Source organism: Pseudomonas sp. P4_D7 (assembly GCF_056401755.1).
Genome location: NZ_JBFUIR010000007.1, coordinates 1 through 112951, shown reverse-complemented (window position 1 = coordinate 112951; position 112951 = coordinate 1). Strand labels below are relative to the sequence as shown.

Genomic DNA, 112951 nt, shown 5'->3' with positions numbered 1-112951 from the left:
CGGTGGGCAAGGGCAGGGCGATGCACTGTTGCAGGCTGCCGAGCAGGTTGAACAGCTCGAACTCGCTCAGGTCGCTGGTACCGGGATGCAGGGCCAGGCGGGTGCTGCTGTCGATCACGCCGTTGCGGTGGCACCAGGTCAACAGCTCCAGTAACTCGCGGCTGCGCTTGATTGGCGCAAAATGTTCCCACTCAAGTGCCGTGAGGCTGCCGTTATACAGGCCCCACTGGGTTTGTCCCGGTTCCTTTTTATTGCGTGATTGCACCAGGGTCAGGGTGTCTTCGGCCAGATCCGGGGCGATGCCGGGGTTGATGAATTCGACCTTGTCGGCCTTGCGTTCGAAGGCCGCGTAGAGCCGGCGCCCCAGCACATTGAGATCGCGTTTATTGATCAGGCTGACGGTTTGTTCTGTGCGGGCGAACTGGGTCAGGAAGCGATAGCTGTAGTTCAGCTCATTGACCAGCGCGCGGCGTTCGGCGCTGACCTGGCGGACTTTCCACTGGCTGCGGCTGTCGAGCAGCGTCAGTTGTCGCTGATCCCAATGCCATTCGCTGGCCAGTCGTTCCAGCAACGTGCGTTGCCAGCTCTGGGTGCGGCTGTTGCCAGTGAGCTTGCGGTTGACCTTCAGGTACAGCGCGCGGCGCACCAGTTCCAGCCGCTCCGGCTCGTTGCGCGCGGTGAGGTATTCCTCGATACGCCGGTACACGACCATGTACGGGTCCAGTTCATCCAGATCCAGCTGGTTGGCGAACACGGCTTTTTTGAAGCGCAGGCTCAGACATTGCACTTGCGGGTGTTCGCTGGCGTAGACCTCGGTCAGCAGCAGCTTGAGCACCGATTTGTAGGGTGACTCGATGCCCTTGAACAACTGCCACAATCCGGCACCGATGAATTCGCCCGGCGGAATCCGCGCCAGATGACCGAGGTCGAGGGTCTCGTCGGCCCGGATAAAACGCTTGGACAGCAGGGTGTGGGTGTAAAGGTTGTACGCGGTTTCTTCGTAAACCGGCACCAGCCACCAAATGGGTGTGCGCCCGGCCAGCCAGATCGCGGTGCGGTAAAACTCGTCCAGCAGCAGATAGTGCTGAGTGCTGCCGCAGTTTTCCGAGCTGAGCTGGGTGTCGCGTTCGCCTTTGACGAAGCGCTCCGGGTCGATCAGGAAAAAATGCGCTTCGGCGCCCTGACTCGCGGCCCAGGCTTCCAGCAGCTGGCATTTTTTGCGCAGTTCGGCGAGCTCGCTTTCGTTCAAGTCCGGCGCGTGGCAGACCCACACGTCCATGTCACTCTGATCGGCCTGTGCCAGCGTGCCAAGGCTGCCCATCAGGAACAGGCCGTGAATCGGTCGCGGCGGATTGCTGCCGTGACGCGGTTTGTACGAAAACGAACGAGTCAGACGCTGTGCGTCGGTCAGCACGTTGGCGTCGGGCTCGTAATTCGACAGGCCGGCCGGCGTGCTGCCCGATACGTATCCCGGCAGCAGCGGGTGATTAACATGAAAGAACAGCGGCAATAGCGTCAACACACTTTGCTGGCGTGTCGACAGCCCTTCAAGGGCGCGGCCGAGGCGGCCTTCATTGAGTTTGAGAAAGCGCGCGCGTAGCTGGCTGAGTACCTTGCGGTCGATGCCTTCGTCCAGGTCAGGGCGGATTTCGTGGGTGCGCGTCATGTCAGCTCAAACCGGCTCGCAAGCTCGGACGAAGAGGGTCTCGGAATGGGAGGCAGTTTAGCCTTTGCGCAGCGGGACTTTTAAGCTGAATTTGTTTTTTGACGTCAGATTTCTATCGCGGATGACCGGGCAGGCCCGCGGAAATCCCGTGGCAGGAGTTCCCGTGGGCAAAGTCAGGGGGAATCAGGCGGTTTCTTGCTCTCTCAGAATGGTCAGCACGGTTTGCACATTTTGTGCRGCGTCGCGACCGAGGCTGGTCAGATACCCGCCATCGGGCTGGTCGGTCAGTTCTTTTTCAAAGAGGCGTTTGGCGGCAGCAATGTGTTTCGGGGCAGCGGTCTGATGAATTTTCAGACCTTCCTGGGAACTGTCCAGGTTGAAGAGTGCGAGGACTTCCAGTTCGGCAACCAACTCAGGGGTAAGCGACATAAGGACTCCAGACTTTCTAGGAATTGGACGACAGCGTCCCTAAGGTGAACCCGCTTTTGCGGCATGTCCAGTGCTCAGATCAGGGATTTTGTCTTGAGGCGGATTGCAGTGTAGTCGGGAGGCGGGAGTTGGCTGGATGGATACGTTACAAACATTGTAGGAGTGAGCCTGCTCGCGATAGCGGGGTGCCTGTCAGCATCTTTTTCACTGACAGAACGCTATCGCGAGCAGGCTCACTCCTACAGGATCGGGGCTTACTGCTTTTCGGGTGGCAACTCTGGCAAAGCGCGCAGCGCCGCTTCGTACCATTCGGTATTGAATGCACGGTCTTCATCGAGCATCGCGTCGATTTCGTAAGCCAGCACGTGAGCCATCAGATTGAGGATTTCTTCGCGCTCGACACCCACTAGGGTCAGCTTGTTGAAGGTCGCTTTGGCCGCTGGCGGGTTGTCGTTTTCAATCTGGTTCTCGATGGCTTCGATCAAGGTAGCCTCGGTGAACTCTTCTTCGTCTTCAATCTCGATGTCTGTCGGCTCGCTCATGGCAGGCTCCTTCATGGAAAGGCGCCAGTTTACCCGCATTCAGCGGTGTGATGCTGCTGGCGGGAAAGGCTTGAGCGATCTATAAACAGGCACTGCCCACCCCGCACGGCCTGGAGGCTATGTGATGTTCAAGCTCTACGGATTCTCAGTCAGCAACTACTACAACATGGTCAAACTGGCACTGCTGGAAAAAGGCCTGCCGTTCGAAGAGGTCACGTTCTACCCGACGCAGACACCGGAGTCTCTGGCCATCAGCCCGCGCGGCAAAGTGCYGGTGCTGGGTGTAGACGCTGGTTTTATCAACGAAACCGCAATCATCCTCGAATACCTCGAACAGACCCAGAAAGGCACGCCGCTGCTGCCGAGCGATCCGTTCCAACGCGCGCAGGTATTGGCGATTGCCAAGGAAATCGAGCTGTACATCGAGTTGCCGGGGCGCGCTTGTTACGGCGAGGCGTTCTTCGGCATGACCCTGCCGGAGGCGATCAAGGAAAAGACCAAGACTGAACTGTTGCTCGGCTTTGCGGCGCTGGGACGACACGGAAAATTTTCTCCGTACGTGGCGGGCGCCAGTCTGAGCATTGCCGATTTGTATTTCCTCTACAGCGTGCCGCTGGCCTGTGCGGTCGGGCAGAAGCTGTTCGGGATTGATCTGCTGGCGGAGATGCCACAGGCGAAGGCGCTGCTGGAGCGGTTGGAGCAGAATCCGCATGTGCAGAAGATCGCGGCAGACAAGGAAGCTGCGATGCCGGCGTTTTTGGCGATGATCGCTGCCAAGAAATGAGTTTTATAGCGCTCTGAAGGAAACCTTCGCGAGCAGGCTCGCTCCCACATTTGGATTTTTGTTGAACACAAAATTTGTGGCCGACAAAAATCCCCTGTGGGAGCGAGCCTGCTCGCGAAGCTTTTGGCTTTTAGCGGCTAGCGATCAGCGCCTGACCGCGCACCACCGCTGCCTTGACCTGCGCCGGCGCAGTGCCGCCGATATGGTCACGAGCATTCACCGAGCCTTCCAGGGTCAGCACGGCAAACACGTCCTGCTCGATCTGATCGCTGAACTGACGCAGCTCTTCCAGGCTCATCTCGGCCAGATCCTTGCCAGTGTCGACGCCGTACTTCACCGCGTGACCGACGATTTCATGGCAGTCACGGAACGGCAGGCCACGGCGTACCAGGTAGTCAGCCAGGTCGGTCGCGGTGGAGAAACCGCGCAGCGCCGCTTCACGCATGATCGCGTGCTTGGGCTTGATCGCCGGGATCATGTCGGCAAAGGCTCGCAGCGAATCACGCAGGGTGTCGGCGGCGTCGAACAGCGGCTCTTTGTCTTCCTGGTTGTCCTTGTTGTAGGCCAGCGGCTGGCCTTTCATCAGGGTCAGCAGACCCATCAGTGCACCGAACACACGGCCGGTCTTGCCACGTACCAGCTCCGGTACGTCAGGGTTTTTCTTTTGCGGCATGATCGAACTGCCGGTGCAGAAGCGGTCCGGCAGATCAATGAACTGGAACTGCGCGCTGGTCCACAGCACCAGCTCTTCGGAGAAGCGCGACAAGTGCATCATCGCGATGCTCGCGGCCGAGCAGAATTCGATGGCGAAGTCGCGATCGGAGACGTTGTCCAGCGAGTTGCCGCCAACGGCGTCGAAGCCCAGCAGTTGCGCGGTGTATTCGCGGTCGATCGGGTAGGTGGTGCCAGCCAGCGCGGCGCTGCCCAGTGGCATGCGGTTGGTGCGCTTGCGGCAGTCGACCAGACGCTCGTAGTCGCGGCTGAGCATTTCGAACCAGGCCAGCATGTGGTGCCCGAAGGTCACTGGTTGCGCGGTCTGCAGGTGGGTGAAGCCCGGCATGATGCTCGCGGCTTCGCGCTCGGCTTGCTCCAGCAGGCCTTTCTGCAGGCGGGTGATCTCGGCGAGGATCAGGTCGATTTCGTCACGCAGCCACAGGCGGATGTCGGTGGCGACCTGGTCGTTACGGCTACGCCCGGTGTGCAGCTTTTTACCGGTGACGCCGATGCGGTCGGTCAGGCGTGCTTCGATGTTCATGTGCACGTCTTCGAGGTCGACACGCCAGTCGAACTGGCCGGCCTCGATTTCGCCCTGAATGGTCTTCAGGCCGTCGATGATGCTATCGCGCTCGGCATCGGTCAGCACGCCGACCTTGGCCAGCATGGTGGCGTGGGCGATCGAGCCCATGATGTCGTGGCGATACAGGCGCTGGTCGAAAGTGACGGAGGCGGTGAAGCGGGCGACGAAGGCGTCGACGGGTTCACTGAAGCGGCCGCCCCAGGACTGATTGGTCTTGTCAGTGCTCATGAATTCGCTCGTATCGGCTTGAAGAAAGAAGGCGTGAAACGCTGGCGCGGATAATAACAGGGTTGCCAATCCTGTCGCTGACACTGGTCGATACGTTTTTTTCTCATTGCGTCAGCCATAGTGGCCGCTGGTGCCGGGGGATTTGCACAAGGATATTTTTCGATTGAGCAATATCGGCCCGGCGAGCGTCTACAGTTGGACATAAGGGTCGACGCGGCTCTGGATCGCGCAAAGGTCTGGCCGGCGACTATAAGAAGAGGGGGTGGGTGTTTTGTCCTTCGGCAAACCCCGTGAGAAACGCAGGAAACAGCGGGCTTTGAGCAGTACGACCCGGACACTGGCAAATATTGCTGGCCGACGTACGGCACTTTTTGGCGCTCGGGCTAGTCTTAGCGTGGATCGCGGTGACGGACGTCACTTCACCTGTCTACGCTATCCTTGTGCGAGACTCACGCAGGAATCCAGCGCAATATGAATGTCCTGATCGTTGATGACGAACCACTGGCTCGCGAGCGCCTCAGCCGAATGGTGAGCGAGCTCGAGGGTTATACAGTTCTGGAGCCCGGCGCCACGAATGGCGAAGAGGCGTTGGCACTGATCGACAGCCACAAGCCGGATATCGTGCTGCTCGATATTCGCATGCCGGGTCTCGATGGCCTGCAGGTTGCTGCCCGTTTGTGCGAACGTGAAACGCCGCCGGCCGTGGTGTTTTGCACCAGCCCCGATGAATTTGCCGTGGAAGCCCTGCAGGCCAGCGCCGTGGGCTATGTGGTGAAACCCGTGCGAACCGAACATCTGCATGACGCCCTGAAACGGGCTGAACGTCCCAATCGGGCGCAACTCTCGGCCCTGACCCGTCCCGCTGCCGAAAGTGGCAACGGCCCGCGCAGCCATATCAGCGCCCGAACCCGCAAAGGCATCGAACTGATCCCGCTGGATCAGGTGGTCTACTTTATCGCCGACCACAAGTACGTGACCCTGCGCCACGAGGCCGGTGAAGTGTTGCTGGACGAGCCGCTCAAGGCCCTCGAAGACGAATTCGGCGAGCGCTTTGTGCGTATCCATCGCAACGCGCTGGTCGCCCGCGACCGCATCGAACGTCTGCAGCGTACGCCGCTGGGGCATTTCCAGCTGTTTCTCAAGGGTCTAAATGGTGACGCGCTGATCGTCAGTCGTCGGCACGTGGCCGGTGTGCGCAAGATGATGCAGGGCCTGTAACCCGGTCATTCCGGACAGCTCCAGCTCCTTTTTACCAGGCACTGCGGGCCAGGGAGGCCGCGCCGACTCTGATTCAAGTCAAAGTGGATTTGGCTGAGCTGTTATTATCCGCCGTATCTATTCAGTACGGATTGATCCATGTCCTCTCGCGAAATCCGCATCGCCACCCGTAAAAGTGCGCTTGCCCTCTGGCAGGCCGAATACGTCAAAGCCCGTCTTGAAGCGGCCCACCCGGGCCTGCTGGTGACGCTGGTGCCCATGGTCAGTCGCGGCGACAAACTGCTCGATTCGCCACTGTCGAAAATCGGTGGCAAGGGCCTGTTCGTCAAGGAACTGGAAACTGCGCTGCTGGAAAACCAAGCAGACATCGCCGTCCACTCGATGAAAGATGTGCCGATGGACTTCCCGGAAGGCCTCGGCCTGTTCTGCATCTGCGAGCGTGAAGATCCGCGTGATGCCTTCGTTTCCAATACGTATGCCAGCCTGGAAGCATTGCCTGCCGGCAGCATTGTCGGCACGTCGAGTCTGCGTCGGCAGGCACAGTTGCTCACCCGTCGTCCGGATCTGCAGATCCGCTTTCTGCGCGGCAACGTCAACACTCGCCTGGCCAAACTCGATGCCGGTGAGTACGACGCGATCATCCTCGCCGCCGCCGGCCTGATCCGCCTCGGCTTCGAAGATCGCATCACTTCGGCGATCAGTGTTGATGACAGCCTGCCTGCCGGTGGCCAAGGTGCAGTCGGCATCGAATGCCGCAGCGCCGACACCGAAATCCACGCCTTGCTCGCACCGCTGCATCACGCCGACACCTCGTCGCGCGTCACCGCCGAGCGTGCCCTCAACAAACATTTGAATGGCGGCTGCCAAGTGCCGATCGCCTGCTATGCCGTGCTCGAAGGCGAGCAATTGTGGTTGCGTGGTCTGGTCGGTGAGCCAAGCGGCGGCAAGCTGCTCAGCGCCCAAGCGCGCGCGCCACGGGCCGATGCCGAAGCACTGGGTGTGAAGGTCGCCGAAGACCTGCTCAGCCAGGGCGCCGACGACATTCTCAAAGCGGTCTACGGCGAGGCAGGTCACGAGTGACCGGTTGGCGCCTGCTGCTGACGCGCCCCGCGGAAGACTGTGCGGCGCTGGCGCAGACGTTGGCCGGGCAGGGCGTTTTCAGTAGCTGTTTGCCGCTTCTGGACATTGTCCCGCTGCCAGTCTCTGAGAAAATTCGTCAGGCGATTACGCAGTTGCCAAGTTGCAGTGCAGTGATTGTCGTCAGCAAACCGGCGGCGCGTATTGCGCTGGATCTGCTCGAAGGTGCATCTGCGCTGACGATGCCGTGGTTCAGTGTCGGCGCGGCGACTGCGCAGATTTTGCTGGATCACGGTCTGGACGCGAACTTCCCGGCCGCCGGCGATGACAGCGAAGCCTTGCTGCAATTACCGCGTCTGCGTGAGGCGGTCAGCCAGCCCGGCGCGCAGGTGTTGATCTTGCGCGGGGAGGGTGGGCGTGAACTGCTCGCCGAGCGCTTGCGTGAGCTAGGTGCTAGTGTCGAGTATCTGGAATTGTATCGACGCGACCTGCCAGCCTATGCCCTGGATGAGCTGCCACGGCGGATCGAAGCGGAACGCTTGAACGGGCTGGTGGTCAGCAGTGGACAGGGTTTCGAGCACCTGCGCCGAATGGCCGGTGATACCTGGCCGGCCATCGCGCCGTTGCCGTTGTTTGTACCAAGCCCAAGGGTCGCCGAGCTGGCACGTGCCGCCGGGGCTCAAACAGTTGTGGATTGCCGCGGCGCGAGCGCCGCGGCTTTGCTGACGGCGTTGCGGGAGTATCCCGAACCCGTTTTCTAATGCAAAGGATGGATACGTGAGCGAAACAGCCTTGCCAAAAGATGACGTCCAGCCTGTGATTGAACCCCAGGTTGAAACTCCACCGCCGGCCACAGAGCCGCGCCGAGGCAATGGACTGGCCATCGTCGCTTTGTTGCTCGGTGCTGCCGGTGTTGCGATCGGCGGCTGGGGTGTCTGGCAGGTTCGTCACCTGCAGACCAACACTCAACAGCAGTCCGGTGAAGTGCAGGCATTGAACGATCAGGCGCAGAGCCTGAAGCTCAATGAACAGCGTCTGACCGAGCGCCTCGCGCAGCTGCCGGATGCCGACGAACTTGCCGAGCGCCAGCGTCTGGTGACCCAGCTTCAAGGTGATCAACAGCGCCTCAATCAACGTCTGGAAACGGTGCTGGGCGCTAGCCGCAAGGACTGGCGTCTGGCCGAGGCCGAGCATTTGCTGCGCCTGGCCAGCCTGCGTTTGTCGGCTTTACAGGACATCAGCAGCGCTCAGGCGCTGGTCCAGGGCGCTGACGAAATTCTCCGTGAGCAAAACGATCCAGGCTCTTTTGCCGCCCGCGAGCAAGTGGCGAAAACCCTGGTGGCGCTGCGCAGTACKTCGCAACCGGATCGCACCGGTCTGTTCCTGCGTCTCGGCGCGCTGCGTGATCAAGTCATCGACCTCACCGAGCTTGCGCCGGAGTACAAGGATCGTGGCGAATCGCTGCTGGGCCTGACCGCTGACGGTGACGGCGCCAGTCGTTGGGCGCAGTGGTGGGACCAGGTCTCGCGCTATATCCGTATCGATTTCAATGCCGACAAGAATGTGCGGCCGCTGCTGGCCGGGCAGAGCCTGAGTCAGGTGCGTCTGGCCCTGAGCCTTGCGCTTGAGCAGGCGCAGTGGGCAGCCCTCAACGGTCAGGCGCCGGTCTATACCCAGGCGCTGGCCGAAGCGCGCGATGTGCTCAAGGGCAATTTCAACCCGGACAATCCGCAAAGCAAAGTGATGCTCGAGCAGGTCGGTGAGTTGAGCAAGGAACCGGTCACGGTCACCACGCCGGATCTGGCCGGCACGCTGAGTGCGGTGCAAGCCTACCTTGAACGGCGCAACGTTAACGCCGAAGAGTCGGTGAAACCCTTCGCCAAGCCTGCCGCCAACACCGCGCAGGAGACCACGCCATGAAACGCCTGTATGTGATCGTGTTTCTGGTGATCGCGGCGACAGCGGCGCTGGGTCTGGCGATTGCCGAGCATTCCGGTTACGTGCTGGTGGCCTACAAAAGCTTCCGCTACGAGTCCAGCCTGTGGGCGACGCTGGCGGTCATCGCGGTGTTGTGGCTGCTGATCTGGGGGATCAAGGCGCTGGTCGAATTGGTCATGGCCTCCAGTGGCGTAGTCAACCCATGGTCGCGCCGCAACCGCAGTCGGCGCGTGCAGGTGGCGATCGAGCACGGTCAACTGGATCTGGCCGAAGGTCGCTGGGCCAGCGCTCAGCGTCACCTGTCTCGAGCGGCTGAAGCCGAGCGCCAGCCATTGCTGTACTACCTCGGTGCTGCCCGCGCAGCCAACGAGCAAGGTCTTTACGAAGAGTGCGATCGTTTGTTGGAGCGTGCGCTTGAGCGTCAGCCCCAGGCGGAGCTGGCCATCGCTTTGAGTCATGCGCAGTTGCAGACTGACCGTGGCGACACCGACGGTGCCTTGGTGACGCTGCAAGCGATGCACGATCGCCATCCACACAATGCGCAGACGTTGCGGCAGTTGCAGCGCTTGTATCAGCAGCGCGGCGAATGGTCGGCGGTGATTCGTTTGCTGCCGGAATTGCGCAAGGACAAAGTCCTGCCGCGCGCCGAACTGGCCGAACTCGAGCGCCGAGCCTGGGGTGAAAACCTCTCGCTGGCTGCGCAACGGGAAGAGGATGGCAGCGTGGGTTTGCAGTCGCTCACGCGCGCCTGGGAACAGCTCACTTCGGCGCAACGGCAGGAGCCGCCGCTGGTGTTGGCGTACGCCGAACAGTTGCGGCAGTTGGGCGCTCAGGTCGAAGCGGAGGAGGTGCTGCGCACTGCCCTCAAACGCAAGTACGACAGCCATCTGGCCCGTCTCTACGGGCTGGTGCGCGGCAGCGATCCGGCCCGCCAGTTGCAAACCGCCGAAGGCTGGCTGAAGGAGCATCCGAACGATCCGAGCCTGCTGTTGACCCTCGGCCGACTGTGTCTGCAAACCAGTCTGTGGGGCAAGGCACGGGATTACCTGGAAAGCAGTCTGCGTGTGCAGCGCAATCCCGAGGCCTGTGCGGAGCTGGCGCGCCTGCTCGCCCAGTTGGGCGATACCGAGCGCAGCAATCAGTTGTTCCAGGAAGGCCTTGGTCTGCTGGACGAGCGCCTGCTGGCCGCGCCGTTGCCGGCTCCGGCCCAAGTCTGAAGTGGCGAGGGAGTTCGCTCCCTCGCTTACCTTTTGTGGCTGAATTTTCCACTTCGTTGAGCGCCTGAAGCAAATTCCTACAGCGGTCTACACCAATTCCTCTCGATCCTGTCGGGTTTTCCCTACACCTCTGGTGAACTGTCGGCAGGGCCTTGCCTTGAAAGGCTGACACGCTTTCCTCTACCGTAACCGTCTGTCTCTACTGTTACGGAAAAGCCATGTCGTTGGCCTGCTCACGCTCCTTGTTCTTCATGGCTTTCACTGCGGGGGCCTTTGCTCTGGGAGCTTCCTATTATCTTGAATATGCAGTCGGCCTGACGCCGTGCAGCCTGTGTCTGGTGCAGCGCCTGTTCCTCACGCTGCTGTGCGTAGTCAGTGGTCTGGCGGCGGTGCACGGTCCCAAACGTGTCGGTTTGTGGTTCTATTGGCTGTTGACCCTGGGCGCCAGCCTGGGTGGGACCACGGCGGCCTGGCGGCAGGTACTGATACAGAGCGATCCGATGCTGCACCTGCTCAATTGTTCGCCTGCTCCCGAGGCCTTGTTCAGTGGTCTGCCATGGATCTGTGCCCTGCAAACAATGTTTAGCGGCGGTACCGATTGTGCGGAAATATCCTGGACGCTGTTCGACCTGAGTATCCCGGAGTGGAGCCTGCTGTTCTTTGTCGCGGTATCGATTCTGGCGGTGTATCAATTGTTGCGGCTGGTATGGAGTGCTCTGCAACGCCCGCTCAGCGGCCAAGCGTCGCACCCGGTGCTGTTGCGGGATTAAACACTTGTATGAACTTTATCTCCTGCGTACCTTGAAGCCATAGGCGTGCGGGCATAATCTGGCCCGCACGTGTCATTGGATTTATGTTGCTCGATGACGCTCTGCCCGGCCGACCCCCAAGCCAGAATCAAAAGAGGGGCGCGGGTGTAGAGCAGCATGACCCACAAGGGAAGAGAGATCGCCATGCTCGAAAGTTGTCAGAATGCTCAGGAACGTTGGGGTGGGGTTCATCTGCTGATCGACCGCTGGTTGCAAGAGCGTGAAGATCTGATCGGTGCCTACGACAAGCTCGGCGCAGAGCCTGATTCGCTGTCCGAGAGCCGCAAGCCCTTGCAGGAGTTCTGCGGCGTGTTGGTCGATTACGTCTCGGCTGGGCACTTCGAAATCTACGAACAGCTGACTGGCGAAGCCAAGGCGTTCGGTGATACGCGTGGTCTTGAACTCGCCGAGACGATCTATCCGCGCATCGATGTCATCACCGAGAAGCTTCTAGCCTTCAACGACCTGTGCGATGAAGGTAAATGCGTTGCAGAGAAGTTCAAAGAGCTAGGTGGCCTGCTCCACGAACGCTTCGAACTTGAAGACTGCCTGATTGAAGTGCTGCACACAGCACACAAGGAAGAAGATCCGGTTCAGGCCTGATCCCGAACCCTGATCAAAAAAAACGGTGCGCCCGAAAGCGCACCGTTTTTTATTGCCCGATCAACTCGTCGCTCCACGCAATTCCACTTCAAACACCAGCGGTGTGAACGGCGCAATCAGGTCACCGGCACCGTCAGCGCCATAGGCCTGATCCGATGGAATCACCAGGCGCCATTTCGCGCCTACCGGCATGTTCTGCAACGCGGTGCGCCAGCCGGCAATCACGCTGTCGAGGTTGAACCATTGTGGCTGAGTGTTCTGATCGAACACGGTGCCATCCGGCAGCCGTCCGACATACAGCACCTGCACTTTTCCATCGGGGCCAGCCTTGCCGCCAGTGCCCGGTGTCAGCTCGGTGAGCAGGATGCCGTCAGCCAGTTCCTTAACACCCGGTTTGGCTTTTTCAGCGATGAGAAAGCGTTGCTCGTTTTCCATCGCCGCATCACTTGAAGGCTGTGCAGAGTGCTCGGCGTTTTGCGCTTCATGATCAGCCAGAATCTGCTCGATGCGTGCTTCGCTCAGCGCCAGCGGCTTGCCTTGGTAGGCTTGCTGCAAGCCATCGACCAGCGCCTGAATCTGCAGTTGCGGGACTTCCTGACGCAGTCGTTCACCGAGGCTGGCACCGAGGCTGTAGGCCAGATCGTGAGCATCGTTCGCGGTGTCTTTTTCGTCAGCGTGAACGGCCGAAAAAACCATGCAGAGGGATAAAAAAAAGTAGCGCGACATGGGCACACTCCGTCCTGAGATGCGGTGGATTATGCCAGCGCGAACGTCTGCAACGGTGAACTGCTTTTGACTTCGCGCAGAACATTTTCGATTCGGTGCAACGCAACGCAATCGATACTGTCAAGATGCCCTAGCGGCGGTAACTGCAGAGGTCTAGTATGAGCCGCACTCACGTCAGCCAGGAGGTAAACCATGTCGGCCACCAAGAAGCCTGTAAATACTCCGTTGCACTTACTCCAACAACTCTCGGGCAGCCTGCTCGAGCATCTGGAAAACGCTTGCTCCCAAGCCTTGGCTGATGCTGAAAAACTGCTCGCCAAACTGGAAAAGCAACGCGGCAAGGCGCAAGAAAAACTGCACAAATCCCGCACCAAATTGCAGGACGCAGCCACTGCCGGTAAAGCCAAGGCACAGAACAAAGCCAAGGCCGCAGTGAAAGAACTGGAAGACCTGCTCGATGCCTTGAAGGATCGTCAGTCCGACACTCGCAGCTACATTCTGCAACTCAAGCGCGATGCCCAGGAAAGCCTGAAACTGGCCCAGGGTGTGGGTCGCGTTCAAGAAGCCGTGGGCAAAGTACTGTCCACCCGCGCCGCCAAACCGGCAGCGGCACCGGCGAAGAAAGCGGCTGCCAAACCGGCTGCAGCCAAGCCTGCAGCGAAAACCGCAGCGGCTAAACCTGCTGCAAAACCGGCGGCCAAACCTGCTGCCAAGGCACCGGTGAAAGCGGCGGCCAAGCCAGCTGCCAAAACCGCGGCCAAACCTGCGGCCAAACCTGCGGCGAAAAAACCGGCTGCCGCGAGCGCTGCCAAACCGGCGGCTAAAACCACTGCTGCAAAACCAGCTGTTGCCAAGCCAGCCGCTAGAACGGCCGCCGCCAAACCGGCTGCAAAACCAGCCGCGAGCAAAGCTGCTCCCGCGAAAGCTGCAGCTGCCAAACCGGCCGCTAAACCTGCGGCGAAAGCTGTGGCGAAACCACCCGCAAAACCTGCTGCCAAAACCGCCGCTGCCAAGCCAGCCGCCAAACCGGCTGCCGCTAAACCCGCTGTAAAAACCGCGGCAAAACCTGCCGCCAAGCCGGCGGCAAAACCAGCAGTGAAAGCCGCCGCCAAGCCAGCCGCCGCTGCTAAACCAGCGACCACTGCTGCCAAGCCTGCTGCTGCAAAACCGGCCACCAAACCAACTGCCAAACCGGCCGTGAAAAAGCCTGCCGCTGCCAAACCAGCTGCCGCCAAACCGGCTACCACTCCAGCTGCCAAGCCTGCCGTGCCAGCCACTCCGGCCACGCCAGCCGCCGCTGCTCCAGCCGCCACCACCTCGACTCCTTCGACTGCGCCATCGCCAGCCGCTGCGTCGAGCGTCAGCAACAACCCGACCAGCGCTTCCTAAGTGCCGGTTGCCGCGACGCGCAGCACTTGCAGCGCGTCGCGGTTCGGGCTGGCCGCCATGCCGGCCAATCCTTCAAGCCAAGTCTTCGAGCCTGCATCGTTTAGCGGCCATTCCTGCGCCGCCCCTTCAAGCCGTGACAGCAACGCTCGCTCAGCCTCAAGCTCCAGTGATTTGATCTGCTCGCGCATGCCTTTCAGCACCGCATCATCAACGGCCCGTGCTTTCCATTGCATCCGCAGTGAGCGCAGCGGCTGTACCACCTCGGTATCCCAAGGCTCGGTCAGCGTCTGAAGCTGGCTTACACGTTGTTCATCACAGATCACCCCGCGTTGTTCGAGCCATAAACCGCACAGCAGCAGGCACACATTGGCGCCCGCCGTTTGCAGTCGCAGGCATGCATCTTCCACGCCCGGGCGGGCGTAGGTGGCAAGGGAAAAGCTCCACAGGTCAGAGGACATCGTGCTACTCGCGCCAGTTGTGAGCGAAGCTGGTAGACTCCGCCGCCATTATGATCCGACTTCAGAACCTGACTTTACAGCGTGGCCCGCAACGTCTGCTAGAAGACGCCGAGCTGACCCTGCACGCCGGCCACAAAGCCGGCCTCATCGGTGCCAACGGCGCCGGCAAATCGAGCCTGTTCGCCTTGATTCGGGGCGAACTGCACCCCGACTCGGGTGATTGCTTCCTGCCGGCTGACTGGCGCATCGCCCACATGCGCCAGGAGATCGAGACCCTTGAGCGTCTTGCCGTCGACTATGTGCTCGATGGCGATTTGCGTCTACGCGAGGTGCAACGTGACCTCGCCGCCGCCGAAGCGGCGCACGACGGTGCCGCTCAGGCCCGCCTGCACTCGGAACTCGACAGCGCCGACGGCTACACCGCCGACGCGCGGGCGCGCAAATTGCTCGCCGGTCTCGGCTTCACCAACGAGCAGATGGATCGCCAGGTAGGAGATTTCTCCGGTGGCTGGCGGATGCGTCTGAATCTGGCGCAGGCATTGATGTGCCCGTCCGACCTGTTGTTGCTCGACGAACCGACCAACCACTTGGACCTCGACGCGATCATCTGGCTCGAAGAGTGGCTGAAAAGCTACCCGGGCACCTTGCTGCTGATCTCCCACGACCGTGATTTCCTCGATGAAGTCGTCGATCACGTGGCCCACGTCGATCAGCGCAAAATCACCCTGTATCGCGGCGGCTATACCGCGTTCGAACGCGCCCGTGCCGAGCGTCTGGCCCAGCAGCAACAGGCCTACGAGAAGCAGCAGGCGCAACGTGCGCACATGGAAAGCTACATCGCCCGTTTCAAGGCCCAGGCGACCAAGGCCCGTCAGGCACAGAGCCGGATCAAGGCACTGGAGCGGATGGAAGAGCTATCGGCGGCCCACGTCGATTCGCCATTCGACTTCGTCTTCCGCGAGTCGACCAAGATCTCCAGCCCGCTGATCGACCTGTCGGATGCGCGTCTGGGCTATGGCGACAAAACCATCCTGGAGAAGGTCAAGCTGCAACTGACCCCGGGCGCGCGGATCGGCCTGCTCGGCCCGAACGGCGCAGGTAAGTCGACGCTGATCAAAAACCTCGCCGGTGAACTGTCACCGCTGGGCGGGCGGCTGACCCGTGGCGAGAACACCGTGGTTGGCTACTTCGCCCAGCATCAGCTCGACTCGCTGGATTCCAAGGCCAGCCCGTTATTGCACTTGCAGCGTCTGGCGCCGACCGAGCGCGAGCAGACACTGCGTGACTTCCTCGGCGGTTTCGACTTCCGTGGTGCGCGAATTGATGAGCCGGTACTGAATTTCTCCGGTGGTGAAAAAGCGCGTCTGGCCCTGGCGTTGATCGCCTGGGAGCGGCCGAACCTGTTGCTGCTCGACGAACCGACCAACCACCTCGACCTGGAAATGCGCCTGGCGCTGACCATGGCGCTGCAGGAATTCAGCGGCGCGGTGCTGGTGGTGTCTCACGATCGTCACTTGCTCAAGAGCACCACCGACAACTTCTACCTGGTCGCTGATGGCAAGGTCGAAGAGTTCGATGGCGACCTCGAAGACTACGCGCGATGGCTGGTGGAGTACCGCCAGCGTAACGCGCCGGTCAGTAACACCCCGGTGAATCCGGACAAGACCGACAAAAAGGCCCAGCGTCAGGCTGCTGCTGCGTTGCGTCAGCAACTGGCCCCGCACAAGCGTGAAGCTGACAAGCTCGAAGCCGAGCTGGGCAAGCTTCACGAGAAACTGGCCAAGGTCGACGCCAGCCTCGGCGACAGCGACATCTACGAGCCGGCACGCAAGAACGAATTGCGTGATCTGCTCGCTGAACAGGCCAAGCTGAAGGTTCGTGAAGGCGAGCTGGAAGAGGCGTGGATGGAAGCTCTCGAGGTATTGGAAAGCATGCAAGCGGAGCTGGAGGCGCTGTCCTGATGGAAGCGTTCAAGCTGCCGCTGCCGGCGGAGTGGGTCGAGCCGATCTGGTTCGCGGTGCAGATTCTGCTGATCCTGCTGGCCGGTTACCTCACTCAGCGCTTCGTCGCCAAAGGCCTGACCCGGTTGGGCGAGCGCTATCCGTTCCCGCCGCAATTGCTGATGCCACTGCGCGGCGTGTTGCGCTGGCTGATCATGGGCAGTGCGCTGATCTTTGTTCTGGAACGCCTCGGTGTCTCGGCCACGGTGCTGTGGACGGCGCTGTCAGGGTTCGTCGCCGTGGCGGCGGTGGCGTTCTTCGCGATGTGGAGTGTGCTGTCGAATCTGCTCTGCGCGATTCTGATCTTCACGGTTGGGCCGTTCCGGCTGGGCGATATCGTTGAGCTGGTGGACACCACGGACAAGCCTGGCGTCAAAGGCCGGGTGGTGGCGATCAATCTGCTTTACACCACGTTGATCGAGGCGGAAGAGCTTGGGACTGGCAGCGCGATGGTGCAGGTGCCGAACAGCTTGTTTTTCCAGCGCTCGGTGCGACGTTGGCGCGGGACGGATGTATTCCCTTCCAGCGGGTTCGAGAAGTAAGTCTTACAGCAAGATCAAAAGATCGTCCGATCGCGGCCCGAGCCTTCGGCAGCTCCTACAGGGGTCGCATTCCAAAGTAGGAGCTGCCGGAGGCTGCGATCTTTTGCTTTTAGGCCCAATCCGCATTAGCTTGAGCGTCTGTCACAATTCAGATGCGAGGTGTGCGATGGAGCTTCAAACATGGCTGGCATTTTTTGCCGCCTGCTGGGTGATCAGTCTGTCCCCGGGTGCTGGCGCCATTGCGTCGATGTCCAGCGGTCTGCAATACGGTTTCTGGCGCGGTTACTGGAACGCCCTCGGCCTGCAGATTGGCCTGGCGGTGCAGATCGCGATTGTCGGCGCCGGTGTTGGCGCGATCCTGACCGCTTCGGCCACCGCCTTCCACGCGATTAAATGGTTCGGTGTGGCTTATCTGGTGTACCTGGCCATCAAGCAATGGCGTGCGCTGCCCATGGACATGAGCGACGACGCGACGGTACGACCGATCGGCAAGCCGCTGGCGCTGGTGTTCCGCGGCTTTCTGGTGAACATCAGCAACCCCAAGGCTTTGGTGTTCATGCTCGCGGTCCTGCCGCAGTTCATCAACCCGCATGCGCCGTTGCTGATTCAGTATGTGGTAATTGGTGTGACGATGATCTTCGTCGACCTGATTGTCATGGCGGGCTACACCGGTCTGGCGTCGAAGGTGCTGCGTCTGTTGCGCACCCCGCAACAGCAGAAGCGCATGAACCGCACGTTTGCCGGGCTGTTCATCGGTGCGGCGGCGTTTATGGCGACGTTGCGTAAAGCGGCGGCGTAAACCTCGCCAGCACAAAAAAAGGCGACCTTTGCGGGTCGCCTTTTTTGTGCTGGGACGCAGAGCGTCCCGGGATGCATTCCCACGTCGAGCATGGGGACGATCAGGCGCCAGTCATCAGCGCAAGATCACCGGCGCAGTATCACGCGGCAAATTGTTGCGCTGCGGCGCCTCACGCGGCTGCTCGTAACCGCCGCCACCAAGCTGCATGCTCAGTTGCCCGGCCACGTCTTCACCCAGCGCCTTGGACACGTCGCGCACCACCCGTGGGCGGTTCAGCGAGATCTTGATGTCGCGGTGGTTCACCAGTTTGGTGTCCTGCGCTTCGCCCATCGCCGTGAAGGCCGAGGTGATCTCGAAGGTCTTGGTGTTGATCAGGCTGAAGTCCGCCACCAATGTCAGGCCCAGCACCGCCGAATAGCTGTCGGTATTCGCCAGCTCGTTGATGTCCTGAGTGAAGTCGATATCGGACACGGTACCGAACAGCACATAGTCGGCGCCTTTGAAGTTGCCGGCCTTGATGCGCTTGATCACGTCGTAGACGTCACCCTTGGACGACGCGGTGTACGGCGTGCCCTGCACCAGCTGGAACATACCGGTGCGCAAAATTTCACCCTTGATGTCGCCGGTGAATTTGCGCAACTCGCCTTGCTCGATGTAGCTGGTGCTCGCTTCGATCTCGTTGTAGCTCGACGAGCCGCTGGAGCTGTAGTAACCCTCGCGATGATTGCTCTGGGCCGAAACGATGTGGATGTATTGCTCCACACGTTCCTGGTAAGCCAGATCCGTCACCGCGACTTTCGGGGCCGCTTGCACGCTGAACGCGCAAGCCAGGGCCATCATGCCAATCCATGCGCGCATCAATTAACGCTCCGTGGTTTTGCGGATCTCTTTTTCGTCCATCCACTCGGCCAGACCGCTTTCAACGTCGATCAGTTGCAGGCTGAATTTGTAGAAGACGTCCTTATAGTCGCTGCTGCGTTTGACGATCGAGCTGATCGAACCTTCGATGCGGTACTTGGCGGCAACCATGTTGCCAGTCTTGGCCACGGTGCTCTTCTTGTACAGGCCGCTCTGGTTTTGCAGCTTGAGCTGGTCAACCTGGCTCTGCATGGCGTTGTTGTCGCTGGCGAAGCGGGCCACGCCGGTTTTCATCAGCTGAGTCTTGATGCTGGTGGTGATTTCGCGGGTGTCGATGTATTCGCTGGTCTTGTTCTTCACGTCGTAGACCTGAACCACCGGGCGGCCCTGCAGAATGCCGGACTGGGCCAGCGAGCGGGTCATCGACTCGGCGATCATTTGCAGGTCGGTCGAACCGAATTCGTTGGTCACGGTTTCAACCGCTTTGGTGTCGCCGTAGCTGATGTTCTTGCTGCCCAGGGTCGGCGAAGTGTTGGCGCAACCGGAGGCCAGCAGGGCGATAACAGCGATGCAGGAAAAGCGTGCAAACATGGGAATGCTCTCTAAAACAGAAATAGGGTGACAGGCTTACGGCGTCTTGATTTCCAGACGGAAGTCCACGGCTTTCGGGGTCGGGGCGATGCCTTGAATGAAGCTGGTCTGGGCGCCGTACATCATTTGGCTTTTCCACACTTCTTCTTCGGCAATCGGGAAACCTTCCGCGCCGAGCCAGGCGAAGCGGTAGTAGAAAATCTTGTTGCTGTTGAGGGTGTTGCTCAACTGCACGTTGACCGTCATGAAGCCGTTTTCGCGAGCGACGCGCATGGCGCCGACGACGATGTGTTTCTGCGGGCCCATGGCCACGACTTTGCTCGCGGCGCTGCCCGGCTCTGGCGGTGGCGGGGTAGCGCAGCCGCTCGCCAGCAAGGCGAGGGCGGCGACGGCGATGAGTTTGAAGCGCATGCAAAGACTCCGTTCTTAAGGTTGTTTGAGGCTGGCGACGTTGGTCGCGCTGGCGCTCGGGATGACGTGGGCGGCGAGGCCACCGGCGAACACCTGGTTGCCCACGGCGCGCAGGGTGATCACCTGATAACGCTGATCGACGGTGACCTTGACCACCGAACCGCCGACGGCGCTCGGCAGACTGACCTGATGCTCGCCTTTCTTCAAGCGCAGACGCACCACTTGAGTGTTGTCCGGCAGAGTGCGCCACGTACGGGTATCGGCACCTTCAAGCACAGCTGAAGAGATGCCGACGGCCAGACCGGCCAGTGGATTGGTTTCGTTGATCTTCTTCTGCGCCACGCCTTTGGTGATCGCCCGCACGGTGGTGCGCAGGATGATCCCCGGCATATCGTCACGCAGGGCGCGGCGGGACATGGCGGTGGTGCTGTTCAGAGCGGTCAGATCGACCTGCTGGCCATCGACACCGATCTGCGCGAACGGCGCGGTGGAGGTGTCCGGCTTGATGATCGGGAACGACAGTGGGGTGATCACCACGTTGTTGGAGATCGGCAATGGCAGCGGCACGCGGATCGAGTCGCGAGCTGGCGCCAGACCGCTTTGCACGACGATCAGAATATCGCTGTCGTCAGACTTGCTCGGCTTGTCGAGGTTGACCAGTGCCTGCTCCAGCAACGGCGTGTTCGGACGCAGTTCGGCAGCCTTGCGGTAACCCGGCGCCGCGAGGCCTTTTTCGCCCAGGGCTTCGTAGACGAAACCGGACAGGTAATGGCTGAAAGCACTCTGGTAGCTGTTCTTCAGACCGACCACTTCCGGTGCGTCGAGGCTGGCGACCGGATAACCCTGCAGGTCTTTGTACTGGGTCTTGATGCCTTCTTTCTCGGCCTCTTCTTCGCTCTTGAGGTATTCCTTGTCGCGCAGCTCGGCGATCACCGCTTCACGTTCGTGAGTCTTTTTGATCGCGGTGCGCGCGCCGTCGAAGTCGTTGACCGCCAGCAGGTTCAGGGCCATCTGCGTGGTCAGCATGACTTTTTCGTAGTCGTAGCCTTCGTAGCGACGCACCTTGTCGTTGACCAGGAAGCTGCCGAACTGGGCCAGATATTTGTCGGTGTCGAGCTTGACCGAGTCTTCCCACTTGCCCACCACCTGATCAGCGCTGGTCCAGGCGTTCTGGCTGCCGGACAGGTCGCCCTTGGCGCGCAGCAATTCACCTTTCTCGAAGTAATAGAGCAGGTCTTTGTCCGGGCCGGTGTTGTTCTTTTCCAGCAGAGTCAGCGCGGCGTCAACATTGCCGGTGGCCAGTTGCTGATTGGTCTGGGCCAGTTCGGAGTCGTAGTTGCGAAACGCCGAACAGCCGGACAGCAGAGTGACGGCGCTGAGCGCAATCAGAGTGGGAGCGCGGAATGCCATGGGGGTACTTCTTCCCTGGAGTAATACAGCCGCGAATGCTGGTCGGGCTGGTGTGACCCATCGACAGTGGCGCTGGCCTCCTGCCAATTCCTCATAACCTGAGGAGCTTTAATGCCGTTTCGCGATAGCGAGGGCGCGGCATTATAGGCGGGCAGTGGTGGCTATGTAATATCTTTTTAATTGCACTTGTTAGTTTGGTGCCATTATTTATTTCAGGTCGGATACCACACTGCCGCTCGGCGCTCCGCTGGGCTGGAACGCGCTGCCATTGGCAAACACTCGCTCACCCAAAGCACGCAGGCCGATGACCTGGCGGCTCTGGTCGATGCGGATTTTCATGGGTGCAGCACCGGGAGCGTTGGGCAGGCTGATCAGGTGCTCACCTTTTTTCAAGCGCAGGCGCACGACTTGGGTGAGGTTGGGCAAGGTGCGCCAAGTGCGCGTGTCGGCATGCTCGAAAGCATCCCAGTGGGTGACGTAGGAGGCTTTGCTCGGATCGCGTCGATTGTCCCTGGCCTGAACATCGGCTGCCAGAAATGCCCGATAGGTTGTGCGCTGGATAATGCCCGGCATGTCGTCACGCAGGGTGCGCAAGGACATGTCGGCAATGCTGTTGACCGCAATCAGCTTTTTTTGACGACCATCGATGCTCAGTTGGTTGAATGAAGGCGTCGAGATGTCGGGCACCATTACGGGGAACGAGATATTGGCGACGATGACCTGACCGTCCGCGAGCTTCACCGGGTAGGGCACGCGCACGGAGCTGCGGGCCGGCGCCAGGCCGCTCTGTACGATGATCAGCACATCGCTTTCGTCTGCCTTCAGACCAGGGCTGTCGAGGTCGCGCAGTGCCTGTTGGAAAAACGCCATGTCCGGACGCAGTTCAATTGCCTGACGATAGCCGGGCGCTGCCAGATCTTTCTCGCCCAGCGCTTCGTAGGTGAAGCCGGCGAGATAGTGACTGAATGCACTTTGGTAGCCGTTTTTCAGCGCAATCACCGCAGGCGATTCGAGCATCACCACGGGGTAACCCTGCAGGTCCTTGTAATGCAAGCGCGCGCCCTGGGCCTTGGCCGCTGCTTCGACACGCTCGTATTCCAGCTCCCGCTGTCGGGCTATAAGCGCTTCGCGCTCGTGGGTTTTCTTGATGTCGGCACGGGCGCCGTCAAAATCATTCATGGCCAGTTGGTTGAGGGCCATTTGCGTGGTCAGCATGACTTTTTCGTAGTCGTAGCCATCGTAGCGGCGCAGCTTGTCATTGATGATGCTGCCCCAGTGATCGCCCATGGCGGCGAGCAGCTTGTCGCCGGTGGTTTGGATTGTGTCCTGGCGCTCGATGATCATCTGCTCGGCGCTGCGCCAGGTTGTCTGGCTCTGCGCAAACTCGCCGCCCGCACTCAGTACGGCGCCCTTTTCGAAATAGTAGAGCAGGTCTTTTTCCACGGCCGGATTGTTCGCTTCGATCACGGCCAGGGCGCTGTTGATGTTGCCGGCCTTGAACGGGTCGGTGGTCTGTTGCAGTTCCAGATCGTAGTTGCGATATGCACCGCAGCCGCTCAGTTGCACAACGGCGGCGATCAACAGGGGCAAGTGCAAGCGGTGGCGCATGAAAGGGGTTCATCCTTGAGCGGGAAATGCGACAGGTCGCGCAGTATAGGGTGCAATAGTGGCTAAGTGATCTGGCGTTTTTGCAGGCCGATGGCTCGCGTCTTGTGTGGCGTTACGTCGACAAAGCTTGAGGGAAACGCGTTCGAAGTGAACAATATGTAACTTCGCATTTCCATTTGAGACTCATTCATGACTGCCTCGTCCCGTTTTCTGGCCTGGCTGGTGTTCCCGTTGTTTGCCCTGAGCAGCTTTAATCTGCTGGCCGATACCGTGGAAGGCGCGCCGCAAGCGCTGCACCTGCTCGATTACATCAGCGCCGACTACCCGCCGACGGTAGCGGCGGGCAAGGTTGTCGATGATTCCGAATACCGCGAGCAACTGGAGTTCACGCGGGCGCTGCAAGGCTTGATCGCCGGCATGCCGGCCAAGCCTGAAAAGGTTGCGCTGGAGCAGGGTGTCAGCGCTTTGCACGCGGCAATCACTGCCAGGCAGGATGGCGCCGAAGTGGCCCGACAGGCACGGCAACTGGGCGCGCAACTGGCGGTGGCATATGAGGTCAGCCAAGCGCCGATCATCACCCCTGACCCCTCCCGGGGTGCGCCGCTCTATGCGCAGAATTGCTCGGTGTGCCACGGCGATAGTGGCGCCGGTGACGGCCCGGCGGGCCTCGGCATGACCCCGGCACCGGCCAATCTGCGTGATGCGGCGCGTCTTGATCACCTGAGTCTGTACGCGATCTACAACACCCTCGGCCAAGGCGTCGAAGGCACCGACATGCCGGCGTTTGCCGATCAGCTCGATGACCGGCAGCGTTGGGATCTGGCGACCTACATTGCCGGGTTCAGCGCTGATCCGGCGGCGGCCAAAGCGGAGAAAACCTACAACATCGCCGATCTGGCGCGTCAGACCCCGGCCGAAGTGCAGGCTGCCGAAGGCCAGCAAGCGGCGGCGACGTTCCGTGCGCAACGCGCGCAGCCGCCGCAGGTCAAGCGTGGCCCGGCGCAGTTGCTCGACTACACCGCCGCAACGCTGGACAAGAGCCTTGCCGCCTACCGCGCCGGTGAACACGATCAGGCCTACGACCTGTCGGTCGCGGCCTATCTGGAAGGCTTCGAGCTGGTCGAAAGCTCGCTGGATAACGTCGACGCCAATGTGCGCAAGGACACCGAAAAAACCCTGATGGCTTACCGTCAATCGTTGCAGGACGGCTTGCCGGTCGAGCAGGCCGAGCAGCGCCTGGACGCCGCCAAGGCCAAGCTGAAGGAGTCCGCCGGGTTGCTCGGCAGTGATGGCTTGAGCTGGTCGCTGAGCTACATCTCCGGTCTGCTGATTCTGCTGCGAGAAGGCCTGGAAGCGATTCTGGTGCTGGCGGCGATCCTCGCGTTCCTGCGCAATACCGGCCAGCAATCGGCGGTGCGCAGCGTCAACGTCGGTTGGGGCCTGGCGTTGCTGGCCGGCCTCGGCACCTGGGCGCTGGCGGCGTATGTGATCGACGTCAGTGGTTCGCAGCGTGAACTGCTCGAAGGCGCGACGGCGCTGTTCGCCAGTGTCATGGTCTTGTGGCTGGGCGTGTGGATGCACGACCGTCGCCATGCCGCAGCTTGGCAGGATTACATCAAGAGCAGCCTGGTTGGCGGCGGCGGGCGTTTCGGCTTCGCGATCCTCGCGTTCTTCTCGGTGTACCGCGAGCTGTTCGAAGTGATCCTGTTCTACGAAACCCTGTGGTTGCAGGCCGGCCCGGCCGGGCATGACGCGGTACTCGCCGGCGGTGCGACCGCACTGGTGCTGCTGGTCGGTCTGGCGTGGGTGATTCTGCGCGGTTCGGCGAAGCTGCCTCTGACGCTGTTCTTCAGCATCAACGCGGCGCTGCTCTGCGCGTTGTCGGTGGTGTTTGCCGGGCATGGCGTGAAGGCGTTGCAGGAAGCCGGGATCTTCGGCACGCGGCCGGTGGCGTTCTTTGAATTCGATTGGCTGGGGATTCATGCCGATGCCTATTCGCTGACGGCGCAGGCGGTGGCGATTCTGGCGATTGTGCTGTTGTATGGGCGTAGTTGGGTGGCGGAGAAGCGGCGGGTAGTCGCTTAACTGCATTCGCTGCGCTCACTTTCGCGAGCAGGCTCGCTCCCACAGGTTTAACGCGTAACCTGTGGGAGTGACGGTGCGACGATTCGACTTGCTCGCGAGTTGTTTTTGGAGGTTAGAAAAATGCGTGTATGGATCGATGCCGACGCCTGCCCGAGGGCGGCGAAGGATCTGGTGGTGAAGTTCGCCCTCAAGCGCCAGTTCGAAGTAGTGCTGGTGGCCGGGCAGCCGCAGATCAAGCCGGGGCTGGCCATCGTCAAACTGATCGTGGTGCCGAGTGGTCCGGATGCGGCAGACGATTATCTGGTCGAACACGCAGTGCCCGGTGAGCTGGTGATTTGCAGCGATATCCCGCTGGCCGATCGTTTGGTGAAGAAGGGCGTCGCGGCGCTCGATCCGCGCGGCAAGGAGTTCGATGCACAGAACATGGGCGAGCGGTTGGCCGTGCGTAACCTGTTCACTGATCTGCGCGAACAAGGCCAGATGAGCGGCGGACCGGCGCCGTTTGGCGATCGCGAGAAGCAGGCGTTCGCCAATGCGCTGGATCGGATCCTCACCCGACTGACGCGCCAGTCTTGAGCGGTACACAAAACCTGTGGGAGCGAGCTTACTCGCGAAGGCGCCAGGTCAGGCAACGCTGTGTTGAATGACACACCGCTTTCGCGAGCAAGCTCGCTCCCACATTGGGATTTGTGTACTGCTGGGAATCAGGCGTCGTTTTCGTGGGTCAGCTCGAGCACGCGGTCGACCAGTTTGTTGATCCCCGACGCCGCTTCACTGATGTTCTGCGCCAGCATGTAAGCCGGGGTCGTCACCAGTTTGCGCGCCTTGTCTTCGATGATTTCCGTCACCGCACAGTCTTCGTGGGTGGCGCCCATCTTGTTCATCGCCGTGGCGGTGTCGGCGTCGTTGCCGATGGTGCAGGTTACGCCCGGGCCGTAGATCTTCGCCGCCAGTGCCGGCGAGATGCACATCAGACCGACCGGTTTGCCCGCTTCGGCAAATGCCTCGGCCAGCGCCAGTACTTCCGGCTGCACGCTGCAGCCAGCGCCTTCAACAGCGAAGTTCGACAGGTTCTTCGCCGCCCCGAAACCGCCCGGCACGATCAGCGCATCGAAGTCATCGACGTCGGCTTCGCGGATGTCTTTGATGTTGCCGCGAGCAATGCGCGCCGATTCCACCAGAACGTTCCGCGACTCGGGCATTTCTTCGCCGGTCAGGTGATTGATCACGTGCAATTGCGCGATGTTCGGTGCGAAGCATTGCACCTGCGCACCGCGTTGGTCGAGACGGAGCAGGGTGATGACGCTTTCATGGATTTCGGCGCCGTCGTATACGCCACTGCCGGACAGGATCACTGCAACTTTTTTGCTCATGGGTTTCTCTCCAGATTCATGGCGCTAAATGTCCACTAAATTGTCGCGCGTTGCCATAGGCCCAAGTGGCGGCTGCACCTGTATGGAGCGCTTTCTACATGGATCGCAACGACGGCGGGGTGTTCATTATTTGCGGTTGCCTGCGGCGTAACGAGCGGGAGATTTTTGGCGTGACTACGCCACTGGCGAACTTGAATGCCCCAGAGTAGCGAGGATAAAAGTGATCCGTCTGACTGAAAGGGTCGGCCAGCCCGCTCAGTGCTGGCGGGCTGTAGCAAGTCGCCAGCGAGTTACTCGGCTGGCGTCTTCGGTTCGGCAGCCTTGGACGCTTCGTCTTGATTCAGCAGTGCAGCTTTCGCGGCTTGCTCGTCCGCATAAACCTGTTTGGCCAGCCGCGCATTCTTGAAGCGGCGGCGCAGCCACAGGCCGACGCCAAGAATCAGCAGCGCACCGAGTACCCACAACTCGTACTTCTTGATGCTGCCGAGCATGCCTTCCAGTACCGCACCGAAGTGATAAGCGGCGGCAGCCAGTGCGGTCGCCCAGATCGCCGCACCGATGCCGTTGAGCAGCAGATAACGTCCCGGCGGATAACCCGACAAACCGATCGCCACCGGCATCACCGTGCGCAAGCCATAGACGAAGCGGAAGCTCAGCACCCAGATGTCGGGATGCTTGCGGATGTGCTCCAGCGCGCGGTCACCCATCATCTGCCAGCGCGGTTTGCGCGCCAGCAATTTGCGCCCGTGCTTGCGGCCGAGGAAGTACCACAGCTGATCGCCGGCATAGCTGCCGCAGAACGCCACAACCACCACCAGGTTGATGTCCATGTATCCACGGAACGCGAGGAAGCCCGCGAGCACCAGAATGGTTTCGCCTTCGAAGAACGTGCCGAGGAACAAGGCAAAGTAGCCAAAGTCATGCAGAAATTGTTGGAGCATTGTCTGGGTGCTGGCGAAATGAACGCGCAGCCTAACCCTTCGGACACATTCATGAAAGTGTCCAAATGTGTCTCGACGTGAACAATTCCTACACTGAGAATGGAATGCGGCTACCTGTCACAGGTCTCACACAACTGTCATCTGTTCGTCATAATGGCCGTCTATAACTGTCACGCTCGCCCGTTTGCGCGGGCTCAGGAGTCTGCCGTGAGCTTTACCCCCGCCAATCGTCTGTTCCCTGCCACGCGCCTGCGGCGCAATCGTCGTGATGATTTTTCGCGGCGGCTGGTGCGGGAAAATGTGCTGACAGTCGATGACCTGATCCTGCCGGTGTTCGTGCTCGACGGTGAAAACCGCCGCGAAGCCGTGGCCTCGATGCCCGGGGTAGAGCGGCTGACGATCGATTTGCTGCTCGAAGAAGCGGCCAAGTGGGTCGAGCTGGGGATTCCGGCGCTGGCGCTGTTCCCGGTCACCCCTCCTGAGCTTAAATCCCTCGACGCCGCCGAAGCCTGGAATCCTCAAGGCATCGCCCAGCGCGCCACCCGCGCCCTGCGTGAGCGTTTCCCGGAGCTGGGTGTGATCACCGACGTCGCGCTCGATCCGTTCACCACCCACGGCCAGGACGGCATTCTCGACGAAGAAGGCTACGTACAGAACGACATTACCGTCGACGCGCTGGTTCGTCAGGCGTTGTCCCATGCTGAAGCCGGCGCGCAGGTGGTGGCGCCGTCGGACATGATGGACGGTCGCATTCAGGCGATCCGCGAAGCGCTGGAAATCGCCGGCCACGTCAACGTGCGGATCATGGCTTATTCGGCCAAGTACGCCAGCGCCTATTACGGCCCGTTCCGCGATGCAGTCGGTTCGGCGTCGAACCTAGGCAAGGCCAACAAGGCCTCGTATCAGATGGACCCGGCCAACAGCGACGAAGCGCTGCACGAAGTCGGCGCCGACTTGTCTGAAGGCGCGGACATGGTCATGGTCAAACCCGGCATGCCGTATCTGGACATTCTTTTCCGGGTAAAAGATGCCTTCAAAGTGCCGACCTTCGTCTATCAGGTTAGCGGCGAATACGCCATGCACATGGCGGCGATCCAGAATGGCTGGTTGAGCGAGGCGGTGATTCTCGAATCACTGACCGCCTTTAAACGTGCCGGCGCTGATGGCATCCTGACTTACTTTGCTGTCCGCGCCGCTCAATTGTTACGAGAGCAGAAATAGCCCTCCCAGGAACATTCAATGAATACCGAAGGACTCACGGAAGTTGCAGTAAAAGAAGCTCAACCGGTGGTCGAGCAAATCACCGAGACCCCGCCTGAGCTGGAGCCTGCGCCACCCGCGCCAGTCACCGAACCTGTCGCGGCGGCGCCAGTGATTGCGATACCGGGCCTTGATGACAGCAGCCTGTACATCCACCGTGAGCTTTCGCAACTGCAATTCAACATCCGCGTGCTGGAACAGGCGCTGGACGAGTCCTATCCGTTGCTGGAACGCCTGAAGTTCCTGCTGATCTTTTCCAGCAACCTTGACGAATTCTTTGAAATTCGCGTCGCCGGCCTGAAGAAGCAGATTACCTTCGCCCGTGAACAGGCCGGTGCTGACGGCTTGCAGCCGCATCAGGCGCTGGCGCGGATCAGCGAGCTGGTCCACGGTCACGTTGACCGCCAGTACGCGATCCTCAACGACATTCTGTTGCCGGAGCTGGAAAAGCATCAGGTGCGCTTCATCCGTCGCCGCCACTGGACGGTCAAGATCAAAACCTGGGTGCGCCGTTATTTCCGCGACGAGATCGCACCGATCATCACCCCGATCGGCCTCGACCCGACGCACCCGTTCCCGTTGCTGGTGAACAAGAGCCTGAACTTCATCGTCGAACTGGAAGGCATCGACGCCTTCGGTCGCGATTCCGGTCTGGCGATCATCCCGGCACCGCGTCTGCTGCCACGGATCATCAAGGTGCCGGAAGAGGTCGGCGGTCCCGGCGACAACTATGTGTTCCTGTCGTCGATGATCCACGCCCATGCCGATGACCTGTTCCAGGGCATGAAGGTAAAAGGCTGCTATCAGTTCCGCCTGACCCGAAACGCTGACCTCGCGCTCGACTCCGAAGACGTCGAAGACCTGGCCCGCGCCCTGCGTGGCGAGTTGTTCTCGCGTCGTTACGGCGATGCGGTGCGTCTGGAAGTCGCTGACACCTGCCCGAAACACCTCTCGGATTACTTGCTCAAGCAGTTCAACCTGAGCGAGAGCGAGCTGTATCAGGTCAACGGCCCGGTCAACCTGACGCGGCTGTTCAGCATCACCGGTCTGGACAGTCATCCGGAGCTGCAATACACGCCGTTCACCCCGCAGATCCCGAAACTGCTGCAGAACAGCGAAAACATTTTCAGCGTGGTCAGCAAGCAGGACATCCTGCTGCTGCACCCGTTCGAGTCGTTCACCCCGGTGGTCGACCTCCTGCGTCAGGCGGCGAAAGACCCGCATGTACTCGCTGTGCGCCAGACGCTGTACCGCTCCGGCGCCAACTCCGAGATCGTCGATGCGCTGGTGGATGCCGCGCGTAACGGCAAGGAAGTGACGGCAGTCATCGAGCTGCGTGCACGGTTCGATGAAGAGTCCAACCTGCAACTGGCCAGCCGTCTGCAAGCGGCCGGTGCGGTGGTGATCTACGGCGTGGTCGGCTTCAAGACCCACGCCAAGATGATGCTGATCCTGCGTCGCGAGGCCGGCGAGATCGTCCGCTACGCGCATCTCGGCACCGGTAACTACCACGCCGGTAACGCCAAGCTCTACACCGACTACAGCCTGCTGACCTCCGACGATGCCTTGTGCGAAGACGTCGGCAAACTGTTCAGCCAGTTGATCGGCATGGGTAAAACCCTGCGCATGAAGAAGCTGCTGCATGCGCCGTTCACCCTGAAGAAGGGCATGCTCGACATGATCACCCGCGAGACGCAATTTGCGCTCGACGGCAAACCGGCGCACATCATCGCCAAGTTCAACTCGCTGACCGATCCGAAGATCATCCGCGCGCTGTACAAGGCCAGCCAGTCCGGCGTGCGCATCGATCTGGTGGTGCGCGGCATGTGCTGCCTGCGTCCTGGCATCGCCGGTGTTTCGCACAACATCCATGTGCGCTCGATCATCGGCCGCTTCCTGGAACACACCCGCGTGTTCTACTTCCTCAATGGCGGCGACGAGCAGATGTTCCTCTCCAGCGCCGACTGGATGGAGCGCAACCTCGACAAGCGCGTCGAGACTTGCTTCCCGGTAGAAGGCAAGAAGCTGCTGACCCGGGTGAAGAAAGAGCTGGAGCTGTATTTGACTGACAATACGCATAGCTGGAGTTTGCAGTCGGATGGTCGTTATATTCGCAACACGCCGACCGGCAACCAGAACCCGAGGAGTGCGCAGGCGACGTTGCTGGAGCGGCTGGGTAGCCCGATCTTGCCGGTGAGCAGTTGAGGCCTTGAAGGTCAAAAGCCCCTCATCGGAACGCCGCCCGCCTAACCCTCTCCCAGAGGGAGAGGGGACTGACCGAGGTGTCTTACGCTATAACCGACCTGAGAAATCGAGTCGAACTCAGGATTTGAAAAGCCCACAAATCGGCTCCCTCTCCCTCGGGAGAGGGCTGGGGTGAGGGGAAGGCCCAACTCCAATTTCAAGCCGAACCCAATAAAAAGGCGATCCCTGCGGATCGCCTTTTTTGTACCTGTTATCCACAAATTTGCTGGGTATCAGTGAACAGTGAGCACAATCCCCACCCGCGTCAGCCAATCCGCCTCAAGCCCGAAATCCGCCTGAGTCAGCTGATTCTCATCCAGCCAATTCTCCGGAAACTCCACATCGAGGGTGTTGCCCTTGGCATGCAACACCACCTGCGGCATCGCCTGGGTGCCACGAATGTGGTGGAACAGGATTGCAAAACGCAGCAGCACACAGAGGCGAATCAGCTTGTCACCGTCGTCGCCGAAATCGGCAAACTTGTCCTTGGGAATGTTGCGGCGATGGCCGCGCACCAATAGCGCGAGCATCTGTTGGTCTTCACGGGAGAACCCGGCGAGGTCCGAGTGCTCGATCAGGTAGGCGCCGTGCTTGTGGTAGTGATAGTGAGCGATGTCGAGGCCGACTTCGTGCACTTTCGCCGCCCAGCCGAGGAGTTCGCGCCAGATGCCGTCATCCAGCTCCCAGTCCACCGCAACCTGGTCAAACGCGTGCAAGGCTTTGCGCTCAACCCGTGCGGCTTGCTCCAGATCAACGTGATAGCGCTCCATCAACGAGGTCAGGGTGCGCTCGCGCACGTCTTCATGATGATGACGGCCGAGCAGGTCGTAGAGCACGCCTTCACGCAGTGCGCCGTCGCAGTGGTCCATGCGTTGCAGTTCGAGGGCGTCGAAAATCGCTTCGAGAATCGCCAGACCCGCCGGGAAGATTGTCCGGCGATCAGGCTTGATGCCTTCGAAATCGATCTTGTCGACGTCACCGAGCTTGAACAGGCGGCGCTTGAGCCACGCCAGGCCTTCGGCATTCACTTCGCCAGTGCCGTGACCCCCGGCCTTCAGCGCCAGGCCGATGGCACGGATGGTGCCCGAGGAGCCGATGGCTTCATCCCAGGTCAGGCGATGCAGGGCGTGTTCGATGCTCATGATCTCCAGCCGCGCCGCGGTATACGCCTGGGCGTAGCGGGCCGGGGTGATCTTGCCGTCCTTGAAGTAGCGCTGAGTGAAGCTGACACAGCCCATTTGCAGGCTTTCGCGCAACAATGGCTCAAAGCGCTGGCCAATGATGAATTCGGTACTGCCGCCGCCGATATCGGCGACCAGACGTTTGCCCGGGGTGTCGGCGAGGGTGTGCGACACGCCCAGATAAATCAGGCGCGCTTCTTCACGGCCGGAAATGACTTCCACCGGATGACCGAGGATTTCTTCGGCTCGGTGGATGAATTCGAGGCGGTTGCGCGCTTCACGCAAGGCGTTGGTGCCGACGATGCGCACGGCGCCCAGCGGCATACCGTTGATCAGTTGGGCGAAACGCTTGAGGCAATCGAGGCCTCGTTGCATCGATTCTTCGTTGAGATGGCGCTCATCGTCGATGCCGGCGGCGAGCTGAACCTTCTCCCCGAGGCGTTCGAGAATGCGGATCTCACCGTTCTGGGCCTTGGCCACGACCATGTGAAAGCTGTTCGAGCCCAGGTCGATTGCGGCGATCAGGGACAGATTCTTGGCTTGGGATTGCGGCATGGTCAGGGGGTCTCGGTCGATAACCCCGTCATCGTGCCACGATCAAACGCTGGCGCCAACGCGCACGGTTCAAACCGCCGGAGCGCGCACCCCGAACCTGATCGTTCCCACGCTCTGCGTGGGAATGCCTCACCGGACGCTCTGCGTCCGCTTTTGGGACGCGGAGCGTCCCTGGCTGTATTCCCACGCGGAGCGTGGGAACGATCAGGATGAGGCAGATTCAGGCTGTCGCTTCCACCGTGCCAATAAAGTTCGCCAGCTCTGCCGTCTGCGGATTGGCAAACAACACCTTCGGATCCCCCACCTCATGGACTTTGCCATGGTGCATGAACACCAATTTATCCCCGACCTCGCGGGCGAAGCGCATTTCGTGGGTGACCATGATCAGCGTCATGCCTTCCTTGGCCAGTTGCCGCACCACGCTGAGCACTTCATTGACCAGTTCCGGGTCGAGCGCCGAGGTGATTTCATCGCACAACAACACTTTCGGCGACATCGCCAGCGCCCGGGCAATCGCTACCCGCTGTTGCTGGCCCCCAGACAACCGATCCGGGAAGGCATCGAATTTTTCCCCAAGGCCCACGCGTTCCAGCATTTCCCGGGCCAGCTCCGCCGCTTTGGCTTTCGGCACTTTCTGCACCACTTGCGGCGCGAGCATGACGTTTTCGCCCACGGTCAGGTGCGGGAACAGATTGAACTGCTGAAAGACCATGCCGACTTTCTGCCGCAGGCTGCGCAGATCGGCGCGGGCGGCGTCGAGGTATTCGCCGTCGACTTCGATCACGCCGTCATTGATCGACTCCAGCCCATTGAGGGTGCGCAGCAGGGTGGATTTGCCCGAGCCGCTGCGGCCGATGATCGCCACCACCTGGCCTTCCTCGACACTGAGGTCAATGCCTTTAAGCACATGGTGATCGCCGTAGTATTTATGCAGGGCGGAAATTCTAAGCAGAGGCATGCAGTCTCCTTTCCAGGTAGCGCGCACTGAGGGACAAGGGGTAGCAGAGCAGGAAGTAGCCGAGGGCGACGAGGCCGTAGACCATGAACGGTTCAAACGTGGCATTGGCGAGCATGCCGCCGGTCTTGGTCAGCTCGGTGAAGCCGATGATCGAGGTCACGGCGGTGCCTTTGACCACTTGCACCGAGAAACCCACGGTCGGCGCCACAGCGATGCGCAGTGCTTGCGGCAGGATCACGTAGCGCAGCTGTTCCAGCGGATTCAGCGCCAGACTCGCCGAGGCTTCCCACTGGCCATGGGGGATCGACTCGACGCAGCCGCGCCAGATCTCCGCCAGATAAGCGCTGGTAAACAAGGTCAGGGCAATCGCTGCGGCCATCCACGGCGAGATTTCGATCCCGGCCAGCGCCACGCCGAAAAACACCAGAAACAGCTGCATCAACAGCGGCGTGCCCTGAAACAGCTCGATCCAGGTGCGGGCGATGCTGCTCGGCACAGAGTTTTTCGAGATGCGCATGACCAGGATCAGCAGCCCGACGACCCCGCCACCAATGAACGCCACCAGCGACAGCGCCAGTGTCCATTGCAGGCCGGTGAGCAGGTTGCGCAGGATGTCCCAAAAGGTGAAATCGCTCATACGCGGCTCCCGCTTCGACTGATATAGCGTCGGCCAATCCAGTTCAGCAACTGGCGAATCAGCAGCGCCATGCACAGGTAGATCAGCGTGGTCAGCGCATAGGTTTCAAAGGCGCGGAAGTTGCGCGACTGAATGAAGTTGGCGGCAAAGCTCAGCTCTTCGGTAGCGATCTGCGAACACACCGCTGAACCGAGCATGACGATGATGATCTGGCTGCTCAGCGCCGGCCAGACCTTGCCCAATGCCGGCAGCAGCACCACGTGGCGGAACGCCTCGAAGCGCGTCATCGCCAGCGCCGCAGCGGCTTCCAGCTGCCCGCGCGGGATTGCCTGAATGCCGGCGCGAATAATCTCCGTCGAATACGCGCCGAGGTTGATCACCATCGCCAGCACCGCCGCTTGCCACTCGGAAATCTGCACGCCCAGCGACGGCAGGCCGAAGAAGATAAAGAACAACTGCACCAGAAACGGCGTGTTGCGGATCAACTCGACGTAGACGCCGAAGATTGCCGAGAACGGGCGGATGTTCCACGCCCGCACCAAAGCCCCGACAACTCCGACACCGACCCCGAGCAACGCACCGATGGCCGTCAGCTCAAGGGTGAACAGTGCCCCGCGCAGCAACAGGTCGGTGTTTTCCACCACCGGCATGAAATCGAACTGATAAGCCATGAAGGTCTCCCGCGCAGTCGATCAGAGATCGGCCGGCAGCGGCTCTTTCAGCCAGGTCTGCGAATTCTTTTCCAGTGCGCCGTCAGCCTTGGCGGTGGTCAGGATGTCGTTGACCTTGGTCAGCAGCGCCGCTTCGTTCTTGTTCACGCCAACGTAGACCGGCGAATCCTTCAGTTTCACTTTCAGCGCCGGCACGCGTTTCGGGTTCTTTTCGCTGATGGCGACCATCACCACGTTGCCGCTGGCGATCAGGTCAACCTGGCCGGCGAGGTAGGCGGCGATGGTCGAGTTGTTGTCTTCGAAGCGTTTGATGGTCACGCCTTCGGGGGCGACCTTGGTCAGCTCGATGTCTTCGATGGCGCCACGGGTGACGCTGATGGTTTTGCCCTTGAGGTCGTCGAGGTTGGCGATCGCAGCGTCTGGCGGGCCGAACACGGCGAGGTAGAACGGCGCGTAAGCGCGGGAGAAGTCGATGACTTTCTCGCGCTCAGGGTTTTTGCCGAGGCTGGAAATCACCAGATCGACTTTGCCGGTGGTCAGGAACGGGATGCGGTTGGTGCTGTTGACCGGGGTCAGTTCGAGTTTGACCTTGAGTTGATCGGCCAGCAGTTTCGCCGTGTCGATGTCCAGGCCGCGAGGCTTCATGTCCGGGCCGACCGAGCCGAATGGCGGGAAGTCCTGGGGCACGGCGACTTTCAGCGTGCCGCGTTTGACCACGTCGTCGAGACCGTCGGCGTGCGCGGGAGCCTGGCTGAGCAACAGAGAGGAAAACAGAGCGGCGAGGAGGGCGCTGTAACGCTTGGTCATGGACAATCTCCGGATCGGCGAGAAGTGATTTCTGCGATCGGACAGAGCATGGGCCGTGCCAATACGTGGTTTTCGCCCCCGCAGACCGCAGTTTCAGCGACTTTGCTCGGTCTTACTGGTCTGAACAGTCAGGTTGTTTTTCGCACTGCCATGGCGCACCGGTGTGGTTTGCCGAACCCTGCTGGGGCACGACTTGCCGGACTCGGCGAATAGCTTTACAACTAGCCGCACATTGGCCTGGCGCGTCTGAAAAACCATGAACTCGATTTCCCGTGCGGTACCCGAAGTGGCGCTGCAAGCGATCCGCAAACTGATCACTGAGCAGGGTTTCGGTGCGGGCGATGCGTTGCCGTCGCAACGGGACCTGGCGCTACAACTGGGCGTTAGCCGGGCATCGTTGCGTGAGGCGCTGTCGTCGCTGAGTGCGCTGGGCGTGGTCAGTATTCAGCCGGGCAAAGGCGTGTTCGTGCAGTCGCCCGTAGAGTTGCCGCGTGGTGCGCAGGCACCGGGCTGGCCATTTGCGGCGCAAGCGTCACCGCTGGACATCTTTCAATTGCGCTATGCGCTGGAAGGCTTCGCCGCAGGGCTGGCGGCGGTCACGTTAAGCACGTTCGATCTGGATGCGCTCGAAGACAACGTTGCGGCCATGCGTGACCAATTGAAGGTCGGTGACTTTGAAGCGGCGGCGAAACTCGACTTCGAATTCCACCGCCGAATCCTCTTGGCCAGCGGCAATCAGGCGATGCTGAGCATCCTTACCGCCAGCGCCGAGATGTTCCTGGAGAGCCAGAAACTACCGTTCATCCGTGCCGAACGCGCCATGGAAACCTGGCAGGAACACCGCAAGATCCTCCGCGCCCTCGCGCGCCGGGCGTCGGGCGCGGCACAAAAAGCCATGCAGGAACACGTGCGCAACGCCGCCCTGCGTACCGGAATTGCTTTCATTGCCCCCGCCACGACGTGACTTGAGCTATACCCAAACTCATCGAGTGCCATAGCAAGACTCAATCAACTGCGGCTTCCTGAACAGGGGAAGGGCGGCTATGATGGGCCACGTTTTTTTGCTTACAACCTGGAGAATTCCATGAGCAGCGATCTTATCAAACACGTTAGCGACGCTAGCTTCGAAGCCGACGTACTCAAGGCCGAAGGCGCTGTCCTGGTCGATTACTGGGCTGAATGGTGCGGTCCTTGCAAAATGATCGCTCCGGTTCTGGACGAGATTGCCGAGACTTACAAAGGCAAGCTGACCGTTGCCAAACTGAACATCGACGAAAACCAGGAAACCCCGGCCAAGCACGGCGTGCGTGGTATCCCGACGCTGATGCTGTTCAAGAACGGCAACGTTGAAGCGACCAAAGTCGGCGCCCTGTCGAAGTCGCAACTGGCGGCTTTCCTCGACGCCAACATCTAAGCGTCGCTGTAAAGTGCCTGAAAAAAAGCCCCGCAAATTAGCGGGGCTTTTTGCGTATTCAGGGCTAGACGCTCCGAAACTCAGGTGGTACATTCGGCCCCGCACTGGTTTCTCCATTGCCCCCTGCTAGCCGTCGCCGACGCACTCCTTTTCGAATTAGTTCGCGATCCTGTCGCCTTCTCCGCGGCGCGGCCTCATTAAGCCAAAAGCTTAATTTCCCCCCCTCCATAAATGATTACGTCATTCCTATATGAATCTGACTGAACTCAAGCAAAAGCCGATTACCGAACTGCTCGAATTGGCCGAACAGATGGGCATAGAAAATATGGCCCGTTCGCGCAAGCAGGACGTGATTTTCTCCCTGCTGAAAAAGCACGCGAAAAGCGGCGAGGAAATCTCCGGTGATGGCGTGCTGGAGATTCTCCAGGACGGCTTCGGCTTCCTGCGCTCCGCTGACGCTTCCTACCTGGCCGGCCCGGACGATATCTACGTCTCGCCAAGCCAGATCCGCCGTTTCAACTTGCGCACCGGTGACACCATCGTTGGCAAGATCCGCCCTCCGAAGGAAGGCGAGCGGTATTTCGCCCTGCTCAAGGTCGACACGATCAACTTCGATCGTCCCGAGAACGCGAAAAACAAGATTCTCTTCGAGAACCTGACTCCGCTGTTCCCGACCGTGCGCATGAAGATGGAAGCCGGTAACGGCTCCACCGAAGACTTGACCGGTCGTGTCATCGACCTGTGCGCCCCGATCGGCAAAGGCCAGCGTGGTCTGATCGTTGCACCGCCGAAAGCCGGTAAAACGATCATGCTGCAGAACATCGCCGCGAACATCGCCCGCAACAACCCTGAAGTTCACTTGATCGTGCTGCTGATCGACGAACGTCCGGAAGAAGTAACCGAAATGCAGCGCACCGTGCGTGGCGAAGTGGTTGCCTCGACCTTCGACGAGCCGCCGACCCGTCACGTGCAGGTTGCTGAAATGGTGATCGAGAAGGCCAAGCGCCTTGTTGAACACAAGAAAGACGTGGTGATCCTGCTCGATTCCATCACCCGTCTGGCCCGTGCCTACAACACCGTGATCCCGAGCTCCGGCAAGGTATTGACCGGTGGTGTCGATGCCCACGCCCTCGAGAAGCCAAAGCGTTTCTTCGGTGCCGCGCGTAACATCGAAGAAGGCGGCTCGCTGACCATTATCGCCACCGCGCTGGTTGAAACCGGCTCGAAGATGGACGAAGTGATCTACGAAGAGTTCAAGGGTACCGGCAACATGGAACTGCCTCTGGATCGCAAGATCGCCGAGAAGCGCGTGTTCCCGGCCATCAACATCAACCGCTCCGGCACCCGCCGCGAAGAGTTGCTGACTGCCGACGACGAACTGCAGCGTATGTGGATCCTGCGCAAGCTGCTGCACCCGATGGACGAAGTGGCTGCCATCGAGTTCCTGGTCGACAAACTGAAAACGACCAAGACCAACGACGAGTTCTTCTTGTCGATGAAGCGCAAGTAATACGCAAGCCGTTTGAAAAAAGCGTCCGAAAGGGCGCTTTTTTTTGCCTTGAATTATTTGTATCTGGATTGAAGTTTGCGCGGCTGATAACTTCGCGCCTTCAAGGGATTTTGTATCCAGAACAGGTAAGGTTTTTTCATGCACACGTTTGGCAATCGCCGTGATATCGACGGATTACGGGCACTGGCGGTTATTCCCGTCGTACTGTTTCATTTCGGATTCACTACATTCAGCGGTGGTTTTGTCGGCGTTGATGTGTTCTTCGTCATTTCCGGCTTCCTGATTACCTCGATTCTGTTCCGCGAAATCAGCGCTCAGCGTTTCAGTTTTCTGGACTTCTGGGGCCGTCGTGCCCGGCGTATCCTGCCGGCATTGACCGTCGTGGTTATCGTGACGCTGGCATTAGGCTGGCTGTTGCTGACGGCCAAAGACCTGGCTGAACTCGGGCGGACGATTCGTTACCAGTCGCTGTTCATTTCCAACATTCTGTTCATGCGTGAAGACGGCTACTTTGCGCCGGCGTCGGAGCTCAAACCGCTGCTGCATACCTGGTCGCTGGCGGTGGAGGAGCAGTACTACATCTTCTTCCCGTTGATGATGGTGTTGCTGATGCGGTATGTCCGTCATTGGCGCTGGATGCTGTTCGCGGTCCTGTTGGTGTCGTTTGGCCTGAACCTCATTTATATCGAACGCCGGCCTGAATTCGCCTTCTTCGCGCTGCCGACCCGCGCCTGGGAGCTGCTCTGCGGAGCAATGCTGGCGGTGCTGCCCGCGTCGAAACACGTCGCACGGCCGTGGCTGCGCCAGTCGGTGGGCCTGGCCGGACTGGCGGCGGTGCTGCTGGCGATATTCACCTTTGACAAGTCCACGGTGTTCCCGGGCTGGGCGGCATTGCTGCCGGTATTGGGCACTACCGCGTTGATCTGGTCGGGCGCGCAAGGTGCGACGTGGGCCAGCCGTCTGTTGAGTGTCCGCGTTCTGGTGTGGGTCGGCCTGCTGTCCTACTCCCTGTATCTGTGGCACTGGCCGGTTTATGTGTATGCCAATGCAATTTCCATCGACGGCATCCAGCCGCTGGAGGCGCTTGGCTGGATGGCGCTGGCGTTGGCCCTGGCGTGGTTGAGCCTGCGTTATATCGAGCTGCCCTTTCGTGAGAAACGAGTGTTCGCCAAGCGGAATTCCATGTTGGTCGGTGGTTTGCTGTCGATCACCGTGCTGGCGATTACCGGCTCGGTGATTAACTCGTCAGACGGTGTGCCACAGCGTCTGACCGGCAAGGCGCTGGAATACGCGCAATCGCGGGAGTGGAAGGCCGGGCAAGCGGATTGCATGCAGCTGAGCACGGACAAAACGCTGGACAAGGCCTGTCGGTTGGGCGGCGATGAACAGGTCGCTCCGACCAAGATGTTCTGGGGCGACAGTCACACGGCGGCACTGTTGCCGGCCATCGCCGGCACTCTCGGTCGCGACGCGCAGCCGGTCTGGTTGTACAGCCTGACGGCCTGCCCGCCGATTGTCGAAGACCGCCTGCGCCCTCAATGCCAGGACTTCAACAAACGCAACATGGCGCTGGTGCTCAGTCGAGGTATCAAGGATGTCGTACTGGCGGCGAACTGGAGCCTGTACATTTATGGTCGCGAAGACGGCGACGGCGACAGACAGTTTCTGCTTGAGCGCAAGGACAGTCCGGCGCAAGCCGAACAGCGTCTGGCTGCCGGGCTCAAGGCGCAAGTGGCTGAGCTGCGCGCGGCTGGTGTGCAAGTCTGGCTGTTCAAGGAAGTGCCGCTGCAGCACAAGAGCTACATCGACCGCCTGACCAGCCTCGCGCGCATCGGGCGCTCGGCGCAAGGGCTCGGTCGCCCGCTCAACGAGCATCTGGCGCGCCAGCGGTTTTTCACCGAGCTGTTCGGCTCGATGAGTGCGGCGGATCCCGGCGTGCATGTTATCGACCCGACCTCGCTGATGTGCAAGGACGGCTTGTGCGCCATTGATGTCGATGGCCACTCGCAATACAAGGATGCCGATCATCTTTCGGACGTGGGCAGTGCCAGACTGAGCCCGTTGTTTGCACCATTGCTGCTGGGTACTAGCCACAATTGAGCGATCCCGGGCGCTGACGGGCTGCTGTTTGCCCGTCAGAGCAGGTAGGATGTACGCCTATTTTGAGGGTGCCATCGTCAATGAAATTCAAGGATCTTCGGGATTTCGTGCAGCAGCTTGAGCAGCGCGGAGAGTTGAAACGCATCCAGATTCCCGTCTCGCCGGTGCTGGAAATGACCGAGGTGTGCGACCGCACGCTACGGGCCAAGGGCCCGGCGCTGTTGTTCGAAAAGCCCACTGGCTACGACATCCCGGTGCTCGGCAACCTGTTCGGCACGCCTGAACGGGTGGCGATGGGCATGGGTGCCGAGTCGGTCAGCGAGCTGCGCGAAATCGGCAAGCTGCTAGCGTTCCTCAAGGAGCCGGAGCCACCGAAGGGCTTGAAAGACGCATGGTCGAAACTGCCGATCTTCCGCAAGATCATCTCGATGGCGCCGAAAGTCGTCAAAGACGCGGTGTGCCAGGAAGTGGTCATCGAAGGCGACGACGTCGACCTCGCGATGCTGCCGGTGCAGACCTGCTGGCCCGGCGACGTCGGCCCGCTGATCACCTGGGGTCTGACCGTCACCAAAGGCCCGAACAAGGATCGTCAGAACCTCGGCATCTACCGTCAGCAAGTGATCGGCCGCAACAAGGTGATCATGCGCTGGCTCAGCCACCGTGGCGGTGCCCTCGACTTCCGCGAGTGGTGCGAGAAGCATCCGGGCCAGCCGTTCCCGGTGTCCGTCGCCCTGGGTGCGGATCCGGCGACCATTCTCGGCGCGGTGACGCCAGTGCCGGACAGCCTGTCCGAATACGCTTTCGCCGGTCTGTTGCGCGGTAACCGCACCGAACTGGTCAAGTGCCGTGGCAACGACCTGCAAGTGCCGGCCACCGCCGAAATCATCCTCGAAGGCGTAATTCACCCGGGCGAGATGGCTGACGAAGGTCCTTACGGCGACCACACCGGTTACTACAACGAAGTCGACAGCTTCCCGGTGTTCACCGTCGAGCGCATCACCCACCGGATCAAACCGATCTACCACAGCACCTACACCGGCCGTCCGCCAGATGAGCCGGCGATCCTCGGCGTTGCGTTGAACGAAGTGTTCGTGCCGATCCTGCAGAAGCAGTTCCCGGAGATCACCGACTTCTACCTGCCGCCGGAAGGCTGTTCGTACCGCATGGCTGTGGTGACGATGAAGAAGTCGTATCCGGGGCACGCCAAGCGCGTGATGCTCGGTGTCTGGTCGTTTTTGCGACAGTTCATGTACACCAAGTTCGTTATCGTCACTGACGACGATATCAACGCCCGCGACTGGAACGACGTGATCTGGGCCATCACCACGCGCATGGACCCCAAGCGCGACACGGTGATGATCGATAACACGCCGATCGACTACCTCGACTTCGCCTCGCCGGTCTCCGGCCTGGGGTCGAAAATGGGCCTCGATGCCACCCACAAGTGGCCGGGCGAAACCACTCGCGAGTGGGGTCGTGTGATCGTCAAGGACGACGCCGTCACCCAACGGATCGATGCCATCTGGAATCAGTTAGGAATAGATTGATGCGTGTAACCCTGCAGCCCTCCGGAGCAGTGCTTGAGATACAGCCCGGTGAGCGGATTCTCGACGGCGCGCGGCGTCTGGGCTACGAATGCCCGCAAAGCTGCCGCAACGGTAATTGTCATGTGTGTGCGGCGTTGCTGGTTGAAGGCCGCGTCGCGCAGGATGGCAAAGTGCACGACCACGGCGAGTTCTACACTTGCATAGCCGAGCCGCTGGAAGACTGCATCCTGCTGTGGGATGGCGTGCTCGCGCTGGGAGAACTGCCGGTGCGCAGCCTGTCGTGTCAGGTCATCGAGTGCCGCGACGTCGGTGGCGACACCTGGCGTGTGCGGCTACGCGCTCCGGCGGGCAAGCCACCGCGTTATCACGCCGGGCAATATTTGATGATCGAGCGCGAGAACGGCGAGAAGTCGGCGTTCTCCATGGCCTCGGCACCCCACGGCGGGCGTGATCTGGAAATCCATGTGCTGGCGCGCGAAGCCAGTGCACTGAGCCTGATCGAACAGCTGCAACGCAATGCGATGGTGCGGGTCGAGTTGCCGTTCGGCGATACGCATCTGGCCGAGCTGCCCGACGGGCCGCTGGTGTTGGTTGCCGCCGGCACCGGCATGGGCCAGATTCACGCCCTGATCGAACACTGCCGCGCCAAAGGCTTCAAACACCCGGTGCATCTGTACTGGGGCGTGCGCCGTCCGGAAGATTTCTATGAGATCGAACATTGGGACGAGTGGCTGAAATTACCCAATCTGTTCCTGCATAAAGTCGTCAGCGATCAATGCGGTTGGGAAGGGCGCTGCGGCATGCTGCACGAGGCAGTCTGTGAAGATTTCCCGGATCTGAAACCGCTGCACGTCTACGCCAGCGGCTCGCCGGCCATGGTCTACGGCACGCTGGACGCTCTGGTTGAAGCGGGTATGGACGCTCATCAAATGCGCGCCGACGTGTTCGCTTACGCCCCCCGCTCCTGATTCGTTATAACTCGCTATATAGCCGATCGGTATTTATGTAATTGCATAAATGCCGCTAGGTTATATAGCAATCAGGCAATCAATTAAGAACTGTGCCATGGCACTCAAATTGCCTTAAAACATATGTGCCTTATTGTTACAGCGGTGCGTTCTATTAAGTAATTCTTCACCCGCGGGGAGCTGAACGCTATTCGCCATGAGCGCCATTGAAAACGCTTTTCTGAATTTGAATTACCCTCCGCGGCTCGATCTTGGGCCGCAGCTGACGCACGAACAACTTCTCGCTTCCATGCAATCAACCATGGCGCGCCACAAGGGCGGGCCGGTGTGGCTGTTCGCGTATGGCTCACTGATCTGGCGGCCTGAATGCTCGGCGGTGGAGCGGCTGCGCGGACGCGTGCATGGTTACCATCGCGGTTTGTACCTGTGGTCGCACGAGCATCGCGGCACGCCGGAAATGCCCGGTCTGGTGTTTGGTCTGGATCGCGGCGGTTCGTGCAGTGGCTTCGCCTATCGCTTGCCGGAAGATAATCTCGACGCGGCGCTGTACGCCTTGTGGAAACGCGAGATGCCGGTGCCGTCCTACCGGCCACACTGGCTCAACTGCCGGCTCGAAGATGGCACTCAGGTGCAGGCCTTGGGATTCGTTTTGGAGCGACACCTGCCCAGCTATGCCGGCAACTTGCCGGATCACGTGCTGAGCCAGGTGTTCGCAAGCGCTTGCGGGCGTTACGGCACCACTCGCGATTATGTCGAGCAGACCGCCCACGCCCTGCGCAGCCACGCCATGCCAGACCGTAATCTGGAGGCGCGGCTCAAACGCTGTAAATCACAAAGCGATCAAGCGACTGCTTCGCGGCTCTGACTGGCGACTTGCTTGTGCCATAGCGTCGGGGCGAGGAAGGCCATTGCCAGCAGGCAAGCGCCCACCAGCAGGACGAAACCGCCATCCCAACCGAAATGGTCCACGGTGTAGCCCATCGCCGCACTGGCCGCGACCGAACCACCCAGATAGCCGAACAGGCCGGTGAAACCCGCAGCCGTGCCGGCGGCTTTCTTCGGCGCCAGTTCCAGCGCCTGCAGACCGATCAACATCACCGGGCCGTAGATCAGGAAGCCGATCGAAAACAGCGCGATCATGTCAACGGTCGGGTTGCCGGCCGGGTTCAGCCAGTAAACCAGGGTCGCCACGGTCACCAGCGCCATGAACACCATACCGGTCAGGCCACGGTTGCCACGGAAGATCTTGTCCGACATCCAGCCGCACAGCAGCGTGCCGGGAATGCCCGCCCACTCGTAGAAGAAGTAAGCCCACGAAGTTTTATCGACGGTGAAACCCTTGGCTTCTTTCAGGTAGGTCGGCGCCCAGTCCAGTACGCCGTAGCGCAGCAGGTAAACGAAGACGTTAGCCATGGCGATGTACCAGAGCATTTTGTTGCGCAGCACGTATTTGACGAAGATTTCCTTGGCACTGAATTCGTCTTCGTGGCTGGCGTCGTAGCCTTCCGGGTAATCGTTCTTGTACTTCTCGATGGGTGGCAGGCCGACCGATTGCGGGGTGTCGCGCATGGTGATGAAGGCAAATACCGCCACGCCCAGCGCCACGGCTGCCGGTACGTAAAACGCCGCGTGCCAGTCGTTGAACAAGCCCATGCCGAGCAGGAACAGCGGGCCGATCAGGCCGCCGCCAACGTTATGCGCCACGTTCCACACGGATACCACGCCACCGCGTTCCTTCTGCGACCACCAGTGCACCATCGTCCGGCCACTTGGCGGCCAGCCCATGCCTTGGGCCCAGCCGTTGATGAACAGCAGGATGAACATCATGGTTACGCTGGACGTTGCCCAAGGCGCGAAACCGAAAATGAACATCACCCCGGCCGAGACCAGCAGACCGAACGGCAGGAAGTAGCGCGGGTTGGAACGGTCGGACACCAGGCCCATGAGGAATTTCGACAGGCCATAGGCAATGGCGATCGCCGACATCGCCAGACCCAGATCACCACGGCTGTAGCCCTCGTCGATCAGGTACGGCATGGCCAGCGAGAAGTTTTTGCGCAGCAGGTAATAACCGGCGTAGCCAAAGAAAATACCGGCGAAGATCTGCCAGCGCAGGCGTCGGTACGTGCTGTCTATTTTTTCTTCAGGCAATGGAGCCTGATGTGCGGCAGGACGAAAGAAAGCAAACATTCAAGAGCTCCAGATTTCTTGTTTTGACTGCGGATGCGAATGTTACAGTTTCGTTACCGAAAATAGCACCGGTTCGCATCGAGCAAATAGCGGAAAATGTTGGAAGTCGCGCGTTCCTTTACGAACCTGTCGCTCAGCTGTAAGAACAGGGCGTTTTCGTCGCGCTCGGGACGTTGTGACTTAGACTCGCGATTTACAGATCGACTGATTTCGCGAGATAAACGATGACCCCGAAAGTTCGCAGGCTATTGCCCAGACTGTTGATGGTTGCTGCGGTGACTGCTTCAGTACTGGTGTTGAGCTTCGCACAGGGTTCTGCAGCGCCAGGCCTGCGCAATGTCACCGTATTGATCGTCCGTCATGCGGAAAAGCCTGAAGTCGGCCGTGAACTCAATGCCCGGGGCGAACAGCGCGCCGCTGCCTACGCGGACTATTTCACCTCGTTGCAACTGGACGACCAGACACTCACGCCCCAGCGTCTGATCGCTACCGCCGACAGCCCGGAAAGCATCCGACCGCGTCAGACACTGATTCCACTGTCCCAGCGCCTGCAATTGCCCATCGAGCAGCCCTACGCCAATAACGACGTCGACAAACTGGTCAGCCTGCTGCGCAAGAACAATCAGGCGAAAACAGTGCTGATCGCTTGGCATCACGGCCACATCAATAAACTGATTGCCGCTTTCGGCGGCGATGGTCCGGCACTGATCGGCCAGCCGAAATGGCCGGTGGATGTCTACGACTGGCTGATTGTTTTGCGCTTCGATGACAAGGGAAAGCTGGTTGGGTCACAGAGCGAAAAGGTTCAGGAACATCTGATGCCGGGCGACATTGCGGCGTCGCCCGGTCGTTGAAGAGTCTCAGCGAACCTTTACCACAACCTTCCCGACAGCCTTGCGCTGGCCAAGATCATTGATCGCCTGCGCCGCATTGCTCAGCGGATAGACCTGCGACACCAGCGGTTTCAACTTGCCCTCGGCGAACCAGCCGAATAACTGCTGGAAGTTCGCCGCGTTGTCCTGCGGCTGGCGCTGGGCGAAGGAGCCCCAGAAGACGCCGAGCACCGCCGCGCCCTTGAGCAGGGCAAGGTTGACCGGCAGTTCCGGGATGCGTCCGCTGGCGAAGCCGACCACCAGCAGGCGGCCGTTCCAGGCGATGGCGCGGATGGCCTGGTCGAACAGATCGCCACCGACCGGGTCGTAGATCACGTCAGCGCCCTGACCATCGGTGAGGCGTTTGATTTCTTCCTTGAGGCTGGCTTCGCTGTAATTGATCAGCTCATCGGCACCGGCAGCTTTGGCCACCGCGAGTTTCTCGGCACTGCTGGCGGCGGCGAGGACGCGAGCGCCCATGGCTTTACCGATTTCCACCGCCGCCAAACCGACGCCGCCGGACGCACCGAGTACCAGCAGGGTTTCCCCCGCTTGCAGGTTGGCGCGTTGCTTGAGGGCGTGCATCGAGGTGCCGTAAGTCATGCTGAACGCGGCGGCGGTGTTGAAATCCATCGACGGCGGAATCGGCAGGACGTTGTAGCCCGGCACCGCGACCTGTTCAGCGAAGCTGCCCCAACCGGTCAGCGCCATGACTCGGTCACCGACCTTGAGGTGGCTGACCTTTTCCCCGACCTCCGTGACCACGCCAGCCGCTTCACCACCCGGCGAGAACGGGAAGGGCGGCTTGAACTGGTACTTGCCCTCGATGATCAGCGTGTCCGGGAAGTTGACCCCGGCGGCGTGCACCTCCAGGAGGATTTCGTTCTTCTTCGCGACAGGGCTGGCGACGTCTTCCAGCACCAGCGATTCGGCAGGGCCGAAGGCTTTGCACAGCACGGCTTTCATCAGGGCTATTCCTTTGGGAGTGATGGCCGATAAGTGTAGGTGTGTCAGTCAACGGGTCAACGAGCATGCCCGGCCCTGATAGTCAGCCATAAGCTTGTGCTTGCGTGGCGGGTCGTTATGCTAGGCCGCAAACCGGATAAGGAGCGAATTGTGAAAGCGTGGATCATGTTGTTGCTGGCCCTGTCTCTGCCTGTGGCAGCGCTGGCCGAAGAAGCCAAAGAAGGCGAGGCGCCGAAGGTCAACTACATCACCCTGAGCCCGCCGTTCGTGGGCAACTACGGGCTGGACGGCACGCCGAAGCTCAAGGTTTACAAGGCCGATGTGGCATTGCGCGTGACCGGTGAGGAGGCGACCAAACTGGTCAAGGCCAACGAGCCGCTGATCCGTAATCAGCTGGTGGCACTGTTCACCCAGCAGACCACCGAGGCGATGGGCAGCATCGAGGGTAAAGAGAAGCTGCGTCAGGAAGCGTTGAAGCAGACCCAGCAAGTGATGAATGACGAGACCGGCAAGCCGGTGGTTGAGGATCTGTTGTTCAACAACCTGATCATTCAGTAAGTGCGTTGGCTGCTGTTCAGGACGCCAGGCTTTTGCGAAAGCGCGCCAGCGCAATGACGAAGAACAGCAGGCCGATGGCCGTCAGCGCCAGCAAGTCCGGCCAGACCACGCTCAGCCCGGCGTCGCGAAACAGAATCGCGGCGCTGAGGCTGACAAAGTGCGTGGACGGCGAGCCCTGCATGACCCACTGCAGCCATTGCGGCATGCTGTCCAGTGGCGTGCTGCCACCCGACAGCAGCAACATCGGGATGATCACCGGAATCGCCAGTAAGCCGAACTGCGGCGTCGAACGTGCGAGTGTCGCCAGAAAGATCCCCAACGCGGTACTGGCAAACAGGTAAACCGCAGTCACCAGCAAAAACAGGCTCATCGAGCCCGACAGCGGCACGCCGAGTGCGCCTTTGACCACCACCTCCAGCGACAGCCAGGTGCACAGCACCACCACCAGCAGGTTGCTCCAGATTTTCGCCAGCATGATTTCCAGCGCCGTCAGCGGCAGCACCAGCAAATGGTCAAGCGTGCCGTGTTCGCGTTCGCGCAGTAGCGCCGTGCCCGTGAGGATGATTGCCAGAATAGTGATGTTGTTGACGATCTGAATCACCGCCAGAAACCAGCCACCCTCCAGGTTGGTGTTGAACAGCGCGCGGGTGGTCAGTTGAATCGGCGTTTTGCTCGCGGCATCGTCCTGGTCGCCAAAGGCCTGCAGCTCGCGCTGGAAAATCCGGCTGATGTAGCCAGCGCCCATGAACGCCTGGCTCATCGCGGTGGCATCGACGTTGACCTGAATGGCCGGTTGCCGCGCCGCCAGTAGATCGGTTTGAAACCCCGCCGGAATGTTGATCACGAAAGTGTACTGGCCGCTGTCCATGACCTGGTCCAGTTGCGGGTAGGGGAGCAACACTGGCGTCTGGAATTCCGGCGGTTGCAGGGCCTGGGCCAACTGGCGCGAGAGGGCGCTGTGGTCTTCGTCGACGATCGCCACGCTGGCGTTGTGCACGCCGATCACCGAGCCGGCGGCAGGCATGTAGATCGCCACGGTGAAGGCGTAGAACAGGAACAGCAGCAACACGCTGTCGTGGCGCAGGCTGGTCAGTTCCTTGAGCCCCAGGCGCAGGATGTGCGCGAACTTGTGCATCAGGCCTCCTGCTTTTTCAGCATGATCAGGCTCAGCCCGGTGAACCCGACAAAGAACCCGAACAGCGCCAGGCACTGCGGCCACAGCTGCCGCAGGTCCAGCGCTTTGGTGAACGTCCCCACGGCAATGTCGAGAAAGTGTCCTGCCGGAAACAGCATGCCCATCACCGCAGCCGCTCCTTCCAGTGAAGAACGCGGCACGATCAGTCCGGAGAACTGGATGGTCGGCAGGCTGGTAATGATCATGGTGCCGAGGATCGCGGCGATTTGCGTGCGGGTGAACGCCGAGATCAGCAGGCCCATGCTGGTGGTCGCCAGCACATACAGCAGGCCGCCAAACGCCAGCGTCAGCAGGCTGCCCTTGAACGGCACGCCAAACAGCCAGCGGTTCATCGCCACCAGCAGCGCGAGATTGACCAGACTGACCAGCAGGTATGGCGCCTGTTTGCCCAGCAGAAACTCCAGGCGGGTCAGGGGCGTGGCGTAGAAGTTGGTGATCGAGCCGAGTTCTTTTTCGCGCACGATGCCGAGTGCGGTGAGCATCGCCGGAATGAACGCCAGAATCAGCGCCATGACCCCGGGGCCAATAGCGTTGACGCTGACCACATCCTGGTTGTAGCGAAAGCGCGTTTCCAGGCTGGCACCCGCTTGGTGGCTGATGGCGGGGCTGCTCTGTTCGGCCAACTGCTGCAGGTTGGCCAGGTGCACGGCTTCGACATAATTGCGGCTGGTCTCGGCGCGAAACGGCATGCCGCCGTCCAGCCACGCCGCCACCGCAGGCTGGCGTCCGGCGTACAGGTCGCGGCCAAAGCCGGGCGGGATTTCCAGCGCCAGTTTGATTTCCGAGCGTTGCAGGCGGCGGTGCAGCTCTTGAGCGTCGTGGATGGCCGGCCGCTCATCGAAGTAGCGCGAGCCGCGAAAGGCTTCCAGATAGGTTCGGCTCTGCGGGGTTTGATCCTGATCGTAAACGGCGAACGCGAGGTTCTCTACGTCGAGGGAAATTCCGTAGCCGAAAATCACCATCATGAAAATCGCCCCCGCCAGCGCAAAAGCCATGCGCACTTTGTCGCGCAGCAGCTCCTTGCCTTCGCGACTGGCCACGGCCAGCAGGCGACCGAGGCTGAAACCGCGTTGCTGGTCTGGCGGCGCGGCGGCTGGCGCTGAAGGCGCTGTCGGCGATTCACTCGCGGGAGGCGATGGGGTATTGCCTTGGGCCTGTTCCAGACACGTCACGAAAGCGGCTTCCAGCGTCTCTCCGGCAAACTGACGCTGCAGCGCTGCCGGGGTGTCGCAAGCGAGGACTCTGCCGGCGTGCATCAGCGAAATGCGGTCGCAGCGCTGGGCTTCGTTCATGAAGTGGGTGGAGAGAAAAATCGTCACGCCTTGCTCGCGGGACAGTTCGATCAGCAGTCGCCAGAAGTCATCACGGGCTGCCGGGTCGACGCCGGAGGTCGGCTCATCGAGGATCAGCACTTCCGGACGATGCAACACCGCGACCGCCAGCGACAGGCGTTGACGCAGCCCGAGAGGCAGGGCACCGGACGGCTGATCGGCGACGCTGAGCAGGTTGAAGCGCTGAATCAATGCGTCGATGCGTTGCGCGCTTTCGGCCTTGGGCAAGTCGAACAGACGGGCGTGCAGCTCAAGGTTCTGCCGCACGCTGAGTTCGCCATACAGCGAAAAGCTCTGGGACATGAAGCCGACCCGCTTGCGCGTGGCCAGATCCTTGGCGTCCACCGGATTGCCCAGCAGTGTCGCGCTGCCTTCGCTGGCCGGCATCAGCCCGGTCAGGACTTTCATGGTTGTGGTCTTGCCGCAGCCGTTGGAGCCGAGAAAACCGAAAATCTCGCCGCGACCGATGGCGAAGCTGACGTGATCCACCGCAGTGAAATCGCCGAAGCGCAGCGTCAGGTCGTGGGCTTCGATGGCAATGTCTGTGGTACCGCCAGTACGCGGCGGAATGACCAACGGCTGAGCGTCGTGATGACTGTCGCCCTGGAAGTGTGTGAAGGCTTCATCGAGTTTGCCGCTGGGGGTGACGGCTGCCAACTCGCGGCTCAGACCGGTGGCAATCAATTGGCCGTTGTCGAGCATCAGGCAATGCTCGAACTGTTCGGCTTCTTCCATATACGCGGTGGCAACCAGCAGGGTCAGTTGCGGGCGCTCGCGCCGTACATCGTCGATCAGCTCCCAGAAGCGTCGGCGTGAGAGCGGGTCGACGCCGGTGGTCGGCTCATCGAGAATCAACAGATCCGGTTCATGGATCAGCGCGCAGCACAGGCCCAGCTTCTGTTTCATACCGCCGGACAACTTGCCGGCGGGGCGCTCGGCGAACTTCAGCAGGTCGGTGGCGAGCAGCAGATTGTGCATGCGTTGCTCGCTGTCGGCTTTCGACAGGCCGAACAGCGTGGCAAAGAACTGGATGTTTTCGCGGATCGACAGCTCGGGATACAGGTTGCCGCCCAATCCCTGGGGCATGAAGGCGATGCGCGCATACAGCGTGTCGCGGTGGCGGCGCTGCTGGATTTGCCCGCCGAGGACGTCCAGTTGCCCTTGCTGCAAGGCCTTCACGCCGGCGATCAGCCCGAGCAGGCTGGACTTGCCCGCACCATCGGGGCCGATCAGCCCGCAACGGGTGCCGGCGGGCAGGCTGAAGGTGATAGCGCTCAGCGCTTGCTGTTTGCCGTAACGGTGCGCGATCGCGTTCGCCTGAACCGCGAGGCTATTCATTGCAAATTGGCCGGCCAGGCAATCGGCGCGATGCGCACATAACCGGCGCCGGGCATGCCGGGCTTGGCTTGCGGCACGGCGCTGGGTTGGGTCAGGCGCAGCTTGACGCGGAACACCAGTTTTTGCCGCTCGTCACGGGTTTCGACCTCTTTGGGGGTGAACTGCGATTTGCCGGCGACGAAACTGATCTTCGCCGGCAAGGGTTTGTCGGGCAGGGCATCGAGCAGCACCCGGGCTTCATCGCCTACGGCCAGACGCCCGGCCACCGAGGCAGACAGGTAGAGGTTCATGTACTGATCGTTGGGATCAATCAACAGCAGGACGCGGCCACCGGCTCCCAGCACTTCGCCGGGTTCGGCCATGCGCAACTGGATCACCCCATCAATCGGCGCGCGCAGGCTGCTGTCGTCGATTTCGCTGGTCAGTTGAGCGACCTGTGCCTGCGCCGCGCCGATCGCTGCAGCGACCGCCGACACTTGGGCGCGGGCCGCCGTCACGGCAGCATTGCCGGTGCCGATACGCGACTGCAATTGATCGATAACCTGGGCGCTGACGAAACCGTGCTTGAACAGCGATTGCGAACGCCCCAGTTCCTGCTGGGCCAGTAGCAATTCACTCTGGCGCAATTGCACATTGGCCTCGGCGGCGTTGAGGTTTTCCCGGGCGCGCAAGACTTCGGCTTCGGCTTGAGTGCGCTGGGCTTCGAGGGTTCGGGTATCCATGCGCGCGAGCAGTTGGCCCTTGTTGACCTTGTCGCCTTCATCGACCAGCACCTCGGCCAGGCGTCCGGGTGTCTTGCTGGCGATCTGCACTTCGGTGGCTTCCAGCCGCCCGTTGCCCATCGACAGCCCTTCGACCAGACGGCTGCTGATCGACATCCAGTAACCGAGCCCGCCGGCGGCGGCGAGTAACACCAGAAGCGACCCGGCGTATAAAAGTGAAGAGCGGCTGTGCGTCGACATGGGGGCATCCTGCGGCTGTGGCGTGCAGTCTGACTGCTCAAGCGTTCCAGTCGCTTGATGTCAGTCAACCGAGCGCCAAGCCTAGCCCCTTTTTCGGCTAATAACCGTGACCGGGCAGTTCTCAGCGCAAGCCGAGCACGGCGGCCCACTGTTCGGCCGTCACGGGCATGACCGACAACCGCGAGCCCTTCTGCACCAACGGCATCTCGGCCAGCGCGGTCTGCTGCTTCAGATAATCCAGCTTCAATACCCGGGCAAACGTCTCGACGTGCGCAACATCAATCGCACTCCAGGCATTCTTCTCTGGAGTAGCCTTCGGGTCGAAGTAGTGGCTTTCCGGCTCCAGTGCGGTGGGATCCGGGTACGCCGCCTGAATAATTTTCCCGATACCGGCAATCCCCGGCTCCGGGCAGCTGGAATGGTAGAAAAAGAACTCGTCACCCACGGCCATCGAGCGCAGGAAGTTACGCGCCTGATAGTTGCGAACTCCGTCCCAGCGCGCTGTGCCGAGCTTTTCCAGACCTTTGATAGAGAGTTCGTCGGGCTCGGACTTCATCAGCCAATAGGCCATGGTTTTTGCTCCTGAAACGGTCATTGGGCAGGTTGTCGGGCAATTTTATGACAAACCGACAGTCGGTTGACGTCAGCGTTTGCGCGCAGGTTCACGTTGTCGCAAAATGCCGGCCTTTAAAGCTTGACGCTGCTGCACGGCCTACGAACGGAAACCGCTGCTGTCATCGTGATGATGTGCCTTGAGGGGGGCAATCGATGAAACGCAAACCGGATCTACTATGGACTTTGGTAATTTTGTTTGGCTTGGGCGTCGTGACCACTGGTTATGCGCAGAGCTTGTGGTCGAACAAGGCCGACGCGCCGATTGAAGTCGCGCAACAGGTGCAACAGTCGACAGCCTTCAAGCGCTGAAACGGCTTTCTCGACGCCGCTGATCTGCGCGGCGTCCTATCCCGCGAAATACCAAGCCTTGTCGCTGACCGTGCCTTGTAACGGTACATCCCAGCTTGCCTGCGCCAAGCGTTCGACCTTCTGACATTCATGGGCCAGGCCCAGCAGCGTCGGCTTGCGCCAGCTTTTTCGCCGAGCCAGATACGCCAGGCTGCGATCATAGAAACCGCCGCCCATCCCGAGTCGCCCGCCGACATCGTCAAACCCTACCAACGGCAATAACACCAGATCCAGTGTCCAGACCTTGCGTTGCTGTGCCAGATTGGCTCGCGGCTCGAGAATGCGGAAGCGATTGGGTTTAAGTTTCTCGCCGGGACGAATGCGTTGGAAAACCATCTTGGTGCGTGGCCAGGCGCTGAGCACCGGCAGATAAGTCGATTTACCCCGACGTTGAGCTTCGCGCAGCAGAAGGCGCGGATCGATTTCACCGTCTGTGGGCAGGTACAGAGAGATATGTCTGGCCCGGCGAAAGTGCGGGTCTTGTGCCAGTTGCCGGTACAGGCCCTTGGCAGCCTGGCGTTGTTCGCTCTTGGTCAGCGCACGGCGCGCCTTGCGCAGCAGGCGGCGGAGTTGCGGGCGGGGCAGCAGCGCGGGTTCGGTCATGGTTCGGCTTCGGCAGGTTGGACGAAAACGTACGCATAAAAAATCCGATGGCGGTTTTCACCGACATCGGATTCGAATCAGGCTCCCCGGATGAACCGCTGTCAACTTAGCCCTTGAACCCGAAAGTTCAAGGTGGAAGATGCAGTAGACTTTAAGGCTTTCCGTCTAGCGGACATGCACACCAGCCCAACGTGCAACTTCCAGGGTAGTGCGAATCGGCTCAGGGACATCGTCAACTGGCAAGCACCCCAGGGAGTGCCGCGAGTATACCGCAAGCGGCCAGTTGAATCAGCCCTTGCTGGTGTTCTGATCGTCGGCGAGGACCAGATCGACACGATCGAGCAAGTCGCGCACCTGTTCACGGGTCGAACCGCTGGCCTGGATGTCCGGACGCTCTTCTTTGTGCAAGAGGTCGTGGGTGATGTTCAGCGCGGCCATCACGGCGATACGGTCGGCACCGATGACTTTGCCGCTGCTGCGGATCTCACGCATCTTGCCATCCAGATAGCGCGCGGCACTGACCAGATTGCTGCGTTCTTCCTGCGGGCAGATGATCGAATATTCTTTATCGAGGATCTGCACGGTGACGCTATTGCTTGAACTCATGAGTCTTGCTCCAGGGCCTTGAGGCGCGAAATCATCGATTCGACCTTACGCCGGGCGATTTCGTTTTTTTCAATGAGGTGAGCGCGTTCCTCGCGCCAGGTCTTTTCCTGAGCTAGTAAGAGTGCATTTTGACTCTTTAGTTGCTCGACTCGGCCAATCAACAGTTCGAGTCTGGCCATCAGCGCTTGCAGGTCGGTGTCTTCCATTGTGTCCACGTGTTCGTCTGATGGGAGGTAGCTGGCGGACAGCCTTTAATAGTCTTGGCGAGTCTGTCGATGTAGGATACAAGGCCTTCATTCTAGACATAGCGCCGTCTGGCGCCTAGCTGCCCATGACCAATGCGAATTCCCCGTACCAAGCCTTTGCCACCCTGCTGACTTCCAGCGGCCACAACGTCTCGCCTGCCGAACTGCATGGCCTGCTGCTTGGCCGTAGTTGCGCCGGTGCCGGCTTCAATGCCGAAGAGTGGCTGATCGATGCTGCCGAGTTGCTCGAAAGCGAACCGCAGGACAATGTCCGCAACGCCTTGATCGGCCTGCAAGAGATGGTCAAAGGCGAGCTGACCGGCGACGACGTCACTGTCGTTCTGCTGCTGCCGACCGATGACGCACCGCTGGCTGACCGCGCCGCTGCACTGGGCCAATGGTGCCAGGGCTTCCTCAGCGGTTTCGGCCTGAACTGCCGCGACAGCAGCATGCTCAGCACTGAAGCCACCGAAGTGCTGCAGGATCTGGCCGCCATTTCCCAAGTGCAGGATGCTCTCGAAGAATCCGAAGACGGCGAAACCGACTACATGGAAGTCATGGAGTATCTGCGCGTCGCGCCGCTGCTGCTGTTCTCGGAAACCAAGAAAGCCGACGTGCCGCCAGCCGCCAAGCCGTCGCTGCATTAATCGCGTGCCAGGGAAAGCCATCTGCCCATGATCCATATCCCGAAAGCGGAATACAGCCGTCGCCGCAAGGCCCTGATGGCGCAGATGGAACCCAACAGCATCGCGATCCTGCCCGCCGCCGCGGTCGCCATTCGCAACCGCGACGTCGAGCACGTCTACCGTCAGGACAGCGATTTCCAGTACCTCAGCGGTTTTCCCGAGCCGCAGGCTGTCATCGTTTTGATGCCCGGCCGTGAGCATGGCGAATACGTGCTGTTCTGCCGTGAGCGCAACGCCGAACGCGAATTGTGGGACGGTTTGCGCGCCGGGCAAGAGGGCGCGATCCGCGACTTCGGTGCCGATGACGCTTTCCCTATTACCGACATCGACGACATCCTCCCGGGCCTGATCGAAGGCCGCGACCGGGTGTATTCGGCGATGGGCAGCAACCCTGAATTCGACCGTCACCTGATGGACTGGATCAATGTGATCCGCTCCAAGGCGCACCTCGGCGCCCAGCCGCCGAACGAATTCGTTGCCCTGGATCATCTGCTCCACGACATGCGTCTGTATAAATCGGCGGCAGAAGTGAAGGTGATGCGCGAAGCCGCACGGATCTCGGCGCAAGCCCACATCCGTGCGATGCAGGCCAGTCGGGCCGGGCTCTACGAGTACAGCCTCGAAGCCGAACTCGACTACGAGTTCCGCAAGGGCGGGGCGAAGATGCCGGCCTACGGCTCGATCGTCGCCGCCGGACGCAACAGCTGCATCCTGCATTACCAGCAGAATGACGCGCTGCTCAAGGACGGCGACCTGGTGTTGATCGATGCCGGTTGCGAGATTGACTGCTACGCCAGCGACATCACCCGCACCTGGCCGGTCAACGGCAAGTTTTCGCCCGAGCAGAAAGCGATCTATGAGTTGGTGCTGGCCTCGCAGGAAGCCGCGTTCGCCGAAATCGCCCCGAACAAGCACTGGAATCAGGCGCACGAAGCCACGGTTCGAGTGATTACCACGGGGCTGGTGAAACTGGGATTGCTGCAGGGTGAGGTCGACGAGTTGATCGCCAGCGAAGCCTATAAAGCCTTTTACATGCACCGCGCCGGTCACTGGCTGGGCATGGATGTGCATGACGTTGGTGAGTACAAGGTCGGCGGCGAATGGCGAGTGCTCGAGGTCGGCATGGCGCTGACCGTAGAGCCGGGCATCTACATCGCCCCGGACAATCAGAACGTCGCGAAAAAATGGCGCGGCATTGGTGTACGTATCGAGGACGACGTGGTCGTGACCAAAACAGGTTGTGAAATCCTCACCAGCGGCGTGCCGAAAACCGTCGCTGAAATCGAAGCGCTGATGGCGCAAGCAAGGACCCACGCGGCATGAGTCGAGTCAATCTGGCAATCATCGGTGGCGGTCTGGTCGGCGCCAGTCTGGCGTTGGCCTTGCAGGCCGGGGCCAAGGCGCGTGGCTGGAAGATCGTCCTGATCGAACCGTTTGCACCAGGCGACAGCTGGCAGCCGAGTTACGACGCACGTTCGTCGGCGCTGTCCTTCGGCTCGCGGCAGATTTATCAACGGCTGGGCGTGTGGCAGGAAATCTCCCGTCGCGCCGAGCCGATCAAACAGATTCATGTTTCTGACCGTGGCCGCTTCTCCACCGCGCGTCTGTCGGCGATGGAAGAGGGCGTACCAGCGCTCGGTTACGTGGTGGAAAATGCCTGGCTCGGCCAGTGCCTGTGGCAGCACATCGACAAAGACGTGATCAGCTGGCGTTGCCCGGCGGAGGTCACACGCATGGAACCGCTGCCCGATGGCTATCGCCTGACCCTCAATGATGAAACCACCCTTGAATGCGACCTCGCGGTGCTCGCCGATGGCGGTCGTTCCGGTCTGCGCGAGCAGCTAGGCATTAACGTGCGCAAGCGTCCGTACAACCAGAGCGCACTGATTGCCAACATCACCCCGAGCGAAGCGCACAACGGCATGGCCTTTGAGCGTTTCACCGACGAAGGGCCGATGGCCTTGCTGCCGCTGCCGGAAAACCGCTGTGCTCTGGTCTGGACCCGTTTGGGCATGGACGCGCAGCGTCTGGCCGATTTGAGCGAGCGTGATTTCCTCAGCGAATTGCAGGGCGTATTCGGTTATCGCCTCGGCACGTTGAAACAGGTTGGCGCACGGCATTTGTATCCGCTGACGTTGGTCGAGGCCGAAGAGCAGGTGCGCTCGCATCTGGCTGTGCTCGGCAACGCGGCGCACAGCCTGCACCCGATTGCCGGGCAGGGTTTCAACTTGTCACTGCGTGATGCCGATGCCTTGGCCGCCGCGTTGTTGTCCAGTGAAAAGCCGCTGGGCGACTTCGCCACATTGCAGGCTTATCGCGAGCGTCAGCGTCTCGATCAGGACCTAACCGTCGGCTTTTCCGATCAGGTCACACGGCTGTTCGGCAGCACGCAGCCATTGGTTTCGCTGGGGCGTAACATCGGCCTGCTCGGTCTCGATCTGTTGCCGCCGGCCAAGCGCTGGTTTGCCCGTCAGGCCATGGGTCTGGGAACGCGACCGGATGCTTAAGTGGTTGACCGCTAAATTCGGCAAGGCGCGGTTGATGCGCTGGGTGATGACGTTCTACCCGCCGTATCTTGGCGCCGGTGTACGGGTTCGGCATATCAGCGATGATTTCCGCGACGTTCAGGTGTCGATGGGCCTTGGCTGGTACAACCGCAACTACGTCGGCACTCAGTTTGGCGGCAGTCTGTATTCGATGGTCGACCCGTTCTTCATGCTGATGCTCATGGAAAACCTCGGCTCGAAGTACATTGTCTGGGACAAAGCTGCCGATATCGATTTCATTGCGCCGGGCAAAGGCCCGGTGTTCGCCCGCTTCAATATCGACGAGACCTTGCTCGCCGAGATTCGCCGGCAAACCGCCAATGGCGAGAAATACCTGCCGCAGTTGCAGGTCGACATTCATGACGGCGCCGGCAATCTGGTGGCGCGGGTCGGTAAAACCCTTTACGTGCGGCTCAAGCCGCAAGCGAGACAGGCTTAAAGCATGGAAATGCGCGCAGATCTGCTGATTGTCGGAGCCGGAATGGTCGGCAGCGCCCTGGCGTTGGCGTTGCAGGACAGCGGGCTGGAAGTCCTGCTGCTCGATGGCAGCCCGCTGAGCGTCAAGCCGTTCGATGCCGACGCGGCATTTGAACCGCGTGTGAGCGCGCTGTCGGCAGCCAGCCAACGCATCCTCGAACGCCTCGGCGTGTGGGAAGGGATCGCCAAGCGCCGCAGCAGCCCGTACACCGACATGCATGTCTGGGACGGCAGCGGCACCGGACAGATCCATTTCTCGGCGAGCAGTGTGCACGCCGAGGTGCTGGGTCATATCGTCGAAAACCGTGTGGTGCAGGACGCCTTGCTCGACCGTTTGCACGATTGCGATCTGGGCATGCTCGCTAATGCGCGGCTGGAACAGATGCGCCGCTCGGGCGATGACTGGTTGCTGACGCTGGCTGACGGTCGTCAGTTGCGCGCGCCATTGGTGATCGCCGCTGACGGTGCCAACTCGGCCGTTCGCCGCCTCACCGGGATGGCCACGCGCGAGTGGGATTACATGCACCACGCCATCGTCACCAGCGTGCGCAGCAGCAAGTCGCACCAGATGACCGCGTGGCAGCGCTTTACCGATCACGGGCCTTTGGCGTTTCTGCCGCTTGAGCGTGACGGGCAGCAGGATTGGTGTTCGATCGTCTGGTCGACCACGCCGAGCGAAGCCGAGCGCTTGATGGCGCTGGATGAAGCGGCGTTCTGCCGAGAGCTGGAGCGCGCCTTTGAAGGTCGCCTCGGCGCAGTCGTCAGTGCCGATCCGCGACTGTGCGTGCCGCTGCGTCAGCGCCATGCCAAGCGCTATGTGGCCGAAGGGCTGGCGCTGATCGGCGATGCGGCGCACACCATTCACCCGTTGGCGGGGCAGGGTGTGAACCTCGGTTTCCTCGATGCGGCGGTGTTGGCCGAAGTGCTGTTGCAGGCGGCCGAGCGTGGCGAGTGCTTGGCGGAGGTGAAGGTGCTGAGCCGTTACGAGCGCCGGCGCATGCCGCACAACCTGGCGCTGATGGCGGCGATGGAAGGGTTTGAGCGGTTGTTTCAGGCTGATCCGTTGCCGGTCAGGTGGCTGCGCAATGCCGGGTTGAAACTGGTGGAGCAGATGCCGGAGGCGAAGGCGCTGTTTGTGCGTGAAGCCCTCGGGTTGACCGGGGATCTTCCGGCCCTCGCCAAACCCTGACCTCTCCATTGAGGCTGATGGCCTCTTCGCGAGCAGGCTCGCTCCCACATTTGAAATGCATTCCAATGTGGGAGCGAGCTTGCTCGCGAAGGCGTCAGAACCGACACCACAAATTTCAAACTGTGCAACATCTGGTAACTCCTTCAAAAAGAGTTCGATTGAGGTGGTAAATGTGAGTCCTTATCATTTGGCCCACATTTTCCGACCGAGAGACCACTCCCATGTTGGCACCCAAGCGTCTTCTGACCGCACTGGCCCTGACCCTGATCGGCAGCACAACGGCCCAGGCCGCTGATGAGGTGGTGGTTTACTCGTCGCGCATCGATGAGCTGATCAAACCGGTCTTCGATGCCTACACCGCCAAGACCGGGGTGAAGATCAAGTTCATCACCGACAAGGAAGCGCCGCTGATGCAGCGCATCAAGGCCGAAGGTGAGAACGCCACCGCCGACCTGCTGCTCACCGTTGACGCCGGCAACCTCTGGCAGGCCGAGCAGATGGGCATCCTCCAGCCGTTCACCTCGAAAACCATCGACGCCAACGTTCCACTGCAATATCGCTCGTCCACTCACGCCTGGACCGGCCTGAGCCTGCGCGCGCGGACCATCGCCTACTCCACCGAACGGGTGAAGCCGGGCGAGTTGACCACCTACGAAGCACTGGCCGACAAGAACTGGGAAGGGCGCCTGTGCCTGCGTACGGCGAAGAAGGTCTACAACCAGTCGCTGACCGCGACCATGATCGAAGTCCATGGCGCCGAGAAAACTGAAAAGATCCTCAAGGGCTGGGTCAACAACCTCTCCACCGACGTGTTCTCCGATGATGTCGCGGTGCTCGAAGCGATCAACGCCGGGCAATGTGATGTCGGCATCGTCAACACTTACTACTATGGCCGCCTGCACAAGCAGAAGCCGGAACTGCCGGTGAAGCTGTTCTGGCCGAATCAGGCCGATCGTGGCGTGCACGTGAACCTGTCGGGCATTGGCCTGACCCAGTACGCGCCGCACCCGGAAGCGGCCAAAGCTTTGGTTGAATGGATGACCACGCCCGAGGCGCAGAAGATTTTCGCAGACGTGAACCAGGAGTTTCCGGCCAACCCGGCGGTGGCGCCTTCGGAAGAAGTGGCGGCGTGGGGCAAGTTTGTCGCTGACACCTTGCCGGTGGAAGTGGCGGGCAAGCGTCAGGCTGAAGCGATCCGGATGATGGATCGGGCGGGTTGGAATTGAGGCTTTTTCGATAGACTTGTGATCGTTCCCACGCTCTGCGTGGGAATGCATCCATCGACGCTCTGCGTCGTGCCGCCGACAGCGTGACGCAGAGCGTCACAGGATGTGTGCCCACGCAGAGCGTGGGCACAATCATTTGAACGAGACTGTTTCCTTGGCCCACCCTGCCCAACGCCGCTGGTATCCCATCGTCTTCGCCATCGCCGCGCTGGTGCTGTTGCCCCTGAGCGTTCTGCTGCTCTCCTGGCAAACCATCGATCAACAGATCTGGTCGCACCTTTGGCAAACCCAGATGCCGCGCCTGCTGGGCAACACCCTGACGCTGGTCGTTGGCGTCGGTGTCGGTGTGACGCTGCTGGGTGTCAGCCTCGCCTGGCTCACCAGCCTCTGCGAATTCCCCGGCCGGCGCTGGCTCGACTGGGCGCTGATGCTGCCTTTCGCCATTCCCGCCTATGTGCTGGCCTTCGTTTTCGTCGGCCTGCTCGATTTCGCCGGCCCTGTGCAGACCCTGCTGCGCGAATGGTTCGGCAGCGGCCTGCGGCTGCCGCGCGTGCGCTCCACCGGCGGGGTGATCATCGTGCTGGTGCTGGTCTTCTATCCCTACGTTTATCTGTTGGCGCGCACCGCATTCCTCGCTCAGGGCAAAGGCCTGATGGAAGCGGCGCGGGTGCTTGGCCAATCGCCGTGGCAAGCGTTCTGGCGTGTGGCGTTGCCGATGGCGCGTCCGGCCATTGGCGCCGGCGTGGCACTGGCGCTGATGGAAACCCTGGCGGATTTCGGCGCGGTCTCGGTGTTCAACTTCGACACCTTCACCACCGCCATCTACAAGACCTGGTACGGCTTCTTCAGCCTGTCGAGTGCGGCGCAGCTGGCCAGTCTGTTGCTGCTGGTGGTGATGCTGGTGCTCTACGGCGAACGTCGCGCGCGTGGCGCCAATCGGGCGGGCAACGAGCGGCCACGGGTGAAAGCCCTGTATCACTTGCGCGGGCTCAAGGCGTTCGCGGCGATGAGCTGGTGCGCACTGGTGTTCGCCTGCGCCTTCGTCATTCCGCTGCTGCAACTGATCGTCTGGTTCTGGCAGCGCGGCCGTTTCGATCTGGACGAGCGCTACGCCGGGCTGATCCTGCACACCTTGTATCTGGGCGGCATGGCGGCGCTGATTACCGTAAGCGTCGCGTTGCTGCTGGCCTTCGCTCGGCGACTGGCGCCGACGCCCGCGATCAACTCCGGCGTTGGTCTGGCCAATCTCGGTTACGCCTTGCCGGGTTCGGTGCTGGCGGTGTCGATCATGCTGGCGTTCAGTTATCTGGATCGCGAGCTGGTGATTCCGCTCTCCGGTTGGCTCGGTGGCGCGGGCAAACCGCTGCTGCTTGGCAGTCTGGCGGCGTTGCTGATGGCCTATCTGGTGCGTTTTATTGCGGTGGCGTACGGGCCGCTGGAAAGCAGTCTGGCGCGTATACGGCCCTCTTTGCCCGAAGCAGCACGTAGCCTGGGTGTCAGTGGGCCGCGACTGTTTTTCAAAGTGTATCTGCCGCTGTTGCTGCCCGGCGCGCTGAGCGCGGCGCTGCTGGTGTTCGTCGATGTGCTCAAGGAAATGCCCGCAACCCTGCTGATGCGCCCGTTTGGCTGGGACACGCTGGCGGTGCGGATCTTTGAAATGACCAGTGAAGGTGAATGGGCGAGGGCGTCTTTGCCAGCGCTGACCCTGGTTCTGGTCGGTCTATTGCCGGTCATCGGACTGATCCGCCGCTCGGCGCACCGAAACACTTAGTCGTCAGTCCTGAATCATGCGGCTACAATGCGCGGCATTCGGTGCGGTTCGTCTGACAGACCCGTTCGCTGAAATCGGCTGAAAGCCTTCTATTTCGCGGCTTTCACCCCGTACAGCGGCTGTCCGCACCTTCGCCACGCCCGGAAGGAGAAACCCATGGGACAGCGTACGCCTCTGTATGACCTGCATCTCGCCCTCGGCGCGAAGATGGTCGATTTTGGCGGTTGGGACATGCCACTGCATTACGGCTCGCAGGTCGAGGAGCACCACGAAGTGCGCCGCGATTGCGGGGTGTTCGATGTTTCCCACATGACCGTGATCGATGTCACCGGCACCCAGGCCAAGGCCTGGCTGCAGCATTTGCTGGCCAATGATGTCGACCGCCTGCACCGCCCCGGCCGTGCGTTGTACAGCACTATGCTCAACGAGCGTGGCGGCATCGTCGATGACATGATCGTCTACCGCCTCGACGACGCTTATCGACTGGTGTTCAACGCTTCGACCCGCGATCAGGATCTGGCCTGGATGAACGCGCAGCGCGGCGATTACGACGTGCAGCTGCACGAGCGCTCCGAGCTGGCGATGCTCGCCATCCAAGGCCCACAGGCCCGGCACAAGATTGCCGAACTGGTGACCCAGTCGCGCGCCACGCTGATCCAGCACCTCAAACCCTTCGAAGGCTATACCGACGGTGACTGGTTCATCGCGCGTACCGGTTATACCGGTGAAGATGGCCTGGAAATCTGCCTGCCGGCCAATCAGGCGCCTGGGTTCTTCAACGATCTGGTCGGTGCCGGCATTTCCCCGATCGGCCTCGGTGCCCGCGATACCCTGCGGGTTGAAGCCGGGATGAATCTCTACGGTCAGGACATTCACCAAGACGTTTCGCCACTGGCCTCGAACATGGCCTGGAGCATTGCCTGGGAACCGGCCACCCGCCAATTCATCGGCCGTGCTGCGCTGGAGGCGGAAAAAGCTGCCGGCATTGCGCACAAACTGGTTGGTCTGGTCCTGGAAGAACGTGGTGTTTTGCGCGCTCATCAAGTGGTTCGCATCGCCGATGTTGGCGAAGGGGAGATCACCAGTGGTAGTTTCTCTCCTACGCTGAGCAAATCGATTGCCTTGGCGCGTGTTCCGATGGCAACTGCCGACCGCGCCGAAGTGGAAATCCGTGGCAAGTGGTACCCGGTACGGGTGGTCAAACCGACCTTCGTACGCCATGGCAAAACTTTGATCTAACCTTTTTCCGGCGGGCATGACCGCTGACCCAATTCCAGAGGACACCGAAGATGAGCAATATTCCCGCTGAACTGCGTTTTGCCGAAAGTCATGAATGGGCACGTCTGGAAGCCGACGGCACCGTCACCGTGGGCATCAGCGATCACGCGCAGGAAGCGCTGGGCGATGTGGTGTTCGTTGAGCTGACCGAAGTAGGCAAGGTGTTCGCCGCTGAAGATCAGGCTGGCGTCGTTGAATCGGTGAAAGCTGCTTCCGACATCTACTCGCCGATCAGCGGTGAAGTCATCGCGATCAACGAAGAGCTGGGCGGTTCGCCAGAGCTGCTGAACTCCGATCCGTACGGCGCATGGATCTTCAAGCTCAAGCCAAGCGATAAGGCTGAGCTGGACAAACTGCTGGATGCCGGCGCTTACAAGGCTGCCATCGGCGAGTAATTGCCCGGCTACACCGCAAAGCCCCGACTTGTCGGGGCTTTTTTATGGGTGTCTGTCAGGCGTTGTGCAACACCGCTTTCACCGCAGCGACCGAGCGCTCGACATCCTCCTTGCTCATCGCGGTAAACATCGGCAGCGACACGATCAGCCGCCCGACACGCTCGGCCACCGGCAACATCCCCTCGTTGAAACCGCGCTCGCGGTACAGACTCAGCAAGTGGATCGGCGGATAGTGATAGCCGATCCCGATACCATGCGCCTGCATCTGCTCCATGAACGTCGCCCGCGCAGGCAAGCCGTCCTTGCGCTCCGGCAGTACCAGTTGGAACAGGTGCCAGTTGCTGTTGGTGAAATCCGCCAGCGGCAGTTGGGCGCCATAGGTCGCTTCAAAGTCAGCGCCAAAGCACTGGAAATAATGCCGCGCCAGTTCACGCCGATGCGCCGTCAGCGCTTCGATATGAGCAAACTGGCCCAGACCGATCGTGGCAGCGACATCGGTCATGTTGAACTTGCCGCCCAGGACATCGACGTCCAGGCCATCGAAACCGTTGCGGGTTACGCCCTGCAAGCGGTACTTCTCCGCTAGCCGCGCTTCCTCAGGTGTGTTCAGCACCAGACAACCCCCCTCGGCGCAGGTGACGTTCTTGTTCGCCTGAAAACTGAACGACACGAAGTCACCGGTGGCGCCGATGCGCTGGCCGTTCCAGCTCGAGCCCAGCGCCTGGGCGGCGTCTTCGACGATGCGCAGATTGTGTTTGCGCGCGATGGCGTACAGGCGATCCATGTCTACGGGCAGACCGGCGAGGTACACCGGAATCACTGCTTTGGTGCGTGGGGTAATGGCCGCTTCCAGTTGGTCCAGGTCGATATTGCGGGTCTGCGGATCGATGTCGGCAAACACGGGTGTGGCGCCGACTTCAAGGATCACGTTGGCTGTGGCCACCCAGGAAATCGGCGTGGTAATCACTTCGTCTCCGGGCCCGATGCCGGCGATGCGCAAGGCGATTTCCATGGTGCAGGTGCCGGAATTGAAGGTGCGCACCGGGCGCCCGCCAAAATATTCCGACAACTGTGCTTCGAAGGCCTGAACCTTCGGCCCGCTGGTGATCCAGCCGGAACGCAAGACTTCGCCCACAGCGGCAATCGTCGCTTCGTCGATGACAGGTTTGGAAAACGGCAGAAACGGCAGTGTGCTCATGAGGCTTTGATCATCCGCGAGTTGAACGCCTGACGCAGGCGCCACAGCATGGCCCGGAACGCCCTCGGCCGCCAAGCCGTGCGCGACGATATCGACTGCTATGCTGGTTTGACCGTGTTGCATTGACGCCGAGCGCCAGCCAAGAGAGAGCCCGTCATGTCCCAGTTGCCGTCCCTGAGCCAGTTACGCGACCCCGACGCTTTTTTGCGCCGTCACCTCGGCCCCGATGCTGCCGAACAACAGGCGATGCTCGACAGCCTCGGCCTCGGCAGCCGGGTCGAACTGATCGAACAGACTGTACCGCCGGCCATCCGCCTTAACCGCGCACTGGATCTGCCGCCGGCCCTCGACGAACAAGCGGCGCTGGCCAGACTGCGCGGTTACGCCGAGCAGAATCAGGTCTGGACCAGCCTCATCGGCATGGGCTATCACGGCACCCTCACGCCCACGGTCATCTTGCGCAACGTCCTGGAAAATCCCGGCTGGTACACCGCGTACACGCCGTATCAACCGGAAATCGCCCAGGGCCGGCTCGAAGCGTTGCTGAATTTCCAGCAACTGACCATCGACCTCACCGGTCTGGAACTGGCCAACGCGTCTTTGCTCGATGAGGCCACGGCGGCGGCGGAAGCCATGGCGTTGGCCAAACGCGTAGCCAAATCGAAGAGCAATCTGTTCTTCATTGATGAGAACTGTCATCCACAAACCATTTCGGTGGTGCAGACCCGCGCCGAAGGTTTCGGCTTCGAATTGATCGTCGATGCTGTGGATAATCTCAAACAGCACCAAGTGTTCGGTGCGCTGCTGCAATATCCCGACACCCATGGCGAGGTGCGTGACCTGCGCCCGCTGATCGACCATTTGCATGCGCAGCAAGCGCTGGCCTGCGTCGCCACGGACCTGCTGAGTTTGCTGTTGCTGACGCCGCCGGGTGAGTTGGGCGCCGATGTAGTGTTCGGTTCCTCCCAGCGATTCGGTGTGCCGATGGGTTATGGCGGCCCGCACGCGGCGTTCTTTGCCAGTCGCGAGGAATACAAACGGGCGATTCCCGGGCGGATCATCGGCGTGTCGAAGGACGCTCGGGGTAACGTCGCATTGCGCATGGCGCTGCAAACCCGCGAACAACATATCCGCCGCGAGAAGGCCAACTCGAACATCTGCACGGCTCAGGTGTTGCTGGCCAACATCGCCAGTTTCTACGCGGTTTATCACGGGCCGGAAGGCCTGAAACACATCGCCCAGCGCGTGCATCGGCTGACCTGCATTCTGGCCGCAGGGCTTGAGCGCAAAGGAATCAGTCGGGTCAATGCGCAGTTCTTCGACACACTGACGCTGGACGTCGGCGGTGCGCAAACGGCGATCATCGAAAGCGCTCAAGCCGCACAGATCAATCTGCGGATTCTCGGGCGCGGTCGGGTCGGGCTGAGTCTCGATGAGACCTGCGATGAAAGTACCGTGGCCAAGCTGTTCGATGTCCTGCTTGGCGCCGATCATGGGTTGAACGTCGATGAACTTGACGCTGAAGCCCTGAGTTCGGGCATCCCCGACAACCTACAGCGCAACACACCGTACTTGCGCCACCCGGTGTTCAACGCCCATCACAGCGAAACCGAGATGCTGCGCTATCTCAAACAACTGGAAAACAAGGATCTGGCGCTCAATCAGTCGATGATCCCGCTGGGCTCCTGCACCATGAAACTCAACGCCACCAGCGAAATGATTCCGATCACCTGGCCGCAATTCGCCAACCTGCATCCGTTCGTGCCGCGTGAGCAGGCGGTCGGTTATACGCTGATGATCGAGGAGTTGGAGCGCTGGCTGTGCGCAATCACCGGGTTCGATGCGATCTGCATGCAGCCCAACTCCGGCGCTCAGGGCGAGTACGCCGGGTTACTAGCGATCCGCAAATACCACGAAAGCCGTCAGCAGGGGGCGCGGGAGATCTGCCTGATTCCGTCCTCGGCCCATGGCACCAACCCGGCCTCGGCGCAAATGGCCGGGATGCGCGTAGTGATCGTCGAGTGCGACGAGGCGGGCAACGTCGATCTGGAGGATCTGCAAGCGAAAGCCGCCGAGGCTGGGGATAAGTTGTCGTGCCTGATGGCGACCTATCCGTCGACCCACGGTGTGTACGAGGAGGGCATCAGCGAGATCTGCGAGGTTATCCACAAGTACGGCGGTCAGGTCTACATGGACGGCGCCAACCTCAACGCGCAGGTCGGGCTGACGCGGCCGGCAGACATTGGCGCCGACGTGTCGCACATGAATTTGCACAAGACTTTTTGCATTCCCCATGGCGGCGGTGGGCCGGGCATGGGGCCGATCGGTATTCGTGCGCATCTGGCGCCGTTCGTCGCCAATCATCCAGTGGTGCCGATCGACGGGCCACTGGCGCAGAACGGCGCGGTCAGCGCGGCGCCTTGGGGCAGCGCGAGCATTCTGCCGATCAGCTGGATGTACATCGCCATGATGGGCCCGCAATTGGCGGATGCCAGCGAGGTGGCGATTCTGGCGGCGAACTATCTGGCGCAGCATTTATCCGGCGCATTCCCGGTGTTATACACCGGGCGCAACGGGCGGGTCGCTCACGAATGCATTCTCGACCTGCGGCCCTTGAAGGCGCTGACCGGTATCAGCGAAGAAGACGTCGCCAAGCGCCTGATGGATTACGGCTTCCATGCGCCGACCATGTCCTTCCCGGTGCCGGGCACGTTGATGGTCGAGCCGACCGAGAGTGAATCCAAGGCTGAACTGGATCGTTTTATCGGTGCGATGCTGAGCATTCGTGCAGAAATCACCGAAGTGCAAAACGGCAACTGGCCGGCCGAGGACAACCCGTTGAAACGAGCGCCGCATACCCTGGCGGATGTCACCGGGGTTTGGGAGCGGCCCTACAGCATCGAGCAGGGCATTACCCCGGATGCGCACACCAAAGCGCACAAGTATTGGCCGGCGGTGAATCGGGTGGATAACGTTTACGGCGATCGCAACCTGTTCTGTGCCTGCGTCCCGGTGTATGATTACCGCTGACATTCAGACTGTATGCGGTCCTTGTGGGAGCGAGCTTGCTCGCGAAGACGGCGTGTCAGTCGCCGCATATTTCGGATGTGAAATTGCCTTCGCGAGCAAGCTCGCTCCCACAGGGTTTAGTGTTGGGCTCAGAAGACAGGCAAAAAAATGCCGCTCGATTGAGCGGCATTTTTGTTGGCGGATGGCTTACTCGGAAGCCACGGCGTTCTTCGCCAGGATCGCATTCGCCAATTCCATATCGGTCGCCTGCAGGCCCGGATTGTCGGCGCGGACTTTCTGCATCGCCGCTTCCAGATACGGTCCGCGAATGCCGCCATCACTGGCAACGAAGCTGCCGGCATCGTCCTGTGCGGCGATGATCAGCTTGTGATCCTTGAAGGTCAGGTAGGTCGAACCGGTAGTGGCACCGGACGAGATGACGTTACGCCAAAAGCTGTCCGCCATGGCCGAACCAACGGGAAGGGACAGCAAGGCCAGAGTGGCGACAGCAAGTTTGAGACGCATGATGAGATGACTCCAGGGGGTTAACTAGGGCCTTGGATCGCCATTCCCTGATCCGGTTCCGTGGCGGCTTATTTCTGCTCGCTCTGCGGCGTCACCCGCAGCACTTCTTCCACCGTCGTCAGCCCTGCTGCGACTTTCTGTGCCCCGGACAGACGCAAACTGCGCATGCCTTCCTTGAACGCCTGCCGACGAATCGCCGTGAGGTCGGCGTCCGGGGTGATGAACGCCTTGAGGCTGTCGCTCAGTTGCATGATTTCGTAGACCCCGGCGCGGCCGCGATAGCCGGTATCGCGGCATTCCACGCAACCGATGGCGCGTTGTGCGTTGCCCGGTAGCGGCGCTTGCCACGGGCGGGTCAGGGTTTGCCAGTCTTCCTCCTCCAACGTCAGCGGTGCTTTGCAATGCGGGCACAAGGTGCGCACCAGGCGCTGGGCCATGACACCTAGCACGGTGGCCTTGATCAGGTAATGCGGCACGCCGAGTTCGAGCAAACGGCTGATCGCGCTGGGGGCGTCGTTGGTGTGCAGCGTCGACAAGACCAGGTGCCCGGTGAGCGCCGCCTGAATCGCCATTTCAGCGGTTTCCAGGTCACGGATCTCGCCGATCATGATGATGTCCGGGTCTTGCCGCATCAGCGCGCGCACCCCGGCGGCGAAACTCAGGTCGATGTTGTGCTGCACCTGCATCTGGTTGAACGCCGGCTCGACCATCTCGATCGGGTCTTCGATGGTGCAGAGGTTGACCTCCGGCGTCGCCAGTTTTTTCAGCGTGGTATACAGCGTGGTGGTCTTGCCCGAGCCGGTCGGCCCGGTGACCAGAATGATGCCGTTGGGCTGGCGGGTCATGTCTTGCCAGCGGCGCAAATCGTCGGCACTGAAACCCAACTGGTCGAAATCCTTGAGCAGCACTTCCGGGTCGAAAATCCGCATGACCATTTTTTCGCCGAACGCGGTGGGCAGCGTCGAAAGGCGCAGCTCCACTTCACCGCCGTCCGGGGTCTTGGTCTTGACCCGGCCGTCCTGGGGTTTGCGCTTCTCGGCGACGTTCATCCGTCCGAGGCTTTTCAGGCGACTGACAATTGCCATGGTCACCTGCGGCGGGAATTGATAGACGTTGTGCAGCACGCCGTCGATGCGAAAGCGCACCGTGCCTTGTTCACGCCGAGGCTCGATGTGGATATCGCTGGCGCGCTGCTGGAAGGCGTACTGGAACAGCCAGTCGACGATGTTGACGATGTGCGCATCGTTGGCATCCGGCTCCTGATCGCTGGCGCCGAGGTTGAGCAGTTGTTCGAAGTTGCCAAGGTTACCGCTCTGCTGATCGGCATTGCTGGCACCGCTGACCGATTTGGCCAAGCGGAAGAACTCGACGCTGAAGCGCTGGATATCCGCCGGGTTGGCCACCACCCGTTTGATCGGCAGTTTCAATACGTGGGTGAGATCGGCCTCCCAGCCGGTGACATAAGGCTGGGCGCTGGCCACTGTCACCGAATCGCGGTCGACCGCCACGGCGAGAATCTTGTGCCGTTGCGCAAAGGCATAGGACATCAACGGCGTGATCGCGGCGACGTTGATCTTCAACGGGTCAATACGCAAGTACGGTTGGCCGGCCTGTTGCGCCAGCCACAGGGTCAGGCTTTCCAGGTCGAGGTGTTTGCCCGGACGGCTGAGGTCGTCCAGTTGCTGGCTGGCGATGAATTCCAGTGGATGCATCTGGCCATGGACGGCGTGGCGACGACGGGCATTCAGCGCCTGCTCGGCCGCGTCCTGGCCGATAAAGCCTTGGGCGACCAGTTCACGCAGCACCTCGTTGAGTTCCAGCCAGCGGTCCTGAGTGGCAAGTTGAACGGACATGCGGGCTTCCTTTTGAGCGACAGTGCGCAAAAGGATAGTCGCGGCCCCGCAGACCGTTGGGCCACTACCCGATGAAGCCGTTGCCGGATTTGTCAGCCAGCGGCTTGCGCGGGGGCATCCCAAGCACTGTCGGCGTTTTGCAGATTGACCGAGCAGACGCTGATCAGGTTACGAAGTTTTTCCGCGATCACTTGCGCGCGATGCCAACTGAGACCGCCCATGACCAGGTCGATCGACAGCAGATCATCCATGCGCTGCACATTGACCTGCTCGGGCGTGAGGAACTGCAGTGCGAACAGGTTGAGCACCCGCACCAGCAGATCCGGCTCGGCCTCGGCGAGGATCTGATACTGCGCCAGGCAATGGGCGTTGCTGACGTTCCAGACGTCGGCGCGGGTAGGCGAGGTGGTTACGGCTTCGAGGTGTGGCATGGCGAGTCTCCAAAATCTCTGGAGGAATTTTTACATTCGACGCCGGGTATTTCTTGGCTATGATCGTCGTTATTGACGATTGATCGAAATGATCAATTCGCAAAATGTTCGATTAGAGGTTTTTCTATGCACAATGAGCTGGACAGCTACGACCGCAAGATTCTCGCCCTCCTGCAAGAGGACGCCTCGCTGTCGAGCGCGCAGATCGCCGAGCAGGTCGGCCTGTCGCAATCGCCGTGCTGGCGGCGGATTCAGCGGATGAAGGAGGAGGGCATCATTCGTGGCCAGGTGACCTTGCTTGATCGCAAGAAGATTGGCCTGAATACGCAGATCTTTGCCGAGATCAAACTCAACGCCCACGGGCGTTCGAACTTCACCGAGTTCACCGAAGCGATTCGCGGCTTTCCGGAAGTGCTGGAGTGCTATGTGCTGATGGGGGCGGTGGATTTTTTACTGCGGATTGTTGCGGCGGACATCGAGGCGTATGAGCGATTCTTTTTCGAGAAGCTGTCGCTGGTGCCGGGGATTCAGGAAGTGAATTCGATTGTGGCGTTGTCGGAGATCAAGTCCACCACAAGCTTGCCGGTTTGAAGTAAGGCGGCTGGCCTCTTCGCGAGCAGGCTCGCTCCCACAGGGAATTGCATTCCAAAGTGGGAGCGAGCCTGCTCGCGAAAGCGGTGTTACATACGCAGGAGCATTTTCCACGCGCGATTCTGGTAAACCGCAATCGCCTGTTGCTTGCGCGCGTCGAGCAGTTCGTCAGTGATTGTCGGCTCGTTGGCCAGTTGCGCCAATTTGTTCAGCTCGCCGTACAGACGATCCATTTCCGGGATTTCCAGCACGTTGCGCGCGTGGTGCAGCCAGACCTGAATGCGCTCGATACGCGGCAGTTGTTCAGCCAGATCTTCCGGCTGCTGCTGATAGCGCTGTAATTGCAGGGCCGTAGCTTCTTCGCCCAACAGGCGCGGCAACCAGCTATGCAACTGCGCACCGCCCTGACGATTGCCGCGAACGTTGCGGTCGGCGGTCCAGGTACGGGCCAGCAACCAGCGTGACGTGCTCAGCGAGAACAGACCCCAGCGCGGATCTTCCAGTTCTTCGAGGAACTGCTCCGGCGCAGCCTTGCGTACGTCTTCATCTTCGATGCCGGCCTGTACCAGCGGACGCCAGTCTTCCAGCAATGCATCAAGCGCGACGCGCAAATCGTGAGTCGACTGACGCGGCGCGGCCTGGCCGAGGCTGCTGAGCAGGGCGCGCATTTCCGCGAGGTTCTCGACCCAGTCGAGCAACAGGCGCCAGTGGCCGTTGAAACGGTACTGTTCGGCCAGACGCTGGCTGCTGCCGAGCAAATGCCAGCTCAGCGCGGCGAAGGCGTCGTCGAGTTGGGTTTCCGGGGTCAGCTCCGGCGCCGGCAGGCTCAGCGAATAGCTGTTGGCGTCGTACAGACGATAGCCGCGCTCAGCCTTGCTGATGTCACACGGCATCAACGCCAGGGTTTCAGCCAGTTCGGCGGCCAGTTCCAGCAGCGCGGCAGGCTCGCCTTCGCGCAGCTCCAGTTCCAGCTCGCAGATTTCTTCTTTCTGCTTGCCTACCACAACGTGACCGAGATCCAGCGCGGCTTCGATGACCACTTTGCTCTTGCCACGGCCCCAGGCGATTTCGGCGCGCTCGCGGACGAAGTCGGTGGTGAAGATCGGCTTGAGGGTTTTCTTGTCCAGCTCGGCCAGCGACTCGGGCCAGCATTCGCCGTCGAGTTTCTTCACGTCGAGCTTGGCTTTCGGCAACTTCCAGTCGTATTCATTGCGTTCGGACAGACCAGCAACGCTTTGGCCACGGGTCTTGAGGGTTTGAATGACTTCGTCACCGTCCTTGCGCAGGCGCAGGGCGACTTTGGCCTGGGCCAGATCGCGCTCAGGGGTGTCGAAGTACTGGTTCATCAACTCACGGCGTTCCCAGCCACTTTTGTTGCGTTTTTTCAGTAACGGGTGCTCGCGCAGCGCAGCGAGGGTTTCGCGGCTGACGCGGAGTTTGATTTCGGTTTCTTTCTGCATGGCCGGAAAATCCAGGATCGGGAGCGCAGCCGGGGAATATGTGGCTGCCAAGGCCGTGCAGTGTACAGGACTGATTCGTCCTACGCCCTGCGGCGGTTTATTCCTGACGCCGGATGGTTCTATGATGGACTTCAAATCGGGAGTTGGAGTCAGCGATGCCTTTGCCGTCCATGCAAGACCAGTTCGCTGCGCTGATCGCCGCGCCATCGGTCAGCTGTACCCAACCGAACCTCGACCAATCCAACCGCGCGGTGATCGATTTGCTCGCCGGCTGGCTGGGCGACCTGGGTTTCAATTGCGATATCCAGCAGGTCAGCCCCGGCAAATTCAACCTGCTCGCCAGTTTCGGCAGCGGCCCCGGCGGGCTGGTGCTGGCCGGGCACAGCGACACGGTGCCGTACAACGATGCGTTGTGGCAGACCGACCCGCTGAAACTTACCGAAGTTGATGGCCGCTGGGTTGGCTTGGGCAGTTGCGACATGAAAGGGTTCTTCGCGCTGATCATCGAAGCCGTGCAGCCGCTGCTCGATCAGCCGTTCAAGCAGCCGCTGCTGATCCTCGCCACCTGCGATGAAGAAAGCTCGATGTCCGGCGCCCGCGCACTGGCCGAGGCCGGGCGTCCGCTGGGTCGTGCGGCGGTGATCGGCGAGCCGACCGGGCTCAAACCGATCCGCATGCACAAAGGCATCATGATGGAGCGCATCGACATTCTCGGGCAGAGTGGCCATTCGTCGGATCCGCGCCTGGGCCACAGCGCCCTCGAAGCGATGCACGATGCGATCGGCGAACTGCGCGGCCTGCGCCTGCTGTGGCAGCGCGAATTCAATAATCCGCAGTTCAGCGTGCCGCAACCGACGATGAACTTCGGCTGCATCCATGGCGGCGATAATCCCAACCGTATCTGCGGCCAGTGTTCGCTGGAATTCGACCTGCGGCCATTGCCGGGTATGGACCCGAAAGTCCTGCGCGCGGAGATTCTGCGCAAGCTCAACCCGGTCGCCGAACGCCACCAGGTGAAGATCGACTACAGACCTTTGTTTCCGGAAGTGCCGTCGTTCGAGCAGGCCGAAGACGCTGAACTGGTGCGCATTGCTGAAAAGCTCACCGGCCACAGCGCCGAAGCAGTAGCGTTTGGCACCGAAGCGCCTTATCTTCAGCGCCTTGGTTGCGAAACCATCGTGCTCGGCCCCGGTGACATTGCCTGTGCGCATCAGCCCGGCGAGTACCTTGAAATGTCACGTTTGCAGCCTACCGTGCATCTATTACGGCAACTGATTGAACATTACTGCCTGACCCCGGACAAAGTTCTATGAATTGAACACTGTCCATGTGGGAGCGAGCTTGCTCGCGAAGGCGTCGGGTCAGTCGACATTGATGTATCTGATACACCGCTTTCGCGAGCAGGCTCACTCCTACAAGGGATCTATGTTTTGCCCGATCAAACGCTGTAAATTGCCAGCAACCCAACCCGTATTCATGAGGAGAGCGCGCGTGTCGCCAAGCCTGTTCCGACGATAACCATCAGCCCGCTGTGCGTTTTCCGTTTCGCCCCTTTTTCGGCTGCTATTTATTACAGGCCCAGGTTTATGCCCGAATACGTCAATTGGCTTCGTCACGCGTCCCCTTATATCAATGCCCACCGCGACTGCACCTTCGTCGTCATGCTGCCTGGCGACGGTGTGGAGCATCCGAATTTCGGCAACATCGTCCACGACATCGTCCTGCTGCACAGCCTCGGCGTGCGCCTGGTGCTGGTGCACGGTTCGCGCCCGCAGATTGAAACCCGCCTTGCCGCCCGTGGCCTGACCCCGCATTACCACCACGGCATGCGCATCACCGATGCCGCAACCCTGGAATGTGTAATCGATGCAGTCGGCCAATTGCGCATCGCCATCGAAGCACGTTTGTCGATGGACATGGCTTCGTCGCCGATGCAGGGCTCGCGTCTGCGCGTGGCCAGCGGCAACCTCGTTACCGCGCGGCCGATCGGTGTGCTGGAAGGCGTCGACTATCACCACACCGGCGAAGTGCGCCGGGTCGACCGCAAGGGCATCAATCGCCTGCTCGACGAGCGTTCGATCGTGTTGCTGTCGCCGTTGGGCTACTCGCCGACCGGTGAAATCTTCAACCTCGCCTGCGAAGACGTCGCCACCCGCGCCGCTATCGACCTGGGCGCGGACAAGCTGCTGCTGTTCGGGGCTGATCTCGGTTTGATCGACGAGAACGGCAAACTGGTGCGTGAGTTGCGTCCACAGCAAGTGCCGGCGCATTTACAGCGTCTGGGCAGCAGCAATTATCAGGCGGAACTGCTTGATGCCGCTGCCGAGGCTTGCCGTGGCGGCGTGGCGCGCAGCCATATCGTCAGTTACGCCGAAGACGGCGCGCTGCTGACCGAGCTGTTCACCCGTGACGGTGGCGGTACGCTGGTTGCGCAAGAGCAATTCGAACTGGTGCGTGAGGCCGCGATTGAAGACGTCGGCGGTTTGCTCGACTTGATCAGTCCGCTGGAAGAGCAGGGGATTCTGGTGCGTCGTTCGCGCGAAGTGCTGGAGCGTGAGATCGAGCAGTTCAGCGTGGTCGAGCGTGAAGGCATGATCATCGCCTGCGCGGCGCTGTATCAGATTGCCGATTCCGATGCCGGTGAGCTGGCGTGCCTAGCGGTGAACCCGGAGTACCGCCATGGCGGTCGCGGTGATGAACTGCTGGAGCGCATCGAAACCCGCGCGCGGGCGCAGGGGTTGAAGACCTTGTTCGTCCTCACCACGCGCACCGCGCACTGGTTCCGTGAGCGTGGGTTCGAGCCGAGCAGCGTTGAACGCCTGCCAGCGGCGCGGGCTTCGCTGTACAACTTTCAGCGTAATTCGAAGATCTTCGAAAAGACCCTTTGATTCATCAGGGTGTGGCGAGTGGGGGCCGGCTGCGAGGTCCTCACATTGCTGCACCTGTTGTGCATTCCAAGCTGAACCTCTCCTACTGATTCCCCTCCGCTGAAATCCCCGGCTGAAATGACTTGGTTCATTCCGGCAAGGACGACGGCTGCGCCGTGCGTGAAAAAATTCTGCCGACACATAAACTGTAACAATTGATCCGGATAGTGCGCTGGGTTAGCTGCTGGGGTGATGAAACTGTTACAGGATTGCTTCAGGGCAAACTCGCTAAACAGGGCAGCTTAATACTCTTCAGGAATTAATCGGCGCGTTGTTGTGGGGAGCACCAGGGCGTGCAAACACGGGCGTTAAATTCCTAAAGGGTATTAGAAAAGAAGGCATCCATTCTTTTCAGATTCATGACGAACTCATGAATCTGCATGGACCAAAAAACCGCTGATTAGACTATGGTCGTAGACACACAAAGTTACGATTGACTTGTGGGTCACGCTCTGGCGCTAATCGCTAACCTTTGGAACCCGGGCATCGATCCGGGCCAGGTCAACAAGAATTAGAAACGAGAGGAGCTTAACAATGAATAAGTCCACCTTGGCCGTGGCTGTGGCCTTTGGGGTATTGGCGCAGCAGGCAGGTGCCGCGGGTTTCATCGAAGACAGCAAGGCTTCTATCAGTTCCCGCACCATGTATTTCAACAACGACAACCGTGATGGCGGCGCAGATCAGCGAGAAGCCGCGCAGGGCTTCAAGTTTGATTACCTGTCCGGTTTCACTCAAGGCACGGTCGGTTTTGGTCTTGATGTGCAGGCGCTCAGCGGCATTCACCTGGATGGTGGCCGTGGGCACCACCCAGACAATAACTCGTTCAGCCCAAGTGACTCCGACGGTTCAGCAACGCAGTCCTGGAGCCGCGTAGCGGGCAACGTGAAGGCACGTCTGTCCAAGACCGAAGCTCACCTGGGTGGCGCTCTGCAACCTAGCTTGCCGATTCTGGTTGCGAACGATAGCCGTCTGCTGCCTCAAACCTTCGAGGGTGGCACGATCACCTCCAAGGAAATCGACAACGTTACCTTCAATGCTGGTCAGCTCGAGCACGCTGTGGGTCGCGCCTCGACAAACAGCACCGGCCTAGCTGTGGCCGGTGGTACGCAGGACAGCAACCAGTTCCGCTATGCCGGTGCTGACTGGAAGGTCACCAAAGACCTGACCCTGCAGTACTACCATTCGAACCTGCAGGATTATTACAAGCAGAACTTCTTTGGTCTGATACACGTGCTTCCGATCGGCACCAACCAGTCGTTCAAGACGGACATCCGCTATTTCGACAGCAGCTCCGATGGCAAGAACGGGGACGCAGGCTACCGCTTCAATAACAACGGTGGTTATGCCAAGAACCCGGGCGAGGTCGATAACAAGACCTGGAGCGCCATGTTCACTTACACCTTGGGTGGCAACGCCTTCTTGCTTGGCCATCAACGTGTCAACGATGACGGTGGCTTCGTCTACCTGAACCAAGGCAACGTGGTCGATGGCAACGGTCGCCCTGAAGGTGCCGGTGGCGCCAGTTTCTATCTGTTCACCGACTCCATGATCAACGGTTTCGTTCGTGCCGGTGAAAACACCACCTTCGGTCAGTACTCCTATGACTTCGCAGGCCTGGGTGTACCTGGCCTCAAAGCCTCGATCGCTTACCTGCATGGCGACAACATCAAGGCAACGAATGGCACCGGCAGCGATATGTCCGAGTGGGAACGGGACATGCGTATCGACTACACCATTCAACAGGGTGCTCTCAAAGGTTTTGGTGTGACACTGCGCAATGGTGTTTATCGCGGCAGCGAAATCAATATTGCCGATCAGGACCAGACCCGCCTGATCTTCAACTACACCTACAGCTTCCTGTAACAAGTCCTGAAAAAAACCTTGCCCCTCGGCAAGGTTTTTTTTGCGCATTTTTCTATATTCCAAAATATAAGTCTAATGGCGATTTTTATTCTTTTTATGTTCTTCGGTGAAAGCCTAAAGTAGGCCCGTGCGGCGTTCAAAATACGCTGCGGTGTTTTGGCATTTTTGTCCCTCGACAATCTGCAGGGTTCAGGAATCGGTGTTGAAGCCGATACCTCCAGTCTGCGCTGCCTATATATATGCCTCGACGCTCTGAAAAAGAGTGAAACAATTCTTTTAAGGACTATGCCGGGGTATCCTTTCGCGGCTTTGACCGGGGGTAGATGGTCCGTCGCGATCAAGCGTTGAGGATTTCGGGCAATAGATCCGGAACCGACAGTAAAAAAAGCAAAAAAATTAGAAACGAGAGGAGCGATACATGAACAAGTCCACCTTGGCCCTGGCTGTGGCCGTAGGGGTTATGGCGCAGCAGGCAGGCGCCGCTGGTTTCATCGAAGACAGCAAAGCTACTTTGGGGCTGCGTAACTTCTACATCAACAACGATAACCGTGACTCCGGCACAAAAGCGGCTGGCGCTCAGAAGAAGAACGAAGAATGGGGCCAAGGCTTCGATCTGCGCTTCATCTCTGGTTACACCCAAGGCACTGTAGGTTTCGGTATCGACGCCATTGGTCTGCTGGGTGTGCGTCTCGATTCGGGTGGTGGCACCAACGGTATCGGTAACTACGGCGGCACCGTTTTCCCAAGCGAACACAATGGTGACGCTGTCGACAGCTTCTCCAGTCTGGGTCTGACTGCCAAAGCCAAGATCTCTCAGACCGAACTGAAGTTGGGCACCCTGCAGCCGAAACTGCCAGTGATCGTGACCAACGACGGTCGTCTGTTGCCGCAAACGTGGCAGGGTGGACAGATTACCTCTGGCGAAATCAAGGATCTGACTCTGGTTGGCGGTCAGATCGAAGCCGTGAAGGGACGTAACTCCAGCAACAACGAAAACATGTCCATTGGTGGTGCAACCGCACGTATTACCAACAGCAACAAGTTCATCTACGGTGGTGGTGACTACAAAATCACCAAGGACCTGACTGCTCAGTACTACTACGGCAACCTAGAAGATTTCTACAAGCAGCACTTCCTTGGGCTTGTCCACAACTGGGCAATTGGCCCTGGCGTGTTGAAATCTGACTTCCGTTACTTCAACAGCTCGGATGATGGTGCTAACTCCAACACTCCGGCTTACTACAGCAATGGTAACTACACCGGTCAGACAAGCGGTAAAGGTAAGGTCGACAACAATCTGTACAGCGGCCTGTTCTTGTATACCGTTGCCGGTCACACCTTCGGTGGCGGCTATCAGGTTTCCAACGGTAGCAGCGACTTCCCTTGGCTGAACCAAGGTGACGGTTCGTCGAACTACACCATCACTGACATGCAAATCCAGAAGTTCGGCCGTGCCGGCGAGCGCACCTGGCAAGCACGCTACTCGTATGACTTCGCTAAAGTCGGCGTGCCGGGCTTGACTGCCGGTATGGTTTACCTGCGTGGCGACAACATCGACACTGTGGGTAAAAACGGCCTTGAAAACGGCAATGGCCGTTCCGAGTGGGAACGCGACCTGACCATCGGTTATGTCGTACCGGAAGGCCCGCTGAAAAACGTTGGCGTGATGTGGAAAAACGCCATGTGGCGCAACGACATCCCAGGTCAGCGTGACCAGGATGAAAACCGCCTGATCGTCAGCTACTCGATCCCGCTGCTGTAATAGCGCGCCTCGATTCGCTGATGTAAAAAAGCCCCGTCCGGCATTGCGCCGGACGGGGCTTTTGCGTTTTCGAGTCAGGCTCACCCCCGTAAGCCATCCCCGAAACTTCCCTCTTTAAAGCAACTCAAGGCCTTCTCGAACCTTGCGACCGATGGTCGTCGGGATGCCTGCCAGCGTCCAGTGAACAGATATTTAATATTCAATAATGATCTAGATATCTAGTTATTTATTCTTTTTAACGATGGCAAATCCCGGGCTACAGTTGAGGTCTCGAACAACTCATCAGGAGCAGCACCATGAGCCTCAGACTCGGCGACATCGCCCCCGATTTCGAACAGGATTCCAGCGCCGGCAAGATTCGTTTCCACGAATGGCTGGGCGATAGCTGGGGCGTGCTGTTCTCCCACCCGGCGGACTTCACTCCGGTGTGCACCACTGAGCTGGGCTTCACCGCCAAGCTCAAGGATGAGTTCAGCAAACGCGGCGTCAAAGCCATCGCGCTGTCGGTCGACCCGGTGGATTCGCACCACAAGTGGATCGAAGACATCAACGAAACCCAGAACACTGTCGTCAACTTTCCGATCCTGGCGGACGCCGATCGCAAGGTCTCGGATCTGTATGACCTGATCCACCCGAACGCCAACGACACGCTGACCGTGCGCTCGCTGTTCGTGATCGATCCGAACAAGAAGATTCGTTTGACCATCACCTACCCGGCGAGCACCGGGCGCAACTTCCACGAGATTCTTCGGGTGATCGATTCGCTGCAGCTCACCGACAACTACAAGGTGGCTACGCCGGCCAACTGGCAGGACGGTGAAGAGGTCGTGATCGTGCCGTCGCTCAAGGATGAGGACGAGATCAAGCAGCGCTTTCCGAAGGGCTATCGCGCGGTGAAGCCGTACCTGCGCCTGACGCCACAGCCGAATAAGTGATCTCACCGGGCAGATCGTTCCCACGTCGAGGCGTCGAACCGTCCGCGTGGGAATGCCGCCCGTGACGCTCCGCGTCACAGTGGACGCGGAGCGTCCATGGATTCATTCCCACGCAGAGCGTGGGAATGATCAGTGGTTGCTACTAAGCAGGGGATTTCAGGCCGTTTCGACGGCCTTTTTTTTCGTCTTGAATAACCTCAATCGCATATCTCCAAAACGCATAACCAAATGAATAAATATGATTTATGGATATATAAATCAGCTGGTAAGGTCACTCCCATCGAAGCGAGATCGCAACCCGCGAATCGCCTGAAACGCTTAAGGAATTGTCTCGATGCTGGTCGTCTCACTCGGTGGCAGTCCCAGCCTGCGCTCCCGTTCCGGGGTGCTGCTGGAACGCTCGCAACGCTGGTTGCAGGCGCAAGGGGTGGAAGTGGTGAGTTATCAGGTGCGGGACTTCCCGGCTGAAGATTTGCTTCACGCCCGCTTCGACAGCCCGAAGGTGCTCGACCTGCTGCAACAGATCGAAAACGCCGACGGCCTGTTGATCGCCACGCCGGTGTACAAGGCTTCGTTTTCCGGCGCGTTGAAGACGTTGCTGGATCTGCTCCCGGAGCGCGCCCTGAACCACAAGATTGTTTTGCCAATGGCCACCGGCGGCAGCATCGCCCACATGCTGGTGGTCGATTACGCGCTCAAGCCTGTGTTGTCCGCGCTGAAAGCCCAGGAAATGCTCCAGGGGATTTTCGCCGAGGACAGCCAGATCGCTTACGGCGAAGGCAGTGCCGCAGCACAACTGGCACCGGCGCTGGAGCAGCGACTGCATGAAGCGCTGGATCAGTTTGTCGGCGCCATGGCCCGCCGGCCGAAACCGCTGGAACCGGGCCTGTTGAACGGACGTTTGTTGAGTGCTCGCTGGAGCATTTAAAAGCCACACCCGAATTTGCTCCACTCACCTTACTCAGCCGCTAACGGCCAAGCAGGTGCAGCCAAAACCCAACAGCAAAAAGGAGAGCGCTATGCGCACTGTATTTTTGCGTCGTGGTCTGGTCGCTCTGTTTGCTGCGGCTGTCACCTTCGGCGCCATCACTCAAGCTCAAGCCGAGACCCTTCGGATCGGTTATCAGAAATACGGCACGCTGGTGCTGCTCAAAGCCAAGGGCACTCTGGAAAAACGTCTGGCCGCCCAAGGCGTCGACGTGCAATGGACTGAATTCCCCGGCGGCCCGCAACTGCTGGAAGGCCTGAACGTCGGCTCGATCGACTTCGGTGTCACCGGCGAAACCCCGCCCGTCTTTGCCCTGGCTGCCGGCGCCGATCTGCTTTACGTTGCCTACGAACCGCCAGCGCCGAACAGCGAAGCGATCCTTGTGCCGAAAGACTCGCCGATCAAATCGGTGGCCGATCTCAAGGGCAAGAAAGTTGCGCTGAACAAAGGCTCCAACGTCCACTACCTGCTGGTGCGCGCACTGGAAGACGCCGGTCTCAAGTACACCGATATTCAAACCGTATTCCTGCCGCCCGCCGATGCCCGCGCCGCGTTCGAACGTGGCAGCGTCGACGCCTGGGTCATCTGGGATCCGTACCAGGCTGCTGCTGAAAAACAACTGCAAGCGCACACCCTGCGCGACGGTAAAGGCATCGTCGACAACCACCAGTTTTACCTCGCGACCAAGCCTTACGCCGAGAAAAATCCTCAGGTGATCAAGACCCTCGTGGAAGAAGTGCGCGCAGTCGGCGAGTGGTCGAAAGCCAATCCTGAAGACGTGACCCAACAGGTTGCGCCACTGCTCGGTCTGCCGGCGGACATCACCCTGACCTCGGTGAAACGCCAGGGCTACGGCGCGCTGTTCCTGACCCCGGAAGTGGTCGCCGCGCAGCAAAAGATCGCCGACACGTTCTTCCAGCTCAAGCTGATTCCCAAGCCATTGAGCATCAAGGATGTGATCTGGACACCACCGGCCGCTGTGGCTAAAGCGCAGTAATTCGAATTCCTAAGGAGACCACTCCATGAGCCTCAATATCTTCTGGTTCCTGCCTACCCACGGCGACGGCCATTACCTTGGCACCGCCGAAGGCGCTCGCGCCGTCGACCACGGTTATCTGCAACAGGTCGCGCAAGCGGCGGATCGTCTGGGCTTCGGCGGTGTGCTGATTCCTACCGGCCGTTCTTGCGAAGACTCATGGCTGGTGGCAGCGTCGCTGATCCCGGTGACCCAGCGCCTGAAATTCCTCGTGGCTCTGCGCCCCGGGATCATTTCCCCGACGGTGGCGGCGCGGCAGGCAGCCACGCTGGATCGTCTGTCCGGCGGCCGTGCGCTGTTCAATCTGGTCACTGGTGGTGACCCGGAAGAATTGGCCGGCGATGGTCTGTTCCTCAGCCACGAAGAACGCTATCAGGCTTCGGTGGAATTCACCCGCATCTGGCGTCGTGTGCTGGAAGGCGAAACCGTCGATTACGACGGTCAGCACATCAGCGTGAAAGGCGCGAAGTTGCTCTATCCGCCGATCCAGCAACCGCGTCCGCCGCTGTACTTCGGTGGTTCTTCGGAAGCGGCGCAGGATCTGGCTGCAGAACAAGTGGAAATGGTTTTGACCTGGGGCGAGCCGCCCGCAGCGGTTGCGGAGAAGATCGAACAGGTGCGCGCCAAAGCCGCCAAGCTCGGCCGCACCGTGCGCTTCGGCATTCGTCTGCATGTGATCGTCCGTGAAACCAACGCTGAAGCGTGGCAAGCGGCGGATCGGCTGATCTCGCACCTGGACGACGACACCATCGCTCGTGCTCAGGCTTCGCTGGCGCGGTTCGATTCGGTCGGCCAACAACGCATGGCCGCCCTGCACGGCGGCAGTCGCGACAACCTCGAAGTCAGCCCGAATCTGTGGGCCGGCGTCGGTCTGGTGCGTGGTGGTGCCGGTACGGCGCTGGTCGGCGATGGCCCGACCGTGGCCGCGCGCGTGAAGGAATACGCCGATCTGGGCATCGACACCTTTATCTTCTCCGGTTATCCACACCTCGAAGAGTCGTACCGCGTCGCTGAACTGCTGTTCCCGCACCTCGACATCGAGCGCCCGGAACTGCCGAAAAGCGCCGGTTATGTCAGCCCGTTCGGCGAGATGGTCGCCAACGACATTCTTCCCAAAGCCGCGTCGCAGAGCTGAGGCGCGCCATGAAGAAAATCATCCACAGCCTCGCGCCCTGGGCGTTGCCGGTGTTGTTGCTGGCGGTGTGGCAGTTGTCGGTGTCGGCTGGTTGGTTGTCGACACGGATTCTGCCAGCACCGGTGGCGGTGATCGAGGCCGGCGTGAGCCTGGTGCGCAGCGGCGAGATCTGGACGCACCTGGCCATCAGTGGCTGGCGTGCAGCCCTCGGTTTCACCATCGGCGGCAGCATCGGTCTGGTCCTGGGCTTTATCACCGGTCTGTCGAAGTGGGGCGAACGCCTGCTCGACAGTTCGGTGCAGATGATCCGCAACGTGCCGCATCTGGCGCTGATTCCGCTGGTGATCCTGTGGTTCGGCATCGACGAGTCGGCGAAGATTTTTCTGGTGGCGCTGGGCACGTTGTTCCCGATTTACCTGAATACCTATCACGGCATCCGCAACGTCGATCCGGCGCTGGTGGAGATGGCGCGCAGCTATGGCCTGAGCGGTTTCAGCCTGTTCTGGCAGGTGATTCTGCCGGGTGCGCTGCCTTCGATTCTGGTCGGCGTGCGCTTCGCCCTGGGCTTTATGTGGCTGACGCTGATCGTCGCCGAAACCATTTCCGCCAGCTCGGGCATCGGCTATCTGGCGATGAATGCCCGCGAGTTCTTGCAGACCGACGTGGTGGTGCTGGCGATCCTGCTTTACGCAGTGCTCGGCAAACTCGCTGACCTCGCGGCACGTGGACTTGAACGTGTGTGGTTGCGTTGGCACCCGGCCTATCAGGTTGCCAAAGGAGGTGCGGCATGACTGCTCAACAACCTCCACGCCTGCTGCGCGGGATTCCGCTGGCAGTGCGCAACCTGCAGAAAACCTTCGGCGCGCGGCAGGTGTTACGTGACATCGATCTGCACATTCCGGCAGGGCAGTTTGTCGCCGTGGTCGGGCGTAGCGGCTGCGGCAAAAGTACCTTGCTGCGCTTGCTCGCCGGGCTCGATCAACCGACTGGCGGCGACTTGCTCGCCGGTTCTGCGCCGCTCAGCGATGCGCGGGAAGACACCCGATTGATGTTCCAGGAAGCACGTCTGCTGCCGTGGAAAAAGATCATCGACAACGTTGGCCTTGGGCTCAAGGGCAACTGGCGTCAGCAAGCACTGGATGCGCTGGAAGCAGTCGGTCTGGCGGATCGTGCCAATGAGTGGCCGGCGGCGTTATCTGGCGGACAGAAGCAGCGGGTTGCACTGGCGCGGGCGCTGATCCACCAACCGCGTCTGTTACTGCTCGACGAACCGCTCGGCGCACTCGACGCACTCACCCGCATTGAAATGCAGCAACTGATCGAACGTCTCTGGCAGCAACACGGCTTCACCGTGCTGCTGGTGACTCATGACGTCAGCGAAGCGGTGGCGATTGCCGACCGGGTGATTCTGATTGAGGACGGCGAAGTCGGTCTTGATCTGCATGTGGAACTGCCGCGACCGCGAGTGCGTGGTTCGCACCGACTGGCGGCGCTGGAAACCGAAGTGCTTAACCGTGTTCTCTCCCTGCCCGGCGAACCGCCGGCGCCGGAACCTGTTTCACCACTGCCTACGCAACTGCGTTGGGCTCAATAACTCAAGCAAACGACAGGAATCATTGCCATGACTATCAAAGCCATCAACGTCCGCAACCAGTTCAAAGGCTCGATCAAGGAAATCGTCCTCGGTGACGTGCTGTCGGAAATCGACGTGCAGACCGCTTCCGGCATTGTCACTTCGGTGATCACCACCCGCTCGGTCAAGGAGTTGGAACTGGTGGTCGGCAGCGAAGTGATCGCCTTTGTAAAATCCACCGAGGTGTCGATCGCCAAGTTGTAAGCCGGTGAGTAAAAAACAACCCCGGAGGGCGTGAGCCCTTCGGGGTTTTTTGTGCCTGATCTGAAAACTGCGGTGCGGCCTTCGCGAGCAGGCTCGCTCCCACAGGTTCGGTGTTGCCCACAGATGTTGTATTCACTACAAATCACTGTGGGAGCGAGCTTGCTCGCGAAAGGGCCAGTCAGAGCACTAGAGATCTTTTGGGTAGATACGGCGGTAGATACAGGCCGATATAAGCATCAAACACCCGCATCCCTTCCTCGGCCATGCGCGGCGTGATCTGCCCATGCTGTTGCACCGAACGCGCATATACCCGATCACCCAACTCCATCGCCAGGGCGAACACATCGACATCCTTCGGCAGCCTAGGCAATTCGAAGTGATGATCGAACAGCTTGTGCATCAGGTCGCCCAGTTCAATATCGTGCTGACGGTCAGCCTGAGTGACTTCGGTCAGACCATGCTGGGCAAGGATCAACTGCCGTGCCGCCGCGTCTTCATCGTAGATCTCCAGCATCCGTTGCTCAACCAACCGCGACAGATCGCGCCAGTCGCGCAAAGCTTCGTGATCGATCGGCGCTTGCAGGCAGGCACGAAATGCAGCGTGCACATCCGCCGTCAGTGCCTCAAGCAACGCCGGGACGCTGGCGAAGAAGTGGTACACGGAGGAGGGCGGAATCTGCGCGCGCTCGGCGACGCTGTAGATCGACAGACTCGCCACACCCTCGGCGGCCAGCAATGTACGCGCGGCGTCGAGTATCGAATCGATGCGCGCCTGACTGCGGGCACGGGGTTTGCGGACGGGGGCGGGTTGCGTCATGGAAGTCTCCTGCGGGGCAGCGGGCATTGTACGAGCCGGCTTGTGTGTTGTCTTGTCGACCGCTTTCGTCGGAACGCCGCCCGGAGCAAGCTCGCTCCCACAGGGGATCTCCTGTGTACACACAACCCATGTTCACTGAAGATCTCTGTGGGAGCGAGCTTGCTCGCGAACCGCCGCAGGCGGCCATTCACCCCCACCCTTGGGATCTGAGTCCGGACATAAAAAAACGCCGCCGGCTGCAAGAGCCGACGGCGTTCTGTTTGGCGCTACAACCGCTTACACGGTATGCAGATACCAGTTGTACTCAAGGTCGGAGATGGAGTGTTCGAACTCCTCCAGCTCGCTTTCCTTGCAGGCGACGAAAATATCGATGTATTTCGGATCGATGTACTTGGCCATCACCTCGCTGTCGTCCAGCTCACGCAGGGCATCGCGCAAGTTGTTCGGCAGGCTTTGCTCGTTCTGCTCGTAGCTGTTGCCTTCGACTGGCGCGCCTGGCTCGATCTTGTTGGTCAGACCATGATGCACGCCGGCCAGTACCGAAGCCATCAGCAGGTACGGGTTGGCGTCGGCACCGGCCACGCGGTGTTCGATACGCACGGCATCGGCAGAGCCGGTCGGTACGCGAATCGCCACGGTGCGGTTGTCCAGGCCCCAGCACGGCGAGTTCGGCACGTAGAACTGTGCGCCGAAACGACGGTAGGAGTTGACGTTCGGGCAGAGGAAAGCCATCTGCGCGGGCAGGGTCTCGAGCACACCGCCGATCGCGTGACGCAGCGCGGCGTTCTGCTCGGGATCCTCGCTGGCAAAAATGTTTTTGCCTTCTTTATCCAGAATCGAGATGTGTACGTGCAGACCATTACCTGCCTGGCCCGGATACGGCTTGGCCATGAAGGTGGTGTCCATTTCATGGTCGTACGCGATGTTCTTGATCAGGCGCTTGAGCAGGACCGCGTAGTCGCAGGCCTTGATCGGGTCGGCTACGTGGTGCAGGTTCACTTCGAACTGCGCCGGGGCACTTTCCTTGACGATGGCGTCGGCCGGAATGCCTTGCTCTTTGGCGCCTTCCAGAATGTCCTGGAGGCAGTCAACGTATTCGTCTAGGTCGTCGATCAGGTAGACCTGCGTCGAGTGCGGACGTTTGCCGGAGATCGGCGAGCGTGGCGGCTGAGGACGGCCGTTCACGTTTTCCTGGTCGATCAGGTAGAACTCGAGTTCAAATGCGGCGCAAATGGTCAGGCCCAGCTCGTCAAACTTTGCAACAACTTGACGGAGCACTTCGCGCGGATCGGCGAAGAACGGGTCGCCTTCGAGTTCGTGCATGGTCATCAACAGTTGCGCAGTCGGGCGCTTCTGCCATGGCTCGTTGCACAGGGTATCGGGGATTGGATAGCAGATACGATCGGCGTCGCCGATGTCCAGGCCCAGGCCGGTGCTTTCCACCGTGGAACCGTTGATATCCAGAGCAAATAGAGAGGCCGGCAGGTTGATGCCTTTCTCGTAAACCTTGTGGAGGCTGGTGCGTTCAATGCGCTTGCCGCGCACCACACCATTCATATCCGCAATCAGAAGGTCAACGTACAGAACCTCAGGATGTTCCTTAAGGAACGCGTTCGCTTCGTTAAGCTGAACGGCACGCGGGGGTACCGACATGATGCAACACCTTTGTTGTTAAAAATATCAATCATTGATCTTTTCTGGTTTCAGTCAACCCGAACGGCCTGCCGAAGTCAAGCGAGGCCTTTTTTGCCCTAAAAAAGCGCTGTGAGGGCATTTATGGGGCATTTTTGGGCAGTTTTTTGTCATGAGGAAGCTTGCCACCCGCGGGCTTGAGCAGGCCGTGTTGTATTTTTTACGGGGGTGTTGTGTAAAAAAATGAACAAGGCTAAGCTCCGATCAAACCCATAACAGCAATAATACCGGGGTGCTTCATGTCTCGCCTGCCGTTAATCGGCATCACCGACTGCTCGCAACAGTCCGGTCTGCATGCTCATCACATCAGTGGCGAAAAATCCGTCCGTAGCGCAGCCAGCATGGCTGAATCGTTGCCGACGATGTTCCCGTCCATGGTCGCTCAAGCGCAAGCGTCCGATATTCTGGACGTACGGGACAGCATCCTGTTTATGGCGTCCCCTTCCAATATAGATCGCTTTCACTTCCAAAGCCTGTGTCGCGTGCCCAGCCGTGCTCATGATTCTGCACGCCTCGTCTGTGCACAGGAAATGCAACGCCAGCGTAAAGGGCAGGTAAGCTCCTCTTTCATTGTCTATGCGCGGTGCCAGGCGTAAGCCGGTACTGCGCGAGCAAGCCCCCTTTAACGCGACGCTCAAAGCGTCAAACTTTGCCTGACATCCTGTCAGGAGACTCAGCCCAGAGGCATTTATGAGTAACAACCTCGACCAGCTCACCGATTGGTTGAAAGACCACAAGATCACAGAAGTCGAATGCATGATCGCCGACTTGACCGGTATCACCCGGGGCAAGATCTCGCCGACCAACAAGTTCATCGCCGAAAAAGGCATGCGCCTGCCAGAAAGCGTGCTGTTGCAGACCGTGACCGGCGACTACGTCGAAGACGACATCTATTACGAACTGCTCGACCCGGCCGACATCGACATGATCTGCCGCCCCGACCAGAACGCCGTGTACCTGGTGCCGTGGGCCATCGAGCCAACTGCTCAAGTGATCCACGACACCTACGACAAGCAGGGCAACCCGATCGAGCTGTCGCCGCGCAACGTCCTCAAGAAAGTTCTCAAGCTCTATGCCGACAAGGGCTGGCAGCCGATCGTCGCGCCGGAAATGGAGTTCTACCTGACCAAGCGCAGCGACGACCCTGACTATCCGTTGCAGCCTCCGATTGGCCGCTCGGGCCGTCCGGAAATCGGTCGTCAGTCGTTCTCCATTGAAGCGGCGAACGAATTCGATCCGCTGTTCGAAGATGTCTACGACTGGTGCGAACTGCAGGAGCTGGACCTCGACACGCTGATCCACGAAGACGGCACGGCGCAGATGGAAATCAACTTCCGTCACGGTGACGCACTGTCGCTGGCCGACCAGATTCTGGTGTTCAAGCGCACCATGCGTGAAGCAGCACTCAAGCACGACGTGGCCGCGACTTTCATGGCCAAGCCAATGACCGGCGAGCCGGGCAGCGCGATGCATTTGCACCAAAGCATCATCGACATCGAAACCGGCAAAAACGTCTTCTCCAATGAAGACGGAACCATGAGCCAGTTGTTCCTGCACCACATCGGTGGCCTGCAGAAATTGATCCCGGAATTGCTGCCGCTGTTCGCACCCAACGTCAACTCGTTCCGCCGCTTCCTGCCGGATACCTCGGCACCGGTGAACGTGGAGTGGGGCGAAGAGAACCGCACCGTGGGCCTGCGCGTACCCGATGCCGGCCCGCAGAACCGCCGTGTGGAAAACCGCTTGCCGGGCGCCGACGCCAACCCGTACCTGGCGATTGCCGCGAGCCTGCTCTGCGGCTACATCGGCATGATCGAAGGCCTGAACCCGAGCGCGCCGGTGGTGGGCCGTGGTTATGAGCGCCGCAACCTGCGCCTGCCACTGACCATCGAAGACGCACTGGAACGTATGGAAAACAGCGCGACCATCGAGAAGTACCTGGGCAAAACCTTCATCACTGGCTACGTCGCGGTAAAACGGGCCGAGCATGAAAACTTCAAGCGCGTGATCAGTTCCTGGGAGCGTGAGTACCTGCTCTTCGCCGTCTGATACGCCGGGCGCGGCTGGCAGCAGCCGCGCCTTCACCGATAACAAGGAGAATTGGCATGACCAGCAACAACCCGCAAACCCGCGAGTGGCAAGCACTCAGCAATGATCACCACCTGGCCCCGTTCAGCGACTTCAAGCAACTGAAAGAGAAGGGCCCGCGGATCATTACCAACGCCAAGGGCGTTTACCTGTGGGACAGCGAAGGCAACAAGATTCTCGACGGCATGGCTGGTCTGTGGTGCGTGGCTATCGGTTATGGTCGTGATGAGCTGGCCGATGCGGCCGCCAAACAAATGCGCGAACTGCCGTACTACAACCTGTTCTTCCAGACCGCGCACCCGCCGGCACTGGAACTGGCCAAGGCGATTGCCGACGTGGCACCGGAAGGCATGAACCACGTGTTCTTCACCGGCTCTGGCTCCGAAGGCAACGACACCATGCTGCGTATGGTTCGCCACTACTGGGCGATCAAAGGCCAGCCGAACAAGAAAGTCATCATCAGCCGCAAGAACGGTTATCACGGTTCGACCGTAGCCGGCGCGAGCCTCGGTGGCATGACGTATATGCACGAACAAGGCGACTTGCCGATCCCGGGCATCGTTCATATCGCGCAGCCGTACTGGTTCGCTGAGGGTGGCGACATGTCCCCGGAAGAGTTCGGTATCTGGGCGGCCAACCAGCTGGAAGAGAAGATTCTCGAAGTCGGCGTCGACAACGTCGGTGCCTTTATTGCCGAGCCGATCCAGGGCGCCGGCGGCGTGATCATTCCGCCAGACAGCTACTGGCCGCGCATCAAGGAAATCCTCGCCAAGTACGACATCCTCTTCGTCGCCGACGAAGTGATTTGTGGTTTCGGCCGTACCGGTGAGTGGTTCGGTAGCGATTTCTACGACCTTGCGCCCGACATGATGACCATCGCCAAAGGCCTGACTTCCGGCTACATCCCGATGGGTGGCCTGATCGTTCGCGACTCCGTTGTGGCGGTGCTCAACGAAGGCGGCGATTTCAACCACGGCTTTACTTACTCCGGTCACCCGGTGGCAGCAGCGGTGGGCCTGGAAAACATCCGCATTCTGCGCGACGAAAAAATTATCGAGAACGCCCGCAACGAAACGGCACCGTATTTGCAGAAACGTCTGCGGGAACTGAGCGATCACCCGTTGGTGGGTGAAGTTCGCGGGGTTGGTCTGTTGGGCGCGATCGAGCTGGTGCAGGACAAGGCCACGCGCAAGCGTTATGAAGGCAAGGGCGTCGGCATGATCTGCCGCCAGTTCTGCTTCGACAATGGCCTGATCATGCGTGCTGTGGGCGACACCATGATCATCGCGCCGCCGCTGGTGATCAGCAAAGCCGAGATCGATGAGCTGGTGACCAAGGCACGCAAGTGTCTGGACCTGACCCTCAGTGCGTTGCAAGGCTAAGTGCTAGGCTCTGAGCGGGGGAGCTGCGGCGCTCTCGCTCAAAGCTGTCAGAAAGGCCGGTCTTTTCTTGAAAGACCGCCTCGGATCTTGCCAGACTAACCGCGGTTCCAGTTGTCCGGGTTCGGCCGCTGAACAAAGTGGTTCAAAAAAGAAAAATTTGGAGCATGACGCATGAAGGCATTAGGTAAAAAGCTTGCTGGCAAGACACTTCTCGCGCTGTCCGTGGCGGGCATGATGGCGGGTGCGGTTCACGCGGACGACAAAGTACTGCACGTCTACAACTGGTCCGATTACATCGCGCCGGACACCATCGCCAACTTCGAGAAAGAGTCGGGGATCAAGGTGGTCTACGACGTATTCGACAGTAACGAAACCCTGGAAGCCAAACTGCTCGCGGGCAAGTCCGGCTATGACGTGGTCGTACCGTCGAACAACTTCCTGGCCAAGCAGATCAAGGCTGGCGTTTACCAGGAGCTGGACCAGTCCAAGCTGCCTAACTGGAAGAACCTCAACCAGGACCTGCTCAAGGCCGTGTCGGTCAGCGACCCGGGCAACAAGCACGCCTTCCCGTACATGTGGGGCTCGATCGGCATCGGTTACAACGCGGAGAAGGTCAAGGCTGCGCTGGGCGTCGACACCATCGATTCGTGGGACGTGCTGCTCAAGCCGGAGAACATCGCCAAACTCAAGGGCTGCGGCGTGAGCTTCCTCGATTCGCCGACCGAAATGCTCCCGGTCGCGCTGCACTACCTGGGCCTGCCAACCGACAGCCAGAAGAAAGAAGACATCAAGAAAGCCGAGGAACTGTTCCTCAAGATTCGTCCTTCGATCACCTACTTCCACTCCTCCAAGTACATCTCGGACCTGGCCAACGGCAACATCTGCGTAGCGGTCGGCTACTCGGGTGACGTGCAGCAGGCCAAGTCGCGTGCCGCCGAGGCCGGTGACAAGGTGAAAGTCAGCTACGCCATTCCGAAAGAAGGCGCGGGCAGCTTCTTCGACATGGTCGCCATCCCTAAAGATGCCGAAAACGTTGAAGGCGCCTACAAGTTCATGACCTTCCTGCAGAAGCCTGAAGTCATGGCCGGCATCACCAACGCCGTACGTTTCCCGAACGGTAACGCCGCTGCAACCGCACTGGTGGAAAAAGACATCACCAGCGATCCAGGCATCTACCCGCCAGCCGACGTGCAGGCCAAGTTGTATGCGATCGCCGACTTGCCGGCAGCGACCCAGCGTGAAATGACCCGCAGCTGGACCAAGATCAAATCCGGTAAATAAGCCGGTTTGAAGCAGCAACCGCTGGCCGTCGTCCCCGCGAGGGCGGCCAGCGGATCAATTAAATGACAGGAAGTTTTGCAGGAACGGTTTTTCGAGGGTAAGTTGCGCGCCGGTTTTGTTGCCGGGCAGCCATGGCTGTCATGCAGTGCGGGGCAACTTGGGCCCAACTAATTTAGAGGACCTCCACTTGCCTATTTTTTCTTCTTTGCGCAAAGCCCTGCTGGCCACTGCCGGCCTGACGATCGCCGTCGGAGCCCAGGCCGCCGGTACGGTACATATTTATAACTGGTCCGATTACATCGGCGAGACCACGCTGGCCGATTTCCAGAAAGAAACCGGGATCAAACCGGTCTACGACGTCTTTGACTCCAACGAAACCCTGGAAGGCAAGCTGCTGGCCGGGCGTACCGGTTACGACGTGGTCGTGCCGTCGAACCACTTCCTTGGCAAGCAGATCAAGGCTGGCGCGTTCCAGAAACTCGACAAGTCGCAGCTGCCCAACTATGCCAACCTCGACCCGGTGCTGCTCAAGCGTCTGGAGCAAAACGATCCGGGCAACCTGTACGCCGTGCCGTACCTGTGGGGCACCAACGGCATCGGTTACAACGTCGACAAGGTCAAGGCAGTGCTCGGTATCGACAAGATCGATTCCTGGAGCGTGCTGTTCGAACCCGAGAACATCAAGAAGCTGCACAGCTGCGGCGTCGCGTTCCTCGATTCGGCGGATGAAATGATGCCGACCGTGCTCAACTACATGGGCCTGAACGCCAACAGCACCAACACCAAGGATTACGAAAAGGCCACGGCCAAACTGCTCGCCGTGCGTCCGTACGTGACCTATTTCCACTCGTCCAAGTACATCGGCGACCTGGCCAACGGCGATATCTGCGTGGCCATCGGTTTCTCCGGAGACATCTTCCAGGCCAAGCACCGCGCCGAGGAAGCCAAGAAGGGCGTGAACATCGCGTACTCGATCCCGAAAGAAGGCGGCGCGCTGTGGTTCGACATGCTGGCGATTCCGAAGGATTCGTCCAACGTCAAAGAAGCCCACGCCTTCATCAACTATTTGCTGAAACCTGAGGTGATTGCCCAGGTCAGTGATTACGTCGGTTACGCCAACCCCAACCCGGGTTCGGACAAGCTGATGGAACAGTCCATTCGCACCGATGAAGCGGTTTATCCACCGCAAGCAGTACTCGACAAGACCTACGTGTCGACCGAGTTGCCGCCCAATATTCAACGTTTGATGACCCGCAGCTGGACCAAGGTCAAGTCGGGCAAGTAAGGCACAAACTATCCTGGGTTCGTCTGCATTGGGCGAACTGCATTGTTTTTTTCTGGGAGTTTCGTAAATGGCAGTTGCCTCCGGCGCCTATAAGAAAGCCCTCGAGGGCGACCAGACACCGAAACAGGTGTTGGTCAAAATCGACCGGGTCACGAAGAAGTTCGACGAGACGATTGCCGTGGACGATGTGTCCCTGGAAATCAAGAAGGGCGAGATCTTCGCCTTGCTCGGCGGTTCGGGATCGGGCAAATCCACTCTGCTGCGGATGCTGGCAGGGTTCGAACGGCCCACGGAGGGGCGGATTTTCCTCGACGGCGTCGACATCACCGACATGCCGCCGTACGAACGTCCGATCAACATGATGTTCCAGTCGTACGCCTTGTTCCCGCACATGACCGTGGCGCAGAACATCGCCTTCGGCCTGCAGCAGGACAAGATTCCCAAGGCCGAGGTCGATGCCCGTGTGGCCGAGATGCTCAAGCTGGTGCAGATGAGCCAGTACGCCAAGCGCAAGCCGCATCAATTGTCGGGCGGTCAGCGTCAGCGTGTGGCGCTGGCACGTTCGCTGGCCAAGCGGCCGAAGTTGCTGTTGCTCGATGAGCCGATGGGCGCATTGGACAAGAAACTGCGTTCGCAGATGCAGCTGGAACTGGTGGAAATCATCGAGCGCGTCGGCGTGACCTGCGTGATGGTGACCCACGACCAGGAAGAGGCCATGACCATGGCCGAGCGCATCGCGATCATGCACCTGGGCTGGATCGCCCAGATCGGCAGCCCGATCGACATCTACGAAACCCCGACCAGCCGTCTGGTCTGCGAATTCATCGGTAACGTCAACATCTTCGAAGGCGAAGTGATCGACGATGCCGAAGGCCACGCGACCATCACCTGCAAAGACCTCGACCGGCAGATCTACGTCGGCCACGGCATCAGCACCTCGGTGCAGGACAAGTCCGTGACCTACGCGATCCGCCCGGAGAAGCTGCTGGTCACCGCCGACCAGCCGACCTGCGAGTACAACTGGTCCAGCGGCAAGGTGCACGACATCGCCTACCTCGGCGGGCACTCGGTGTTCTACGTTGAATTGCCGAGCGGCAAACTGGTGCAGTCGTTTGTGGCCAACGCTGAACGTCGCGGCGCGCGTCCGACCTGGGGTGATCAGGTCTACGTGTGGTGGGAAGACGACAGCGGCGTGGTACTTCGCTCATGAACATGCGCAAATTCAAACGTCGCATCAACCGAATAATCCCCAATGGCCGGCAACTGGTCATCGGGGTTCCGTTCATCTGGCTGTTTCTGTTCTTCATGCTGCCGTTCTTCATCGTCCTGAAGATCAGTTTCGCCGAAGCCGACGTGGCCATTCCGCCGTACACCGAGATCTACACGTACGCCGAGCAGAAGCTGCAACTGCTGCTGAACCTGGGCAACTACGCGATGCTGGCGGGCGACGAGTTGTACATCGCCGCTTACCTCGGCTCGTTGAAGATGGCGTTCATCAGCACCGTCCTCTGCCTGCTGATCGGCTACCCGATGGCCTACGCCATCGCCACCGCCCGTAAAGAAATGCAAACGGTGTTGGTATTGCTGATCATGATGCCGACCTGGACCGCGATCCTGATCCGCGTTTACGCGTGGATGGGCATCCTCAGCAACAACGGTTTGCTCAACGGTTTTCTGATGAGCATGGGGTTCATCGACGAGCCGCTGCAAATCCTCAACACCAACCTCGCGGTGTACATCGGTGTTGTTTATTCGTACCTGCCGTTCATGATCCTGCCGCTGTACGCCAACCTGGTGAAGCACGACAACAGTCTGCTCGAAGCGGCATCGGACCTCGGCTCGAGTACTTTCAACAGCTTCTGGAAGATCACTATTCCGCTGTCCAAGAACGGCATCATTGCCGGCTGCATGCTGGTGTTCATCCCGGTGGTCGGTGAGTTCGTGATCCCGGAACTGCTTGGCGGTCCGGAAACCCTGATGATCGGCAAGGTGCTGTGGCAAGAGTTCTTCAACAACCGTGACTGGCCGGTAGCGTCCGCGCTGGCGGTGGTGATGCTGGCGATCCTGATTGTGCCGATCATTCTGTTCAACCGCAGTCAGGCCAAGGAAATGGAGGGTAAAGAATGAAGCGCTTCCGTTTCTCCAGCCTGATGCTGGTTCTGGGTTTGCTGTTCATCTACCTGCCGATGCTGATCCTGGTGATCTACTCGTTCAACGCCTCGAAACTGGTGACGGTGTGGGGCGGCTGGTCGATCAAGTGGTACGTCGGCCTGCTCGACAACACGCAACTGATGGGCTCGGTGCTGCGCTCGCTGGAAATCGCCTGCTACACCGCGGTCGCCGCGGTGGCGCTGGGTACGCTGGCAGCGTTCGTGCTGACCCGTATCACCCGCTTCAAGGGCCGCACGCTGTTCGGCGGTCTGGTCACAGCGCCGTTGGTGATGCCGGAAGTGATCACCGGTCTGTCGCTGTTGCTGCTGTTCGTGGCCATGGCGCAGATGATCGGCTGGCCGCAGGAACGTGGCATCGTCACCATCTGGATCGCCCACACCACATTCTGCGCGGCGTATGTGGCGGTAGTGGTGTCGGCGCGTCTGCGTGAGCTGGACCTGTCGATCGAAGAAGCGGCCATGGACCTCGGTGCACGGCCGTGGAAGGTGTTCTTCCTGATCACCATCCCGATGATCGCGCCGTCGCTGGCGGCGGGCGGCATGATGTCGTTCGCGCTGTCGCTGGATGACCTGGTGCTGGCGAGCTTCGTCTCTGGTCCGGGGTCGACGACCCTGCCGATGGAGGTGTTCTCGGCGGTACGTCTGGGTGTGAAACCCGAGATCAATGCCGTTGCCAGTCTGATTCTGCTGGCGGTGTCGATCGTGACCTTCATGGTCTGGTTCTTCAGCCGCCGTGCCGAAGAAGCGCGCAAGAAAGCCATCCAGCAAGCCATCGAAGAAAGCGCAGCCGATTCGTGGAAGCAGCCGGACGTGCGTCGCGCCCCGGCGCCGGAAGCGGCGTAAGCCAAATGGGGTTGATCACAAATCTGTGATCAACCCCAGTCCCTGTGGGAGCGAGCTTGCTCGCGAAGAGGGCGTGTCAGGCACTGAAATGTTGGCTGACCCACCGCATTCGCGAGCAAGCTCGCTCCCTCAGTTGTTTCTGGTGATATTCAAATCCAGGGAGATTGGCGGATGACTTCAACAAAGTTCATCGGCTTGAACCCCGGCTGCTGATCCTTCAGCACATCAGTCTTCACATTGCCAAACGTCGTCTGCGGACGATGGCGCAAGCCATCGGCAAACGCGCAGATGATGCACTCCTTGAAGCCTTCCCCGCGCGGGTGCGCATGCACCACCGCTTCGCGCTGCACAGTGCTGAACGCCGCGTAATCCATCCCCAGCACGTCCATTTCCACACCAGCGGTGACCAGCGCTACGGTCGGGCGCAGATGCTTGGGCACGCCCGGCGTGGTGTGCAGGGCAATCGACAGCCAGACCTGCTCGATGTCGTCATCGCTCAACCCGTACGGTTTGAGAAAAGCCGCCGCTGCGTTGGCACCGTCCACTTCGAAGCGCTCATCATCACTGCGGTGACCTTCGACCAGACCGAGGTCATGGAACATTGCGCCGACGTACAGCAGCTCCGGGTTGTAGGCCAGTTGCTGGCGCTCGCCGCTCAACGCGCCGAACAGAAAGACCCGGCGCGAGTGGTGGTAGAGCAGGTCGGATTCGATGTCGCGGATGTATTCGGTGGTGGCCCGGGCGAGGGCGCTGTCAGGGATTTTGATGCCGGCGATGGTTGTGGTCATGGCAAGTTTCCTCACTGAAACGCCGTTGTGGCGCTGATGGGGAAAGTCTGTTCCCGGCGCTGGAAGCGGACAATCGATGCATGGCTGCGATCCTTGCCAATCCACCTGCAAATCGTGCCAACTCGGGTCAGACCCAAAGGAGCTTTGCCGCCATGACCAAAACCGTCGCCATCGTCGTGTTCCCCGGCGTGCAGTCGCTGGACGTCAGCGGCCCGATGGATGTGTTCGCCGAGGCTAATCGCTTCCTGGCGCCCGAGGATCACTATCGGCTCGAAGTAATCGGCGTCGAGCACGGGCCGATGGCCTGTTCCAACGGTTTGACCCTGAATGCTCATCGGCATTTCAGCGAAGCACTCGACGCCTACGACCTGCTGCTGGTCGCCGGTGGGCCGCAACTGCCCTTCATGGATTTCGGCGCGACGTTCGACGGTTGGCTGCGCGGGGCCTGCGCACGGGCGCAGCGTTTCGGCTCGATCTGCAACGGCGCGTTTATGCTGGCGCGGGCCGGATTGCTGGAGGCGCGCACCGTCACCACCCACTGGAACGATGCCGAGGCGTTGGCGCAGTTGTGTCCGACAACGCAGGTTGAGGCCGATCGCTTGTATGTCGAGGACGGCACGCTCTACACCTCGGCCGGGGTCACGGCGGGGATTGACCTGTCGCTGTACCTGCTGGCCCGTGATCACGGTGCCGAAGTGGCGTTGAGCGTGGCCAAGCGGCTGGTGGTGTTCACCCAGCGTTCCGGTGGGCAGTCACAATTCAGCCCATTCCTCACACCGCACGCGGAGCCGACCTCGGCGGTGGCGATGGTGCAGTTGTATGTGCTGGCCAATCTCACGGGCGATCTGACGATTGCCGATCTGGCCAATGCGGCGAACATGAGTGCGCGCAATTTCTCGCGGGTGTTTGCCCGGGAAGCCAAAGTCACCCCGGCGGAGTTCGTCGAGCGGGCGCGGGTGGATGCGGCGCGGGTGATGCTGGAAAGCACGGCGGCGCCGTTGAAGACGGTGGCCTATCAGTGCGGGTTTCGGGATGCGCAGCATATGCGCGGGGTGTTCAACCGGCGGTTGGGGGTTACGCCGCAGCAGTTTCGGCTGAATTTTGCGGTAATGGTTTGAGCCTTACCCTCACCCCAGCCCTCCCGAAACGTCGGACCGCCCATAGGGAGAGGGCGCCGATTGGGGGATGTTGAGGAGATACGCCGACCTGAGTGAGCGGTTGTGAATCCATAATCGACACCGTTCTTTCAGGTCGATGTATGACAAAAGACACCTCGGTCAGTCCCCTCTCCCCCCGGGAGAGGGTTAGGGTGAGGGGCTTTTAAGGCGCTGCCCGCGCCGGCAACAACTTCAAGGTACTGCGCGTATTCGCTGTCACCTCTTCGGCATTGAAATGCGCCTGCACATACATCCCGTCAACATACGCCTCAGCCTGATCGTCATAGTGACTGTCAAACAGCACACCACTCTGACCGACCGGGTTGATCGTCAAGCCATGCGCCGGGTCAGCGAAATCCACCAACCGCCGCGTCGACGGCCCATAAGTCACCGGCCACGGCGCCGGGCCGATCCTCGCCGAGAGGTTGTTCGGCACCTCATGACTGCCCGGCGCGGCAAACGGCCCGACATTGAAAATCCGCTCCAGCGGTTTCTGTTGCCCCAACGGATGGCCGTGGGTCAGCGTGTGCGCCGCGCCCCATTTCCACTCGGCCGAATTGTCGCCGAGGGTCAGCTTCAGGTGCTGCATGCTCGCCGCCCACGCCGCGCGCACGACATCGGCACGGGTCTCCTTGTTCGCCGTGTTGCGGTTATCCCACCACGGTGAATCGGCGTTCGCCGCCAGCTTCGGCAACGCCGCATCGATCACCCGCGTCGACAGCAAGGTGTCGAAAAAATCATTGCCCAACTCATCACGCATCGCCGCATCGGCCAGGTCGTAGAGGAACTGGTTGAACAGCGTCGCACTGACCGAGTCCAGCGGATAGTCGCCCGGCCATTGCGCCAGTTGCTCGACCAGTTTCAGTTGCGCCGGATCGCTGACCACCTCGCGCAGCACCGGCAGCAATGGCGCCAGCAAGCGCGGGCCGTAGCCGGTGGCGGTGCCCAGTTGCAGTTTCTGGTTGGCTTCGTTGGTCCACTTCACGCTCTTGTCGCTGAGCTGACGATTCAGTTGCTGGCCGCGATCGGCGAGGTTGTAGTAACCAGGAATCTCCATGCCCGTCGGCGAGACGGGTTGGAAGTTGGCCGAGACGATATAACCGCGTGCCGGGTTCTCTTCCTGCGGGTTGGCGCTGAACGGGTAGAAGCCGTCCTTGTCCGCCTGATTGCTGCTGCCGTCGAGAATGAATTCCGGCCTCACCCCAGCGGGGCGCTTGGGCAGCAACGCTGAAGCCCACCAGGCGATATCGCCTTTGGCGTTGGCGTAGACGAGGTTCAGCCCCGGCGCCTGCACTTTCGCTGCTGCGGCGCGGGCCTTGGCCAGCGTGTCGGCGCGGTTGAGCTGGTAGAAGCCTTCGAGGATCGGGTTCGGCGTTTCGAGGAAGGCCCACCACATGGCGATCGGCGTTTTGCCGGCAGCGGTGCCGAGGGCATCATTGACGATCGGGCCGTGGGGCGATTGGCGCAGGGTGAGGGTGACCGGCGGCTGGCCCTTTACATTGATCTGCTGCTGCGTAACGACCATGTCGGTCCACTGGCCGCGATACCAGACCTGATTCGGATTACCCGGGTTGACCTTCTCGGCGATCAGGTCCAGATCGTCGTTCTGGAACATGGTCAGGCTCCAGCCGAAATCCAGGTTGTGTCCCAGAAACGCGAACGGCACCAGCGCCTGATGATGGCCGTACAGCTCGAAGCCCGGCGCCGACAATTGCGCCTCGTACCACACCGACGGCACCGAGAAGCGAATGTGCGGATCACCCGCCAGCAGAGGTTTGCCACTCTGGCTGCGGCTGCCGGCGATGACCCAGGCGTTGCTACCTTCGAACTGCGGCAGGCCATGGTCGATCAGCGCTTGTTCGCTGAGGCGGGCAAGGGCGTTGAGGTCTTTCCAGTCGCCGGCGGCGAGGACCGGCGCAGGTTTGGCGTGACCGTTGGCCAGCACACCATTGGGTTGCCAGTCGAGATCGAAGACCTTGAGGTAATCAGCGCCGAGTTGATCGCGCACATAGGTCAGCAACGGCTCGGTGCGAAACGCCGCCGCAAAGCTGTAGGCCATATAGCCGGCGACGCTGATGCTGTCTTCCGCGGTGAACGGTCGTTTGGGGATGCCCAGCACGTCAAACTCGATCGGTGCGGCGTGGGTGTCCTGATATTGGTTAATGCCATCCAGATAGGCTTGCAGGCCCTTCCACGCCGGTGACTGTTTATCGAGACTGGCGACGTAACTGGCCGCGCGTTCACGGATGCGCAGGCTGCGGAACAGTTTGTCGGTGTCGAGCAGTTTCGGCCCGAGTACTTCGGCCAGTTCGCCTCGAGCGAGGCGGCGCATGGCTTCCATCTGGAACAGGCGATCCTGGGCATGCACGTAGCCGAGGGCGCGGTAGAGGTCGGTTTCGTTCTCGGCGCGCAGGTGTGGCACGCCGCGCTCGTCGTAGCGCACGGTCACCGAACCTTGCAGGTTGCGCAGTTCAACCTGGCCCTGGCGTGTGGGTTGTTTGCTGTAGACATACCAGCCGACGCCGGCAAGCAGAACAACGATGAGCAAGCCAAGTACGGTGAACACGCGCTTCATGGTGACTCCTTGTGCAAGCGGGATTGCCGCCCGTCGGGCTGCAAACAATTAGCACAGACCTTCTGTGCCGTGCAGCGCTGTCCTTGAAAAGTCCGGAATGCCTTACGGCGTTTCCACCGGCCACGGGCAATAACAACCGACCGCCAGGGTGTGCGTGGCATTGACCGGGCGATCCTCCGTCAGGGCATTCAAAATCGGTTCGATAAAGCTGTTGCTGGAATTGCAGGTCAGGCCTTCGCTGTAGGGGCCGAAGTACGCCAGCTTACCGCTGCGGTCCCAGATCGCCACGGCCGGGCTGGCCGGAACCTGTTCGGAGCCGGGCAATATCGTGATGGTTTTCAGACTGCTGAGGGTCGTGGGCAACTGACCGTGGCTGCCGGTTTTCTGCACGGCGAAGAACTCCACGCCTTTGCCGCCAAACCGCTCGACCATCTCGGTCAGGTGCTGTTGATTGCCGACGTTGCACGGGCAGGCCGGGTCCCAGAAATGTACCAGGCGAATCTTGCCGGGACCGGCGAGGTTGTCCGGCAGGCGCAGCGGATCACCGGAAAATACCGCCGTGTGTTCGCTGAACGCGCGCAGATAACGCCCCTGAAACCAGTCGTACGCCGCCCACAGTACCCCGGCGCAAATCAGCGCGAGCAGGCTGGCAAACAGTGCGGAGCGGTAGGGCGAACGCATGGTTTTCGTTCCAGAAGAGGTGGGCTAGCTTGCCATGCTTGCTCCGACAGATGAATATCGCAGGCCGATAAAGTCTGTTTACCGCTTTGGAATTCCCGCATGCCTGCCACTTTCGACCCCGATCAAATCCGCGCCAGCCTCAAGCCTTTGGCCGAGTGGCAGCCGTTGTCGGACGAGGCCAAGGCTTACCAGCGCTTCTACCAGACCGACTTTCCCCATCGCGATGTCTGGCGTGGCATGGGCCGTTTCGAGGTCGATGGCTATGAAGTGGTCAGCCATTGCTGGTGGCCGGAGAAGGTCAAGGCGACGCTGTTTCTGCTGCACGGTTACTACGATCACACCGGGCTGTATCGGCATGTGATCGAGTGGGCGCTGGATCAAGACTTTGCGGTAATCGCGTGTGATTTGCCGGGGCATGGTCTGTCGAGCGGGCCGCGTGCGAGCATCCGCGATTTCTCTGAATACCAGGACGTCCTGCAAGCGTTGTTCGCCGAGGCGCAGTCGATCGCGTTGCCGCAGCCGTGGCACTTGTGCGGGCAAAGCACCGGCGGGGCGATTGTGGTTGATCACCTGCTCAACCATGGCGAAAACAGCCCGGCGCAAGGCCAGGTGATTTTGCTGGCGCCGCTGGTGCGTCCAAGGGCATGGGGCTGGTCGCAATTTAGTTATTACCTGCTCCGGCCTTTCGTTCGGGGTGTCACGCGACGCTTTAGCGAGAATTCCAATGACCCGGATTTCCTGCCGTTTCTCCAGGCCGATCCGTTGCAGCCACGGCGCTTGCCGACCAAATGGGTGGGCGCGCTGTCACGCTGGATCATCCGCGTCGAGCACGCGAAAAAAAGTCCGCGACGGCCGCTGATCATTCAGGGACAGGCGGACATGACGGTGGACTGGCAACACAATTTGCAGGTGATGAAGTGGAAGTTCGATCGACCGCAGATCCTGTTGCTGGCCGAGGCGCGGCATCATCTGGCGAATGAAACGGCGGAGATGCGGGAAGAGTATTTCGAGTTTCTGAGCAAGCGCATCAGGGGCCGGAATCTTTAGCGCCTGTGAGGGCCTCTTCGCGAGCAAGCTCGCTCCCACAGGGGGGGCGGGATGCTCACAAATTTTGTGTCCGCTGAAGATCCAATGTGGGAGTGAGCTTGCTCGCGAAGGCGGTTTGTCAGGCAACAAGGATCATTGCCCGACCGCCAACCCTGCGCGGATCGCCGCCAGTGCCGCTTGGTAATAAGCCTTGCCCTCAGTCGATTCGGCAAATGTCGCAAACTCTTCCAGCTCTTCATCCGACAAGTCGCGATACACGTAGAGCAGCGTGTTGTTGATGTCCGCGCCAATCTGATCCATCAAACGCTGGCGCTGACCATTGAGCATGCCCTGCGCCTGACCGCCACCGAGCAATCCCGGGATCATCGAACTCAAACTGTCCGCCGCCACGCCGGCAATCGCCAGGCTCACTTCGGCGCCGGCCTCACGCGCCGGCAAGGCCTGAGCGAGGTGGCCAATGATCAGCAGACGGCTGTCGCTGGCCTGCATCTTCGGCAAGCCCTTGGCATTTTTCGCCAGTTGATCGCGACGGGTGGCGAGCAATTCAGCCGCGACAATTTTCTTGCCCAGCGGCGATTGAAAGAAAGTCAGGGCCGGTTTTGGATCAGCGAGCTTCTGCCGCAGTTGCGCCTCGGCGCGTTGATCCACAGCTTGCGGGGCGAAGCGCTGGTTGCTGTTGTTCACCAGTGCCTGAAACACGGCGGGCGGCAGGCTGTTCTGGTAGCGCTGCTGCGCAGCAGTCAGGGCGTCATTGAAATGCGCACGTTGATCTGGCCAGCCGGCGACCTTGTACAACTGATCGTGGCCGTCCGCCCAGGCGGGCAAAACGCAGAACATCAACAGTGAAAAAAGCAAACGGCGCATAGGGACTCCTGTCAGCAGCGGACTATTCTCCGTGCGGTGCCGGTACTTGTCGAGAATTCGTAGCAAGCCGCCGCGTGGCTCTGTCGGATTTCTTGCCGCCGACATACTATGCGCGCCATGCAAATATCCTCTGAACACCCACTGCTGTTACGCATTGTCGATGACCTGGCCGAACACGGCTGGTCGCAGCAGAACATATTCCTGCCCGCCGGTTTGACCCGCGAGCTGGCGGCCGAGTGCCGTAAACGTGAGGCCGAGGGTGAGCTGGCGCCGGCGGCTGTCGGTCGCGGGCCGTTTTCAGAGATCCGCGAAGGGATTCGGGGCGACCACATTCAGTGGATCGACCCCGGCCAGGCCGAGGCCAGCGACCGTTATCTGAACTTGATGGAAAGCCTGCGTGAGGCGCTTAACCGTGGCCTGTTTCTCGGGCTTGAGGATTTTGAATGCCATTTCGCGCTGTATCCGCCGGGCGCGTTCTATCGCAGGCATGTCGACCGTTTTCGCGACGATGACAAACGCATGGTGTCAGTGGTGGTCTACCTCAATGATGCCTGGTTGCCGGAGGATGGCGGTCAATTGCGAATGTACCTGAGCGATGAGCGCGTGCACGACGTGCAGCCTACCGGCGGTTGCTTGGTGGTGTTCCTTTCCGGTGAAGTGCCTCATGAAGTGCTGCCGGCGAACCGCGAGCGCCTGTCGCTGACCGGCTGGTTCCGCCGCCGTGGCAACGAGCCGTTCTGAGATGGAAAAGATTCTGGTCAGCCGCTGCCTGTTGGGCCATCGCGTGCGTTACGACGGTGGCGCGAGCGGGCCGTTCGATCTGCTCGAACAGTGGATCGCTGAAGGGCGGGTGGTGCCGCTGTGTCCGGAGGTCGCTGGCGGATTGCCGACGCCACGGGCGGCGGCGGAGATTCCGGGCGGGCAGGGCGGTGAAGTGCTTGATGGTGTCGCGGCGGTGATCACCACTGAGGGCGAGGATGTCAGCGCGCAGTTTCTGGATGGTGCGCGGCAGGCGCTGGAGCTGGTGCAGAAGCACGGCATTCGCGTAGCAGTATTGAAAGCCAACAGTCCCTCCTGTGGAAACCTGCTGACCTATGACGGCACGTTCAGTGGCGTCAAAGTCAGTGGCGAAGGCGTGACGGCAGCATTGCTCAAGCGTCATGGTGTGCAGGTCTTCAGTGAAGTTGAACTGCCGCTAGCGGCGGTGGCTCTGGCTGCTTTGGATTGATCCTAAATCGTTGCCCTCACCCCAGCCCTCTCCCCGAGGGAGAGGGGGCCGACCGAAGTGTCTGGCGTTATTCATCGACCTGAAAGACCTTATCGACTATGGATTCGACACAGCCATGACTGATCGATTATGGCTTCGACAAAGCCATGACCAGTCGATTTCGGATTCGGTATAGCAATCCCAGGTCGGCGTACCTCTAAAGCATCCCCCAATCAGTCCCCTCTCTTTCTGGGAGAGGGCCAGGGTGAGGGGCTTTAAGGTTTCAACCACTTCTCAGTCAGCGCTGCCAAACGTCCATCCGCCTTGATCCGCTCCATCGCGCTCGCAAGGCTGGCCTGAAACGCCGGATTACCCTTCTGGAACGGAATCGCCAAATCCACCGGCGCTGCCGCTTTCGGCTTCTCTTCCGTAAGCGCCTGCACCAGCACCATCGGCCGTGGCTGCTCATCCTTCTTCGCCAGCAGCTGCGAATCGACCTTGCCGTACGGCTCGCTGAAGTCGAAACGATCCTTGAGTTCGGGTGTCAGTGCTATGTGGTTGAGCGCAACGTCGTACTTGCCGCTTTCAACGCCCTGGAGCAGGTCGGCTTCGTCAGTGACGATGAAGTCGGCGCGCACATCCAGCTCGTTGGCCAGCAGTTGCCCAAGCTCGACCTCGAACCCCGTGAGTGTGTCGCCATCCTTGAAATTGAAGGGCGGTGTATTAGCCTCAAGGGCAATGCGCAGCTCGCCACGGTCATTGACGTCATCAATCAGTTCGGCGTGAGCCAAAGGGCTCAGAAGGGGTAGCAGGCAGATCAGGCCAGGCAGAAAGCGCATGGTCACTCCTTTGAAATCATTATCGCGACGCTCTGAGTGAGGCTCGCTTTGCTATGGTTGTCGAGTGCCTTCGACAACGAATGGTCATGAAGTTGTCATGACCCTGCGGATTTTACGGAAAAACTGGAGAAGAAAATGAAAAGCTTTATGTCACGTGCAGCGCTGGCGGGTGTGCTGATGGGTGTTTCGGTGCTGGCCAGTGCGGCGACACCGGCCCCCAAAGGTGCCGAAGTGTTCATCGTTTCTCCCGAAGACGGGGCCACGGTTTCGCAGACCTTCACCGTCAAATTCGGTACCAAGGACGTCGCGCTGGCACCGGCCGGTGACGTCACCAAGAACACCGGTCACCATCACCTGCTGATCGACGTCGACAAGCTGCCGGCCGCTGGCGCACCGATTCCGAATGACGCCAACCACATGCACTTCGGTAAAGCGCAGACTCAGGCGGACGTCAAGTTGGCGCCGGGCAAGCACACTCTGCAGCTTGAACTGGGCGACAGCGGCCACATGCCGTTCGATCCACCCATCGTCTCGAAGAAAATCACCGTCAACGTCGAATAACGTTTCGGCGTGCATGAAAAAGGGAGCCCGAAGGCTCCCTTTTTTTGTCGCTCAACGCTTGATCAGAACAACACGCGGCTACGGATAGTGCCGTTGATGTGCTGCAGCTTCTCTTGCGCCAGATCCGAGTACTCGGCGTCGACGTCGATCACCACGTAGCCAACCTTCTCGTTGGTCTGCAGGAACTGACCGGAGATGTTGATGCCGTTTTCGGCGAAGACCTTGTTGATCTCGCTCATCACACCCGGGATGTTCTCGTGGATGTGCAGCAGGCGGTGCTTGCCAGGGTGAGCCGGCAGGGCCACTTCCGGGAAGTTCACCGACGAAACGGAGGTACCGTTGTCGCTGTACTTGACCAGTTTTTCTGCCACTTCCAGACCGATGTTGGCTTGTGCTTCGGCGGTCGAGCCACCGATGTGCGGGGTCAGGATCACGTTGTCGAGGCCACGCAGCGGGCTTTCGAACTCTTCGTCGTTGGAACGAGGCTCCACCGGGAATACGTCGATGGCCGCGCCGATCAGGTGCTTGTCCTTGATCGCGTCCGCCAGGGCGTCCAGTTCGACCACGGTGCCGCGCGCGGCGTTGATCAGGATGCCGCCCTTCTTGATGGCGCGGATTTCCTTCTCGCCGATCATCCACTGGGTCGCAGCGGTTTCCGGAACGTGCAGGGTGACGATGTCGGACATGCCCAGCAGCTCGGTCAGGCTACCGATCTGGGTCGCGTTGCCCAGTGGCAGCTTGGTCACGGTGTCATAGAAGTACACCTGCATGCCCAGACCTTCAGCCAGAACCGACAACTGCGTACCGATCGAGCCGTAGCCGACGATGCCGAGTTTCTTGCCACGGATCTCGAAGGAGTTGGCTGCGGATTTGATCCAGCCGCCACGGTGGCAGGAAGCGTTTTTCTCAGGGATGCCGCGCAGCAGCAGGATCGCTTCGGCCAGCACCAGCTCGGCGACGGAGCGAGTGTTGGAGTACGGCGCGTTGAACACGGCGATACCGCGCTCGCGGGCAGCACTCAGGTCAACCTGGTTGGTGCCGATGCAGAAACAGCCGACCGCTACCAGCTTCTTCGCGTGATCGAAGATCTCTTCGGTCAGTTGGGTGCGCGAACGAATGCCGATGAAGTGAGCGTCAGCGATCTTTTCCTTGAGCTGGGCTTCCGGCAAGGAACCTGTCAGGTATTCGATGCTGGTGTAGCCCGCCGCCTTGAGGACGTCGACAGCCGATTGGTGGACGCCTTCGAGAAGAAGGAACTTGATCTTGCTCTTATCGAGAGAAGTCTTGCTCATCTGCGTAAACCTGTATCCCGGAGAAAAATGGCAGGGAGGGGAGCAGCCTGGAGCTGACCCAAACGGCAGGAAAGCCGTTACCGCAGAACTGGCCTTGGGCACTGGCCTGCGGGGTCGGTATGCTAGCATAGCCTCCCCGCTAAACACTCATTCCTGCGACGTGAAGCGTTCTCAGGATGACCATGAATTGTTCGAGAGTTCTGTCGATGACCAATCCTGCCCTGATTGATGAACTGAAGACCCTGGTCGAGCCTGGCAAGGTCCTGACCGACGCCGACTCCCTGAATGCGTACGGCAAGGATTGGACCAAGCACTTCGCCCCGGCGCCAAGCGCCATCGTGTTTCCCAAGACCATCGAGCAGGTGCAGGCCGTGGTGCGTTGGGCCAACACCCACAAGATTGCGCTGGTGCCGTCGGGCGGGCGCACCGGGCTTTCCGCCGCTGCGGTGGCGGCCAACGGCGAAGTGGTCGTCTCCTTCGACTACATGAATCAGATTCTCGACGTTAACCTCACCGACCGCACTGCCGTGTGTCAGCCGGGTGTGGTCACCGAGCATTTGCAGAACGTTGCCGAAGAAAAAGGCTTGTACTACCCGGTCGACTTCGCCTCGGCAGGTTCCAGTCAGATTGGCGGCAATATCGGCACCAATGCCGGCGGAATCAAGGTGATTCGCTACGGCATGACCCGCAACTGGGTGGCCGGCATGAAAGTCGTCACCGGCAAGGGTGATGTGCTGGAACTGAACAAAGACCTGATCAAGAACGCCACCGGTTACGACCTGCGTCAGCTGTTCATTGGCGCTGAAGGCACGCTCGGTTTCGTCGTCGAAGCGACCATGCGCCTCGATCGTGCGCCGAAAAACCTCACCGCGATGGTTCTCGGCACCGCCGATTTCGACTCGATCATGCCGGTGCTGCACGCCTTCCAGGGCAAGCTCGACCTGACCGCGTTCGAATTCTTCTCCGATAAGGCTCTGGCCAAGGTCATGGGCCGTGGCGACGTACCGGCGCCATTCGAAACCGACTGCCCGTTCTATGCGTTGCTGGAGTTTGAAGCGACTACTGAAGAAGTGGCCAACAGCGCACTGGAAACCTTCGAGCACTGCGTCGAACAGGGCTGGGTGCTCGACGGCGTGATGAGCCAGAGTGAAACCCAGCTGCAGAACCTGTGGAAGCTGCGCGAGTACATCTCCGAAACCATCTCGCACTGGACGCCGTACAAGAACGACATCTCGGTCACCGTGTCGAAAGTACCGGCGTTCCTGAAGGAAATCGACGCGATCGTCGGCGAACACTATCCGGACTTCGAGATCGTCTGGTTCGGCCACATCGGCGACGGCAACCTGCACTTGAACATTCTCAAGCCGGATAACCTGAGCAAGGACGAGTTCTTCGCCAAATGCGCGACCGTCAACAAGTGGGTGTTCGAAACCGTCGAGAAGTACAACGGTTCGATCTCCGCCGAGCACGGCGTGGGCATGACCAAACGCGATTACTTGACCTACAGCCGCTCGCCGGTTGAGATCGAGTACATGAAAGCGGTGAAAGCGGTGTTCGACCCGAACGGCATCATGAACCCGGGCAAGATTTTTGCGGTTTGATCGACAATCTTTGATGAATCAATGAAGGCAGGAGTCGGTAAATGAGCTATCAGCACCAGTACGTCGACGGTACGCGCATTCACTTCCCGATCGGGAAAGTCGTGTGCATTGGCCGCAATTACGCCGAACACGCCAAGGAACTGGACAATCCGGTGCCTACCGAGCCGTTGCTGTTCATCAAACCGGGCAGTTGCGTGGTGCCGCTGGAAGGCGGTTTCAGCATTCCGACCGAGCGCGGTTCAGTGCACTACGAAGCGGAAATCGCCGTGTTGATCGGCAAGCCGTTGTCGACCAAGCCGAGCCGTGAAGAAGTGCTCGACGCCATCTCTGGTTTTGCCCCGGCACTGGATCTGACCCTGCGCGACAAACAGGCCGAGCTGAAAGCCAAGGGCCTGCCGTGGGAAATCGCCAAGTCGTTTGACGGCGCAGCGGTGATCGCCCCGTTCGTGGTTGGCAGCACCTTCGCTGACCTGACCGACATCGGCATTCGCCTGACCATCAACGGCGAAGTGCGCCAGGACGGCAACAGCAGCGCGATGCTCAACCCGATCGTGCCGATGATCCAGCACATGGCCGGCTGCTTCTCGCTGCAGGCCGGTGACGTGATCCTCACCGGCACGCCAGTGGGCGTTGGCCCGCTGAACGTTGGCGATGACATCGTCCTTGAACTGGTCGGCGCGAGCAGCTTCAACAGCAGCGTGCGCTAACCGCCACACTGCAAATCCCCTGTGGGAGCGAGCTTGCTCGCGAAAGCATTTTGTCAGTCAACAAAGATGTCGACTGACACTCTGCCTTCGCAAGCAAGCTCGCTCCCACATTGTTTTGTGCTGCCCTGAAGATCGCTGGCAACACACGGCAATCCCGCCATTTGCCGTTTTTTTCACATCCTGTACGGATAATTCCTCTCATTCTGGCGTCTGAGCCGGCCTCTTTGTGCTATTACCCATAGCCTGAATTTTCGGAACGCGTCCCTCGATGTCATCTCAAACTCAGCTCAAACCCACCCGCCGTTCACGTTTCGCCCTGCGCTGGTATGTCTGGCTGTTGCTGGTGCTTGCCGCCGCTTATGCCGTGGCGTTTGCCATGCATTGGGATGATCGCGGTGTGCTTTGGCTGCAGGAGCGCTTTGAAAGCCAGGCCGAGCAGAAGGAAAGCATCTGGCTGCCGGACTATCGGGTGGTCATCGATGCCAAACCGCTGAAGGGTATGGAGAAGGACGAGGCTTCGGATCTGGCTTACAACCCGCAGACCAAAACGCTGTTCTCGGTGATGGGCAAGAACCCGTTTCTCGCTGAACTGACGTTACAGGGCGATGTACTGCGCAAAATGCCGCTGGTGGGCTGGAGCAATCCGGAAGGCCTGACGATGATGGAAAACGGCTTGATGGCCATCGTCGACGAACGCCAGCACATGCTGTCGATCGTCAAAGTCGATGCCGATACTCGCGAGCTGAATATCGCCGACTTCCCGAAATACGACCTCGGCCCGTCGAAAGACCAGAACAAAGCCTTCGAAGCCATTACCTGGGATTCCCACAACCAGCAATTGCTGCTCGGTGAGGAGCGGCCACCGGCGCTGTTCACCTGGAAGAGCGACGGCAGCCAGACCCTCAAGGGCGACAAGCAGAAACTTGCCAGTGATGAACTGGATATTCGCAACCTCTCGGCCTTGGCGATTGACCCGCGCACTCAGCACACACTGGTGCTGTCCGCCGACTCGCATCTGCTGCTGGAACTGGACGAGAAGGGCGAACAGGTCAGCTTCATGACCCTGCTTGGCGGCTTCAATGGCCTGAAAAACACCATTCCCCGCGCCGAAGGCGTGACCATGGACGAGGCAGGTACGCTGTACATGGTCAGCGAGCCCAACCTGTTCTATCGCTTCGAAAAACAGAAATAGCAGCCTTCGGCAGCTCCTACAGGGGTTGGCTTGTGGTTTGAGGCAAGTGGCCATTAAGCTTCAGTTCAGACGGGCGTGGTATTTCATCCGCCTGTTTTGATCCCGAGCCTTCCACATGCGTCGACTTGCCCGCCCCAAGCCTCTGATTATCTTCCTGTCGGTGATTGCCCTGATCGCGTTGATTGCGATCGGTCAATACATGCGCCTGTTCGAGCGCGCCTGGTTTAACTTGCACACCCTGTGGCAACCGCAGAGTAGCGAGTCGATTGGGCTGGATCAGTATCGCGTGGAGATTGAGGCGCGGGTGATTGACGGGCTGGACGACGATGTTTCGGCGCTGACCTTCGATCCGGTGCGCAAAAGCCTGTTCACCGTGACCAACAAGAATTCCGAGCTGGTCGAACTGTCGCTTGAAGGCAAGATCCTGCGGCGCATTGCCCTGATTGGTTTTGGCGATCCCGAAGCCGTCGAGTACATCAGCGCCGACACCTACGTGATCACTGATGAGCGTCAGCAGCGACTGATCAAGATTCACTTGGAGGCAGGCACCACATTCCTCGACGCGGCGGACGCCGAGCAGATGACCCTCGGCGTGCATATGGCCAGCAACAAAGGTTTTGAAGGCCTGGCGTATGACTCGGTGGGCAAGCGTCTGTTTGTCGCGAAAGAGCGTAATCCGATGCTCATCTACGAAGTGCACGGTTTTCCGCACTTCAATCCGGAAAAGTCCTACGCGGTGCATGTGATCAACGACCCCAAGCGTGACGCCGGGATGTTTGTGCGCGATCTGTCGAGTTTGCAGTACGACGAGCGCAGCGGGCATTTGCTGGCACTGTCGGATGAGTCGCGGCTGATTCTGGAGCTCGATGTCGGCGGGCGCCCGTTGAGTACGATGTCCATCAGTGGCGGCCGGCAGGGTTTGAAGAAAACCGTGCCGCAGGCCGAAGGCATTGCGATGGATGATGACGGGACGTTGTATCTGGTGAGCGAGCCGAACCTGTTTTACGTCTTCAAAAAGCCAACCCCGAACTAACCAACACCACAAAACACTGTGGGAGCGAGCCTGCTCGCGAAGGCGTCGTG

Annotated in this window: 105 protein-coding genes, 1 other RNA gene and 1 pseudogene (1 of these 107 cut by a window edge); 66 read left to right on the top strand and 41 right to left on the bottom strand. The window is 60.2% G+C overall.

Annotation, left to right across the window (positions count from 1 at the left end; all coding sequences use genetic code 11):
- From AC1DVF_RS07510 to AC1DVF_RS07500, 3 genes are all read right to left on the bottom strand, one after another.
- Nucleotides 1-1666 carry the 5' portion of a class I adenylate cyclase gene (locus tag AC1DVF_RS07510; RefSeq protein ID WP_460089245.1) on the bottom strand. Its footprint begins 1178 nt before the window's first position, so only the first 1666 of its 2844 coding nucleotides appear in the window; it begins with the start codon at nt 1664-1666; its stop codon lies beyond the left edge, outside the window.
- Between the two features lie 183 nt (nt 1667-1849).
- Entirely contained in the window at nt 1850-2095 is a 246-nt protein-coding gene (locus tag AC1DVF_RS07505) for a TIGR02647 family protein (RefSeq protein ID WP_003229392.1), read from the bottom strand.
- 254 nt (nt 2096-2349) lie between these two features.
- Nucleotides 2350-2637 (bottom strand): hypothetical protein, encoded by a 288-nt coding sequence (locus AC1DVF_RS07500; protein WP_460089244.1) that lies wholly within the window; start codon nt 2635-2637, stop codon nt 2350-2352.
- 124 nt (nt 2638-2761) lie between these two features.
- Here AC1DVF_RS07500 and AC1DVF_RS07495 point away from each other — a divergent pair, with 124 nt between their 5' ends.
- Nucleotides 2762-3421 carry a glutathione S-transferase family protein gene (locus tag AC1DVF_RS07495; RefSeq protein ID WP_477782278.1) on the top strand — a complete coding sequence of 220 codons (660 nt, stop codon included), beginning with the start codon at nt 2762-2764 and terminating at the stop codon, nt 3419-3421.
- 130 nt (nt 3422-3551) lie between these two features.
- Here the strand turns inward: AC1DVF_RS07495 and argH are convergent, their stop codons facing one another.
- Nucleotides 3552-4946, bottom strand: a complete 1395-nt coding sequence (argH, locus tag AC1DVF_RS07490) for an argininosuccinate lyase (RefSeq protein WP_095049356.1) — start codon at nt 4944-4946, stop codon at nt 3552-3554.
- Between the two features lie 334 nt (nt 4947-5280).
- On the opposite strand from argH, the pseudogene AC1DVF_RS07485 reads away from it, so the two are divergent.
- The 8 genes and pseudogenes from AC1DVF_RS07485 to rsd form a co-directional block, all read left to right on the top strand.
- A pseudogene (locus AC1DVF_RS07485) lies at nt 5281-5421 on the top strand (sensor histidine kinase); the annotation flags it as partial.
- The gene (locus AC1DVF_RS07480; RefSeq protein ID WP_093429721.1) at nt 5418-6164 is read left to right on the top strand and encodes a LytR/AlgR family response regulator transcription factor; all 747 of its coding nucleotides are present in this window, start codon (nt 5418-5420) and stop codon (nt 6162-6164) included. The pseudogene AC1DVF_RS07485 and the gene AC1DVF_RS07480, both read left to right, overlap by 4 nt.
- Nucleotides 6165-6302: 138 nt before the next feature.
- Complete coding sequence (gene hemC, locus AC1DVF_RS07475) at nt 6303-7244, top strand: hydroxymethylbilane synthase (RefSeq protein WP_093429722.1); 942 nt, start codon at nt 6303-6305, stop codon at nt 7242-7244.
- Nucleotides 7241-8002, top strand: coding sequence for a uroporphyrinogen-III synthase (locus tag AC1DVF_RS07470; protein WP_460089242.1), 762 nt, complete (start codon nt 7241-7243; stop codon nt 8000-8002). Before hemC ends, AC1DVF_RS07470 begins: the two co-directional genes overlap by 4 nt.
- A 16-nt stretch (nt 8003-8018) precedes the next feature.
- Complete coding sequence (locus AC1DVF_RS07465) at nt 8019-9161, top strand: uroporphyrinogen-III C-methyltransferase (protein ID WP_320336161.1); 1143 nt, start codon at nt 8019-8021, stop codon at nt 9159-9161.
- Complete coding sequence (locus AC1DVF_RS07460; RefSeq protein ID WP_427119182.1) at nt 9158-10396, top strand: heme biosynthesis protein HemY; 1239 nt, start codon at nt 9158-9160, stop codon at nt 10394-10396. The genes AC1DVF_RS07465 and AC1DVF_RS07460 overlap by 4 nt, the downstream gene beginning before the upstream one ends.
- Nucleotides 10397-10614: 218 nt before the next feature.
- The gene (locus AC1DVF_RS07455; protein WP_093429726.1) at nt 10615-11166 is read left to right on the top strand and encodes a disulfide bond formation protein B; all 552 of its coding nucleotides are present in this window, start codon (nt 10615-10617) and stop codon (nt 11164-11166) included.
- A gap of 183 nt (nt 11167-11349) precedes the next feature.
- Nucleotides 11350-11808, top strand: a complete 459-nt coding sequence (gene rsd / locus AC1DVF_RS07450; protein WP_320336163.1) for a sigma D regulator — start codon at nt 11350-11352, stop codon at nt 11806-11808.
- A gap of 60 nt (nt 11809-11868) precedes the next feature.
- Here rsd and AC1DVF_RS07445 read toward each other — a convergent pair whose 3' ends face one another.
- Nucleotides 11869-12534 carry an FKBP-type peptidyl-prolyl cis-trans isomerase gene (locus AC1DVF_RS07445; protein WP_477782277.1) on the bottom strand — a complete coding sequence of 222 codons (666 nt, stop codon included), beginning with the start codon at nt 12532-12534 and terminating at the stop codon, nt 11869-11871.
- A gap of 192 nt (nt 12535-12726) precedes the next feature.
- Between AC1DVF_RS07445 and AC1DVF_RS07440 the strand changes: the two genes are divergently transcribed.
- A complete protein-coding gene (locus AC1DVF_RS07440) occupies nt 12727-13923 on the top strand; it encodes an AlgP family protein (protein ID WP_477782276.1) in 1197 nt (398 codons plus the stop codon).
- Here the strand turns inward: AC1DVF_RS07440 and AC1DVF_RS07435 are convergent.
- On the bottom strand, nt 13920-14381 hold the full coding sequence (locus AC1DVF_RS07435; RefSeq protein ID WP_257356588.1) for a TIGR02444 family protein: 462 nt from the start codon (nt 14379-14381) through the stop codon (nt 13920-13922). The genes AC1DVF_RS07440 and AC1DVF_RS07435 overlap by 4 nt on opposite strands.
- A gap of 50 nt (nt 14382-14431) precedes the next feature.
- Between AC1DVF_RS07435 and AC1DVF_RS07430 the strand changes: the two genes are divergently transcribed.
- The 3 genes from AC1DVF_RS07430 (at nt 14432) to AC1DVF_RS07420 (ending at nt 17722) form a co-directional block, all read left to right on the top strand.
- The gene (locus AC1DVF_RS07430) at nt 14432-16342 is read left to right on the top strand and encodes an ATP-binding cassette domain-containing protein (protein ID WP_186620123.1); all 1911 of its coding nucleotides are present in this window, start codon (nt 14432-14434) and stop codon (nt 16340-16342) included.
- A complete protein-coding gene (locus AC1DVF_RS07425) occupies nt 16342-16923 on the top strand; it encodes a mechanosensitive ion channel family protein (RefSeq protein WP_093429732.1) in 582 nt (193 codons plus the stop codon). Before AC1DVF_RS07430 ends, AC1DVF_RS07425 begins: the two co-directional genes overlap by 1 nt.
- Nucleotides 16924-17089: 166 nt before the next feature.
- Complete coding sequence (locus AC1DVF_RS07420; protein ID WP_093429733.1) at nt 17090-17722, top strand: LysE family transporter; 633 nt, start codon at nt 17090-17092, stop codon at nt 17720-17722.
- A gap of 114 nt (nt 17723-17836) precedes the next feature.
- Here the strand turns inward: AC1DVF_RS07420 and AC1DVF_RS07415 are convergent, their stop codons facing one another.
- The 5 genes from AC1DVF_RS07415 to AC1DVF_RS07395 all read right to left on the bottom strand — a co-directional run bounded on the left by AC1DVF_RS07415 (nt 17837) and on the right by AC1DVF_RS07395 (nt 22600).
- Entirely contained in the window at nt 17837-18580 is a 744-nt protein-coding gene (locus AC1DVF_RS07415; protein WP_093429734.1) for a penicillin-binding protein activator LpoB, read from the bottom strand.
- Between the two features lie 3 nt (nt 18581-18583).
- The gene (gene lpoB, locus AC1DVF_RS07410) at nt 18584-19171 is read right to left on the bottom strand and encodes a penicillin-binding protein activator LpoB (protein WP_016772610.1); all 588 of its coding nucleotides are present in this window, start codon (nt 19169-19171) and stop codon (nt 18584-18586) included.
- Nucleotides 19172-19207: 36 nt separating this feature from the next.
- Nucleotides 19208-19582, bottom strand: coding sequence for a YcfL family putative periplasmic lipoprotein (locus AC1DVF_RS07405; protein ID WP_007911131.1), 375 nt, complete (start codon nt 19580-19582; stop codon nt 19208-19210).
- 15 nt (nt 19583-19597) lie between these two features.
- Complete coding sequence (locus tag AC1DVF_RS07400; protein WP_093429735.1) at nt 19598-20992, bottom strand: COG3014 family protein; 1395 nt, start codon at nt 20990-20992, stop codon at nt 19598-19600.
- A gap of 207 nt (nt 20993-21199) precedes the next feature.
- On the bottom strand, nt 21200-22600 hold the full coding sequence (locus AC1DVF_RS07395; protein ID WP_477782275.1) for a COG3014 family protein: 1401 nt from the start codon (nt 22598-22600) through the stop codon (nt 21200-21202).
- A 189-nt stretch (nt 22601-22789) separates the two neighbouring features.
- On the opposite strand from AC1DVF_RS07395, the gene AC1DVF_RS07390 reads away from it, so the two are divergent.
- On the top strand, nt 22790-24685 hold the full coding sequence (locus AC1DVF_RS07390; protein WP_477782274.1) for an FTR1 family protein: 1896 nt from the start codon (nt 22790-22792) through the stop codon (nt 24683-24685).
- Between the two features lie 120 nt (nt 24686-24805).
- Nucleotides 24806-25261, top strand: a complete 456-nt coding sequence (locus AC1DVF_RS07385) for a YaiI/YqxD family protein (RefSeq protein ID WP_093429738.1) — start codon at nt 24806-24808, stop codon at nt 25259-25261.
- A 128-nt stretch (nt 25262-25389) separates the two neighbouring features.
- Here the strand turns inward: AC1DVF_RS07385 and elbB are convergent, their stop codons facing one another.
- Together elbB and AC1DVF_RS07375 are read right to left on the bottom strand one after the other, a co-directional pair.
- Nucleotides 25390-26058, bottom strand: a complete 669-nt coding sequence (elbB, locus tag AC1DVF_RS07380; RefSeq protein WP_038359087.1) for an isoprenoid biosynthesis glyoxalase ElbB — start codon at nt 26056-26058, stop codon at nt 25390-25392.
- Between the two features lie 290 nt (nt 26059-26348).
- Nucleotides 26349-26999 (bottom strand): DedA family protein, encoded by a 651-nt coding sequence (locus AC1DVF_RS07375; protein WP_460089228.1) that lies wholly within the window; start codon nt 26997-26999, stop codon nt 26349-26351.
- A 207-nt stretch (nt 27000-27206) separates the two neighbouring features.
- Between AC1DVF_RS07375 and hemB the strand changes: the two genes are divergently transcribed.
- Both hemB and ppk1 read left to right on the top strand, forming a co-directional pair.
- On the top strand, nt 27207-28220 hold the full coding sequence (hemB, locus tag AC1DVF_RS07370) for a porphobilinogen synthase (RefSeq protein WP_186620114.1): 1014 nt from the start codon (nt 27207-27209) through the stop codon (nt 28218-28220).
- Between the two features lie 18 nt (nt 28221-28238).
- Nucleotides 28239-30464 carry a polyphosphate kinase 1 gene (ppk1, locus tag AC1DVF_RS07365; protein WP_034152005.1) on the top strand — a complete coding sequence of 742 codons (2226 nt, stop codon included), beginning with the start codon at nt 28239-28241 and terminating at the stop codon, nt 30462-30464.
- 272 nt (nt 30465-30736) lie between these two features.
- Here ppk1 and ppx read toward each other — a convergent pair whose 3' ends face one another.
- The 5 genes from ppx to AC1DVF_RS07340 form a co-directional block, all read right to left on the bottom strand.
- The gene (gene ppx, locus AC1DVF_RS07360) at nt 30737-32239 is read right to left on the bottom strand and encodes an exopolyphosphatase (protein WP_093429742.1); all 1503 of its coding nucleotides are present in this window, start codon (nt 32237-32239) and stop codon (nt 30737-30739) included.
- 220 nt (nt 32240-32459) lie between these two features.
- Nucleotides 32460-33197, bottom strand: coding sequence for an amino acid ABC transporter ATP-binding protein (locus AC1DVF_RS07355; RefSeq protein WP_007911148.1), 738 nt, complete (start codon nt 33195-33197; stop codon nt 32460-32462).
- Nucleotides 33184-33834, bottom strand: a complete 651-nt coding sequence (locus tag AC1DVF_RS07350) for an amino acid ABC transporter permease (protein WP_116254270.1) — start codon at nt 33832-33834, stop codon at nt 33184-33186. Before AC1DVF_RS07350 ends, AC1DVF_RS07355 begins: the two co-directional genes overlap by 14 nt.
- Complete coding sequence (locus AC1DVF_RS07345) at nt 33831-34505, bottom strand: amino acid ABC transporter permease (RefSeq protein ID WP_093429744.1); 675 nt, start codon at nt 34503-34505, stop codon at nt 33831-33833. The genes AC1DVF_RS07350 and AC1DVF_RS07345 overlap by 4 nt, the downstream gene beginning before the upstream one ends.
- A 21-nt stretch (nt 34506-34526) precedes the next feature.
- A complete protein-coding gene (locus tag AC1DVF_RS07340; RefSeq protein WP_477782273.1) occupies nt 34527-35312 on the bottom strand; it encodes a transporter substrate-binding domain-containing protein in 786 nt (261 codons plus the stop codon).
- Between the two features lie 256 nt (nt 35313-35568).
- Here AC1DVF_RS07340 and AC1DVF_RS07335 point away from each other — a divergent pair, with 256 nt between their 5' ends.
- From AC1DVF_RS07335 to AC1DVF_RS07305, 7 genes are all read left to right on the top strand, one after another.
- Nucleotides 35569-36276, top strand: coding sequence for a FadR/GntR family transcriptional regulator (locus AC1DVF_RS07335; RefSeq protein WP_093429746.1), 708 nt, complete (start codon nt 35569-35571; stop codon nt 36274-36276).
- Nucleotides 36277-36396: 120 nt separating this feature from the next.
- A complete protein-coding gene (gene trxA / locus AC1DVF_RS07330; protein ID WP_003206727.1) occupies nt 36397-36726 on the top strand; it encodes a thioredoxin TrxA in 330 nt (109 codons plus the stop codon).
- Between the two features lie 250 nt (nt 36727-36976).
- Complete coding sequence (gene rho / locus AC1DVF_RS07325) at nt 36977-38236, top strand: transcription termination factor Rho (protein WP_003229334.1); 1260 nt, start codon at nt 36977-36979, stop codon at nt 38234-38236.
- Between the two features lie 138 nt (nt 38237-38374).
- Nucleotides 38375-40336, top strand: a complete 1962-nt coding sequence (locus tag AC1DVF_RS07320; protein ID WP_460089221.1) for an acyltransferase family protein — start codon at nt 38375-38377, stop codon at nt 40334-40336.
- Between the two features lie 80 nt (nt 40337-40416).
- Nucleotides 40417-41883 (top strand): 4-hydroxy-3-polyprenylbenzoate decarboxylase, encoded by a 1467-nt coding sequence (ubiD, locus tag AC1DVF_RS07315; RefSeq protein ID WP_003229330.1) that lies wholly within the window; start codon nt 40417-40419, stop codon nt 41881-41883.
- On the top strand, nt 41883-42851 hold the full coding sequence (locus AC1DVF_RS07310; RefSeq protein WP_095049381.1) for a CDP-6-deoxy-delta-3,4-glucoseen reductase: 969 nt from the start codon (nt 41883-41885) through the stop codon (nt 42849-42851). Before ubiD ends, AC1DVF_RS07310 begins: the two co-directional genes overlap by 1 nt.
- A 196-nt stretch (nt 42852-43047) precedes the next feature.
- Nucleotides 43048-43716, top strand: coding sequence for a gamma-glutamylcyclotransferase (locus AC1DVF_RS07305; protein ID WP_427119170.1), 669 nt, complete (start codon nt 43048-43050; stop codon nt 43714-43716).
- On the opposite strand, the gene glpT is transcribed toward AC1DVF_RS07305, so the two are convergent.
- Nucleotides 43692-45041 carry a glycerol-3-phosphate transporter gene (gene glpT, locus AC1DVF_RS07300; protein ID WP_016985912.1) on the bottom strand — a complete coding sequence of 450 codons (1350 nt, stop codon included), beginning with the start codon at nt 45039-45041 and terminating at the stop codon, nt 43692-43694. The two genes, AC1DVF_RS07305 and glpT, sit on opposite strands and share 25 nt — an antisense overlap.
- 224 nt (nt 45042-45265) lie before the next feature.
- Here glpT and AC1DVF_RS07295 point away from each other — a divergent pair, with 224 nt between their 5' ends.
- Entirely contained in the window at nt 45266-45895 is a 630-nt protein-coding gene (locus AC1DVF_RS07295; protein WP_116254274.1) for a flagellar basal body-associated protein FliL, read from the top strand.
- A gap of 6 nt (nt 45896-45901) precedes the next feature.
- Here AC1DVF_RS07295 and AC1DVF_RS07290 read toward each other — a convergent pair whose 3' ends face one another.
- Nucleotides 45902-46879 carry an NADPH:quinone oxidoreductase family protein gene (locus AC1DVF_RS07290; RefSeq protein ID WP_320336171.1) on the bottom strand — a complete coding sequence of 326 codons (978 nt, stop codon included), beginning with the start codon at nt 46877-46879 and terminating at the stop codon, nt 45902-45904.
- A 150-nt stretch (nt 46880-47029) separates the two neighbouring features.
- On the opposite strand from AC1DVF_RS07290, the gene AC1DVF_RS07285 reads away from it, so the two are divergent.
- Entirely contained in the window at nt 47030-47437 is a 408-nt protein-coding gene (locus tag AC1DVF_RS07285; RefSeq protein WP_027610485.1) for a flagellar basal body-associated protein FliL, read from the top strand.
- A 16-nt stretch (nt 47438-47453) separates the two neighbouring features.
- Here the strand turns inward: AC1DVF_RS07285 and AC1DVF_RS07280 are convergent, their stop codons facing one another.
- The 4 genes from AC1DVF_RS07280 to AC1DVF_RS07265 all read right to left on the bottom strand — a co-directional run bounded on the left by AC1DVF_RS07280 (nt 47454) and on the right by AC1DVF_RS07265 (nt 52834).
- The gene (locus AC1DVF_RS07280; RefSeq protein ID WP_099757476.1) at nt 47454-48572 is read right to left on the bottom strand and encodes an ABC transporter permease; all 1119 of its coding nucleotides are present in this window, start codon (nt 48570-48572) and stop codon (nt 47454-47456) included.
- Entirely contained in the window at nt 48572-51301 is a 2730-nt protein-coding gene (gene rbbA / locus AC1DVF_RS07275; protein WP_460089215.1) for a ribosome-associated ATPase/putative transporter RbbA, read from the bottom strand. The genes AC1DVF_RS07280 and rbbA overlap by 1 nt, the downstream gene beginning before the upstream one ends.
- The gene (locus AC1DVF_RS07270) at nt 51298-52263 is read right to left on the bottom strand and encodes an HlyD family secretion protein (RefSeq protein ID WP_099757474.1); all 966 of its coding nucleotides are present in this window, start codon (nt 52261-52263) and stop codon (nt 51298-51300) included. The genes rbbA and AC1DVF_RS07270 overlap by 4 nt, the downstream gene beginning before the upstream one ends.
- A 121-nt stretch (nt 52264-52384) precedes the next feature.
- The gene (locus AC1DVF_RS07265; protein WP_099757473.1) at nt 52385-52834 is read right to left on the bottom strand and encodes an EVE domain-containing protein; all 450 of its coding nucleotides are present in this window, start codon (nt 52832-52834) and stop codon (nt 52385-52387) included.
- 197 nt (nt 52835-53031) lie between these two features.
- On the opposite strand from AC1DVF_RS07265, the gene AC1DVF_RS07260 reads away from it, so the two are divergent.
- Complete coding sequence (locus AC1DVF_RS07260) at nt 53032-53187, top strand: hypothetical protein (protein ID WP_016985917.1); 156 nt, start codon at nt 53032-53034, stop codon at nt 53185-53187.
- Between the two features lie 36 nt (nt 53188-53223).
- Here AC1DVF_RS07260 and AC1DVF_RS07255 read toward each other — a convergent pair whose 3' ends face one another.
- From AC1DVF_RS07255 to AC1DVF_RS07240, 4 genes are all read right to left on the bottom strand, one after another.
- The gene (locus AC1DVF_RS07255; protein ID WP_099757472.1) at nt 53224-53829 is read right to left on the bottom strand and encodes a 5-formyltetrahydrofolate cyclo-ligase; all 606 of its coding nucleotides are present in this window, start codon (nt 53827-53829) and stop codon (nt 53224-53226) included.
- Between the two features lie 79 nt (nt 53830-53908).
- Nucleotides 53909-54087, bottom strand: a non-coding RNA gene (gene ssrS / locus AC1DVF_RS07250) — 6S RNA.
- Nucleotides 54088-54117: 30 nt separating this feature from the next.
- A complete protein-coding gene (locus AC1DVF_RS07245) occupies nt 54118-54435 on the bottom strand; it encodes a cell division protein ZapA (protein WP_093429754.1) in 318 nt (105 codons plus the stop codon).
- The gene (locus tag AC1DVF_RS07240; protein WP_007911197.1) at nt 54432-54641 is read right to left on the bottom strand and encodes a TIGR02449 family protein; all 210 of its coding nucleotides are present in this window, start codon (nt 54639-54641) and stop codon (nt 54432-54434) included. Before AC1DVF_RS07240 ends, AC1DVF_RS07245 begins: the two co-directional genes overlap by 4 nt.
- A 125-nt stretch (nt 54642-54766) precedes the next feature.
- Here AC1DVF_RS07240 and AC1DVF_RS07235 point away from each other — a divergent pair, with 125 nt between their 5' ends.
- The 9 genes from AC1DVF_RS07235 to gcvH all read left to right on the top strand — a co-directional run bounded on the left by AC1DVF_RS07235 (nt 54767) and on the right by gcvH (nt 64248).
- Nucleotides 54767-55327 (top strand): YecA/YgfB family protein, encoded by a 561-nt coding sequence (locus tag AC1DVF_RS07235; RefSeq protein WP_093429755.1) that lies wholly within the window; start codon nt 54767-54769, stop codon nt 55325-55327.
- A gap of 27 nt (nt 55328-55354) precedes the next feature.
- Nucleotides 55355-56689 (top strand): Xaa-Pro aminopeptidase, encoded by a 1335-nt coding sequence (pepP, locus tag AC1DVF_RS07230; protein WP_093429756.1) that lies wholly within the window; start codon nt 55355-55357, stop codon nt 56687-56689.
- The gene (gene ubiH / locus AC1DVF_RS07225) at nt 56686-57873 is read left to right on the top strand and encodes a 2-octaprenyl-6-methoxyphenyl hydroxylase (protein WP_095049392.1); all 1188 of its coding nucleotides are present in this window, start codon (nt 56686-56688) and stop codon (nt 57871-57873) included. Before pepP ends, ubiH begins: the two co-directional genes overlap by 4 nt.
- Nucleotides 57866-58351, top strand: a complete 486-nt coding sequence (locus AC1DVF_RS07220) for a DUF4442 domain-containing protein (protein ID WP_095049393.1) — start codon at nt 57866-57868, stop codon at nt 58349-58351. Before ubiH ends, AC1DVF_RS07220 begins: the two co-directional genes overlap by 8 nt.
- A gap of 9 nt (nt 58352-58360) precedes the next feature.
- Nucleotides 58361-59578: a 2-octaprenyl-3-methyl-6-methoxy-1,4-benzoquinol hydroxylase gene (locus AC1DVF_RS07215; RefSeq protein ID WP_460092286.1), complete on the top strand. Its 1218-nt coding sequence runs from the start codon at nt 58361-58363 to the stop codon at nt 59576-59578.
- A 221-nt stretch (nt 59579-59799) separates the two neighbouring features.
- Complete coding sequence (locus tag AC1DVF_RS07210; protein ID WP_460130383.1) at nt 59800-60804, top strand: extracellular solute-binding protein; 1005 nt, start codon at nt 59800-59802, stop codon at nt 60802-60804.
- A gap of 154 nt (nt 60805-60958) precedes the next feature.
- Nucleotides 60959-62575 carry an ABC transporter permease gene (locus AC1DVF_RS07205; RefSeq protein WP_093429761.1) on the top strand — a complete coding sequence of 539 codons (1617 nt, stop codon included), beginning with the start codon at nt 60959-60961 and terminating at the stop codon, nt 62573-62575.
- Nucleotides 62576-62731: 156 nt separating this feature from the next.
- Nucleotides 62732-63814: a glycine cleavage system aminomethyltransferase GcvT gene (gcvT, locus tag AC1DVF_RS07200; protein ID WP_116254279.1), complete on the top strand. Its 1083-nt coding sequence runs from the start codon at nt 62732-62734 to the stop codon at nt 63812-63814.
- 50 nt (nt 63815-63864) lie between these two features.
- Entirely contained in the window at nt 63865-64248 is a 384-nt protein-coding gene (gene gcvH / locus AC1DVF_RS07195) for a glycine cleavage system protein GcvH (protein WP_095049398.1), read from the top strand.
- 55 nt (nt 64249-64303) lie between these two features.
- On the opposite strand, the gene AC1DVF_RS07190 is transcribed toward gcvH, so the two are convergent.
- The gene (locus tag AC1DVF_RS07190; RefSeq protein WP_099759371.1) at nt 64304-65446 is read right to left on the bottom strand and encodes a DegT/DnrJ/EryC1/StrS family aminotransferase; all 1143 of its coding nucleotides are present in this window, start codon (nt 65444-65446) and stop codon (nt 64304-64306) included.
- Between the two features lie 156 nt (nt 65447-65602).
- On the opposite strand from AC1DVF_RS07190, the gene gcvP reads away from it, so the two are divergent.
- Nucleotides 65603-68476, top strand: a complete 2874-nt coding sequence (gene gcvP, locus AC1DVF_RS07185; RefSeq protein WP_477782272.1) for an aminomethyl-transferring glycine dehydrogenase — start codon at nt 65603-65605, stop codon at nt 68474-68476.
- 186 nt (nt 68477-68662) lie between these two features.
- Here gcvP and AC1DVF_RS07180 read toward each other — a convergent pair whose 3' ends face one another.
- The 3 genes from AC1DVF_RS07180 to AC1DVF_RS07170 all read right to left on the bottom strand — a co-directional run bounded on the left by AC1DVF_RS07180 (nt 68663) and on the right by AC1DVF_RS07170 (nt 71264).
- Nucleotides 68663-68983, bottom strand: a complete 321-nt coding sequence (locus AC1DVF_RS07180) for a DUF2388 domain-containing protein (RefSeq protein ID WP_171057234.1) — start codon at nt 68981-68983, stop codon at nt 68663-68665.
- Nucleotides 68984-69048: 65 nt separating this feature from the next.
- Nucleotides 69049-70833: a type IV pilus assembly ATPase TfpB gene (gene tfpB, locus AC1DVF_RS07175; protein ID WP_093429764.1), complete on the bottom strand. Its 1785-nt coding sequence runs from the start codon at nt 70831-70833 to the stop codon at nt 69049-69051.
- Between the two features lie 92 nt (nt 70834-70925).
- Nucleotides 70926-71264 (bottom strand): hypothetical protein, encoded by a 339-nt coding sequence (locus AC1DVF_RS07170; RefSeq protein WP_093429765.1) that lies wholly within the window; start codon nt 71262-71264, stop codon nt 70926-70928.
- A gap of 126 nt (nt 71265-71390) precedes the next feature.
- Here AC1DVF_RS07170 and AC1DVF_RS07165 point away from each other — a divergent pair, with 126 nt between their 5' ends.
- Nucleotides 71391-71855 carry an Lrp/AsnC family transcriptional regulator gene (locus tag AC1DVF_RS07165; protein WP_257356574.1) on the top strand — a complete coding sequence of 155 codons (465 nt, stop codon included), beginning with the start codon at nt 71391-71393 and terminating at the stop codon, nt 71853-71855.
- Between the two features lie 89 nt (nt 71856-71944).
- Here the strand turns inward: AC1DVF_RS07165 and AC1DVF_RS07160 are convergent, their stop codons facing one another.
- On the bottom strand, nt 71945-73315 hold the full coding sequence (locus tag AC1DVF_RS07160) for a CYTH domain-containing protein (RefSeq protein ID WP_007913820.1): 1371 nt from the start codon (nt 73313-73315) through the stop codon (nt 71945-71947).
- Nucleotides 73316-73470: 155 nt separating this feature from the next.
- Here AC1DVF_RS07160 and argE point away from each other — a divergent pair, with 155 nt between their 5' ends.
- The 11 genes from argE to AC1DVF_RS07105 all read left to right on the top strand — a co-directional run bounded on the left by argE (nt 73471) and on the right by AC1DVF_RS07105 (nt 85798).
- Nucleotides 73471-74628, top strand: coding sequence for an acetylornithine deacetylase (argE, locus tag AC1DVF_RS07155; protein ID WP_477782271.1), 1158 nt, complete (start codon nt 73471-73473; stop codon nt 74626-74628).
- Between the two features lie 273 nt (nt 74629-74901).
- Nucleotides 74902-76203, top strand: a complete 1302-nt coding sequence (argA, locus tag AC1DVF_RS07150; RefSeq protein WP_064116338.1) for an amino-acid N-acetyltransferase — start codon at nt 74902-74904, stop codon at nt 76201-76203.
- 573 nt (nt 76204-76776) lie between these two features.
- Entirely contained in the window at nt 76777-78105 is a 1329-nt protein-coding gene (locus tag AC1DVF_RS07145) for an OprD family porin (protein ID WP_093429767.1), read from the top strand.
- A 418-nt stretch (nt 78106-78523) separates the two neighbouring features.
- The gene (locus AC1DVF_RS07140; RefSeq protein ID WP_320336177.1) at nt 78524-79867 is read left to right on the top strand and encodes an OprD family porin; all 1344 of its coding nucleotides are present in this window, start codon (nt 78524-78526) and stop codon (nt 79865-79867) included.
- 296 nt (nt 79868-80163) lie between these two features.
- Nucleotides 80164-80802, top strand: coding sequence for a peroxiredoxin (locus AC1DVF_RS07135; protein WP_095125823.1), 639 nt, complete (start codon nt 80164-80166; stop codon nt 80800-80802).
- 334 nt (nt 80803-81136) lie between these two features.
- A complete protein-coding gene (gene ssuE, locus AC1DVF_RS07130; RefSeq protein WP_477782270.1) occupies nt 81137-81730 on the top strand; it encodes an NADPH-dependent FMN reductase in 594 nt (197 codons plus the stop codon).
- Nucleotides 81731-81821: 91 nt separating this feature from the next.
- A complete protein-coding gene (locus AC1DVF_RS07125; protein ID WP_477782269.1) occupies nt 81822-82787 on the top strand; it encodes a sulfonate ABC transporter substrate-binding protein in 966 nt (321 codons plus the stop codon).
- Nucleotides 82788-82812: 25 nt separating this feature from the next.
- Complete coding sequence (ssuD, locus tag AC1DVF_RS07120; RefSeq protein WP_007939251.1) at nt 82813-83961, top strand: FMNH2-dependent alkanesulfonate monooxygenase; 1149 nt, start codon at nt 82813-82815, stop codon at nt 83959-83961.
- Nucleotides 83962-83969: 8 nt separating this feature from the next.
- Entirely contained in the window at nt 83970-84752 is a 783-nt protein-coding gene (gene ssuC / locus AC1DVF_RS07115; protein WP_003229260.1) for an aliphatic sulfonate ABC transporter permease SsuC, read from the top strand.
- Nucleotides 84749-85555, top strand: coding sequence for an aliphatic sulfonates ABC transporter ATP-binding protein (gene ssuB / locus AC1DVF_RS07110; protein ID WP_093429772.1), 807 nt, complete (start codon nt 84749-84751; stop codon nt 85553-85555). Before ssuC ends, ssuB begins: the two co-directional genes overlap by 4 nt.
- Before the next feature lie 27 nt (nt 85556-85582).
- Nucleotides 85583-85798, top strand: a complete 216-nt coding sequence (locus AC1DVF_RS07105) for a TOBE domain-containing protein (protein ID WP_003229256.1) — start codon at nt 85583-85585, stop codon at nt 85796-85798.
- A gap of 178 nt (nt 85799-85976) precedes the next feature.
- On the opposite strand, the gene AC1DVF_RS07100 is transcribed toward AC1DVF_RS07105, so the two are convergent.
- Both AC1DVF_RS07100 and AC1DVF_RS07095 read right to left on the bottom strand, forming a co-directional pair.
- Nucleotides 85977-86615 carry a TetR/AcrR family transcriptional regulator gene (locus AC1DVF_RS07100; RefSeq protein ID WP_477782268.1) on the bottom strand — a complete coding sequence of 213 codons (639 nt, stop codon included), beginning with the start codon at nt 86613-86615 and terminating at the stop codon, nt 85977-85979.
- 276 nt (nt 86616-86891) lie between these two features.
- Nucleotides 86892-88268 carry a glutamine synthetase family protein gene (locus AC1DVF_RS07095; RefSeq protein ID WP_038358985.1) on the bottom strand — a complete coding sequence of 459 codons (1377 nt, stop codon included), beginning with the start codon at nt 88266-88268 and terminating at the stop codon, nt 86892-86894.
- Nucleotides 88269-88546: 278 nt separating this feature from the next.
- On the opposite strand from AC1DVF_RS07095, the gene AC1DVF_RS07090 reads away from it, so the two are divergent.
- From AC1DVF_RS07090 to AC1DVF_RS07055, 8 genes are all read left to right on the top strand, one after another.
- Nucleotides 88547-88903: a gamma-glutamyl-gamma-aminobutyrate hydrolase family protein gene (locus AC1DVF_RS07090; protein WP_460089197.1), complete on the top strand. Its 357-nt coding sequence runs from the start codon at nt 88547-88549 to the stop codon at nt 88901-88903.
- Nucleotides 88904-88997: 94 nt separating this feature from the next.
- On the top strand, nt 88998-90356 hold the full coding sequence (locus AC1DVF_RS07085; RefSeq protein WP_099757459.1) for a glutamine synthetase family protein: 1359 nt from the start codon (nt 88998-89000) through the stop codon (nt 90354-90356).
- A gap of 56 nt (nt 90357-90412) precedes the next feature.
- Nucleotides 90413-91777 (top strand): aspartate aminotransferase family protein, encoded by a 1365-nt coding sequence (locus AC1DVF_RS07080; protein ID WP_093429776.1) that lies wholly within the window; start codon nt 90413-90415, stop codon nt 91775-91777.
- Nucleotides 91778-91948: 171 nt separating this feature from the next.
- Nucleotides 91949-93058 (top strand): polyamine ABC transporter substrate-binding protein, encoded by a 1110-nt coding sequence (locus AC1DVF_RS07075; RefSeq protein WP_099757458.1) that lies wholly within the window; start codon nt 91949-91951, stop codon nt 93056-93058.
- A 187-nt stretch (nt 93059-93245) separates the two neighbouring features.
- Nucleotides 93246-94343 carry a polyamine ABC transporter substrate-binding protein gene (locus AC1DVF_RS07070; protein ID WP_099757457.1) on the top strand — a complete coding sequence of 366 codons (1098 nt, stop codon included), beginning with the start codon at nt 93246-93248 and terminating at the stop codon, nt 94341-94343.
- 67 nt (nt 94344-94410) lie between these two features.
- Nucleotides 94411-95553, top strand: a complete 1143-nt coding sequence (locus AC1DVF_RS07065; RefSeq protein WP_034151965.1) for an ABC transporter ATP-binding protein — start codon at nt 94411-94413, stop codon at nt 95551-95553.
- A 35-nt stretch (nt 95554-95588) separates the two neighbouring features.
- Nucleotides 95589-96470, top strand: coding sequence for an ABC transporter permease subunit (locus tag AC1DVF_RS07060; RefSeq protein ID WP_257358657.1), 882 nt, complete (start codon nt 95589-95591; stop codon nt 96468-96470).
- Nucleotides 96467-97357: an ABC transporter permease subunit gene (locus tag AC1DVF_RS07055; protein WP_093429780.1), complete on the top strand. Its 891-nt coding sequence runs from the start codon at nt 96467-96469 to the stop codon at nt 97355-97357. The genes AC1DVF_RS07060 and AC1DVF_RS07055 overlap by 4 nt, the downstream gene beginning before the upstream one ends.
- A gap of 149 nt (nt 97358-97506) precedes the next feature.
- Here AC1DVF_RS07055 and AC1DVF_RS07050 read toward each other — a convergent pair whose 3' ends face one another.
- Nucleotides 97507-98145, bottom strand: a complete 639-nt coding sequence (locus AC1DVF_RS07050; RefSeq protein ID WP_093429781.1) for an HD domain-containing protein — start codon at nt 98143-98145, stop codon at nt 97507-97509.
- Between the two features lie 152 nt (nt 98146-98297).
- On the opposite strand from AC1DVF_RS07050, the gene AC1DVF_RS07045 reads away from it, so the two are divergent.
- Nucleotides 98298-99263 (top strand): GlxA family transcriptional regulator, encoded by a 966-nt coding sequence (locus AC1DVF_RS07045; protein WP_116254292.1) that lies wholly within the window; start codon nt 98298-98300, stop codon nt 99261-99263.
- Between the two features lie 202 nt (nt 99264-99465).
- Here the strand turns inward: AC1DVF_RS07045 and AC1DVF_RS07040 are convergent, their stop codons facing one another.
- Together AC1DVF_RS07040 and AC1DVF_RS07035 are read right to left on the bottom strand one after the other, a co-directional pair.
- Entirely contained in the window at nt 99466-101877 is a 2412-nt protein-coding gene (locus tag AC1DVF_RS07040; RefSeq protein WP_477782267.1) for a penicillin acylase family protein, read from the bottom strand.
- 102 nt (nt 101878-101979) lie between these two features.
- Nucleotides 101980-102558, bottom strand: coding sequence for a DUF6436 domain-containing protein (locus tag AC1DVF_RS07035; RefSeq protein ID WP_460130376.1), 579 nt, complete (start codon nt 102556-102558; stop codon nt 101980-101982).
- Nucleotides 102559-102657: 99 nt separating this feature from the next.
- On the opposite strand from AC1DVF_RS07035, the gene bipL reads away from it, so the two are divergent.
- A complete protein-coding gene (bipL, locus tag AC1DVF_RS07030) occupies nt 102658-103605 on the top strand; it encodes a phospholipase BipL (protein WP_093429785.1) in 948 nt (315 codons plus the stop codon).
- A gap of 132 nt (nt 103606-103737) precedes the next feature.
- Here bipL and AC1DVF_RS07025 read toward each other — a convergent pair whose 3' ends face one another.
- On the bottom strand, nt 103738-104469 hold the full coding sequence (locus tag AC1DVF_RS07025) for a DUF2059 domain-containing protein (RefSeq protein WP_093429786.1): 732 nt from the start codon (nt 104467-104469) through the stop codon (nt 103738-103740).
- A 108-nt stretch (nt 104470-104577) separates the two neighbouring features.
- Between AC1DVF_RS07025 and AC1DVF_RS07020 the strand changes: the two genes are divergently transcribed.
- Nucleotides 104578-105210 (top strand): 2OG-Fe(II) oxygenase, encoded by a 633-nt coding sequence (locus tag AC1DVF_RS07020; protein ID WP_093429787.1) that lies wholly within the window; start codon nt 104578-104580, stop codon nt 105208-105210.
- A gap of 1 nt (nt 105211) precedes the next feature.
- The gene (locus AC1DVF_RS07015; RefSeq protein WP_477782266.1) at nt 105212-105697 is read left to right on the top strand and encodes a 2-thiouracil desulfurase family protein; all 486 of its coding nucleotides are present in this window, start codon (nt 105212-105214) and stop codon (nt 105695-105697) included.
- 254 nt (nt 105698-105951) lie between these two features.
- Here AC1DVF_RS07015 and AC1DVF_RS07010 read toward each other — a convergent pair whose 3' ends face one another.
- A complete protein-coding gene (locus AC1DVF_RS07010; RefSeq protein ID WP_093429789.1) occupies nt 105952-106515 on the bottom strand; it encodes a transporter substrate-binding domain-containing protein in 564 nt (187 codons plus the stop codon).
- Between the two features lie 135 nt (nt 106516-106650).
- Between AC1DVF_RS07010 and AC1DVF_RS07005 the strand changes: the two genes are divergently transcribed.
- Nucleotides 106651-107076, top strand: coding sequence for a DUF4399 domain-containing protein (locus AC1DVF_RS07005; protein ID WP_093429790.1), 426 nt, complete (start codon nt 106651-106653; stop codon nt 107074-107076).
- Between the two features lie 62 nt (nt 107077-107138).
- Here the strand turns inward: AC1DVF_RS07005 and serA are convergent, their stop codons facing one another.
- On the bottom strand, nt 107139-108368 hold the full coding sequence (gene serA, locus AC1DVF_RS07000; RefSeq protein ID WP_008085296.1) for a phosphoglycerate dehydrogenase: 1230 nt from the start codon (nt 108366-108368) through the stop codon (nt 107139-107141).
- Nucleotides 108369-108574: 206 nt separating this feature from the next.
- On the opposite strand from serA, the gene AC1DVF_RS06995 reads away from it, so the two are divergent.
- The 4 genes from AC1DVF_RS06995 (at nt 108575) to AC1DVF_RS06980 (ending at nt 112901) form a co-directional block, all read left to right on the top strand.
- Nucleotides 108575-109969 carry an FAD-binding oxidoreductase gene (locus AC1DVF_RS06995; RefSeq protein ID WP_026000500.1) on the top strand — a complete coding sequence of 465 codons (1395 nt, stop codon included), beginning with the start codon at nt 108575-108577 and terminating at the stop codon, nt 109967-109969.
- A 41-nt stretch (nt 109970-110010) separates the two neighbouring features.
- Complete coding sequence (locus tag AC1DVF_RS06990) at nt 110011-110676, top strand: fumarylacetoacetate hydrolase family protein (protein WP_093429791.1); 666 nt, start codon at nt 110011-110013, stop codon at nt 110674-110676.
- A 268-nt stretch (nt 110677-110944) separates the two neighbouring features.
- The gene (locus AC1DVF_RS06985; protein WP_257356566.1) at nt 110945-111868 is read left to right on the top strand and encodes an SdiA-regulated domain-containing protein; all 924 of its coding nucleotides are present in this window, start codon (nt 110945-110947) and stop codon (nt 111866-111868) included.
- 115 nt (nt 111869-111983) lie between these two features.
- The gene (locus AC1DVF_RS06980) at nt 111984-112901 is read left to right on the top strand and encodes an SdiA-regulated domain-containing protein (RefSeq protein ID WP_257356565.1); all 918 of its coding nucleotides are present in this window, start codon (nt 111984-111986) and stop codon (nt 112899-112901) included.
- The last annotated feature ends 50 nt before the right edge of the window (nt 112902-112951 follow it).

Bases quoted from the DNA above. Each gene is read 5' to 3' on its own strand.
- AC1DVF_RS07480 (WP_093429721.1), top strand. From the start codon at position 5,418: ATGAATGTCCTGATCGTTGATGACGAACCACTGGCTCGCGAGCGCCTC.
- AC1DVF_RS07455 (WP_093429726.1), top strand. From the start codon at position 10,615: ATGTCGTTGGCCTGCTCACGCTCCTTGTTCTTCATGGCTTTCACTGCG.
- rsd (WP_320336163.1), top strand. From the start codon at position 11,350: ATGCTCGAAAGTTGTCAGAATGCTCAGGAACGTTGGGGTGGGGTTCAT.
- AC1DVF_RS07310 (WP_095049381.1), top strand. From the start codon at position 41,883: ATGCGTGTAACCCTGCAGCCCTCCGGAGCAGTGCTTGAGATACAGCCC.
- ubiH (WP_095049392.1), top strand. From the start codon at position 56,686: ATGAGTCGAGTCAATCTGGCAATCATCGGTGGCGGTCTGGTCGGCGCC.
- AC1DVF_RS07295 (WP_116254274.1), top strand. From the start codon at position 45,266: ATGACCCCGAAAGTTCGCAGGCTATTGCCCAGACTGTTGATGGTTGCT.
- AC1DVF_RS07010 (WP_093429789.1), bottom strand. From the start codon at position 106,515: ATGCGCTTTCTGCCTGGCCTGATCTGCCTGCTACCCCTTCTGAGCCCT.
- AC1DVF_RS07125 (WP_477782269.1), top strand. From the start codon at position 81,822: ATGCGCACTGTATTTTTGCGTCGTGGTCTGGTCGCTCTGTTTGCTGCG.
- AC1DVF_RS07025 (WP_093429786.1), bottom strand. From the start codon at position 104,469: ATGCGCCGTTTGCTTTTTTCACTGTTGATGTTCTGCGTTTTGCCCGCC.
- AC1DVF_RS07095 (WP_038358985.1), bottom strand. From the start codon at position 88,268: ATGTCGGTACCCCCGCGTGCCGTTCAGCTTAACGAAGCGAACGCGTTC.
- AC1DVF_RS07430 (WP_186620123.1), top strand. From the start codon at position 14,432: ATGATCCGACTTCAGAACCTGACTTTACAGCGTGGCCCGCAACGTCTG.
- AC1DVF_RS07020 (WP_093429787.1), top strand. From the start codon at position 104,578: ATGCGCGCCATGCAAATATCCTCTGAACACCCACTGCTGTTACGCATT.
- ssuE (WP_477782270.1), top strand. From the start codon at position 81,137: ATGCTGGTCGTCTCACTCGGTGGCAGTCCCAGCCTGCGCTCCCGTTCC.
- AC1DVF_RS07015 (WP_477782266.1), top strand. From the start codon at position 105,212: ATGGAAAAGATTCTGGTCAGCCGCTGCCTGTTGGGCCATCGCGTGCGT.
- AC1DVF_RS07395 (WP_477782275.1), bottom strand. From the start codon at position 22,600: ATGCGCCACCGCTTGCACTTGCCCCTGTTGATCGCCGCCGTTGTGCAA.
- tfpB (WP_093429764.1), bottom strand. From the start codon at position 70,833: ATGTCCGTTCAACTTGCCACTCAGGACCGCTGGCTGGAACTCAACGAG.
- AC1DVF_RS07220 (WP_095049393.1), top strand. From the start codon at position 57,866: ATGCTTAAGTGGTTGACCGCTAAATTCGGCAAGGCGCGGTTGATGCGC.
- AC1DVF_RS07320 (WP_460089221.1), top strand. From the start codon at position 38,375: ATGCACACGTTTGGCAATCGCCGTGATATCGACGGATTACGGGCACTG.
- AC1DVF_RS07500 (WP_460089244.1), bottom strand. From the start codon at position 2,637: ATGAGCGAGCCGACAGACATCGAGATTGAAGACGAAGAAGAGTTCACC.
- AC1DVF_RS06990 (WP_093429791.1), top strand. From the start codon at position 110,011: ATGAGCTATCAGCACCAGTACGTCGACGGTACGCGCATTCACTTCCCG.
- AC1DVF_RS07245 (WP_093429754.1), bottom strand. From the start codon at position 54,435: ATGAGTTCAAGCAATAGCGTCACCGTGCAGATCCTCGATAAAGAATAT.
- AC1DVF_RS07425 (WP_093429732.1), top strand. From the start codon at position 16,342: ATGGAAGCGTTCAAGCTGCCGCTGCCGGCGGAGTGGGTCGAGCCGATC.
- AC1DVF_RS07240 (WP_007911197.1), bottom strand. From the start codon at position 54,641: ATGGAAGACACCGACCTGCAAGCGCTGATGGCCAGACTCGAACTGTTG.
- argA (WP_064116338.1), top strand. From the start codon at position 74,902: ATGCCCGAATACGTCAATTGGCTTCGTCACGCGTCCCCTTATATCAAT.
- AC1DVF_RS06995 (WP_026000500.1), top strand. From the start codon at position 108,575: ATGACCAATCCTGCCCTGATTGATGAACTGAAGACCCTGGTCGAGCCT.
- ppx (WP_093429742.1), bottom strand. From the start codon at position 32,239: ATGCCGCAATCCCAAGCCAAGAATCTGTCCCTGATCGCCGCAATCGAC.
- AC1DVF_RS07335 (WP_093429746.1), top strand. From the start codon at position 35,569: ATGAACTCGATTTCCCGTGCGGTACCCGAAGTGGCGCTGCAAGCGATC.
- AC1DVF_RS07305 (WP_427119170.1), top strand. From the start codon at position 43,048: ATGAGCGCCATTGAAAACGCTTTTCTGAATTTGAATTACCCTCCGCGG.
- AC1DVF_RS07040 (WP_477782267.1), bottom strand. From the start codon at position 101,877: ATGAAGCGCGTGTTCACCGTACTTGGCTTGCTCATCGTTGTTCTGCTT.
- ubiD (WP_003229330.1), top strand. From the start codon at position 40,417: ATGAAATTCAAGGATCTTCGGGATTTCGTGCAGCAGCTTGAGCAGCGC.
- AC1DVF_RS07390 (WP_477782274.1), top strand. From the start codon at position 22,790: ATGACTGCCTCGTCCCGTTTTCTGGCCTGGCTGGTGTTCCCGTTGTTT.
- AC1DVF_RS07135 (WP_095125823.1), top strand. From the start codon at position 80,164: ATGAGCCTCAGACTCGGCGACATCGCCCCCGATTTCGAACAGGATTCC.
- AC1DVF_RS07170 (WP_093429765.1), bottom strand. From the start codon at position 71,264: ATGCCACACCTCGAAGCCGTAACCACCTCGCCTACCCGCGCCGACGTC.
- AC1DVF_RS07005 (WP_093429790.1), top strand. From the start codon at position 106,651: ATGAAAAGCTTTATGTCACGTGCAGCGCTGGCGGGTGTGCTGATGGGT.
- serA (WP_008085296.1), bottom strand. From the start codon at position 108,368: ATGAGCAAGACTTCTCTCGATAAGAGCAAGATCAAGTTCCTTCTTCTC.
- AC1DVF_RS07105 (WP_003229256.1), top strand. From the start codon at position 85,583: ATGACTATCAAAGCCATCAACGTCCGCAACCAGTTCAAAGGCTCGATC.
- AC1DVF_RS07075 (WP_099757458.1), top strand. From the start codon at position 91,949: ATGAAGGCATTAGGTAAAAAGCTTGCTGGCAAGACACTTCTCGCGCTG.
- gcvP (WP_477782272.1), top strand. From the start codon at position 65,603: ATGTCCCAGTTGCCGTCCCTGAGCCAGTTACGCGACCCCGACGCTTTT.
- AC1DVF_RS07345 (WP_093429744.1), bottom strand. From the start codon at position 34,505: ATGGCTTATCAGTTCGATTTCATGCCGGTGGTGGAAAACACCGACCTG.
- AC1DVF_RS07270 (WP_099757474.1), bottom strand. From the start codon at position 52,263: ATGTCGACGCACAGCCGCTCTTCACTTTTATACGCCGGGTCGCTTCTG.
- AC1DVF_RS07100 (WP_477782268.1), bottom strand. From the start codon at position 86,615: ATGACGCAACCCGCCCCCGTCCGCAAACCCCGTGCCCGCAGTCAGGCG.
- AC1DVF_RS07035 (WP_460130376.1), bottom strand. From the start codon at position 102,558: ATGCGTTCGCCCTACCGCTCCGCACTGTTTGCCAGCCTGCTCGCGCTG.
- AC1DVF_RS07260 (WP_016985917.1), top strand. From the start codon at position 53,032: ATGAAACGCAAACCGGATCTACTATGGACTTTGGTAATTTTGTTTGGC.
- AC1DVF_RS07355 (WP_007911148.1), bottom strand. From the start codon at position 33,197: ATGCCTCTGCTTAGAATTTCCGCCCTGCATAAATACTACGGCGATCAC.
- AC1DVF_RS07215 (WP_460092286.1), top strand. From the start codon at position 58,361: ATGCGCGCAGATCTGCTGATTGTCGGAGCCGGAATGGTCGGCAGCGCC.
- AC1DVF_RS07210 (WP_460130383.1), top strand. From the start codon at position 59,800: ATGTTGGCACCCAAGCGTCTTCTGACCGCACTGGCCCTGACCCTGATC.
- glpT (WP_016985912.1), bottom strand. From the start codon at position 45,041: ATGTTTGCTTTCTTTCGTCCTGCCGCACATCAGGCTCCATTGCCTGAA.
- AC1DVF_RS07350 (WP_116254270.1), bottom strand. From the start codon at position 33,834: ATGAGCGATTTCACCTTTTGGGACATCCTGCGCAACCTGCTCACCGGC.
- pepP (WP_093429756.1), top strand. From the start codon at position 55,355: ATGATCCATATCCCGAAAGCGGAATACAGCCGTCGCCGCAAGGCCCTG.
- ppk1 (WP_034152005.1), top strand. From the start codon at position 28,239: ATGAATACCGAAGGACTCACGGAAGTTGCAGTAAAAGAAGCTCAACCG.
- rho (WP_003229334.1), top strand. From the start codon at position 36,977: ATGAATCTGACTGAACTCAAGCAAAAGCCGATTACCGAACTGCTCGAA.
- AC1DVF_RS07290 (WP_320336171.1), bottom strand. From the start codon at position 46,879: ATGAAAGCCGTGCTGTGCAAAGCCTTCGGCCCTGCCGAATCGCTGGTG.
- argH (WP_095049356.1), bottom strand. From the start codon at position 4,946: ATGAGCACTGACAAGACCAATCAGTCCTGGGGCGGCCGCTTCAGTGAA.
- AC1DVF_RS07415 (WP_093429734.1), bottom strand. From the start codon at position 18,580: ATGCGCGCATGGATTGGCATGATGGCCCTGGCTTGCGCGTTCAGCGTG.
- bipL (WP_093429785.1), top strand. From the start codon at position 102,658: ATGCCTGCCACTTTCGACCCCGATCAAATCCGCGCCAGCCTCAAGCCT.
- lpoB (WP_016772610.1), bottom strand. From the start codon at position 19,171: ATGTTTGCACGCTTTTCCTGCATCGCTGTTATCGCCCTGCTGGCCTCC.
- AC1DVF_RS07440 (WP_477782276.1), top strand. From the start codon at position 12,727: ATGTCGGCCACCAAGAAGCCTGTAAATACTCCGTTGCACTTACTCCAA.
- ssuD (WP_007939251.1), top strand. From the start codon at position 82,813: ATGAGCCTCAATATCTTCTGGTTCCTGCCTACCCACGGCGACGGCCAT.
- AC1DVF_RS06980 (WP_257356565.1), top strand. From the start codon at position 111,984: ATGCGTCGACTTGCCCGCCCCAAGCCTCTGATTATCTTCCTGTCGGTG.
- AC1DVF_RS07445 (WP_477782277.1), bottom strand. From the start codon at position 12,534: ATGTCGCGCTACTTTTTTTTATCCCTCTGCATGGTTTTTTCGGCCGTT.
- AC1DVF_RS07385 (WP_093429738.1), top strand. From the start codon at position 24,806: ATGCGTGTATGGATCGATGCCGACGCCTGCCCGAGGGCGGCGAAGGAT.
- AC1DVF_RS07165 (WP_257356574.1), top strand. From the start codon at position 71,391: ATGCACAATGAGCTGGACAGCTACGACCGCAAGATTCTCGCCCTCCTG.
- AC1DVF_RS07255 (WP_099757472.1), bottom strand. From the start codon at position 53,829: ATGACCGAACCCGCGCTGCTGCCCCGCCCGCAACTCCGCCGCCTGCTG.
- AC1DVF_RS07080 (WP_093429776.1), top strand. From the start codon at position 90,413: ATGACCAGCAACAACCCGCAAACCCGCGAGTGGCAAGCACTCAGCAAT.
- gcvT (WP_116254279.1), top strand. From the start codon at position 62,732: ATGGGACAGCGTACGCCTCTGTATGACCTGCATCTCGCCCTCGGCGCG.
- AC1DVF_RS07190 (WP_099759371.1), bottom strand. From the start codon at position 65,446: ATGAGCACACTGCCGTTTCTGCCGTTTTCCAAACCTGTCATCGACGAA.
- hemC (WP_093429722.1), top strand. From the start codon at position 6,303: ATGTCCTCTCGCGAAATCCGCATCGCCACCCGTAAAAGTGCGCTTGCC.
- AC1DVF_RS07280 (WP_099757476.1), bottom strand. From the start codon at position 48,572: ATGCACAAGTTCGCGCACATCCTGCGCCTGGGGCTCAAGGAACTGACC.
- AC1DVF_RS07145 (WP_093429767.1), top strand. From the start codon at position 76,777: ATGAATAAGTCCACCTTGGCCGTGGCTGTGGCCTTTGGGGTATTGGCG.
- elbB (WP_038359087.1), bottom strand. From the start codon at position 26,058: ATGAGCAAAAAAGTTGCAGTGATCCTGTCCGGCAGTGGCGTATACGAC.
- AC1DVF_RS07375 (WP_460089228.1), bottom strand. From the start codon at position 26,999: ATGCTCCAACAATTTCTGCATGACTTTGGCTACTTTGCCTTGTTCCTC.
- rbbA (WP_460089215.1), bottom strand. From the start codon at position 51,301: ATGAATAGCCTCGCGGTTCAGGCGAACGCGATCGCGCACCGTTACGGC.
- AC1DVF_RS07420 (WP_093429733.1), top strand. From the start codon at position 17,090: ATGGAGCTTCAAACATGGCTGGCATTTTTTGCCGCCTGCTGGGTGATC.
- AC1DVF_RS07160 (WP_007913820.1), bottom strand. From the start codon at position 73,315: ATGCAGAAAGAAACCGAAATCAAACTCCGCGTCAGCCGCGAAACCCTC.
- AC1DVF_RS07400 (WP_093429735.1), bottom strand. From the start codon at position 20,992: ATGGCATTCCGCGCTCCCACTCTGATTGCGCTCAGCGCCGTCACTCTG.
- AC1DVF_RS06985 (WP_257356566.1), top strand. From the start codon at position 110,945: ATGTCATCTCAAACTCAGCTCAAACCCACCCGCCGTTCACGTTTCGCC.
- AC1DVF_RS07405 (WP_007911131.1), bottom strand. From the start codon at position 19,582: ATGCGCTTCAAACTCATCGCCGTCGCCGCCCTCGCCTTGCTGGCGAGC.
- ssuC (WP_003229260.1), top strand. From the start codon at position 83,970: ATGAAGAAAATCATCCACAGCCTCGCGCCCTGGGCGTTGCCGGTGTTG.
- AC1DVF_RS07265 (WP_099757473.1), bottom strand. From the start codon at position 52,834: ATGGCCTATTGGCTGATGAAGTCCGAGCCCGACGAACTCTCTATCAAA.
- AC1DVF_RS07340 (WP_477782273.1), bottom strand. From the start codon at position 35,312: ATGACCAAGCGTTACAGCGCCCTCCTCGCCGCTCTGTTTTCCTCTCTG.
- ssuB (WP_093429772.1), top strand. From the start codon at position 84,749: ATGACTGCTCAACAACCTCCACGCCTGCTGCGCGGGATTCCGCTGGCA.
- AC1DVF_RS07140 (WP_320336177.1), top strand. From the start codon at position 78,524: ATGAACAAGTCCACCTTGGCCCTGGCTGTGGCCGTAGGGGTTATGGCG.
- AC1DVF_RS07045 (WP_116254292.1), top strand. From the start codon at position 98,298: ATGACCAAAACCGTCGCCATCGTCGTGTTCCCCGGCGTGCAGTCGCTG.
- trxA (WP_003206727.1), top strand. From the start codon at position 36,397: ATGAGCAGCGATCTTATCAAACACGTTAGCGACGCTAGCTTCGAAGCC.
- AC1DVF_RS07090 (WP_460089197.1), top strand. From the start codon at position 88,547: ATGTCTCGCCTGCCGTTAATCGGCATCACCGACTGCTCGCAACAGTCC.
- AC1DVF_RS07235 (WP_093429755.1), top strand. From the start codon at position 54,767: ATGACCAATGCGAATTCCCCGTACCAAGCCTTTGCCACCCTGCTGACT.
- AC1DVF_RS07460 (WP_427119182.1), top strand. From the start codon at position 9,158: ATGAAACGCCTGTATGTGATCGTGTTTCTGGTGATCGCGGCGACAGCG.
- gcvH (WP_095049398.1), top strand. From the start codon at position 63,865: ATGAGCAATATTCCCGCTGAACTGCGTTTTGCCGAAAGTCATGAATGG.
- AC1DVF_RS07055 (WP_093429780.1), top strand. From the start codon at position 96,467: ATGAAGCGCTTCCGTTTCTCCAGCCTGATGCTGGTTCTGGGTTTGCTG.
- AC1DVF_RS07435 (WP_257356588.1), bottom strand. From the start codon at position 14,381: ATGTCCTCTGACCTGTGGAGCTTTTCCCTTGCCACCTACGCCCGCCCG.
- AC1DVF_RS07065 (WP_034151965.1), top strand. From the start codon at position 94,411: ATGGCAGTTGCCTCCGGCGCCTATAAGAAAGCCCTCGAGGGCGACCAG.
- AC1DVF_RS07050 (WP_093429781.1), bottom strand. From the start codon at position 98,145: ATGACCACAACCATCGCCGGCATCAAAATCCCTGACAGCGCCCTCGCC.
- AC1DVF_RS07085 (WP_099757459.1), top strand. From the start codon at position 88,998: ATGAGTAACAACCTCGACCAGCTCACCGATTGGTTGAAAGACCACAAG.
- argE (WP_477782271.1), top strand. From the start codon at position 73,471: ATGCCTTTGCCGTCCATGCAAGACCAGTTCGCTGCGCTGATCGCCGCG.